This is a genomic window from Trinickia soli, assembly GCF_002879855.1.
Classification (GTDB): Bacteria; Pseudomonadota; Gammaproteobacteria; order Burkholderiales; family Burkholderiaceae; genus Trinickia; species Trinickia soli.
Genome location: NZ_PNYB01000022.1, coordinates 1 through 86,229 on the forward strand (window position 1 = coordinate 1; position 86,229 = coordinate 86,229).

The window sequence follows — 86,229 nt, forward strand, 5'->3', positions numbered from 1 at the left end:
CTTCTATCCCCCTCCCCACGCTCCATTGGAATTTTTCGATTTGCCCTCTCCAGGAGACCTTGTGAATCCGCATGTCCAGAAAATGATCGACGAGTTCTTTAAGGCGATCGAGCCGTGGGGCTCGGCATACACCGCGGCGAGATTGACCTTCTTAGCCGTCAAGCTCGACGGTTATCTTGTAGTCGTGGCCGCGCGCATGCATTTGGCCAGCTCCTTCCGCGCTCCTGCAAAGGACTGGTTTGAGGCTGGCGATCTCGTGGCCGGGCACTTGGATCTCGTCGGCGAGAATCTTGCAGCCGGCCAAACCGTTGCAAACGGGGCTTCCACGTTTGCCCAGACCGTTGAGAAAATTGCCTCTCCCGATGGTTTTGCGATTCCTGATCGTGGAAAACTTGTTCTTCGTCCAGAAGACAACCAAAACATCACTGTCGGGATGCCCGACCTCCTTCATGCCGATGGGCTGAGCGTGGGCGACCGCATTGCGGTTTTGACCATGTCGGGTCTCTCGCGAGAGATGCTCATCCCGCAACCGCAAACCGATTGGATGCTTAAAGCGGCCGAAATTCCTTTCGACTCCGTGGGCGAACTCTGCGTTGAATATGGCCTAGGCGCCGGTTACGTTAGGCAGTCCATGTTCGAGGTGGTCGCGCACACTGGCGTCCAGGTATGGCTGTCTTCCAGCGTCAAAGACGGCAAGGCCGATTTGGGGTTGTGGCTGCCGCCAGGGCTCGACCGCTCACAATCGAGGCTCGGATACCGAGTGATTGACAAAGGAACGGTTGTGAGTCGCAGTTCGGTCGAAGGCGGAAAGCTCGAATGGGGCGAGCGCTCGGGCGACATCGTTGGGCATTTTCCGCTCGATGTGCCGCGAGGCGCCGTCGTCCAATGTATAGCTTCATATGCTGGGCAAGCGCACCACGTGCGCTGGTTCGGCGATCCGCAGACATTTCAGAACGCGAGAGCAGCCGTTCTTTACAACGTCGACCAAACCGGAAATTTGCTGCGGGAATACTTGTTCCCAGATTTGCCGGCGAGGGGCAGGGCTGCGGACGACTTCGAGTCGGCCGTGGCCTGGACGCTTTGGGGTTTGGGCTTTGCGCCCGTCAGCTTCGGAATGAACGCCAAAACACGCGATACCTTCGATATTTTGGCCGTCAGCCCCAAGGGCGATTTCCTTGTCGTCGAATGCACGACGGGCCTTCTCCGCGCGGAGAGCAAGCTTTCGAAGTTGAGTGCCCGCGGATCGGCGCTGCGCAAAATGCTCTCAGCGTCTGACCTTCAACACGTTCGCGTCTTGCCAGTCATCGTGACGGCAATGACCCGCGACGAGGTCAAAGCAGACCTTGGAGCGGCAGCTGAAACAGGTGTTCTTGTGTTGACCAAAGAGGACTTGGAGGCTGTGCTCAACGACGGGCGCTTGCGGTTCGCTAATGCCGACCAGCTATTCGAGCAGGCATTGGAGAAATTGGCCGAGTCGCAGCACCAGGACGAATTGCCTCCATCCTTGTTCTGAGCTGGGCCGGCGAGCAACCACGCATGGCGGGGCAATCCCGCCAAACGTGCCAACACGATGTTGGATCTTGCCGCGTTCGCCCGAACCGCTAAGACGTCTTATGCCGACGGGACAAAAAGCGGCATCCGGCGAAATTCGCGAGCGCCAGCAGAGCGCCAACCAACGCCGAACACACCAAGAAAATCACAATGATCGCGATCGTCTCGATGTCGTCAGTGTTGTCGAGCTGTGCGCTGCCCGTGAGGCGGATGCCCCCGCGAATCGCCGAATCGAGCCACGACGGCATCTCATAAGGCAGGGTCCCGACGAATTGAGCGAGCCACCAGCCGCCGACCAGCGCGACGAGAATGTTGGCCAGGATATAAGCCGCCTTTTTCATTTCACTTCCACCGTGCCATAGGCTTTGAATCCAGAGCCGGGAACCGGCAGGTCGGGGCCGCGTAACCGCAAATATTCGGCCAGCCGGTTGAATTGATCGCCATTGACCACGGTGATGCATCCTTCGCTCAGACCCATTGGTCCCATCGGATGGAGCCGGAAGGACCCGCGCTTGATGCCGTCAATGATCGTCGAGTCGCCGGTCTTGGAATTCCAGAGCATGAACCATTTTTTGTGGTCTGTCGTTCCCCAACCATGCGCGTTCCAAAAATCACGAAGCGCGCCGAGCCGGCCTCCGGACTGGCGGTCAATGATGTAATAGAGCCCCCTCGGAATCGGGCCGACGTCTTCCTTGTCGACCGCCGCCGGGTTGTCGCGGCCAACGCCCCTGCCGGAAAACGCAGAAACGGCGCCAACGCCAGGGCAAGACAAGAGCGATGTTTGTTTGTCGTTAAGACTGAATGTGCATTGAGTCGGCATGTCGTTCCTTTTTCTTATTGGCCACGGGTTCGCATCGCGAGAGAGTCGATCATTATTCCCGATCGACATCCGCGTGCCAACAATCAATCGCGGATGCTCCGGCGACTTGGAATGGCTCGGTTTATCGCGACAAAATGACCGATTTAGGTTGGCGCGTTGCAATTTTTCCGATTCCGGATAAATATGTCGCTCGAAGGGGCTCCCTTCGACCACACAAATCAATCCGACGAGGGCAAATTATGCCAAATGTATATGTTGAACCGCAGCCGAAAGGCCACCACGGGCACATCAGCGGTTACAAGTTGGAATATAAGGACAACAAACCTGTAACCAACACGACCTACGGAACGCAAGACGCGGCCATCGTCGCCGCCAAAGGTTTAGGACACAAGCCGCTGGTCGCGCGTGTGCGCGACACCGACAAAGGGAACCCCGATCACTGGCGAGAGGCTTAAGGCGGGTTGGCAGCGGTCTGGCGACCGCTGCCGCCAATAAAATACAGAATTGTCTATCTTTTTTCAGATTCTTTCTCCGCACCACGGCATCGTTCGACGCATTGCTCGAATCGCCGCAATAGCTGGCACGCGATCGTCTGCAATCGGCTACGGCCCTCTTCCCCTCAAAGCCCGACCTCCCTGCATCGCTCTCACACAATTTTATCGCGCCAACACCGCTGGCGTGCGCCATTGCGAACTCCGATTGATGTAAAGTTGCAATCCTTTTGAAAACGCAACGATGCTCTGAGAACCAATGAGCGCATTTATTCGCGAAGGCGACACGACATCCCACGGCGGAAAGGTTTTGGCCTGCTCGCCCAATGACCAAATCGACGGGCTTTCCATCGCTCGGCTCGGGGACATGGTTTCATGCCCGAAGTGCGGCGGCGTCTACCCCATCGTCCAGATCCTGCCGCGCGGCATAACGATGGACGGAAAGCCGCCGGCATTCGAGGGCGACAAAACCGCCTGCGGCGCGACGTTGATCGCCTCGCAATCGAACACCACCGCTGAGCCGACCGGCGGAGCGGGAGGAAACTCCGGCCCCCTCGTCAACCATGAGACGAGCACGAGCGGCGAAGGCCCCTATCGTGGCCGGTTTCAGGTGCTCGACGAGACGACCGGAATGCCAATTCCAAACCATCCTTACACGCTGCGCGCCTCAAACGGACAAACGCTCTCCGGCCAAACCGACGAAAACGGATTCACCCAGTGGCACGAAGCCGCCTCGCCGGCCTCCCTGACCTTCTCTTCCCCGTCGACTCAGGTCAAAGGCGGAGCGGGCGACGAATGAGCGGCGACGCCTACGGAACCGGGTCCGGCTCGGGCTCCACCGCGCGAGGCGGCGGGCAAACGACAAGCGTCCAACTGCGCGGCGCCGGGCTTGACCCGCAGGACAAGAAGGTGGTCTGCAAAGCCGTCTGCGTTTGTTCGCGCGAGCCCGACGAGGGGTCCTCCGGCCAGAGCCTCAAACAGCAATGCGTGTCGCGCAACCTGCGCGACGTCGACCGGAGCATGGATTGGCAAAGCCCGTATAAGTCCGAAGTCAATTACGACATGTCGAAGGTTCCGCCCGCGCCGATCATGCGCTCGGCCAATCCGCTGGAAGCCCACCCGTATTTGCCCGCCTGGATCAAGAAATACTGGCCCGGCGGAGAAGACGAGTATCCGGCCGGTTCCGGCGCTGTTCGCCGCCCGGACGTGGTGATCGTGAAAGACGGCGCCCTGCCGCCCACCCAAGACAACATCAAGAATATCGTCGAGGTCAAGTTTCCGCCTCAGGCGCCCGACCTCGGCCAAACGGAAGACTACGAGACGATCGCCGGAGCGCCGAACAAGGTCGTCGTTCTTGGGCAGCAAAACTGCGATTGCTCCGACGACGACGGAGGCGAGAATCCGGTCAAAGCGGCGGTGTCCGACGCGCTCTCGGAGCTGGGGCGCTCGCTGCGGGCGCTCTCCAACGCGAGGTTGCCGGGAGCCGGGCCAGGCCTGCCGCCGCCCTCCGCGCCCCCTGTGATTCCCTGATAGCCTATCCCGCCAGACTCGCGCGGGCTCGCTCCATGACCAAGATAACGCAAGACTTTCTCAGATGGGCCAAGGCCAACCAGTCCAAAGCGCTGGTCGCCAACGCTCTGCTCGAACCTCGCTATCCGCATGACGGAATCGGCGCGGCTTTTGTCGTCCGCGCATGCGTCTACTTTGAGCGCGCGGCCGACGCGGCGGTGCGCGAAGCGCTCGCCCAAACGTTCGACGAGTTCGTCGCCTCGATGGGCGAAGAAAAGCTCACTTACATGTGGAGCAACGGCAAAGCCGCCAAACCGATGGCGAAGGCCAAATCGTTGCGCGCGGCCGCCGCCGGGCTCGGTCCGGACGACCGCTTTGATTTCGACTTCGTGAGTGGCGAGCGCCCCACGGACGCGAGCCTGTGGGAGTTCCACGTCGGCGGCCAACGCCAATGGCAAGAGAAGCTCGGCAACCGCGGCTTCAACGCCCTGTGGTTCTCCTGGCCGGTGTTCGCCGCCCAAGAGCGGCCCGATGCGTTCGCGAAGCTGTTCTTCGACGCCGCCGCGCGGCTAGAAGCGCCTTGGGGGCACGCCGGGCTCGCCTTCAATCTCTCGCCCACCGGCCGCGAGGAAAACGAAGCCACGGAGCATTGGGCAAGCCAGACGATGCCTGGCCTCGATGTCGGCTTCCCCGCCGACTTGTCCACGCGGACGCTCAAAGGGCAACTGAAAACCGTCGATTGGCTCACCGCGATCAGCAAGCCGATGCTTGAAGCCGCGGGCGGCTTGGCCGGACTGCGCGGGCATCTGCCGCCAAGTTGGTTCGCGATCGGCGATTATGGCTCGGGCGTCGTCATCCGAGCCGGCATCCAGCCGGAGAGCGGCATCTCGGACGACGAGGGCAAGCCGCCCGCCTGCCCGCCGGCCTATGCGGTCCTCGACGCGGCGCTCCGGCCAATCCGCGCGAGCGAGATGGACAGCTTGCAGCGCGGGACCGCCAACGGCGACGCGCCCGTCTACAACACAAAGGCGTCGACGGTGGCATGGCTTCGCCGCTTCGAGATGGACGAAGATGGCCTGCTCGCAGCCAAAGCCGCTCTGCTCGACACGACACCGCTTGTTGCGGAAAACGCCTTGCCGAATCCGCTTTGAAGTTTGAGAAGCGCTCGCGCGCTGCCCTGTTTCGATATCAGCAAAACGCACAAAACAGAGCCACGCTCGGAGGCGCGTTCGCCCCCGCTTCCCTTCACTTCGCTTCTTCGTGAGCGTCAAGCGGCAATGAACGTGTCGCGCGCGACGTTGCCAATCGTGTTGGTGGCCACCGAATCAAACGTGGCCCCAACGCATTCCATTACACACAAGTCTGCCGCTCAAGCTCGCGTGCGTATCTGATGCCGGCGGCAAAATCGACCACTCGTTGCATGCCTAGCCAGATGGTTTTGACGCCAGGCTCGCCGTCAAACTCTCTTGCGGCGATTCGCCGCTTCTTTTTTGCGGAAGAATTATAGCTTCGACGAAGTCCGTAGAAAGCGTCGCCTTGCGAATCGAGCGCCATGCGCTTGCGCCGCGGCCGAATTCGGCACCGGTCGGGTTGCTTTTCTGACCGCCCGATGGATGCGAGCGCAATTGCCTCGGCGCCCCGACCGCAGGCGGGGAATCGGATCGTCAAACCGCGTTTGCGTCAAAACCGTATAAGCTTATCCGGCATCTGGCCAAGAAACGGTTCCTCGCCGGAGAAACCTTCGGCTTCGAGAAGCTCGGCGATCTGCTCGCGTTGGCGAAAAATGTCTACGACGACAACAGCAGCGCGGAAAGAAAGGGCTCGCTGGTCGGGAGAGACGACGCGACGCGCGATCTTCCGTCCCGGCGCGAGACTCGAGAATAGGGCGGCGCCGGGACGCGCCGCCACTTCATCCGCTCCGGCTTGCGCCTGCATCGGCGCGTTGCGTTCAGTGCGGCTCGCAACCTCGCGGCACCGGCCGAGTCTCCGAACGCGGCCGCTTGAACGGTTGGGCGGCGCCTACGGATTGTAGGCCGGCCACGCGCTTGTCCAAAGCCGCCGGCACTCGCCCTTTGTGGCGAGCTAGGTTTCGCGATAGCAAACTGCGCCAAAAACGAATGTGAACCCTGCCATCGTCGTGCACAAGAAGCCGAGCGGAGTTCCGTGAACCTCCGGCCAAACGCGGACCAGCAGCACCAACGTCGCGGCCGAGCAATGAGTCAGAATCGACGACACTTCGTCGGTCATCTTGTTAGAGAACCTACCCGCCCATTCTTCCACTTTGACCGGGCGGCGCTTGGTCATGCGGATGCTGATCTTGATGCAGACGTAAATGATCGCGATGAAAAGCACATCCACCAATATTGCCGCTGAACCGATCAGAAAAATCGCTGTTACGTCAACCGGCTGATTGGCGCGGACGCTTCCCACCGTGAAGAACGGCGATTTGAAGGTTCGACCGAAAGCATCAAACGCGCTGACAAACAGTGGAATTCTCAACAGCAGGGCCACCGCAGCCCAAACCGCGGACACCTGCGGGACCCTTCTCCCGAGAAAACGCCATGCTCGGGATAAAGGCAAAAAGTCTTTGGCAATGACGTGCCAATCAACGAGCTTCCAATCGTTGCTGCTTTTGCCTGTGTTGTCCATCGACTATCCATCGGCGTTAAGGGCAGAAGCCCGATGCGTGTTTACGGCCACCCGAAACGCTGCTGCCACGTTCATTAGGACCGCAACCGTCAAATTTCGTATTTGTCGCTCCGGTTTTGAAAGCATGCTCGGCGCCTTCGCGGATGGCAACACCTTCGCTAGTTCCGCCTCTCGCTCTTACGCTCATCAAACTAGGGCACACCAAAGCCTCGCGCCGGCAAGTTCAATCACCGCTGGCGTTGTCGAAACCGATGTCCGTCGAGGCAACGATGAATTCTCGCGACTCCCACTCTTCGCCGCGGAACTTTGTCCGCACATTCACCTGAATCTCGGAGGGTGCATAGACCACGCCTTCTGCGACCGTGATCTTTCCACTGCCCATAAGGTCCGTGGCCCGCGCCAGACCTCTCTTGATCCCGCGCTCATACCATTCGAGCGCCTTCGTCTTCATCGCCTCGGGAATCTCGTCGAGCAGCAACTCAAAGTCTTGGCTTGGCCGGCGAGTGTGCACCGGATCACGATCCAGCGCCCTGGACAGTCCGTTCACGACTTTTCTGTATGTTGCTGGCGCCGCCCCTGACGAGTCCCTTTGGGTCGGCTGGCCTTTAAGCGCTTCCTTGAACACTTTCGACATACGGTCCCCCGTAAAAGGACTTTGATGTTTGTGGAAGAATCCTAGCAGGGAAACCGCGCGACCAAAAGCGAGTCGCCCTGGTTGGGTTTGATATTCGCGTGAACGCTACGCCGCGCGCTTGTGCTCGGGAGGATCGACACGATAGCCGGCATGGATCAGGACTCGCTCGCACAAGGCGATGAAGCCCTCGACGGACAGATCGTTCTTCGCGTCGTTCGTGCGCCACGCGCATACCTTGAACGCCGCCGAGCTTGCCGACGCCTCAACATGGTCAACGGTGGGCAACAACGCGAAGCCCGCCTTGTATTGATGCCGGCCCTCTTGGGATTCGGCGTTCGTATATTTGCTGATGAGCGTCCAGTCGAGCACTTCGCCTGTGTAGTCGTCGCGGCCGCCGCTCGCGACAACTGCTTCGTGAATCGCCTAGCGATAAGCGGCACCCATCGCGTAATTCGCAAATCGCTTGCGATCCCTGCGCACGTGAGAGATAGCTTTACGAGCAAGCCATCGAAAATAGACCTGCTCCGACACGACGCCATCCAGAAAAGGAGGCAACTGATGCTTGCGCTGCGACATGGCTCTTCCCCGTTCAATGTTCGCCCTGATGCGACGATGGCAGCCCTTCTGCACGCGAACCCGCTGCCTCGCGCCATCGCCAACGAAACGCTCAAAGCGCGTATTTGTCGCTGCGGTTCTTAAACGCCGGCTTCGTCCCTTCGAGGATGTGAATCACCTTTTCGAGCATGTTCGGGTTCTCGATGCCCCCGGCCTCATAGCTAAAGCTGTGCTCGGTTTTGTTGCACTCCGCGTAGATGATCTGCTCAGCGTCGCACACCACCGCCAAGTTGGGATTGTGGGTGACGATGATGACTTGGCGCCGTTCCTTGGCTGCTTTGATGCATTTGACCAGGATCTTGTAGATCGTTTGGTTGTCGAGATTCTCCTCCGGCTGGTCGATGACAATGGGAATGTCGTCTTTGTCCACGAGCAGGTAAAAGACGAGCAGCAAAAGACCGCGCTCACCCGGCGACAGTTGCCCGATTTCCTGCTGCGCGTAGGTCAGCGAATATCGCGGCGACAGGTAGGCGAGCCCATAGATGTAGTCGAGCACCTCTCGCGGCCCAGCCGTGCGTCGCACTTGGTCGGCCAGCCTCGTCGGTCGCCCTGCGTCGTCTCTGCGATCGTGGCGAAGAAAATCGTCGAGTGTTTCCGCAAACGCGATCGTCCCTTCCGCGGTTGAGAAGTCGGCTTCGCTCAGAAGCTCTCGCATCCGTTGATCGCTGTCCTCGATCCCGTAAAACGATCCTCGCGCCTGGCGATTGATGCTCGCGAAGAAGCGCTCCTGAAAACCCGACTCGTCGATCCGAACCTGGAAGTCGAGAGGAAGAGGCATGTCCATCTGCTGCGCCGATTGAACAAAGGACTGAACCGGCTCGTATAGCCGACGGTATTCGTTGACTGCCTCCACGATGAGCGCATGAACCTGCTTGGCCCTCTCGATCCGGCTCGCGCGCAAATCCGAAAGCCGCGCCGGCAACGCGGCGAGCCCCTCGATCTGCGCTTCCAGCCAGCCAATGCTGTTTGCCTTGTCCTTCCCGCCGATCAGTTCGGTTTTCGCCTTTTCCCATGCTGCGAGCGCTTCCTTGTATTGGATGAACAAGCGCTGCCTTTCGCCGAGCTTCGTCTTCGTCGCCTCGATGGCCGCCCTGACGGTCTCGCGTCGCTTAACGAGGCCGTCCGCCTCTTCGCTCAGAAGCGCCCCGTCAACGCTGAGAATCTCCGTGGCCGCCGCCACACTAACCTCATTGACGGGAGCCAGGTTGATTTGCAATGAGACAAGCTGATCGGGGCGAATTTCCGCGCCCAATTCGGCCAACAAAGGAGCCAGCTCTTGGAGAAACTGGTCGTGAGCCTTCTTGTGATTGTCGACTGCCTGCGAGATACGCTTCGCCAAGGCCTGCCGCTTGACAGCCGCCCCCTTGCGATCGCGAAGTGCCGCCTCCTCCTTGTCGACGGCCGCCGCTTGCGCTTCGAGCTGCTGGATCAGCTCGGCCGCTTGCTCCGATTCGCGCTGCGCTTCTGGGGAGGCGCCCGGGTCTGCGACCTCAACGGGTTTGCCAGCGTCGAGCGCCGCCAGCTCGGAGCGCTTTGCCTCAAGCTGCTTTTCCAACCCTGTCCGGAACTCAGCCGTCATCCGATCCTCGGTGGCCAGAATGTCGGCGTTGACCCTCGAAATCTCTTTGATGATGGCTTGCCTCGCGGCATTGATTTCGGCGACCTTGAAGTCGATCAACGCGTCCATTGAGGGTTGGTCAAGCCGGTCCTCTTCGGGGACGTGGGAGAAGATGATTTTTCGAAGTTCGCTGTCGAACGTGGATGATCCGCCCTCACCGAGCTCGTTGCATAGCGTTTCGAGATACAGTTGCGGCAGATACTTGATTCGCTCGACGGCGGTCGGCGAAGGGTTTTCGTCAAGCTGCCTGGTCGATTCCGAGCCGTCTCGCCAGACGATCGCAGCCGTGAAATGTTGCGCCGGCCGGCCCTTCGGGTTCCTGAAGCGCTGTTCGTTCAAGAACGAAAAGCCGGTCCGGTTCTTGGTGTCGCCCGCCAACGCGATAATGTCGGACAGCGCGCTCTTGCCGCTCCCCTTGTTGCCGATGATCGCTACAAGGTCGCTGTTGAGGGGCATGTCCACATCGAACCATGGATCTCGCAACGCCGAGCCGGGCTTCTTTTTCACGCGAATCGACGAAACGTATTTCGTCCTATGGCGCTCGACCAATTGGCGCTTCGGCGGGTTGTCGCCGACGTAGACGCGGTTCGAAAACTCGCGGATCGCCTGCACCAGGCCCGCAAACGTGGCATCGGCCTTGATCCACGTGAAGCAGTTCCCAACGCGGTCCTTGTCCTTCTCCCCGCTCAACCAGTGAGCGTCCGAGCAGTCAAGAAGCAAGTCGTTCACGTTCGCATCGGCCAAGCTTTTGCGGGCCTTTTCGTAAGCCGCCGGGCTCTCCGCCGCGGTGAATACGAGATCCGCCTCGTTGATGACGCTTCTCTTGTCGGCGATCGTGTGATCGCTCCATCGCAAGCTGTCCCATTCTGTTTTTCCGATGGCAAGCAAATGACGGCGTTCGAAAAACGGCGAGCTGAGCGCCTCCTTGACCTTCTCCATGCTGACGTTCAACGAATTGAAGCCCTCGGTCAGTGGATCGCCATAACCTGACTTTTGATCGTCGGGCGCCGCCGCAATGATAGCCTCGCCGAGCGCGCGAAGATTCTCGCGCGTGATCACGCCGCCCCATCGCGCCTCATGGTCGCGCGCCTCCGGCATCAGCTTGTAATGCCGGGTGATCGCGCTTAGGAACTGATCCCGGATCAACGCGGGATCAACCTCGTCGAAAATGACGTGCAGGTTTATCCGGCTCCAATTCGACTCGGAGTATCCTTCTTTCGTCTTTTGGAGAATGCCTCCAAACTTGTCGAGTCGCAGTTCCACGACCGGAAGAATCAAGTCCAAGTTCTGAAGCCGGCCCGCCTTTCGCGCTTGCAAGACCCGTTCGTAGCCGTCGACGAACACATAGTCGTTGATGCCGATGACCTTGAATTCGGGAGGCAAGGCTTCGAGATCGGAGATGAACGCTTCCCACGCGGCGTCCGGGCCGCCCGGATAGTGCTGAACGATGGATGCTGGGGTATGCACATGCAAATCCCACTTTTTCCATGTCGAACCAATATTTTCATTTTCCATACGGTCTCCGCGCCATTGGTTTTTCTTGCGCTCTCTCATGATCGCAGCCCCCGCGCCGCGACTCGGAACTCTGAAACTATATAGCCTGATTCACCATGGGTGGTAGGCTTAAAATAATCGCTGGGGTTGCGGCAGACGAGGCTGCACAGCGAGCGGGTCGCCCTCGCCCCCTCCCGCACGGAGAGGTTCTTCGGGAATGGCCGTGACGGCGGCCGTCGCTTTCAAGCGAGGCCGCCGACGCATTAACACTCGTTAGCGTTCAAAACCGTATAAGCCTGTCCGGCGAACTCGAATTCGTCGAGGTCGCCGCTAAGCCGGCAATCCCGCGCGTAAGCCTCGATGTCGACATACATCCGAACGCCCCGCGGCAGGTCCGAATAGAAGTCGTCGAACTGCTCGGCTGCCGCGTCAGCGAGCTCGCCCTTGCGAATGATGACGTCCTCGGCGTTGTCGATCGCGTCCCCCACCGTCTGGCCGCATCGCGACGCCAGGTAAAAGGCCGCTGCCTTGACCTCCGAGCGGAGGTCTTCCACGCGGTCGAACCAGGCCGAAAGGCCGGCTTGATCCACGCCGAACGCTGCGAAAAGCTGCGCGTCTGCCGCGTCGCCGTCGATGAACTGGATTTCAAACTCCTCCACGACATTGCCGAAAGAGTCCGCGCAGGCGGCGGCTCGTTGCAAATACTCATCGAAAGTGCCGAAGCAAAAGCCGACGGCGTCAAGATTGTAAGGACATGCGCAATAGGTGTTCATGTTTGGTTCCGGTCTTGGTTGCAGAAATTGAGAGCGATGCTCTCGGCCGGGAACCTCTTCGCTCCTCCTCCCCGCGGGAGGAGGCGGGGGTGGTGGGCTGGCGCCGCAGGGAAGAAACGCAAAAACCGGCTCTTGCCGGCTTTGCTCGTTGATGCCCACGTCAGGTCTCTTCGCAATCGCTGAGAGACCTGACGTGGGCATGAACAAAGCCGCTCGTGGCGGCTTCTGAATGGGTTTGCGGCGATTCGCGGCGCCAGGCAAGAAGCGGCCGGCGTGAACGGCCCAAGCGCAGCGCTGGGGCGGGCGCGGCGGCCGCCGGCCAGGCGCCGCGCGTTTGCTTCGGCGGGCCCTCGCCCGACGCTGAGCGTGTGTATGGATTTGCGGGAAGCATGACCGCCCCGAGCAAAGCGGCCGGGCGGGCGAGGTTGCCGCTTTCGATGATGTGCCGACCGCGGCGCAATGCGCCGCTCATAACCAGCCGTCGCTCGCGCCTGAGGCCGTCCAGGTCGAATAGCTGTCAAGCGACGTCTTTTGGCCACTATGTAAACCTCTGCATGGCGACCACTATGCGCACGTCGCAACTATATGCAGATCATGCGCTTGCACGTGGCCGATTCAGCGCCGGCGCGGCTCCCGGCGCGGTCGTTCAGCGTGGACCTGGACATAGTTTCTGGTGAGTGAAGTAGTCGCTTTGGCTTGACCGTGATGGCAGGACGAATCATCACCGCTAGGTCGAGACCGACCTAGCAACGAGAACGAGGGCACCTGCACGGCTCGAACCGCTGAGCAGACCAATATCGCCGAGGACCCGGACTCACTCCCGGCAGCACCGCGAACGTTATAACTATGCGAAGAAGACCTCGGCCCAAATCCTCACCGAATCGAGGGCGACGTCGGCGATCTCATGGCGTGTGCGCATAGTTGTGACCTGCGCATAATGGACGTTTTGTGTCGGTTTTCTTAGCTGTATCGCATAAGTGGATGAATCTCGCTCTGCCGGCTCCGTGTGCTGCGTGCTATAACTTTCGCAGCGCCCGCCTTGACTTCGACAGCCGAGCAAGAGCATGGTGATGAGGAAGTCGACGCCGGTGCGGTTGTCGTTCTCGAGCCTTTTGCTCCAAGCCGCTTCGAGGAAAGGCCCGAGCGTCTCGCTCGGCGAAAGCGGATTCCGAGCGCCCCGCTCCTCGCGCTCGCGCGCGATCTGCGCGCGCGAGCGATACATGCCGTGCAGCGTCAGTATCGTGAACGGATTCGCCGTCAGTGCCGGCGCGCGCCCCTCGTGAGTCGCGTCGAGCATCTCTTTGCCGATGGCCCATTTCGTCGCTGTCGACGCCAAGCGAAAGGTTTGCTCCGTCGCTGTGGGCGTCGCTGCGCCCTTGTGGAACTGCTCGATGATCTCGTCGGTCCTGAGCTCTTTGAGGTTGCGCGGCGCCCAATTCCACTCCTTGAACTTGTTCGCCGCGCGGTCAACGGCGCGAAGCGTCTCGGCGCTCGCGCGGCGCTTCACGCGCGTCGCAAGGTGGTTGCGGTAAGCCGCGATAACAGCGCCCAAAGTGGGCTCCAACGCGCCGGCCTCGCGCTTCGTCTTGTTCGGATTCTTGCCCGTCTCGACCATCGATCTAGCAAGCTCCGCGGCCTTCTTCCGCGCGAGCCCCAGGTCGAGAAAATCGGCCACATTGCCCACCGTCGGCATGATCGAAACCCCACCCACTTTCCGCCGGATGATGTAGGTCTTTTTGCCGGCGACGCGGACCCCAAATCCGGGCGGCGCATCGCGGTTCGAATCCCATAGAATGTAGGGCTTGTTTTCCATGTTCGCTTCGAACACCAGGGCGCCCTTCGCGTTGACGGCGACCGGCCTTTCGCCGAGTTTCAGACGCTTTATTAGCGCCAAATTCAGGTCTGCTTTCACGGTTGTCGTTCGCTTCGAGTGTATGAAAGGCCCCGAACAAGGGGGACCGGCGAATCGCCGGCAATCCCTTGCTTCACATGGCTTTGGCCGTTCGGCTTATGGCCGGGGGACTGCGCTCGAAGTATAGTCAACGAATGGCCGCTAAAGGTCCCCGTTCGTTCCCCCTTGACAGCGGGGAGCATGGCGAAAGATGGGAGCGAATGTCCGCAAATGTCCGAACACGTTTTTCAACAACCCATTGAATGAAAACAGAATCTAGCGCCGAAGCCATGCCTGAGCAGGCCCTCGCGAAGCACACGCCCTACATGCAGCAGTATTTGCGGATCAAAGCCGATCACCCGGGCACGCTGCTGTTCTTTCGCATGGGCGACTTCTACGAACTCTTCTTCGAAGACGCCGAAAAGGCAGCGCGCCTGCTGGATCTCACGCTCACGCAACGTGGCGCTTCGGCCGGCAATCCGATCAAGATGGCGGGCGTTCCGCATCATGCGGTCGAGCAATACCTCGCCAAGCTCGTGAAGCTCGGCGAATCGGTCGCCATTTGCGAGCAGATCGGCGATCCGGCCACATCGAAAGGACCCGTCGAACGCAAGGTCGTGCGCATCGTCACGCCCGGCACGCTGACCGACGCCGCACTGCTTTCAGACAAAAGCGATGCCTATCTGCTCGCCGCCTGCCCCGCGCATAACAAGCGCGGCGTGACGACGGCGATCGGCCTTGCATGGCTGAATCTCGCCAGCGGCGCGTTGCGGCTCGCGGAAGTCGCTCCCGGCGAAGTGAGCGCAGCGCTCGAACGTATCCGGCCGGCCGAAATTCTCGTGGGCGACGGCACGGCCGAACTCATGCCGAGCGCCGCATCGGGCACGCTGACCCGCGTGCCGGCCTGGCACTTCGACGTCGCCTCGGGCGCTCAGCGGCTATGCGATCAGTTGAACGTCGCCAGCCTCGACGGCTTCGGCGCCGAGGGATTGACGAGCGCGTGCGGTGCGGCAGGTGCGGTCTTGCTTTATGCGGCTTCGACGCAAGGTCAGCAGCTGCGCCACATCCGCAGCCTCAAAGTCGAGACCGAATCGGAATACATCGGCCTCGATCCAGCCACGCGCCGCAATCTGGAGCTCACGGAAACGCTGCGCGGCGGAGAATCGCCCACGCTCTGCTCGCTGCTCGACACGTGCTGCTCGACGATGGGCAGCCGTCTGCTGCGCCACTGGTTGCATCATCCGCCGCGGGCCTCGATCGTTGCGCAGTCGCGCCAGCAAGCCATCGGTGCACTGCTCGACGCCCCCACGGCCACGAGCCTCGAACTCGTGCGCACTGCGCTGCGTCGGATTGCCGATGTCGAGCGCATCACGGGCCGTCTCGCGCTGCTGTCCGCCCGCCCGCGCGACCTCTCGAGCCTGCGCGATACGTTCGGCGCTCTGCCCGCATTGCGCGAACTCGTCACCGCGATGGCCGCGGGCACGCCGGCGCTCGAACGCATCGGCGCAGCGTTGGAGCCGCCGGCCGGTTGCGTCGATCTGCTCACGCGCGCCATCGCCGAAGAGCCCGCCGCCATGGTACGCGACGGCGGCGTCATCAACCGCGGCTACGATAGCGAACTCGACGAACTGCGCGACATTTCCGAGAACTGCGGCCAATTCCTGATCGATCTCGAAGCGCGCGAGCGCACCCGCACCGGCATAGGCAACCTGCGTGTCGAGTACAACAAGGTGCATGGGTTCTATATCGAGGTCACGCGCGGTCAAACCGACAAAGTGCCCGACGATTACCGTCGCCGGCAAACATTGAAAAACGCCGAGCGTTACATCACGCCTGAACTGAAGGCGTTCGAAGATAAAGCGTTGTCGGCGCAGGAGCGCGCGCTGGCGAGGGAGCGTGCGCTATACGACGCGCTTTTGCAGATGCTGCTGCCCTTCATTGAAGATTGCCAACGCGTGGCGGCGGCACTGGCCGAGCTCGATCTGCTTGGCGCCCTCGCGGAACGCGCGCAGGCGCTCGGGTGGGTGGCGCCGGAGTTCTCGGATGAAGCGGGCATCGAGATCGAGCAAGGGCGACACCCGGTGGTGGAAGCACAAGTCGAGCAATTCGTCGCCAACGATTGCTGCCTGAGCCCGGACAGAAAGCTGCTGCTGATCACCGGACCCAACATGGGCGGCAAGTCCACATTCATGCGGCAGACGGCGCTGATTGCGCTGATGGCTTACATCGGCTGCTACGTCCCGGCGCGGCGCGCGCGGTTTGGCCCGATCGACCGCATCTTCACGCGCATCGGCGCGGCCGACGATCTCGCGGGCGGGCGCTCGACGTTCATGGTCGAGATGACGGAAGCCGCTGCGATTCTGAACGATGCGACCGAGCAAAGCCTCGTCCTCATGGACGAGATCGGCCGCGGTACGTCCACGTTCGACGGCCTTGCACTCGCCTGGGCGATCGCGCGGCATTTGCTGTCGTCCAACCGCTGCTATACGCTCTTCGCCACGCACTACTTCGAACTGACGCAACTGCCGCTCGAATTCGCGCAGGCAGCCAACGTTCATTTGTCGGCCGTTGAACATGGGCACGGCATCGTCTTCCTGCACGCAGTCAGCGAGGGCCCTGCAAGCCAAAGCTACGGCCTGCAGGTGGCGCAACTGGCCGGCGTGCCGTCGTCCGTCATTCGCGCAGCGCGCAAACACCTCGCTCACCTCGAGCAGCAATCGGTCGCGCAAAGCACACCGCAACTCGATTTGTTCGCTGCTCCGGTCTATGCCGAAGACGCTCCGGACGAAGCTGCGAATACCCACGTCGCGAGCGATGTCCCCGCGCCCCATCCCGCGCTCGATCGATTGCGCGAGATCGACCCGAACGAACTCCGGCCACGCGATGCGCTCGATTTGATCTACGAGTTGCATGAACTTGCGAGCGCCGCGCGCGAAAGCCGGCATGAGGGGCAAAAGGGGTGAACGCGCCTCGCCGAATGCGGGTATGGCGCGGCTGCGCCGCCGTCGCCGCGGCATTCGGCTGCCTGGCGCCGCACGTCGGCCTTGGCCGGGCCGCGGAGCCGCGCTATACGTTCGCCGTTATTTCCGGCGTGGTGCGCACTCCAGCCGACGAGTCCGCCGCACAGCGGCTGCTCGAGGCCATCGGACTCGACGCCGCCTCCTCCTTCGTCGTCTACGACGGCAACATCAAAGGCGCTGACGAACCGTGCGCCGATGCGCTTTACGAGCGCCGTCTACAATGGCTCCGGTCATCTCCGGTACCGCTCGTCCTGCTCCCGGGTCAGCACGATTGGGTCGATTGCGCGTCAATGGCGGCCGGGGGCTACGATGCGGCCGAACGCCTCGATTTCCTGAGGCAGACTTTCTTTTCGGACAGTGTCTCGCTGGGGCGCCCCACGCTCGCCTTGACGCGCGAAAGCGAAGTTTCGCGATTCCGTCGCTTCCGCGAAAACGTACGGTGGGTGATGGGTGATACCGTGTTCGTCGGGCTCGATGTCGTTGGCGACAACAATCACTACTCCGATGCGGGAGGTCGCAACGGCGAGTTCGACGACCGCGCGATTGCGTCGACATTCTGGCTTGAGCATGCGGCCGAATATGCCAAACGCCGCAGCGCGAAAGCACTTGTCGTATTCGTTGAAGCAGATCCCGATTTCGCCCGCTACGAAGAACACGCCGATCGATTTAAGTGGTTGCGGTTCGCTCGTCATCGCAAGCGCGACGGATACCTGGAGTTCAAACGAAGTCTCGTGAACGCCGCCCGCACGTTTCATGGGCCTGTAATCGTGATTCATCACAGCGCGCGTCCGTTAGCGAGCGGATTCGTCATCGATCAACCGCTATTCAACGATAAGGGCGTGCGCATCGCCAATTTGACGCGCATTGCGATCGCACCGCGCGACGCGACACAGCAATGGGTCTCGTTCGATGTCGGATTCGGCCGTCCGGCGCCGTTCCGGGTCAGTGTTCATACCGTGCCGCGGAAACTGCCGAACGCACCGCTTACACCGTGGCAAGCGCCCAGCTCACCGATCGATGCGCCGGGCCCGGTCATTGGGCCGCTGCCCGGTATCCAGTACGTACCGCCGGCTGAGCCAAACGCCGCGCCGCCGGTACCCGCCGCGCCCGCCTCGGAACCCCCGCTACTGCCCGCGGGCACACCAGACGGAACAGCGCCGGCTCCGGCGAATACGTCACCGTCACCGTCAACTTCACCGTCGCCGCCGTCAGCACCGCAACCGGCCGGCAGCGATGCCTCACCTCAGCCGGGGGCGGGCTCAATGCAGGGTGGGGGCTCCTGAGGCACCTTCCTCGTCGTCATCGTCGTCGTCGATGACTTCGATGCCTTCGGCGCCGTGCGCGTGTGCGTGCTCGATCTCATCGGCCGTCGCCTCACGCACTTCCTTGACCGTGAGCGCGAAGCGTAGCGCCATGCCGGCCAGCGGGTGATTGCCGTCGAGGACAACTTTGTCTTCGGCCAGATCCGTGACCGTATAGATCAGCGAGTCCATCTCGTCGTCGCCGTCCTCGGGCGTGCCTTCGAACTGCATGCCCACTTCGAGCGGCTCCGGAAAGCGGTTGCGCGGCTCGATCTTCACGAGCTCAGGATCGTATTCGCCGAATGCGTCCTGAGGGTCGAGCTGGATCTGCGTTTGAAAGCCCGCCTCGTGCCCGTCGAGTTCTTCCTCGATTTTAGGGAACGTGCCATCATAGCCGCCGTGCAGATAAACCATCGGCTCGTCGCTTTCTTCGATGAGATTGCCCTGGGCATCCGAGAGTTTGTACGTCACCGACACAACGGTGTTCTTCGCAATTTTCATCCGAGTCTCCAAAATACGGTTCCATTATACGATGCCCAAGCGGCCCCTCTACCATCAGGACGGTACGGCCGCCCTGTCAGCCTCACCCGATTCCCGCCCCCAGCCCGATACGCCCACCCCTCTGCTCGGCGGACTCACGCCGGCGCAATTCATGCGGCGATATTGGCAGAAGCGGCCGCTGTTGATTCGCGGCGCAGTCCCAGACGTTGAGCCGCCGCTTTCCCGCGACGCACTGTTCGCGCTCGCCGCGAGCGACGACGCCGAATCACGGCTCGTATCGCAAGTACGCGGGCGCTGGCGGCTCGACCACGGCCCTTTCGACAGCGACGCGCTGCCGAGCATCAAACGCCGCGACTGGACGCTGCTCGTGCAGGGCGTCGACTTGCACGACGACCGTGCGCGCGCGTTGCTCGACCGGTTCCGCTTCGTGCCCGACGCCCGCCTCGACGATCTGATGATTTCCTACGCGACCGATGGGGGCGGCGTGGGCCCGCATTTCGATTCTTACGACGTGTTCTTGCTCCAGGTGAAGGGCAAGCGTCGCTGGCGCATTTCTGCACAGCGCGATCTGACGTTAAAACCTGGATTGCCGTTGAAGGTTTTACAGCATTTCGAACCTGAGCAAGAGTGGGTGCTGGAGCCCGGCGACATGTTGTATCTGCCGCCGCATATCGCGCACGACGGCGTCGCCGTGGGCGAATGCATGACATGTTCGATCGGGTTTCGCGCGCCGTCGGCGAACGAATTGATCGGCCAGTTTCTCTACTATTTGGCCGAACGCGGCGATGTCGCACGCTCGGAAGCCGGCGCGCGCCTTTACCGCGATCCGCATCAGGAGGCTGTCGCCCATCCGGCAGCCCTCCCGCCTGCCCTCATCGCAGAACTTGGCGCAATCCTTGCACGGGTCCGGTGGACGGAACGCGATTTGACCTCGTTCCTGGGCAGCTATTTGAGCGAACCGAAGTCCCATGTGGTGTTCGATGCGCCCGAGCGGCCGCTGGCCGAAGCCGCATTCAGCCGGCGCGCGCAATTGGAGGGCGTGCGTCTGGACAACAAGACGGCGCTCTTGTATGGCGCCCGGACTTATTTCGTCAACGGCGAGGAAGCGACCCTTCCGCGCCGCCGCAAATGGCTTTTAGAACTGGCTGATGCAAGACGAATCGAGGGGAAACGCTTTGTAACACTCTTGCCGGACCCGTCGATGACAGCGCTGCTGCACGAGTGGTATCGTGCCGGCTGGGTACGAGTCGGCGCACTTTTATGACGCTCGCCGTGCCCGGCCTATCGATTACGGTTAATTCTGTATGAGAAAGGCAACGTATTGACCCTGCTTTGTCGACGGTCGGTACGAAAGTGCATATAATTTCCGCCCAAGCCGTGGGGAAGATTCACGCTCTGATGTGCATCCCACCAGCGGCCGAGGTTGGTGTTGGAGCACATTACCGGTATTATTTCGCGCTGTTGCTTACCTTTAACCATAAAAGGACGTGATCATGAAGAAATCCCTCCTCGTAGCATCCCTGTTGGCGGCTGTTGCACTGGCTGCGTGCAACAAGAGCAGCGATCAAAACGCTGCTGCACCGGCTAGCGACGCCACGGCCGCTTCGGCTCCGGCTGCTGCCGCTTCGGACGCTGGCGCTGCTGCTTCGAGCGCTGCTGCTGCGAGCGACTCGGCTGCTGCCGCTTCGGGCGCTGCCGCTGCTGCTTCGGACGCAGCTGCTTCGGCCGCTACGGCTGCACCGGCTTCGGGCGCAAGCCAGTAAGCTGCTGCCTGCAACGAGGCAACAAAAAACCGGCCATGAGCCGGTTTTTTGTTGCCCACGCCAAACGTGCATCAACGCCCGCCCATGAACGATCGCGACTGAAGCCGCTAGCCGGCCCTTCTCCTTCGTCGCTTCTTTCCAGTTGCTTGTCTACGGCCGCTTCGAGCGCTCATGCCGCGCCGCAGCCGATCCAGTCGAATCCGAGCTCCTGCGACGCAACCCTCACCTCTTCCTGCGCTGAGCCGAGCACGTTCGCCAACGCCGCTTGCGCAAGCTCCGGCAGATTGTTTTGCTGACTGAGATGGGCCGCCACAACATGCGTGAGCCGCGACCTGTCTAACGCCGCCAGGATCTCCGCCGCGGCGTCATTGCTCAAGTGCCCGTGGCTGCCGCCGATACGCGCCTTCAACGACTGCGGGTAACGGCTCGTCGCGAGCATGCGCGCGTCATGGTTGCATTCGAGCACGAGGGCATCGCAACCGCTCAACATGGCCGTGATATGCGGCGTGGAAGTGCCGACATCGGTTAGGACACCTAAGCGACGTACACCGTCGGAGAACACGAATTGGAGCGGCTCACGGGCATCGTGGGGCACGGTGTAGGGCAGCACCTCGAGATCGCCGATGGCGGCCGTCTCGTCGCCCCATAGGACGTGCAAATCGATGTCGGCACTCTCCGCCCCGACCGCTTTCGCCGTACCCCAGCTCATATAGAGCGGCAGCGACCACTTGCGCGCCAGCGTCAATGCGCTGCCTATGTGGTCGCTGTGTTCGTGGGTAATGACGATTGCGTCGAGTGCGTCGATGCCGAGTTGCAATCGCGCCAAGCGGCGATCGAGCTCTTTTGCGGAGAAACCGCAATCGAGCAGAACGCGTGTGGTGGTGTGACCGCTCGCAGCCTCGACGACGAGTGCGTTGCCCTCGCTGCCGCTGCCGAGGCTCGCAAAACGCATGGCCGGATCAGTTCAGTTGGGCGTGCAGCAACGAAATCAGGCGTTGCGCTTCAGCCGACGTGTCGACCTGCCCGTTGGCATCGACGACAGCCACTTGCGTACCGGCGCCGGCTGCACGGACATTGACAAGAAATTCTTTGCCGGTTTTCTGCTTGGCCGGAGCACTCGCGAACAGCTTGCTGAACAAGCCATCGTGTTTGAGTTCCTGCGTCGAGTCCGCGTAGCGCACGTAATAAATGCCCTTCGCTCGATCGCGATTGTCGACGGTGAAGTTCGTGCGATCGAGCGCGAGGCCCACGCGAAGCCAGGCGACCTCGAAACCATCGGTCAGATCGAGCGTGGTCGCGCCTGCACTCATGTCGATTTTCGCGGGGGCCGTAGCCGGCCGCGCATCAGCCAGCAATTGCTTCGATTGCGCCTCGGTCAGCCCGAATTTCTCCATGAGCTTCGAAAGGAACACAGCTTCGAGCACAGGGTTCCGCGGCCGCTCGATCCAGCGCGACGAAGACTTGTCCTGTCCGATCAGCATCTCTTCGAGTGCGCTGTGCGTGATCGAAATGTCCGTGGTGCCGTTCGCTCCGCGCTCGACGAGCGTGCGGAAACTGTCGCGGGTACCCGAGGAGTATGCGAAGTCGATAACGCGCCCGATCGTGCGACGGAACCAGTCGTCGGGGATGTTCGCGCGGTTCTCGGCCCAGTCCGTGGTCATGATGCCTGTGGCCGGCGTATCGGTCTTCAGGACGAAGCCGTTGTCGCGCCAAAACGCTTCGAGTTGCGGCCATAGTTGGTCCGGCGTGCGGCCATCGACGACGAGCCAACGCCGATCTCCGTCGCGCTCGATGTGCATGCCGAGCGGATCGGCCGTATTCGGTACGCCTTCGCTCGAATTGCCGGCCGCTGTCGCATTGCGCGTCGGCGCGCCGCCAAGTGCAGCCGTCACGGGAGGCGCCGTGTATTGCGGCTGGGTCTGAGTCGTGGACAGGTCGCCGGGCACCTGCAACGGCGGCGCCGAGCCGGTCGCCTTGTAGTTCACGCGATCGGGCGCGAACCAGTCGTTTAGGGTGTCGCACCCCGCAAGGGTCGAAATCGCGAGCAAGAGCGCCGCCGCGCGGATGGCATGGAGAGAGAAAGCGGAACGTTTCATGAAGTCCTTCGTGATGCGCAACACATGCCTGCGACGGCGTCGGGCCATGCGGCCCGGAATCGACGTCAATGAATGCAACAACCCACCGTATGCGACGAGCGGCGCGGATGGAGCCGGCCGCTCAGGCGAGCACACCCGCTTCGACCAGCGCCGAGCGGACCGCTTCGTGACACCGCGCGTCGAGCGGCGTCAGCGGCAGCCTGATACCGCCCTGCATCCGCCCCATCTGCTCGAGCGCCCACTTCACCGGAATCGGGTTCGATTCGATGAACAGGTTCTTGTGCAGCGACAACAGTTTCAGGTGGATTTCGCGTGCCGTCTTCGCGTCGCCGGCGAGTGCCGCCTTGCAAAGCTCGCTCATGGCGCGCGGCGCAACGTTCGCCGTGACGGAAATATTGCCGTGGCCGCCGAGCAGCATCAGCGCGATCGCAGTGGGATCGTCGCCGCTGAAAATCGAAAAGTGTGCAGGCGCCGCCTTGATCAGGTGCGCTGCACGGTCGATGTTGCCGGTTGCATCCTTGATGCCGATGATGCCCGGCACTTGCGCGAGGCGCAGCGCGGTCTCGTTCGACATGTCGGCCACCGTGCGGCCCGGCACGTTATAGAGAATCACGGGCAGATCCACCGACTCGGCGATTTTCGCGAAGTGGCGGTAAATGCCCTCTTGCGTCGGCTTGTTGTAGTACGGCACGACCTGCAGCGTCGCGTCTGCGCCGACGCCTTTGGCGTGCCGGGTCAACTCGATCGCTTCCACGGTCGAATTGCCGCCTGCGCCGGCAATGACGGGAATGCGACCGGCGGCATGTTCCACCGCCGTCTTGATCATAAGAATATGTTCGTCGACCGACAGCGTGGCCGATTCGCCACTCGTGCCGACGACGACCAGCGCATCGGTCCCTTCGTCGATATGCCAGTCGATCAACTTGCGAAACGCCGGCAGATCGAGGCCGCCGTCTTCGAGCATAGGCGTGACGATCGCAGGAATGCTGCCGCGAATGCGCAGGCCGCCTTGGGTGCCGCTGGATGTGCCGTTAGCCATGAAACGCAATGAATTCAAACGTGAAAGCGCGATTGTAGCGGATTAGACGGGCAAATCGTAACGCGCAGGCGCCAAGCCCGCCGCAGGCGGCTGCGCCGGCATCACCGCACAAATCCGTTGAATGAAAGCCGGCCGAGGCGCCGCCACGTAGCCGTCCTCATACGCGACCACCCGCAGTTGCCCATCCATGGCCGCAAGCAACTCACCCGGCGCGAGCAAAAACGCCGGATTGGACGGCTTGCCGACGGTTTCGTTGCCCCGAGCGAACGTTTCATACAACAGGACGCCGCCCGGCGCCAGCAGCTGCGAAAGCCGCGGCAGCAGCGGCCGGCAGAGATAGTTCGTCACGACCACGGCAGCAAATCGCTGCCCGTCGGGTAACGGCCAGGGGCTGCCGTCTTCGAGATCTGCGCACACGGCGGTCACGCCTTCGATGCACGCCAGCGCAGCCAGTGCAGCCTCGGCGCGATCAATCGCAACGACCGCATGCCCGCGCGCGGCAAACCAGCGCGCATGCCGCCCGCTGCCCGCCGCTATGTCGAGCACGGCGCCACCCGGCGCGACGAGATGCGACCAGCGCACGACCCATGGGGACGGCTCGCCGCCGACTGCAGCACCCGCGCCGGCGCACGGCGGTGTGGTCATGGCTGCGCGCCCGCGCACAGACCGACGCTACCGCACGCTGCGGTCATGAGTAGGAAAGCCCCATGGCCTCGCGGACATCGCGCATCGTCTCGGTGGCGAACTTGCGCGCCTTGTCGCAGCCGTCGGCGACGATCGCACGCAGGAGCGACGGGTCGTCCATGTACTTCTGCGCCCGTTCGAGCATCGGTTGCTGCTCGCGCAGGATGCCTTCGACCACGGGCTGCTTGCACTCGAGGCAACCGATCCCGGCGGACCGGCAGCCCTTTTGCACCCACTCGTGCGTGGCTTCGTCCGTATAGACCTGATGCAACTGCCACACCGGGCACTTGTCAGGATCGCCCGGATCGGTGCGGCGCACGCGGGCCGGGTCGGTCGGCATCGTACGTACCTTCTTCGTGATCGTTTCGGCGTCCTCGCGCAAACCGATGGTGTTGCCGTACGACTTCGACATCTTTTGCCCGTCCAGGCCCGGCATGCGCGACGCTTTGGTCAGCAACACCTGAGGCTCGACCAGGATGATCTTGCGCGAACCTTCGAGGTAACCGAACAGCCGCTCACGATCGCTCATCGACAGGCTTTGCGACTCCTGCAGCATGGCACGCGCTTGCTCGAGCGCTTCGTCGTCGCCTTCCTGCTGATAGGCATTGCGCAGCTCATGGTAGAGCTTCGCGCGCTTGCCGCCGAGCTTCTTCGCTGCGTCGAGCGCCTTCTCCTCGAACCCGGGCTCGCGCCCGTACAGATGGTTGAAGCGCCGCGCGATTTCACGCGTCATTTCGACGTGAGGCACCTGATCCTCGCCCACCGGCACCAGCGAGGCGCGATACAGCAGAATGTCGGCCGCCATCAGGACCGGATAGCCGAGGAAGCCGTACGTCGACAGATCCTTGTCCTTGAGCTTCTCGATTTGCTCCTTGTAGGTCGGCACGCGTTCGAGCCAGCCCAGCGGTGCGCTCATGCCGAGCAGCAACGAAAGCTCCGCGTGCTCGGGCACGCGGCTCTGAATGAACAGCGTTGCCTGCGCGGGATCGATGCCGGAAGCGAGCCAGTCGATCAGCACTTCCCAGACGTTCTTTTCGATGACCTCGGGCGTTTCGTAGTGCGTCGTCAGAGCATGCCAATCGACGACGCAAAAGAAGCAGGGGTATTCCGACTGCAACCGGACCCAATTCTTGAGCACGCCGTGGTAGTGGCCGAGATGGAGCGACCCGGTGGGGCGCATACCGGAGAAGATGCGGGCTGGAAACATGGTGTCAGTGGAGGAGCGAAGCAAGTGGGGTCAGGATAGCCGTGACGGCGTCGTAGCCGATCGCAACGAGTGGGCGCAGCCAAAACCTGGTGAGAACGCCCGTCATCACGAGCGCCATGACAATGAAAAAACCATATGGCTCGAAGCGGGCGAGCGACAAAGCCTGCCGCGGCGGCAGCAGCGCCGTCAGCACGCGCCCGCCGTCGAGCGGCGGAAGCGGAAACAGGTTCAACACGCCGAGCACGAGGTTGACACCGACGCCCGCGGCCGCCATGCGCGTAAAGAACGGTTCGTCGACGCCGAACGCCGCCAACGCCAGGGTGAGCACGCCCCAAAGCAGCGCCTGCACGAAATTGCAAAGTGGCCCGGCCAGGGCAACCCAGAACGTGCCCCACCGCGGATTCCGTAAGTTGCGGAACGCAACGGGCACCGGCTTGGCATAGCCGAACATAAACGCGCCGCCCGTTGCGAAGTAGAGTAGAAGCGGGATCGCGATCGTCCCAAGTGGATCGATGTGGCGCATCGGATTGAACGAGACGCGCCCCATCATGTAGGCGGTGTTGTCGCCGAGCAGCCGGGCGACATAGCCGTGCGCGGCCTCATGCAGCGTGATCGCGAAGATCACCGGTAGCGCATAGACGACGATGGTCTGGATTAAAGAGGGATTCATAGAAGCATTGTAACAAGCGGCCGGAGCAGCTTAGCGCCGTCGACGTTCAAGATATGGCGAGCCCGAAGGGCTCGAGCGATCCCCGCCCTGCCCGCACGAGCACAGGCTCGTCTCCGGTCAGGTCGATGACGGTCGACGGCTCGCGTGGACACGCGCCGCCATCGATGACGAGATCGATCTGCTTTTCGAGACGATTGCGGATTTCCTCGGGTTCGTTCAGCGGTTCGTCGTCGGGCGGCAGGATCAGGGTCGTGGCGATCAAGGGTTCGCCGAGCGCCTCCAACAGCGCAAGCGTAATCGCATGTTCGGGCACACGCAGCCCGATCGTCTTGCGCGATGGGTGCGACAAACGCCTGGGCACTTCTTTCGTTGCAAGCAGGATGAAGACGTAAGGCCCCGGCGTGACCGATTTGATGAGCCGAAACTGCCGGTTATCGACCATTGCGAAAGTCGCCAGCTCCGACAGGTCGCGCACGAGCAGCGATAAATGCTGCCGCTCGTCGAGCCCGCGAATGTGCCGCAAGCGCGTCACCGCATCCTTATCGTCGAGTCGGCACGCGAGCGCATAGCTTGAATCGGTAGGCAGCGCGATCACGCCACCATCCTTGACGATTTCCGTCGCCTGCAAAATCAGGCGCGGCTGCGGATTGTCGGGATGAATCCTGAAAAATTGGGACATGTGCAAGCGGTCGATAAGCTGGCGGAAACGGCGCTGAGCTGCCGTCGGCGCCTCGGCGCGCACGGCAGGTCGCCGCGCGCGGACGGTGCGCGTGAAAACGCCGGGACGTTTAGAGCCAGCGTTGCCAAACGGGCGTCAAATCGGATGGCAGCGGCGGCAGCATGCCGAGTTCGGTACGGCCCTCGCCCGGCGCGTGAAAATCGGACCCGCGGGATGCCTCGAAACCGAAGCGGCGCGCCACTTCGGCGTATTCCCGGAACTGATCCGGCGCGTGGCTTCCCGTCACGACTTCAATGGCCTTGCCGCCGAGGTCGAGGAATTGGCCAAACAGCGTATCGAACTCGAGCGGCGTAAATTTATAACGACCCGGGTGTGCGATCACAGCCACGCCGCCCGCCGCCTGGATCCAGGCAACGGCGTTCTCGAGCGTGGCCCAACGATGCGGCACGTAGCCGGGCTTGCCTTCGCCAAGGTAACGCTCGAACACGTCCGACGTGGACGCCGCATAGCCCTTTTCAACGAGAAAGCGGGCGAAGTGCGTCCGCGAAATCAGATCGGGATTGGAGACGTAGCGCAGCGCGCCTGCATAGGCGTCTTCAATACCGAACTCAGCCAGTGCGTCGCTCATCGCCTGCGCCCGGGCAGCGCGACCGTTGCGTGTGGCGTACAGCCCGCCGGTAAGAACGGAGCACGACGGGTCGATGTCAAGCCCGACGATATGCACCGTGCGTGAAGCCCATGTGACCGAGATCTCCACGCCGCAGACGTACCGCATGCCGAGCGCCTCGGCTTCGCTGCGCGCTTCGGCCTGGCCCGCTACTTCGTCGTGATCGGTCAGCGCCCATAACATCACGCCGCCCGCCTGCGCGCGGCGCGCCACTTCCCGGGGCGGGAGCAAACCGTCGGAAACGTTTGAATGGCAGTGCAGATCGGCGTTCATGCTGTCGGGATCGAAGTAATCTCACTATTTTACCCGCAACGCAGCAAGTCAGAGGCCTTGTCGTTCGGCTAAACCGCATGCCTGGGCGCCGACACGAACGCCGGCCGCTCCCGCCCGCAAGCGTAAGCTCGCTTCCGGTCCGGGCGCCCGGACTCAGGCGCAAAACGCCTCGATCAAGGCCGCCACCTGCTCCGGCTGATCGTGATGGACCATGTGCCCGGCGTCTTCGATCAGTTTTTCGCGCCAATCGGGGAATGCCTTGAAGCGCGCCTTGTATTCGTCGAGCGGGATCGTTCCAGCCAGCATCGCCAAGGTCGGCGACGCAACGGCCTCCACATGCAAAACCTTCGCCGTGACGCTCGACCAGACCGCCATGACTTCATCGAGACGGTACAGCAGCGGGCCGTGGTGCTTGTGCGCCGGATCGGCCAACAGCATGTAGCGGCCGTCCTGGCCGCGCCTCGCCCAGTGCTGCGCCAGAAAACGCGCGCGCTCGGGCGCCAGTCGCGAGTTGGTCTTCATGAGGCGGGCCGCCACCTCTTCCAACGTCTCGTAGGTCTTCAGGCGCGCGGGCTCGCGCATATCGTCGAGCCAGGCCGCCAGCCTGCGCGGCGACTCGCCTGGTCGCGCCGGCGGCAGCCCGAAGCCCTCCAGATCGACGACGCGCCGGACACGCTCGGGCCGTGCCCCCGCGTACAGGCAGACCACGTTCGCCCCCATGCTGTGCCCCACGAGATTAACCTGCCCCGTGGGCGCGTAGTGGTCCAGCAGCGCTTCGAGATCGGCCAGATAATCGTGAAACCAGTAATGCCCGCCGCCGCGCTCGGCCACCGGCCAATCCGACAGTCCGAACCCGCGAGCGTCTGGGGCAATGACCTGCCAATCGCCACCGAGCGCGTCGACCACAAACTGAAACGACGCCGAAACGTCCATCCAGCCATGCAGCATGAAAAGCGTCGGCGCATCGGGGGAGCCCCACCGGCGCACGTGGAGCTTGACGCCACGCACGGTGACGAAATCGGATTGCGGGTTGTTCATGTCAGGAGGCGGCGGATGCCGCAAAAACGAATGATCGTTCGATTATATCCGCGTATCAGACGGGAAGCAGTTTCGCGAGCGATCGACGTTCAGATGCGACGCTCAATTCGGGTTCGCAAGGACCGCCGCGCCGGCCTTCATCGCCAGGCGCCATCTTCGGCGCCTGCCGCCGCGGCCGGCGACTGCGCGATCAAGGCCGCCAGTTCGTCTTCGTCAAACCCAGCGTCGCGTCGCGCATCGAAATTGAACGGCCCGCGCAGCCGTGGCGCACGATGCTGTGCAGCGAGGCGAGCGTAAGTTTCATGCGGGGCAAGGTCGCGTAATTCGCAAAGGTACCGAAACCAGCGATTGCCAATGCGGACATGGCCGATCTCATCGCGCAGGATGACATCGAGAATCGCCGCCGATCGCGCGTCGCCGGCCTGCTGCAGGCGCGCGCGAATCGGTGGCGAAGCGTCCAGCCCGCGCGCTTCGAGCGTACGCGGGACGAGCGCCATGCGGGCGAGGACGTCGTCGCGCGTGCGTTCGCACATATCCCACAGGCCGTTGTGAGCGGGGAAATCGCCGTATGCGTGACCGAAGTCGTGCAACCGCGCTTGCAACAGACCGAAATGGTGGGCTTCCTCCGCGGCCACTTGCAGCCAGTCGGCGTAGTAAGCCTCGGGCATCCCCGCGAAGCGCCAGACAGCGTCCAGGGCCAGATTGATCGCGTTGAACTCGATATGGGCCAGCGCATGCAGCAAGACGGCTCGACCGGCCTCCGTCTGCATTCCTCTATGCCGCAGCGAACGCGGCTCGACGAGCGTCGGCCGGTCGGGTCTTCCCGGAAGGCCGACGGGCCCCTCGATCGTTTCGTCGACCTGGCACGAAATTTCGCCCGCTCGGTACTGCGCGAGCAGGGCGCCGGCCGCCGCGGCCTTGGCGGACGGCTCGCGCTCGCACAGCGCGACGAGCGCAGAGCGACGCATGTCGGCCGCGCCGTCATGGGCGCGCACGTGACTGGAAAGGGGTTGTTTCATCGATAGTGGAACCAGGCAAAGGTGCGTGAAGCGCCGCGAGGCCGACCCGCCACGGCGTCCAAGCGGACCGTTTACAATATGCGATTCGACACTGCGCGTGGTCGCCCCCGATGCGGCGGCATTGTAACGCCCCGCGCACCCCTGCCCCAAGGAGCCATTGTGCCGATCTATAAGCTGGGAGAACATGCCCCGACCATTCACGAGAGCGTATTCGTGGCCGATACGGCCACGATCGTCGGAAAAGTTTCGCTCGAAGAAAACGCGAGCGTCTGGTTCGGCGCGGCCCTTCGAGGCGACAACGAACCGATCGCCATCGGCCCAGGCAGCAATATCCAGGAAGGCGCGGTGCTGCATACCGATCCAGGCCGCCCGCTCGATATCGGCCGCAACGTCACAGTCGGGCACCAGGCGATGTTGCATGGCTGCACGATCGGCGACGGGTCCCTCGTTGGCATTCAGGCCGTGGTCTTGAATGGCGCGGTGATCGGCCGCAACTGTCTGGTCGGCGCGGGCAGTGTCGTGACGGAAAACAAGACCTTCCCCGACCGGTCGCTGATTCTTGGCGCCCCGGCCCGCGTCGTGAGGGAATTGACGGACCAGGAAGTCGAAGACCTCGTAAAGAGCGCCGAAACGTATGTCGCGCGCCGCGATCTGTTCAAGGCACAACTCGTGCGAATCGGCTGACAGATCGGAGCACGTCGAGGGCAAACATCGACGCGAACCATCGACGGGAAACATCAGCGGTAAACATTTGGCGATTCCGCGCCGCTTCGCCGCCGGCCCGAGCCGGCGCGCTCATGATCGAAGGAAAAGTTGTGGACGACCAGTTGCAAAAATTCATGTTCGCGGCCGCGCCCGTGCGCGGTGAGATCGTCTCACTGCGTAATACGTGGCAAGAGGTGCTCACGCGTCGGCAGTACCCCGTGGCCGTACGCGACATCCTGGGCGAAATGATGGCCGCCTGCGCGCTGTTGTCGGCGAATCTCAAGTTCGACGGCACGATGATCATGCAAATCTTCGGCGACGGGCCGATCAAGATGCTGGTCGTCCAGTGCAGCTCGAACCTGACGATGCGTGCCACTGCAAAGATCGCAAGCGAATTCGACGAAACGCTGAGCGACAGCCTTTCGTTCGTCGAACTGCTCAACGCGAGCGGCCATGGCCGCTGCGTCATCACGCTCGATCCGCATGACAAGCTCCCGGGCCAACAACCGTATCAGGGCATCGTGCCGTTGAGCAGCCAAGACGGCCCGCTGCAGTCGATCGCCGCGGTGCTCGAGCACTACATGCACCACTCCGAGCAGCTCGACACGCGCTTGTGGCTGGCAGCGAACACCGAGCGCGCAGTGGGCATGCTGCTGCAGAAACTGCCCGGCGACGGCGGCATCATCCCCCATTCGGGCGACCATGACGCCGATACCTGGGAGCGCGTCTGCGTACTGGGCGGCACGCTCTCGCAAAAAGAGTTGCTTCAGGAAGAACCGCAGACGCTGTTTCGGCGCCTGTTCTGGCAGGAAAACGTGCAGCACTTCGCGCCGACGCTCACGCGTTTCGAATGCAGTTGCTCGCGTGAACGCGTAGGCTCGATGCTCAAAATGCTCGGTCATGACGAAGTCGAAAGCGTCATCGCCGAGCAGGGACGTGTCGAAATCCATTGCGAATACTGCAATCAGCGATACGAGTTCGATCCTGTCGATGTGGCGCAGTTGTTCGCAGCGACCGAAGTGGCTTCGGGCGTCGCGCCGGCCACAGGGCAGCGCCACTGAAAGCGTGTGGCCGCGCCAGCCCGATTGGCCCGACTCGGATGGTCGGGCCCGCTTCGGCCACGCTTCGCCGGACAGTCCCGCGGCGGTCGTCATTCGACTGTCACTCCGACTGTCGCTCGATCGAACAGTCGCTTGAACACTCGCTTGAACACTCGGGTCATTCGGAGCACAACGTGATGAACGCCATGATTATTCGCCCGCCTTCATCGTTTGCAGCCCTCTCGCGGCGGCTCACCTGTGCGGCCGCTTGTACGGCCGCCGTCGCCGCACTGTCGGGCTGCGTGATCGCGCCGCCGCCCGGCCCGATACTGAGCCGCCTGGCGCCGGGGCAACCGGGCGCCGCCGAAAGCGCACATCCGCTCTCGGACGCGGAGAAAAAGCGCTACGCGGAGATCGACAAGCAGGTGCTGCGCGAGCAGAACGAAGCGATGTCGGCAAATACGTGGGCGCGCTACTACGCGCCGTACTACTACCCGGCGCCCGTGACTTTCGGAACGTATTACGGCGGATGGAACAGCGGATGGGGAGTGGGCTATTCAAGCCCCGGGTACTATCCGGGATGGTGGTGGTAGCGGGCTGATACAGCGTTCAGATTCGCGGTTCATCCGCGGGTCCGCGCTCCAGGCTGCCACTTTCAGCCGGCGTTGCGGCCTTTCGGTGCCGTGGCGTGCTTCGCCTTGCCCGATGCGTGTTTCTTCGCCTTCGAGGGCTTCTCGCGCGAAACGGGATTGGGCACGACGCTGACGGGTGCGGCCGAGACCTCGCCTCGCGTCGAGGTATTGCTGGGAACGGTGGTTGCGGCGACGCTCGACGTGGCATTGGGCGAAACGAATTGCACGAACACTTCGCCGTCCTTCACCATGCCCATCTCGTAACGCGCCCGCTCCTCGACAGCGGCGGTGCCGTTCTGCAAATCCTGCGCCTCCCCCTCGATGCGTTCGTTGCGCAGCTTTTCGTCCGCATTCTTCTGTTCCTGAGCCGCCAATGCGCCCCGCAGTTCATGCACGCGCAACCATCCGCCATGGCCCCACCAGAGCGGATACTGGATCAGCGCAAGGAGGACAACGAGGGCAACGGTAACAAGGCGCATTCAAAAGGCCGCAAATTCAAAACCGCCTCGAGCGCTCCCCCCTTTCGGGGACAAGGCACGAGGCGGTATGCAGAAACGATCGAGTAGAAGGAAACGACGCTTTAACGAAGGTTATAGAACGTCGACTTGCCCGGGTAGCTGGCGATATCGCCGAGATCTTCTTCGATGCGCAACAACTGGTTGTACTTCGAAATACGATCGCTACGCGAGAGCGAACCCGTCTTGATCTGGCCTGCGTTCAAACCCACAGCGATGTCCGCAATCGTCGAATCTTCCGTTTCGCCCGAACGGTGCGAAATGACGGCCGTGTAACCGGCACGCTTGGCCATTTCGATGGCCGCGAACGTTTCGGTGAGCGTGCCGATCTGGTTGATCTTGATGAGGATCGAGTTGGCGATGCCCTTCTCGATGCCTTCCTTCAGAATGCGCGTGTTGGTCACGAACAGATCGTCGCCGACAAGCTGAATCTTCTTGCCGAGCTTGTCGGTCAGCAGCTTCCAGCCGTCCCAGTCGCTCTCGTGCATGCCGTCTTCGATCGAAACGATCGGGAATTTATCGGCGAGCGTGGCGAGGTAATCGGTGAACTCGGCCGACGACAACTGCAGGCCTTCGCCGGCCAGTTGGTACTTGCCGTCGTGGTAGAACTCGCTCGCCGCGCAATCGAGCGCGAGCAGCACATCTTCGCCCGCGCGATAGCCGGCCTTTTCGATCGCCTGCAAGATCGCCGACAAACATTCGGCGTTGCTGCCGAAGTTCGGCGCAAAGCCGCCTTCATCGCCCACCGCCGTGCTCATGCCACGATCGGACAGAATCTTCTTCAGTGCATGGAACACTTCGGCGCCGCAACGCAGGGCTTCACGGAACGTCGGCTGGCTGACCGGCACGATCATGAATTCCTGGATGTCGAGGCTGTTGTTCGCATGGGCGCCGCCGTTGACGATGTTCATCATCGGCACCGGCAGTTGCATCGCCCCCGAACCGCCGAAGTAGCGGTACAGCGGCAAGCCGGCTTCCTCGGCCGCCGCCTTCGCGACGGCCATCGACACGGCCAGCATCGCATTGGCGCCGAGGCGCGACTTGTTGTCGGTGCCGTCGAGCTCGAGCAGCGTCTTGTCGAGGAACGCCTGCTCCGATGCGTCGAGCCCCATGATCGCTTCGGAAATCTCCGTGTTGATATGTTCGACCGCCTTCAGCACGCCCTTACCGTTGTAACGGCCCGCTTCGCCGTCGCGCAGCTCGATCGCTTCACGCGAGCCCGTCGACGCGCCCGAAGGCACGGCCGCACGGCCCATCGTGCCTGATTCGAGCAGCACATCGCATTCGACGGTCGGGTTGCCTCGCGAATCCAGAATCTCGCGGCCGATGATATCTACGATTGCACTCATGATTTCCTCTAAGGATGACGATGAATTCTTCTTGCTTGACGGTGCAGTCAGCTGAAATCGCGCTCGATGAACGGAGTGCGTTTCACGACGGTATCCAACGCAACCAGCGTCTCTAGCAGGTCGGCCATGCGGCGCAGCGGAACGGCGTTGGGGCCGTCCGACAGCGCGCAGGCGGGATCGGGGTGCGTCTCCATGAACAACCCGGCCACGCCGACGGCCACGGCCGCGCGCGACAGCACGGGCACGAATTCGCGCTGGCCGCCTGAACTCGTCCCCTGCCCGCCCGGCAACTGCACCGAATGCGTGGCGTCGAACACGACGGGGGCGCCCGTCTCGCGCATGATCGCGAGCGAGCGCATGTCGGAGACGAGATTGTTGTAGCCGAACGACACGCCACGCTCGCAGGCGAGGAACCGGTCTTCGGACAAACCCGCTTCGCGTGCCGCGTCGCGCGCCTTGTCGATCACGTTCTTCATGTCGTGCGGCGCGAGAAATTGTCCCTTCTTGATATTGACGGGTTTTCCCGAGCGTGCGCAGGCATGGATGAAATCGGTCTGGCGACAAAGGAACGCCGGCGTCTGCAGCACGTCGACGACCGACGCGACCTGCTCGATCTCGTCGATGCCGTGAACGTCGGTCAGAACCGGGACGCCGAGCTGGCGCTTGACCTCGGACAGAATGCGCAGGCCGTCGTCCATACCGAGCCCGCGGAACGATTTGCCCGAACTGCGGTTGGCCTTATCGTACGAAGACTTGTAGACGAACGGAATGCCGAGCTTGGCGCAAATCTCCTTGAGCCGGCCGGCCGTATCGATCGTCATCTGCTCGGATTCGACGACGCACGTGCCCGCGATCAGAAAGAACGGCTGATCGAGGCCGACTTCGAAGTCGCACAGCTTCATGCCTTCTCCTTGCGCGCCTGGTGACAAGCGAGCGCCGCTTCGACGAACGACTTGAACAGCGGATGCCCGTCGCGCGGCGTCGAAGTGAATTCGGGGTGGAACTGCACGCCGACGAACCACGGATGCAGGTTGCCCGGCAGTTCCATCATTTCGGGCAGGTCCTCGCTCGGCGTGCGCGCACTGATGATAAGGCCACCGGCTTCGAGCTGCGGCACGTAGCGGTTATTGACTTCATAACGGTGGCGATGGCGTTCGTTCACATCCTTGCCGTAGATCTTCTCGGCCAACGTGCCGGGCTTGATCGGGCAGCGTTGCGAGCCCAGGCGCATCGTGCCGCCCAAATCCGACTCTTCGGTGCGCTTCTCGACACGGCCTTCGCGGTCGTGCCACTCGGTGATCAACGCGACGACGCGGTGTACCGTATTGACGTCGAACTCGGTGCTGTTCGCACCTTCCAGGCCGACGACATCGCGCGCGAACTCGATCACCGCGAGCTGCATGCCGAGGCAGATGCCCAGATACGGCACCTTCGCTTCGCGTGCATAGCGGATGGCCGCGATCTTGCCTTCGGTGCCGCGACGGCCGAAGCCGCCCGGCACGAGCACGGCGTCGAGGTGCTTGAGGCTGTCGACGCCCTCGGCTTCGATCTGCTCGGAATCGATGTACTCGATGTTCACCTTCGTCGACGTATGCACTGACGCATGGCGCAGCGCTTCGATCAGCGACTTGTACGACTCGGTCAGATCGACGTACTTGCCGACCATGCCGATCGTGACTTCGTGCAGCGGACGCTCAAGCTTGTCGACGATCTCGGACCACATCGACAAATCGGCCGGCTTCGGCTGCAGCCTGAGTTCCTCGCAAATGATGCTGTCGAGCCCTTGGTCGTGCAGCATTTGCGGGATCTTGTAGATGCTGTCGACGTCCCACACGGAGATGACCGCATCTTCCGGAACGTTCGAAAACATCGAAATCTTCTTGCATTCGTCGTCGGGAATGCGGCGATCGGCGCGGCACAGCAGTACGTGCGGCAAGATCCCGATTTCGCGAAGCTTCTGGACGCTGTGTTGTGTCGGTTTCGTCTTCAGTTCGCCGGCCGTTGCGATGAACGGGACCAGCGTCAGATGAACGAAGCAGGCACTGTTGCGGCCCAGGCGCAGGCTCATCTGCCGCGCCGCCTCCAGGAACGGCAACGATTCGATGTCGCCGACCGTGCCGCCGATTTCGACGATCGCCACGTCGGGTTCGCCGCAGGTGGCCGAGGCCGCGCCGCGCTCGATGAACGCCTGAATTTCGTTCGTGATGTGCGGGATCACCTGCACGGTCTTGCCGAGGTAATCGCCCCGACGCTCCTTGCGGATCACCGATTCGTAGATCTGCCCCGTCGTGAAGTTGTTCGCACGGCGCATTTTCGTGCTGATGAACCGCTCGTAGTGACCGAGGTCGAGATCCGTTTCAGCGCCGTCTTCGGTCACGAATACTTCGCCGTGTTGAAACGGGCTCATCGTGCCGGGGTCGACGTTGATGTAGGGATCGAGCTTGAGGAGGGTGACTTTAAGACCGCGCGATTCGAGGATCGCGGCGAGGGAAGCGGCGGCAATGCCCTTGCCGAGGGACGACACTACGCCGCCGGTGACGAAAACATATTTAGTCATCGCTGAATGCTCGCGGGAAAAACGGATTATACCTTAAGGCCCTACCGCTCGCGAACAGCGTCGGCGTGCAGCGTCGACGTCCCGCGACTAGCCGCCACCCTCCTCGCGCAGCCTGCGCAGCATGCCCAGCAACGCTCGCGCCGTTTCGATCGGTCGCTCCATCGGGAACAAGTGACTGCCCTCGATCCATTCGATGCGTCCATGCGCAGCGCGCGCGGTCGCTTCAAGCCCGACCTGCCGGATCTCCCTGGAATGCGTGCCCGCAATGAAGCCGACCGGCACGGGCGCGCCGTGCGCGAGGCGCGCGCCCAGCGTGCGCGGCAACGTTCGATAGATCCGGTATTCGATGTCGCGATCGAAGGCAAGCTGCCGCCCACTTTCGAGAGAGCCGTACGGCGATCCTTTCGGCGCGCCCGGCGGAATGCCGAAGTCGATGTAGTCGGACAGGACGCGCTCGTCCCAGCGCGCGAACGCCGGCTTGGCGTGGAAATGGCGCCATGCCTCGTCGCGGCTCGCCCACTGCGTGCGGCGCGTGCGCGTCGCGGCCGCCGGCGAAAGCCGCTCGTCGAGCCCCGTCCATTGCGTGAAGCGCAGCACGCTCGCACGCCAACCTGCGATCACGGGAGAATCGAGCATTACGACGCCGCGCACCTGGTGCGGATGTTTGAGCGCCGCCATCAGCGACAGATAGCCGCCGAGCGAATGGCCGACGAGCCACACCGGCCGCTCGTAGCGGCGACCGATATCGGCAAGCAATTCCTCGACGAGATGCGGCCAATCGCTCGTGACCGGATAACGCGGGTCGTGCCCGATCCGCTCGATGTACCGCAGTTCGTAATCGTCGGCGAGCTCGGCGAAGAGTGTGCGGTACGTCGACGCCGGAAAGCCGTTCGCATGGGAGAAGTGAATGATTTGTTTCAAGCGCCGCGGCCTCCCGGTCCGTTCGTGTTATCGGCCCATCCAGTAGCGCGCGTGCGTCTGGCGATAGCGTTCGAGCGTGAGCCGTCCGTCTTCGAGCGTGACACGCACTGCGCCATCGCGATCGGTTCGTGCGAGCGCAATGTCGCGCGCGCCGAAACGAGACCACACATGTGGATGGGGATGGCGAAAGCGATTGCGATAGCCTATCGCACCACATGCAATACAGGCACAGCCTAACACTTTGATTTTTCACAAAAAGTCTCGCGCCGGTCAGCATCGAGACTGTGCCACTTTGTTATTCTTTCCGCCATTTTCGCACCGTGCTGTAAGGATGCGGTCACATCCTGGGCACAGCGCCGCCCAGCCGGCAACTCAGCGCTAGGCGCGCGCCTTCGTGAAGACGAACTCATTGCAACCGAGGCCGCCCGCGCACGTCACCAGACGCTCAAGCTGGAAGCCGCGCTCGCGATAGAAATCGAAGACTTGTTCCGGCTTGCAGACTTCGAAGGGAAAGCCGCCCACCCAATCGATCACGTCACGGTGCGCCGACATGCCTCGCATCGTCGTGTACGTGCGCATCGTGTGGAACGGCCGAAAGCGAAGGAAATCTTTGATCGTCGTCGGGCCCCACAGCCGCGTGTAGGCTGGCACGAGCACAAGCCAACGCAGCGCAGGCGGCAGCGATACGTAGGCTTTCTTGACTTTCCACCACATCCGCGACGCGCGGCCTTGGTCGTTGTACAGCGCGATGAACAGCTTGCCGCCGGCGGAAACCAAAGGCGCGACGTTGCCGAGCGCCTCCCACATACGGCCGGTATGGTGCAGCACGCCCCACGAGTACACGATGTCGAATTGACCGAGGCGCTTAAGGTATGCCGCATCGAGCACCGATGCCTCGTTGACGGTCCATTGGCCATCGTCTTTGAAGTAGCGGCGCCGAAGCTCGGCAGTGCATGCCACCGATTGCGGATCGTAATCGAAGGAGAAAACCGTCGCACCAAGTCGCCGGGCCGCAAGCGAAAAAAGTCCGCTGCCGCTGCCGATGTCGATGAAGGTCTTGCCGGATAAGGAATCGACGCCGAGCATGGTGCGCAGGCTCTGCTCGGCTTGCGCAATACGATCGTCATTAAGAAGCGAAAGGAAGCGCGTCCAGTTGGCACCGAACTCAAAACGCTGGCCCGCCGAAACTTCGTCGCTGTGTGTTAGTTGCGCCATGATTGCCCCCGTCTTTTTGCGCGGCGTCACATTCTCGGAGCCGAGAATATAACACCGTGCCACCGATAAACGGGAAACAGCTTTTGCCTCAGTTGGTTCGCTGGGCGGCGATGAACCCGATCGCTGTATTAGTGGATACCGCGAAAGTCGAATTCACAATCAGGTAATAGGTTGTATTCGTCGTCACCCGAATCGGCATCGGATCAAGCGTTCCGCCCACTGCCGAGCCGGCAGGCGCAGAGAACGGAAGAAGGAGTTCCGCCACCTGTCCGGTGAAAGACGTGCTGGTCGGGCTGATCGCTGCGTTCACGACGGATTGCGTAGTCGTTCCAGCCGGAATCGTGATCGCTTGCCCCCATACCCGCCAGTTGCCCGGCGTCAGAGTTATCGACGTAACGTTATTCGTGATGCCACTGGTCAGTGAAACCGGCGTGCTCGAGTTAGTCGCGCATCCTGTCGGTGAACCGCCGCTCGTTACCTGAGCGCAGATCACCTCGCCCACGTTGCCGGCCGCGGCGCCCGAGCCGTTGGTCGGGCCGACGATCGAGGGGGTATTGATGGTCGGAGAATTCGCAAATACAGCCGCACCGCTCCCCGTTTCATCCGATAGGACACCGGCCAGTTGTGCGCTCGTTGTGGCCGCGAACTGAGAGAGATTGCCCGTCGTGCTGGCAGGGCTCGCCAGATTTGCACTATCCCACGGCGTGGCACCGTTGAAAGTCGGGCGCACACTGAATGTCTGTCCAAGCGTCCACGTATTGGCCGTGCTGAGCAGCGGGATCGTTGCGCCACTCGTGCCGATCGATGTCGTGGCCGCGCTCGTCAGTCCGAGATTCGTGCGTGCGGTCGCCGCACTCACGAGATCCGACAGATTGTTCGACGCAGTCAAACCGCCGAGGCCTGCCGCCGTGAGCGTAGTCCAGGCCGGCGCGGTACTTGGTCCAGTGGACGAGATAACCTGGCCGGAAGTCGATGCTGCTGGGTTGAGCAGCTGAACGGGAACGGTTGTCGCGGCGAACACCGCCGATGAAAGCGCGAGCAGCGCCGCGGTCAGAAGTCGTTTCATCACTTGCTTACTCCTTTGATCTTTTCCCAGCCGCGCGAGGCGGTATAGCCACAGAAGCACACGCCGAAGACTTGCCACAGCGCGTCTGGAATTGCTGCCAACCACGCACGCATTCCCTGCGCGATAGCTGTCGCGAGTTCCGGGCGCAGCGCTGCAACGACCCCCATCGGGATCGCCGCCAGGATCATCACGTACATCACGTAGAGAAACGACGGACGGGCCCGACTCGTCCACGGGTCTTTGCTGTTTGCTTCGGCGAGCATCACGCTCATTTGCTGCTGCAGCGTGGCGACAGCCGCGTCCGTTTGTGCCTTGATGATCGCGGCCTGAGCGGAGGCTTTCGCCTCGGGCGTCGGGAACGCGGCGTTGATTCCGTCATCGATCAGTTTCGAGACGCCCGCAATTGCATCGTCGATTCCAAGCATCACACACCTCCTGTTCGCATCATCTTCTCGAGACGGTCAGCGCGATCACCGACCTGCTTCGCCCAATTCGAGTTGGCCATTTCGTTGGCCGCTGTCTCGTAGTCGCCGGCCTTGGCTGCTGTGAGCATCATGTGAAAGCCGAGCAGCCGGCCGCCCATGTTGAAAGCCATGTTCAAGAGCACGCGCTGACGCACGTCGTCGAGTTGACGCCACCAGGGCAGATTGCCGTCGAGAAATCGCTCGGCGCGCGCGATGTCATTGGTGAGCATCAGGTCGATCTCGTCGTCCATGAGGCCCACGTCGTCGAGATTGCGACCGACGCCGCCGCTCGTCTTGCCTACCGTGTCCCTGTAGATCCGGTTGCGCCGGCCTTCGTCACGCGTAAGCTCAGCACGCAGCGCGGATTGATCGTAGGTGCTCATTCAGCCGCTCCTTTCCTACCCTTGTTGCGGATCAGGTAGAACGACTGCAGGCCGATGTAGAAGATCGTCGCTGCCGCTACCCACCAGTTGATGTCATGGCCCGCAAGCCAGAGCCAAACATTGGCCCCGACAGGGGGACTCGCCTTTGCTGCGCTTGCCGCTAGGTCTTTCACCGGTCCCCCCGACTCAAACGTAAATGTCGGCGCTGATATTGAAGTTCAAAGCGCCCGCACCGTTATGGGAAAGCGTGAACGTCTGCGCCGTGTTGTAGTTGAGCGCCACGGTCACAGCGCCGCCGATCGGGGCGTAGAAGACCGCCGGATTGGTTCCGCGCTTATCCGAGAAAGGCAGCTGTACCTGCGTGCCTCCGGGTGCGATAGGAACCGGCGTTTTCGTGGCTACGTGTGCGATGCCAGGCGACGGGTATGTGATAATCCAGTTCCCCGTAACGTCCCCATCGCGTCGCCCCGTACTAAAAGTGGCATTGCGGTACATGAGCACGTTCTGCGGGATATTGACCAAAGAATCGGCCGGTGCGATGTTCACGTTCTCGAACAGAAGCGCGCCGGTAGAAGTCATGAAGCCTCGACCGTCGAGCGCGAAAAAGCTGCCCGCGGCGGCGACCATATTCAGATTCTTAAACTTGATATCGCGCACCCGTTCACCGGTCCAATTAGACGAGGTGAAGGCCTGTACGCAGTTCTGCACGGCATTGCCGTTGGCGTTACCGCTAATTGTCACATCGTAGAGGTCGTAGCCGCGCGCGGTATCGTCGGGTGCGCCAGGTGCGCCAGGCGAACCCGAGTTGTATTTATTGATCGCCAGATATGCCCCCGGATATGTGCCGAGAAACATGTCGTATTCGATATGGATCCCGTGCATGATCGCGGGGCGCGAGGTAGCATCGGATTGAACAAAGTTAATCGCGACGGCATTCCCGATAGAAGCGCTGCCGTAGTTTTTGTACCTCACGTGAATATTTGAAGTCTCACGGAAGGTTTGGTCGGTGTAGCACGAAATATCGATGTCATCGAATGCCGTGCCGTTGTTAGAGTCGACCGAAACGTCGTGATTGCTGGCGTTGTACATAAAATAGCCGCGTCCGCAATTGCGGACGATGTAATCCCCGACGAAGTCGTCGCCATTCGCTTGCAGATTGGCCGGGTAAAACGTGCCGTTGAAGCTACCTGTCATGCGAATGCGCGCGGCATGTGCATTCGAAGTCCCGCTCGGGTACACGATCAGGCCGCCCAAGCCGCCCGCCTGGTTGACGTTCTCAAACTCAAGGTTGTATGACTGCGGATTCGCAAGCCCGGTCGTGGACACAGCGAAATGGACGACGCCCGACACCGTGGGAATGTTCGAATTTGCCGTGAGTCGCGCATTGATTGCCTTGAACCCCTGCACGTCGTTGAACACGTAGATCCAGGCAGTCGCGATATTCGTCGTACCGTTCGGATAAACGGCGTTGATGAGACCGCCGCGCTCGTAAATGACCGTGACGCCGCGGCATCCGGTGAGGTCCATGAGCGTCGCGCCGGCCGCGACGGGCGTCGTGAAGACATTGTGCGGTTGCGAGATGATGACGACGCCACCGCCGAGCACTCGCAGCACCGCTGCCATAGCCTGGAACGCGAGCGTATCGTCAGCCGTGCCGCCTTGCGCGTTGAACATCTCCGGGGTCATGACGGTCTTATCGAGCCGCTTCCAGCGGCCGCCGTCGCTCGCGACAATGACCAAAAAGCCGTCGTCGACCGATGTCGTATCGGCGCCATCCAGCTGATAGATTGAACCCGGCGCGGAGCCAACGTACAGCGCTCGGTCGTAGCGCGTTTTCGATAGCGCGCGCAACTCGGTGTACGAGCCGACCGTGCGCGCGAGTATCCCGTTCCAATTGATCTGGTCATCGCCGACGCTTTGGGTGGCCGGGACATTAAGCGAAAGCGTCGTGCCGATGCGCACATTGACGACCGACACCCCGTTCGGGATCGCCGTCGGGAAATTCAGCTTACTGCCGGAGATCGAGAAATCAGTCTGCGGAGTGCCATCCCAATAAACCCAGACGTTAGCGTCATTGCCGGGACTGCGCGAGAGCGTGAGCTGCGCCGTGACGTTGGGCGTGAAATCGGCGCCCGTTTTAAAACCGCGCGTACCGTCGATGCCGTTTTCCCAATTCAGGTCGCCCGCGCCGAGGCTCGAAGGAAGCGGCAAAAACGTCGGGTTGCCGTTGACATCGAACGCATAGGCCTTATTCGCGCGCTGGCCTGCCAGTGGCAACTGGCCGTCGATAACTTCGACAAGTGGAAAGCGCACGCTGCGACTTTCGTCCTCGGTCAACTTCTGCGCGATCATCGTCAACTTGTCGAGCCCGCGCTCGACCGAGTCGGCCGGAAACGGATCGTTCGACGGGAAGTCCGTGCTTTGCAACAGGTCCGGGCTTCGCACGAGCAAGATGCTCACGCCGACCGCTGGCGCGACCGTGAACGTCACTGTGCCGCCTTGCGTACTGCCGGCGCCCGTCACCGTGAAGCCGCCTTGCTGCTCGGTCGAATCGAGAAAGACATCGATGTCCGTCGGCGCAAGGAAGTAGTACGGAAACGGAAAGGCGACGGACGTTCCATCGCCGATGTAGGAAATGCGCGAATTGGTGGTCGTGACCGTCATGGTGTCCTCAAGGTGACTTGAGGACGGCGAATTACGTTCGGCGGTTCGTGGCCCGCTTCATCGAATCACGCTGCTCGGTGGCAGCAGGAACTCCTGGCTGTTTTGCGTCCGTACCTTCTGTTCCATGCGCGAAAGATACCCCGGATTCATCATTTCCTGCATACGATAAAACAGTAAATAGTCCAGGGCGATGCGCGTGTAGAACAGGTTCACGAAGGGCGTATTGTTCAATGCCACGCGCAGCGCGTCTGCGCCGACCTTGCCCGCGCGAAGGTTGCCGGCAAGCGCGTCATCACGCATCGACGTGTAGAGGTTCACGATGTCGTTTGCGGCGCCAGCCGTCGGCCCGGCCAGCGACGAGAGCATGCCGCCGCCGAACCGGTTGGCATCGCCAAACAGGAAGTCACCCATCAGACCCATGCCTCCGCCCTGCGCGAGCGCAGCGACGAAGATCTTGCTGTCCTCGGACGGGTCGTTCCCAGGCACGCGCGGTGTGCGCCCCTTCATGGCGTCCTTTGCGACCATCGAGCCGTAGCCGAATAGAGTAGACCACAGCACGAGATTGACGATGCCCATCGCCTCGCCGTTGCCATGCGCGAGCGCTGCGAGCGGGTTTGTGCCCTCGTAGCCTCGTCCGTAGATCTCGCGCCCGAAGATCTTCTGCAGGTACGCGCCGGTGAAGCTCTTAAATTGCGTGAGAAACCGCATGAACTCGCCGAGAAACGTCCCAGGCTGAGTGCCCTGCAACATGATTGCCCGGGTCTTGGCATCCGGCTCCAGTTGGAAAAAGCCGGTGCGATCGTTCAGGTATGTCTGGATCGCATCGGCAACCTTGGGATCTGAGATTGTATCGGGAGCGATGTACGCGCGGCCGTCGACCTGCATCTTCGCGGACGAGCGAGCGACATCCCACTTGGCCGAATCGATGCCGTAGAGGCTCAGCACCCGCTGATACTCCGGCTCGAGCGCTTCCCACGCTTTTCCGGCCTGCAGCGCCATGTGATGCGACATGCCCATGGCGGCCGCGGCGCGCATTTTCTCGGTCCACCATTGGCCCAGGTTAAGCCGGAAGAAGACGCGCTGCGCACGCGTAAGTGAGCCGGCATCCTCAAACGAACCGGTGCGCGCTATCTCGCCAATCGAGGACTCGAAGAAAACGCCCAGGCTCGCCAGCAGGTCGCGCCGTTCCTCGGTCTTCAGGTTCGCGCCCATCCCCGCGACGGATTCGCCCATGCCCTGGAGGAACGAGCGCCCTTGATACTTTGCCTCGGACCCGTACGCGGCGATATCGTTGAACTGCGACATGATCATGCCGCCGAGCTTGGCAAGCGACTGCCAGGCGCGAATGTTCGCGCCGCGCCGTGCCCATAGAGCGCTGCCCGGAATGTTCATCGTGCCGTCGACGGCCTTCATGTACGTTTCGAGCTTGCCCTGCGCGCCTTTGATGCCGTCGATCTTCGAGAACTCGCCGGCGTCCTTGGCGTCCGCGACAAGCTGCTGCGCGATCGACTCCATCATCGCTTTCGGGTTCGGCCCGAGCTGGCGCAGCAAGCCAATTTGCTGCGTGCCGCGATCGAGTCCGGCGGCCACCGCCTCGCGCAGATTGCGCGCGCCGAACTGCTGGTTGTAATCGAACCATGAGTCGGCATCTTTGAAGTGCACCACGCGCGACTGGCTGAGCTTCTTGGCAAGGTTGCCCGGCCCCTTGAACGGCTGCTCTTCGATGCGCGAGATCGCCTTCATGTGATCACCGCTCGCGACGTTGTCGTAGATGCCGCGCAGCAGCTTGTCGACGTTTTGCTCGCCCGTCTCCGCCACCATGCGCGGCAGATCGAAGGTGCGCATTGCTGTGTCGCGCCACGTCTCGAATCCGGCGTCCCGCACGCGCAGCATGTCGTGCGACTGCCGGACAATGTATCCGGCTTCCTTGCCGACCCAGGCGCCCGCCTCGTTCGCGGCGTTGCGCGTCCATTCCTGCCACTTGTTGATGACCTTAGCGATGTCGGTCGCGAGCGGCGCGAGTCCCTTCGTGAGTTCCGCCTCATTGTCGCGCCCGATCGCCCACAGCGCGCGCGCCACATCACGATCCATCGTGCCGCTCGCGAGCACCTTGGTCGCGCCGATCTTCTCCAGGTCGTGCACGAAGCCGCCCAGCACCTTGTCACGCAGCGTCTTCTGTACGGCCATGACGGAATTGCGCGCACCTTGCTTCGCCCGGTTCACGCCGACGAGCAGTGCCTCAAGCCCCTCGGCCGGGCGCGCGCCGAACTGGTTTTTGACCCATTGCACGCGCTCGGCGCGGATCGTCGCGTTGATGAGCGCGTTGCGCCGCTGAATGAACGCAGCTTGCTTCAGTTCTTCTCCGACGCGCTGGGCGGCCATGACGGACACGTCGCGCGGCGAGAGGTCTGGGCGCTGGCTCGCGATCATGCGCTCGTGAGCCTGCAGTTTGGAAAAGAGCGCGTCAGCTTCGTCGTAGCCGACTTCGCGCCCGGCGCCGGCGTTCAGCGCCTCGATACAAACGTTTCTCATCGAGTCACCCCGCACAGCGCCGCGCCGAGAATGCCCTTTCCGAGCGCCTCGGCATCGCGCACGTCGGCGTCAAACGGTTCGATCTCGCGCGCGAAAGAATCAAGCGTGCGCTCGGTCGCGCCGCTTTGCTTTAGCTGATCCAGTGTCATCCGGTATTTTTCCTCGGCAGCTTTCATGCTCAATTCCGCACCCTCAGCCGCGCCGTCCTTAACGGCCTCCGGGATCTCTTTCAGTTTGGCGTCGACCGCGCGCGAGGCGACAGGATCGGCGACGGCGACGTTTTCCGGAGAGTTGAAGCGCTGCGCGGCCGCGCGATCGGCATCGGGCGACGGATCGAACATTTGCCGCACCGCGGCCTGAATTGGATCGCCCTGCAAGAGCTGCTCGGCGCGCTGCTGCACCGCGTCGTTGTAGCGCTCGGGAAACTCGCCGCGATCGAGCGCCGCCAGATCCTGCGCGGCCTGCGTCGCTTGCCGGTTGCTGTCGATCTGCTGCTCGAGGCGCTGCGCCTGCGATTGCAGATCGGCGCGCCGCGATTCGTGCTCGGCCTGCGCGCGGGCCTGTGCCTCGGAGAACTTGAGCTTTTGCGACTGCTGCAGCGCACGGATGTCGGACTTGGCCGGCTCGTCACCCAGCGCGTCGATCTGTGTGCGCAGTTGGTCAAGTTGATCGCGCATCTGCGTCACCGCGCCCGGCTCGGACGCGTTGGCCGCCTGCGCCGTGAGCTCGGCCTTCACCTGCGGTGCGACGTCATTGCGCGCTTGCTGTAAGGCCGTGGCCATGTCCGTCGGCTGCTGGCGCTCGGCCATGGCGTATTGCAGCGCCGGGTCAGCGCGCATCACCGGATCGACCGTCACGCCGCGCCCGTCGAGCAGTTGCGATACCGCCGTCGAGGTCGCCGCGATGCGCGTCTCGTGCGACACGCTATTGTTGATCCACGCCGCGCCCATGGGCGAGATCGGCACATCGCCCGTTTCCAGGTGCACGACGAGCGGCTTGGCCGCGGGCGCTGCCTCGCCAGTTGGTGCCAAATCTGGCACGGTTTCGGGAACGTCAGTCTTGACGACGGGCTTGGTGGGTGCGCCGAAGATCGAGTCGTGAACCGCTCCGCCGATCGAATGGAGGCCCGCGCCGAACGCTGCGCCGAACGCGACGTTTTCGAGCGCCTGCGTCATCGAGAAGTCGTCGCCGACGCTCTTTGCGACCTGTGACTCAAGCGGCTGCAAGAGCGCCGTGCCCGCCGCGCCTTCGCCGGCGCCGACTGCAGCGCGTATGCCGAAGCGCGCAAGGCCGCTGCCGGCGTCTGCAAGGAGTGCCGTGTATTTCATCGGCCCGATCACCGGCACAAACGACGCCGCGATATTGAGCGGGTCGAGCATGGAGGTCGCCGCCTGCACGCCAAAGCCCAGGATCGAGCGCAAGCCGGTCGGCGAGCCCGCGATCGCAATCTGCCGCGCGGTCTGTTCCTGGTGCCGTTGAATCAGCGAATCGAGCGTATCGGCGTACATGCCCGATTCCGGTGGCTGCATCTTTAGGCCCGCGGCCGTCAGGCGCTGCTGTGCGTTTGCCGCATCTAACCGTTGCTGGCCCGGATCATTGCCGTAGATCGGCATGCCCTCGGGCGTGTAATCGATGACCGTGTTGTCAGGACGCGCGCCTTCGATGTAGTTCCAGCGGTCCTTGATGCCTTGCAGGGCAGAGCCGGCCTGCGCGCTGAGGTAGTCGCCAAGCGGCGTTTGATAGTCGGTGATCGGCCGTAGTGGGGCCTGCGGATCGCCGTCGAGAACAAGGTCGCCCATCAGAAGACCGCCGGAATGTTAGGAAGGTCGGACGCAAACGGGTTAGGCGTCGAGGCCTTTGCAGGCGCCGCGAGCGCGCCAAACGTGCCGCCTACGGGCTTGCCGTCGCGCGTCTTGACGATCGACTGCGACACCGGATCGAACAGCGCCAGGCCCTTGCCATCGGCCGTCGTGATCCACTTGCCTTGCGACTTTAGGTTCGAGACATAGAGCGCCTTGGCATCCTCGGCGCGCATTGCAGCGGGCGCAGGCGGCAGGGTCAGGTCCAGATCGCCCAGACCGCTTTGGATCGCCTTGGCGCCGGTCATCACGGCGTCTGCATCGAATTGCGTCGGGATGCGCGCGCTGTCGCGGATCATGAACTGGCCGCCCATCAGTGCATTGAATGCTTTCGCGGTCGCGTCTCCCGGCGACATGCCTTGCCGCACGTATTGCAGGCTGAGCCGGTTTGCCGAGTCGTAGAGTGCACTGAAGGTCGACGCCCCGCCCGCCGAGTAGGCCATCGTCGCAGCAAACGGCTGCGCAAGCGTCTGCAGTTTGGTTTCGACGGCCTTCACGTTGGCCGGGTCGATCCCGTCCTTTAGCGCCTCTATCTTCGTGTTGGCGGCCGAGAGCACGAGCTGGCGCGTTGCCGGATCGACGCTATTACCCAGGTAGCCGAGCACCTTGGCGACGGGCGAGATCCCCTTCAGTTGCCCGAAGACATCGCCCCACTTATCGCCCCACAGTTGCGCCTGCGATTGGATGACCTGATCAGCCTGCGTGCCGCCGTTGGCGTTGATCTGATCCTCGAGCGTCTGCACCTGCAGCTTCGTGAGGATTTGCGGTTTGGGCACGCCAAGGCGCTGCTGCTCGGCGAGCGATGCCTGCGCGAATGCTTGGGCTGTCTGCGGCGTGGGATTGGCCGAGAACGCCTGCTGCGCACTTTGCACGGCCGGCGCGTTCTTCGCAGCATACGCGGCCGGATCTGCCTCGCGCTGCTGCAGCACCTGCGCGGCGGCGGCCTGAAGGATCTGGTGATCGTGAGCGGCCGTAGCGTAGCCGGGCCCGGGCGTGGGCGCGCGCGAAGTCACCATGCCGGCGATGTCCTGCATCGGCATGCCCTTCATGTTCGACACGTCGATCGCCAGTTGCTGGCCGTCCTGGTAGGCGCGATAGTGCGCGGGTGCTTCGAGCGGGCCATACGCGCTCACCAGCGTCTGGAACGAGACGGGCGACGGGTCCGATACGCCGTTGGCCGCCATCGATTGCGCATCCTGCAGGTGCGTGTCGAGTTGAGCCCGCGCGAGCGCCATGTTTTGGCTCTGCTGCGTCTTGGCCTGATTCCAAACCTGCAAGCGCTGCTCGAACGGCAGGTTTGCGAGGACTGGGTTGTCGGCCGGCGCGCTCGCTGCGCTGCCGAGTTTGAGCGCATCGTCGCTACGCTCTTTCCACATGGCTGTGTTGCCGTTAGCGCGATCGGACGGGATTGCGTCGTAATAGGCTTTTGCCAGGTCGTTGAACTTCGCCGGATCGTTACCGGCTTGCTTCAGCAGGTTATTCGCGGCGCCCGCACCCGCCTGGATCGCGAAGTTGTAGGCAACCGGCTGCATCGCGGGCGGCAGCGCGTCGCCGTGAATCGCATCCCAATAGCGCGTCTTGCGCAACTGCGTGGCCTGCTCTGGCGTGAGCTTCGATACGTCGACGTCCGGATTGGCCTGCTGATTGATGCCGAAGTTCGTCGGGCCGTGACCGCTGTCGTCTGCAACGAAGCCGCCTTCCTTCTGCGCGATGAATGCGTCCGCGCCGGCGAAGCCGCCCTGATACTGTCCGCCGGTCGCGGCATTGGCGCCCATGCCAGGCGGCCCGACGATCGAATCCGGGTTGCTGCGCGCGACCGAGGTCGCAGCGGCATAGGCGAGCGTCTTTTGCGCGTAGTCGAGCAGCCTGTTGCTGTGCTCGGGACCGACCTCCGGCATCGTCTGACGCACCGCGTTCATCGCTGTGTCGTACTGCGACGGGTCGTTGAAAACGACGTTTGCCCAATTGTTGATTGAGTTCGTCTGCGTGTTGATGCGATCGCCCAGGCGTGCCTGCGCTTCGAACGTGATCGCCTGCGAGCCGACCTGTGTGCGCAGCGTTTGCAGGCTCTGTTGCAGGAAACGTCGCGCAAGTGGCGTCGGCGCATTCTCAAGCGTCTTATTCGTGTAGTCGTCGAAGTCGTTCAGGACGGAGGGTGTGAAGCCTGCCGCGCTGCCTGTGGCCGCTTGCTGCCTATCGGTCAGGTTTTGCTGCCAATCCAGGTGCGCTTTCGAGAGCGTGTCTCCGGCCCACGTCTTGGCGTCCTGCTCTTGCTGCTCGGAGAGCAAGCGCTCGTTCGCCTTCTGGCGAATCATCATGCCTGTCTCGAGCGACTCGGCGCCTTGCCCGAGATTGGAGATCGCCGCGCCCATCGCGCCGGAAACCTGCAACGGCTCGGCGCGCGGAAGCGGCTCACCGCCGCCGACATTGACCTGCTGATTGTAGAGTGGGATTTGCATTTAGCGGGTCGCCAAAGTGCCCATCGGGCGTGACCGGTAATAGTCAAGCTGCGCCTGACGCGTCGAGTAGTTTCCGTACGATGAGAGCGCGGCGGCGCCCGCGTTTAGATAGCCCGCCGTCATCGCCGTCGAGGCGTTGCGCCGATCCTGCGCGGCCTGTGCCTGGTCGAGCATCGATTGGGACTGCAGGCCCTGCGCCTGAAGTTGCGAGCCGTAGCGGATATTGAGCGCGTCGAGTTCAGCGTTCGTCGCGGATTGCTTATAGAGATCGAGCGCGGACCCCGAGGCAAGGTCGACGCCGGATTGAGCCATCGCCGCATTCTGGTTGCCAAGCGCAAGAGCCGCCTGACGCCGCTGCGATTCCTCGTTGGCGTTGCCCTGCTGCAGCGCCACTGTCGCGCGGCTTTGATCGGCCAGCGCGTTGTAGGTTGCGGCATTGGCCGAGGCGTCGGCCTGGGCCGATTGCGCCTGCGCGCTTTTGAGCGCACCGACAGCGGACACAGCCGCGATGATGAAGGGGATTGCGACAGCCATTATCGGATCCTCACGTACATGGATTCATCTCCACCGTCTGGACGATAGCCGCGCATCACCGGTGTCTCGAGCGTAAAGCCGAGCAGCGACAGCCAGCGGTGGCCCTCTTGGAAATTCACATCACACGTTGCCTCGATGCGGCGCAGCGTCGACGAATCGAAATAACGCTTGGTGGCGTAGTGCACGCGGCGCATCACATCGCCGCCAAGGTCGCTCGCGAGCAGCGCCCACGCCGTGCCGCGGCCTTCCCAGATTGTCATGACGCCGCCGCACATCACGGCCCGTGCTCCTACGAACGCCGTGAAGGCGTCCGTTGTCGCCAGCATTTCGGCGTAGCCCGGCGATTGGATGAACGCGCGCATCGGCTGCTGATGCGGCTGCAGCGCGAGCATGGACAAGTGCGCCGGCTCGAAGGGTTCGACGTGAAAATCATCCGCGGTCATAGGTGGTCACCTGCGGCAGGATCGCGACGATGGTCGATGGAAGCGGATACGGCTGCGTGATGCACACCCATGGGTTGCTGTCGTAGTCGTCTGGAAAGTCGAACAGCATGTCGCCGGTATAGAGCGGCGGCGCGTTGTCCATCGGATCGAGGGCATTTCGGAACTGCCCTTCGTCCATGCTCGCGAAGCTGCTACCGAATTGCAGCCCCAGCGTTTCGAGCACGCGCACGACGACCTGATTGATACGCGCCGACTTGCCTTGGCTCGTTCCGTCCGCGCCGCCCGCATTTAAGCGCATCGTCTGCAGGCGCCCAGGACAGGCAAGCCCGACATGCACCTTCGAGCCAGGGTTCTGCAGCGTGATCTGGCCACCACTCACAACGCGAGACGGGTGCGTCGCTCCGTTCACAAGCAAATCGACCGTCTGCCCCTCGAGGTGCGAGAGGCCACCGATCGTTGTGACCGTCATGCGCCAAGCATTGGCCGCGATGGGCGAGAGGTTGGGAAACACAGCGTCGATCGTGCAGATGACGATGTTTGGCGAGACGAATGTCGTGATTGTCGCCTTGGCCGTGTGGAATTGCGTAACCGTGTTACCACTTACGTCCAAGGCCGGTGCGGTGTAGCGATATTGAATCTGGCGCCCTACGTCGGTCGAGGCCCAGACCGATGCAGACGCTGTGAATTGCACGCCCTGGGTATGCGCAACCGTCGCGCCGGCGCCGGGTGTGAGCGACCCGTCGATTGTGTTATCGAGCGTAAGGCCAGCATCCACGTAGAAGCCGTCCTCCGGATCATCGCCTGCCCTGCGCTCCCATTCGAGATAGCAGACGTAGCGCTTGGTAACGCCCGCGATCGTGAAATTGATGATCGCCCACAGTTCGTCGCGAGAGCCGTCCGGTGCGGGAATGACAGCCAGGGTTTCGACCTTGCCGCCGCCGCCGATTGGATGACGGTGCCAGCCGCCGTGAGGCGCATCCGGATACTGCTCGCGCGAATACGTCATCGCGACGAGCGCGCCGTCGGAACGCACCCCCCAGTTCACCGAGTACGGCTCTTGCTGGTAGACGATCTGATTGAGTTGCGGCTGCGGAATATGCTCGGCAAGCATCGACTGGTCGTTCGATTGGAAGTCACCCGACATCAGATCGTAGGAAATGTCGCGCAGCTTCGTGCCGGCGCGCTGCACGAATAGCAGCGTGCGACCCACGTGAGCGGGCTTGGCGTTGCGCGAGCCAAACGACGAGATCGGCGGCGCGCTGACGTTATCCGGCCCGAACGGTTGATTCTCCGTCAGCGACTTGACCACGAACTCGCTCCCCGCTGTGCCGCACACGAGTGCCTCGATGTTGCTGTCGTACGGCTCGATCCACTGAATGTCGTTCACCTGCGAGGATGCGAGCGTCGCGGTGATGGCCATATCGGTCGTCACCAAGCCGTTCAGGTCCTTGGCGCTGAAATTCTCGAAGTCGCCGGCCACACCCAGCCAGACGGTTTGCTTGCGCGCAAACACCAGGCGCTGCCGGAACAGGCTCACGACCGAAGGCCAGCCCTCGACGTCTGACCATGCGCCGAACGCCCAATTGACCGAGGCGTTACCCGAGCCGACCGCATCGGCGGGCAGTTGCGCCTGAGAGGTTGCCGTCGTGATCGGCACGACCGTACCCGTTACCTGCGTGGCCGACGTGTAGCCGGTGATGAGCACGATGCCAAAGCCGGGGTCTTCGTAGTTCCATTGCACGCCGACCTGCGCATCGATGCCGGTCGTCGATCCCGACGGCACGTAGTAGTTTCCCTTCACCACGTTGCCGCCGTCCCATAGCGCGCCCTGCGTGTGCACGGGCTTGTTCGGGCCGGTGACACGAATAAGCGGCGCGGTTGTGTTCGGGCTCACGGCCTTATAAGTCTTGCCGTCGGAGATGCGCAGATCGCCGTTATTGATGACTTCCGGCTGCATCCACTGCGTCGTGGCCGCCGCCGACTTGCGGCTTAGTTGGAACAGCGAGCCCACATGCCCGGGCTGAAAAATGCCGCTTGATGCTGTGAGAGTGACGCTGCCGGTCTGAGCCGACGCATAGACGGTCGTGCTCGAGGTGTTCGCAGTCTTGAACGGGCCGCCGATCTGCTGCATGGTCGTGAGGGACCAATTCGTCGGGCCAAGGCGCGAGAGCTTGCGCGGCGCGTAGCTCGGATGCGTGATGTAGACGACGTCTGCGGACTCTACGAAGTCGAGCGTGAACAGGCCGTCGGCATCAAACAAATCGGCCGTCGACCAAGGCGATGCGATCTCATAGGGCGCAGCGCCGTTGAGCACCTGGCCGTGGTTCGCCCAGAAGCGTATGTACTGGTTGCCGAACTCCAGCACGTAGGCCTGCGTCGTGTTGAATTCGAACCGCACAAGCCACGTCTTGGCCGTCTGGTCCTTTACCGTGCCGATAAAGCGAAACCCGCCGCGACGCATCGCGGGGCCCTGAATGAGTGGGATATAGTTCTCGCAGATCTTCAGGCCAGCGCTGTATTTGGCGATGTCGACGCGCCCCTCAAGCCTGGGCGAGAGCTCGCCCGAGTTGAAAGAGCCGAGGATGGGAGAAGCTCTCATATCCGGATCAGCATCCAAGAATCGTCGGGGAAGCCCTGCGGCGGGCGCTCGATCGCGCCGGTCGCCACAGCGTCGCGCAACGCGGCCGTGTAGTCCTGCTGGGCGGTCTGCTTCTTCGTGTTCGACTGCGTGATTTCCTCGCATGCCTCGTAGGCGAGCTTGGCCGCGATCGCCTCGACGAAGAGCGCATCCCAGACGCCCGTATCGGGCACGTCCTTGATATAGCGGATCTTGAGCGGCGCATTAAAGACGGTCAGCAGCTGATTGCCTTCGATGACGTAGGCGCTGTCGTCTTGATCGCGGTAGTCGGTCAGGCCCGGCACGGCGAACGTGTCGTTGACCTGCACAAGGCGCAGGAAGTCGGAGGGAAGCTGAAAGGCGTTGTTATAGCCCCAGGCTGGCGCCGGCGTGATGGCGGGGAGTGTCGTGCGCACGGTCGCGAATTGCCAGATCTTGCGGCGCAGCTCGGCCTTGCGCACGGTATCCCAGAGCGCGTTCATGACGCGCGCGCCCTTGCTGTTATCGAGAATACCGGTAATGCGCGCAGCGCCGATCTTCGTGAGCGCGCGATTGCAGACTTCGGTTTGCGAGGCCATGGCTCACCGCCTTAGCCCGCGACCTGATACTTGCCGGAGGTTTCGATGTACGCGTGCAACCGCTCGAGCGCGGCGAGCACCTGCATACGTGCCTGCGGCTCGGAAAGGCCATCGGCGCGCAGCGTATCCCAATCGACGGTCAGCTCGATGTTCTTCGTCACGACGGCAAGGCCCGCCGCATCGGTGATTTGGTGGTCGCTGTCTTCCGGGTTGATCGAATAACGACGGGTTGCCATTTCGGTTCTCCAATTTGCAAAAAGCCCGCGAGCCGTGAAGCCCGCGGGAAATCGCCGTCCTGCTTGAAAAGAAAGTGATTACGTACCGTTGTCTACGTATTCGACCGATGCACCCACGATGCCGCCCGAGCCAGCCGCTGCCGTGAGCGTCGCAACGATGTCGAGCGTGCCGCCCGGGTCCGCGCTCAAGCCCGCCGCTTGCCACAGCGGCTGCTCTTGCTTGTCCATCGTGTAGGTGCCCGACTCGTTGGTCACGTCGCTATTGGACAGAGCCGAAGCGAGCGAGACGGCCGAGCCGAAGAAGGCTGCGCTCACCGCTGCGCCGCCGTCCTTCGTGTTGCGATAGACGCCGATGTCGGCCGCACACGTGGTGATCGCTGCGCACGAGAGCAGTACCTTGCGCACCATCACGGTCGTCGGGACGGACGCCAGGATGTACTTCGAGCCGATCGAATCGCCGTTCACGGCCGTGACGTAGCCGTGCGACGAACGAAGCGAGCCGCGTTCGAGCCGACCGTCGTTGATGACTGGCGGGACCGCATCGCGGTTCGTGATCGTGGTGGACTTTGCAGTAACGACTGCCATGATTCACTCCTTTGGTTCGTGAGAAAGAGGCCCTGCCGCCGCGCTTACGCGCAGGGGATTTCGACGACCTTCTTCTCTTCGATGCGCGTCGAGCCGAACGTGCCGTACAGGTAGACCTGCCACGGCAAACCGGCCAGGTCCTTACGCTGCGACACGTCCGACGAGATGTCCTGCCACTGGCCCAGGTGCATGCCTTCCTTCACGTAGAAGGGGCAACGCGTCTGCGACGAGCCGTTCTGCGGCAGGCGCTCGGAGTGGATGAAGTCGACCTTGCCCCAGGACATGACAAAGCCGTCGTTGACCACGGCCTTCTCGCCGTTGTAGTCGGCGTTGATGACCTGGATTTCGTCCATCAGGTTGCGGTTCTGCTTGGCGCTGATGACGCAGTTGATGCGCTCGCCCGAGGACGGATCCCACGCTTCATTCGAGAGCAGGATCTGGATGCCGGCTTTGAGCTTCTCGACGTTCATGCCCGTGGCCGAGCTCGCGCCTTCCGAGGCCGACACTTGCTGCGACGAAGGGAAAGTCGTGGACGTGCTGCCGTCGACACCCGTCTTGGCCGTGCCGAAAAAGGCGGCGATGATCTCGTCGTCCTTCGCGCGGTTCATGGCGGCCGTGCCGTTGGTGACGTAGCTCGATTGCGGGTCGATGAGCAGGCGCAGCTTATCGATGCTGTCGATCAGGTCGTTCCAGTCGTAGTCGCTCGGAAACACCCAGCGGCGATCGGCTTGCGTATCGGCAGGCGTGAGAGCGGGATAGCGGGTCGTGCGCTTGGTTGCGACGGTCGGTGCGAACTGATCGACCGGCACGCCTTGCTTACCGACGTAGGTGCCTTGCGTGACCGAGCCGATCAGGCGCGAGCCCTTCTGCTGCGAGAGCAGTTGGACATTCGTGGTGTACTGCTGCACGTAGTGCGTGGTGACGAACTGGGACATGACGCCCTCCAGAAAAAGTGAAAGAGACTCACGTTCTCGAAGGGCTTGCCCTGTTCGGGGCCGCTTCTTGCCCCGTTACGCGGGGCCATGCGGCAGTGTCTAGCTGCTCTTGGACCGGGCCTTTGCCGTCGGCTTGTCGGTCTGTTTCGGCGGCTCGGGAGTGGGTTCTGGTTTCGCGTCCACAACCGGCGCCGTTGGCGGTGCGGTCAAAGCAGGGCCACAGACAAAGCGCGTGAAGCTCGCTGCACGATCAATAATCCACTGATCGTCTTTGTCGGGCCTGTAGACCAGTCGAAGGCATTCTAGACGGATCGCCTCCGGCGTTAGTGATGCGTTTGTGGTATCAGCCATGCGTTACTCCGAAGTCGGATAGGCAATCTTGATGAGGCGCTCCATCTCTGCCTTCTTGGTGGCATCGCCCTGCAGGTAGGCAGTCGTCCACGCCTTGTCGCTCTTGAGCGCATTGATCCTTGCCTGCGCTTCGGCCGGCGATGTGCCCAGGCCGCCCGGATCGCCGCTCGTGGCCATCCTGTGCTCGCCCAGGTTCTTGCCGATCGAGGCGAACATTTCGAGCATCGCCTTCGTGCCGATCGCGCCTTCGAGTTTGCCGAGGATCGCTTGACGCTCGGCCGCGTCCTTGGCCGGGATGAACTGCGCGGCCGCGCGCTTGCCAAGTTCCAGGTTGGCGTCCGCTTCCTTGCCCCAGGCTGCGACGACCTGGCCGAATTCCTGGTTGGCTTGCACGCGCGCTTGCTCGGCCTGCTGTGTGGCGCCCGAGGCCATCGATGCATTCCACTTCTCGACGAGCTGCGCCGCTTGCTTGGGCGGGATGCCTGCCTCATGGAACCACGTGGCCGCTTCCTTTGCGAACGTGTCGGGCTGACCCTCCGGGACCTTGATGACACTCATGTAATCGTCGACCTTCTCCGGCACGCCCATCTTTGCGCGGAACGCGGCGATTTCCTCGGCGGGTGCGTCCTCACCAGGGATCACGACAGTGCGGCCGGCGCGCTCGTGCCCGAGCAGCTTCTCCAGGTTCCATGCACTCTCGGCGAGCGCGGCCGGGTCCTTGAAGCCCTTGGCTTGCGTCCACGTGCGAACGTCCGGGTTTTCGAATCCCGAGTACCACGCGTCGGCGTTGGCTGCAGGCGCGGGCGCGGGCGTTCCAGCGGCAGGCGTGCCCGGCGCGGCAGAAGCTGCGGCCGGAACAGCGGGCGCGCCTTGCGAACCGGCAGGCGTTCCAGCGGGAGCGGCAGCAGCTGCAGCGGGCGCTGCGGCGGCAGGTGCGGCAGCAGGTGCTGCGGAAAAGGCGGCGGCGGCGGAATTAGTCGTCATTGTCGGCTTCCTCTTTGAGCTTCAGCAGTTGTGCATCGTCGATATGCAGGTGCGCGACGATGCGTTGAAACACTTCTTGGCGGCCGATCTGCACGGCCGTGGCGATGGGGTCGGCCTGCTGGCGGATCGTGGAGACGACGAGCGGCGACTCGCCGGCGCGGCAGAAGCGCCGCAAATCGGCCAGCACGTGGCGCGCCGAGTCTCCCTTGAACGTGGCGCGGTAGTGAGAACGGCGGCGCAGGATGCGATCGATCATGCCCATGGATTACTGACCTCCAGCGGGCGCGGGCGTTGGCAGGATGTTCGGTGCGACCTGATTGGGCGCGGACCCGGCCATGCTTTGGGCCTGCGCGAAATCCTTCGCAGCCGATGCGGCAACAGGTGCGGCGGCCAGAAGCTGCTGGGCCTGCGCCTGCTGCGCCTGCTGTTCCTTGAGCGCGGTGATTTCCTCATCGGTGCGCAACAGCCGCTCGGGCACGCTGTTGATCGAGGCGAGTTCGCGCGCGCACGCTTCCAGGTCGAATATCATCATCACCGACGGATCGATCTGAGCGAGCGGCGCGATCGACTGGATCGTCTGCATGATGCCCACGCCCACGCCGGCGCGCTGGGCTTGATTGAGCGGACCCTGGTAGCGGATATGCACCTCGGCGCCGCGGTCCATCAGTTCGCGCGGCATCGGCGGTAACGCACCGTTCATCGCGAGAATGTCGAGCTCGCGCTCGGTCGTCGGCCCGAGCAACTCCGACTGCATGCGCCCCATCGGCGGCCCGAGCAGTTGGCCCTTCTCCTGCGCTCGCAGCATCGCTTCGGTCGCCGTGATCTGCGGTTCCTCAACGAGGATGCGAAAGAGCGTGACGAAGAACGCGTCGTTGATGACCTCGCGGCGCTGATTCATCATGTCCAGGCCGATGTCCACGCGTCCCTGCGTCTGGAACGGGATCGCCATCGGACGGCCCTGGGCGTCGACGTAGCCATGATTGAGCGCGTTCGATCGCACGTTGAACGCCTGCAGGCTCGCGTCGTCCGAGAGCATGATCGGCGGCGCCACGACCTGCTGGCCGGCGCGCAGCACCGTCTTGCTCATCTCGTTGAGCATCTTGATGTCGGGCAGCACAGCCATCGCGGGCGAGCGCCCATAGCACTCGCGCGGACTCGTTTCGTAGCGCGGCACAGCAAACGGGAACGTGCGATAGCCGCCCTCATCGACGACGGTGCGTGTTTCGAACTCGATGTAGCAGGACGAGAACTTCTTGCCCTTGGTCGGATGCAGCGCATAGCCGGGCGCGAAATCGTCATTGGGCCCGACGCAGTGCAGAAACCAAAACTTCTCAAGCGGATTGCGCTCGAGCGCGCGCTTGATGCCCTCGGACAGGTTTTGCGGCCCGAACATCGCGGCGGCCTGCGCGGCGGTGTATTGGAACTTGCGATGCAGGCGATTGATCGAGCCGTGCTCGTCCTCTTCGGCGTAGCACTCGGCAAGCGGAAACGACTTGTAGCGGATGCCCACGCCAAGCACGTCGTCGACGAACAGGATTCCGGTGCCAAACGCACCCAGGTCGAGCACGACCTCGGACGACTGCGAAATGAAGTTCGCACGCGCCGCATAGCGGGCCTTGAACAAGACGTCGTTCACCGCCTCCAGGTAGCGCTTGACGTTGCTGTTTTCGTCCAGCGCCTCATCGCCCGTCGTGAGCGCTTGGTACTTCTGGGTCGACGGCATCGTAAAACTGATGACCGCCGCGGCGAACTTGGGCAGCGCGAGCGGCGCCGTGGCGTCGAAGATCTTCTCGTTGCGCTTGTCGCCGTCCGGACGCTGCTGCTGAAAGATATTTTGCGTGGGCCGCACGCGCTCGGCAACTTCGCGCCAATGACCCTCCCAGATACCGCGTCGCGCCTGCATCTGTTCCTGCAGGCGGATGAGCGCATCAGCGCGTTCGTCAGCCATGGCTTACCCCGCGTTGTTCGTCGGGACGCCAACCGCGTACGCGTTCACCGCGGTGGCTGTCGTCACGTTCGCGCGGATCGCGCCGGCGGCCGAAACGAAGTTTGCCGTGCCGTTGGCCGTGAGCGATATCGGCGTGCTCGTGCCTTCGTGATTGAGCGGAAGCCACACGCCGGCGGGCGATTGCTGCTCGAGCGCGACCGTGCCACCGCCCCATGTTGCGTCGACCATGAACAGGCCGCGGCCGCCTTGCCAGTCGACGCTTGCCACAGCGCCGCCGCCAGCGGTCGAGAGTGTGAGTTGTGCGCGACGCGCCATGTCAGCCTCCGAGATAGGACGCCCCCATCGAGGGGCGCGAAAGTGATGCGTTCGTTGTGTTGGACTCGTTGATCGCTGCCGCGCGCTTGGCCGCCTGCTGGCTTTGCACAAGGCCGTAAAGCTGTTGCTGGCTCGGCGTAGTGGGCTGGGCAGGCTTCGTGACGAGCCCGAGCGGATCGGCCACCGTGCGATCGACTTCCTTCGGCATGAGGCCGAGCGGGTCGGTCAGCTTGAGCAGCGGGTTGGTGAGGTTCGGTAGCCCGCTCACGATCAGTTACCGAGCAAGCGCGCTGCGGACGTGACCGGTTGCGTTGCCGACGAGCCGTTGGCACCGGCCAGGATCGTCGAGGCCATGCCGCGGCGGCGGCGCAGCGCGTCAGCATCGTTCTCGGCTTGAACGCTCGCCTGATCGACTGTCGGGGGCGGCGGCGCAACAGGGGGTGGCGGCAGCGAGGGAGTGCTCGGTTTGGAAAAGAGAGTGGACATGGCCGCGCTCCTAGAAGTCGGTTTGGTAGTCTGTGATCGCAAAGGACGGGCGATTAGCCACGGGCTCACGCTTCACAATCGCCTTACCTTCTCCAGCGCCGATCATAAGGTACTGATCTGCGTCGCAAACGTGGCTATAGATGTTTTTATCTGGCACATCGCGGTACTTCTCATCGCCTCCGACTTGCACGCGCTTGTAGTTGTAGCCGCCCGCGTAGCCTTTGCGCAGGAACCGGCAGTCGGGATGGATGATCATGCCCGGCTCGCCATCGATGAGCCGCGTCATGGGCGTGCGCGTCGCTTCAATGCGAAGCGTCGGATCGTTCGTCCTGGCGGGGTTTGCGCGCAAGCCAGCGGCTGCAAGGATGTCGAACACCGTGCGCTCGTCGGCGCCGCGTGCGTTGCCTGCCGGGTCGCCCGTGATACTGCCGATCTTGAACGTCGGGTACTGCTGCGCAAGGTGCGTCTTCACCAGCTCGGCGAAGCGCACTATGCCCATGTTGTCGGTGACGATCTCGGTGCGCTTGCGCCACTGGCCGTTGGGCATCTGCTGCCCGAACACGGCGGCCGGCGTGAGACCAAAGTCCATGCCGATGTGCAGGAACAGGCGCGAGTTCGCTTCGAAGGTCTTGCAGTGCACGCTGTCGCGATACTCGGGATAGACGGGCTTACCATCGAGCACGAAGCCGTATTCGCCGTCGACGTAGACGCGGATCCATTCCGGCTTCTTGTTCGCGCACGCTTTGAGGTAGTAGCCCGGGTCGAGGTTCTGCAGGTTCTCGGCGTTCGGCGAGCGCCCGCCTGGTTGCCGGAACCACTGGAACAGAGGTTGATCGGCGCGCAGCGAACCCACGTCGCGCAGCTGCTGCTCAAGCTCGGCGACAGTCTCCACGTCCTCGGGCGTCGGTTCCTCGGCCAGCCGGTACCACCAGTGGTCGGAATCAGGCGGGTTCGTGTCCAGCATGATCTGCGGATCGGTACAGCCGCCCTCTTCACGCCGCGGGAAACGTCCGACGCGGCCCGTCAGGCCGTCGAGGATCGCCTTGGGCACTTCGCGCGCCTCGTTGATCCACGCGTCCGATAGCTCGAGCGAGAGCAACTTGCGCACGTCGTCAGGCCGATCGAGCGCGATGAAGATCAATTCCCAATCGATTTTCTGCCCGGCATCGACGATGTGGTGCGTGGGCGGCCCTGACTCGCGATAGTTGCCGTAGCTGGCCGGAATCCACTGGTGCCACGTCTTGATGGTCGTGGTCTTCAGTTCGGGATACGTGTTGCGGATGATCGCCGTGCGGCGCCTGATCCATCCGTCCTTTTGGCGCTTCTGCTTTTGCAGGTTGCGCACGAGCTTCATCACGCAGCAAACGGACTTGCCGGAACCGATCGGCCCCATGATGCCGGCGACGAACGCGTCGGACTTGATGAAGTCGCGACCGACCGGGCCCGGCGGCTTGTAGTGGATCTCGCGGCCGTTAGACGGGATGTCGCTCATTGCAGCTTATCGCCCGGCAGCGCGCGCGCCCGGCCATCACCCGGCACGACCTGTCGCGTCAGGTTGGCGTCCTTCACGCGCAGCTTGCCCGCGCGCACCGCGAAGTACTTGGCCGCCTCGGTGACGGCCGTGATGAAGCCGCCGAAGTCGTCGAAGTAGCCGGTGTAGGAGCACTGGTTGATCTCGATGTGCATGACCCAAGCACGCTCATGCACAGGGCTTTTACGGATGATGATGTCGGTGATACGCATGGTCAGTCGCCCAGGTGAAGGTGGATGTGAAGCGGCGAGCCGTCGCCAGCATCGTCGCGGTACATGTTCAGGTGCTTCTCAAGCGCAGTCAGGCTCGCGTTCTTGTCGGCGAGCCGGAGCGTGAATTTGCCCTTCTTGTCGTAGCCCCAGCCGGCCACAGCGCGGCGCACGTCCTCGGGCAATGCGGCGATGTCTTGCGGCTTGGTGATGCGCTGGCCGGCGATGTCGCCCGGGTCGTAGAACGCCATGCGGGCGCGCTCGGTGAGGATGCGCTCGACTGTCACGTCGAGTTTGCTCATCAGTTTTTTGGTGCGGCTGCTTACAACTGCCTTTACCTTCGCATTGCTTAACAAACGCGACGCCTGTGCCTCAGCCGTCTTGGGGCTGTATCCGGCGCGTATGGCGGCCTGCTTTCCGTTGGAGTCGATCAGGTATTCCTGAACGAACCGCATTTGCTTGGGTGTGAGTTCGGTGCTCATTTTTCGCGGCCCCGTAGCCATTCCATGACCCGCTTGACCTCCATCACTTCGTCGAGGTCGTAAAGCACCCGCCGGCCCTGCCGGATAGGACGGGGCCGGTAGTTTTTCATGCGCGTGCGCCCGATCAAGCCGTTGACGCTGAGGTTAAGCAGCTCAGCGGCTTGTTCTCGACCGATGAGCACGCGCTTGTCCACGAGTTCAGAGAACAGCGCGAGCTGCATTGATGACGGCCTTCCACTCGTGCACGGCGAACTGTTCGGCGCGGTAGTACATGCGCTCGACCATCGCTTCGATCTCGTCAAGGTGAGTCGATGCGGGATGCGGATCAGCGGCGGCCTCAGAACCGGTAGAAGCGGGGTCCTGGTTTGCCGCGGTGTCTTCGCTGGGCGAGGCAGGAAGTGCAGAAGACGCCGCGCCGCTTTCGGAGAAGGACGCCGCATCGGGCGCACCTGCGTTTCCCGGCTCACCCGCGCTTGCCCCAGCTGCTGCATCGATCGCAGAGGTGACTTCCGGTTTTTGCGCTACCGATGAGGCACCACCAGCAGCGTTTGGGGCGTCTGTCGTCGCGGCGGAAATACCCGCGTTATCGGTCGAATTTCCGCCGGCCGTGCTGACGGGCTCGGTGCTGCTCGGTGCTGCGTCGGCCATGTGCAGCGGCAACGCCGCGGCGAGGATGAGTTTCAAAAGTTGCGATAGTCGCATCGTGGTTGCTCCTAGGCGGGTTGGTGCTGCTTATCGCGCCAGGCCAGAAACGGCCGGCGCAGGAACTTGTGAAAGCGCTGCTGCGCTTCGATGTCGGTGGCGAGCTCGCGGCGGCTCTCGATCTCGCATACGGTGCGAATGAACGCCGCGGCGGTGTCGATGTCCACCTCGCGCGGCGGGACCATCCATTGCGCGACTCACTCGCGGAATTGAGCATCGCGGGGAAACATGCCGGCGAGCTTTTGGGCGGTGATCACCGTAGCCTCACGCGAAAAGCGCAGCCTGCGGCTGCTCGGTGGTGATCGGCGTGATCGTCACAACGACGCGGGCCTCGCCGTCAGGCTCGCAACGGCGCGCACTGTCCGACCAGATCCATTTGTCGTCGACGATGACGATTCCCTTGAACGCGTCGTAGAGCACCTTGCGCGCGTTGTCGAGATCGATGCATCGGACGTTGTCGTCCCATGCCGTACCGAGCTTGCGCTGACGCGTCTGCCAGTCCTGGGGACGTTCCGGGTACAGGTCGATGTGGATCCGCACGCGGCCCTCGATCGGTGCACGAACGCCGGCGGCTCGAAGAATCCAACCGACCTCGGCCTTGTACTGCTTCGCCTCTTTCGTCGGCACGATCGTCACGTGGCCGTTGATCGGTACCGGGCGCCAGTACTTGTTCGCGGAAAGCGGATACGGGAGGGTCACGGTCAGCACGCTGACACCTCCTCGCGTTGATCGTCGCTATGCCGATGCACGGCATCGATGTCGGCACCGTCGAAGCCTATCCCGAATGCGAGCCAGTCGAGCGAGACGCCGAGCGCTTTGCCGATCTCGATGAACAGGAACGCATCCACGTCGCGGCTGTCCTGCTCAAGTCCCATGATCGCAAACCGCGCGCAGCGGCAGGCCTGCGCCAATTTCTCCTGGCTCAGTCCGCGCTGTTGGCGTGCGTGCCGGATGCGCTGGCCGATCGTGCGCATTGCCTCGGGACGCTCGAATTCACCCTTTTGGGGCAATTTGTAAGGTTTGGTCACGATGGCAGGCCTCCGGCTTCACGCGCCATTGCTTCGCCTTGCGAGCGCGGCACGAGCGACAGATGCAGGCCATCGGACTTATCGCACACGACGACGGTCGGCTCTTCGCCCGGGAAGTGACGCACGAGAGCATCGATGTCGGTCGACGTGATCACGGCTTGTGCTTCCGGCAAGCGAAGCAGCAAGATCGCGGCGAGCTTGTGCCAGAGGTCTTCGGTCGCCCGCATGACGGGGTGATTGGGGTTGATGACGGTCACTGCTGCACCTCCGAGTAGTGGTCCAAGGCGTGTGTGGGGCCGATGACGGGCGCCGTCGGCACGATGCCGGAAAGGCCCTGCTGCTGGCCGAAATCGTTCGTCGCATCGAGCAGGTGCCGCTCGAGCCTTTGAAGCCATGCGCGTGCGTTGCCGTCCGTCTTTCGATCGAACGCGAGCTCTCGCGCCTTCGGGTGCTGCTTGAGCTCGCGCAGGGCGATCGCTGTTGCCTCGGACTTGTGGCCGGTGATGCTGTCGGCGCGGATCGCCTTGGTGAGGTCGACGACGACGGCCTCGGCGTTGCGCAGGCAATGCGTGATCGCATCGTTCGCACTGTTCGGGCGCCCGTGGTGGCAAAAGCAGTACCAGGGATGGCCGCCGAGCGAGCCGAACAGCGGACAGCCGTTCGCCGCGCACATGCCCCATTCGCTCGATTCGGCGCTCATGCGGCGGCTCCCTGCGCCTCACGGCGCTTGATCTCGTCCCAGCATCGGGCCTTGAGCTCATCCCAGGATTCCCTTTGCCGGCCGTCGCCGAAGCCCAGTTCGCGCGCTTTGCGCTTGATGCCCTCCTGCGTACGGTCCCAGTCGTCGAATCGCTTGACCACAGGCTTGGCCGGTTTCGGATTAAGCAGATCGGCGACGACCGGCGCGAGGTAGTTCGGCCCAAGCTGCGCGCCCTCGGTGAGGCTTGCCCTCGCCTTCGAGATCGCCGCGTCGAGGATCTCGTTCGTCACGCGAGCGTCGTCACCCCAGGTCGCGATGTTCGGGTTCATGCTGTTCGCGCCCACAACGCCGCGTTGTCGCAGGTAGACCGCGATCTCGACCGATCTCGAAACCGGAGAAGAGCAGTCGTCGGCAGGCGGGGCTACCTTCGTTTGAGCTGGTGACTGCTCTTCTAAGGGTTTAGGTTTACTGTCCTGTCCTGTCCTGTCCTTCTCTTTAGCCGTGGCTGAGGCGTCATGCGTTACGTCTCGCGTTACGTCACCTGTTACGCTTTGCGTTACGCTTGGTGACGCTTGAAGTGACGCGACAAGGCGCTCCAATTCGTCCATCTTCGCTTCTTTCGAGACGACGATTCCACGCCCGCGAAGCACTGCGAAAAGCTCTCTGCGACGCTCGCGGTAACGCTGCTGGCGCGTCTCTTGGTTCTGTTCACGCTCGACGTACGCCTCGCGCTTGTCCATGGCTTCGATCGCCTTCTGGGCAATGACCGGGTGGTAGAGGCGACCATCGCTACACAGGATCCAGCCACGCAGCGCCACGGCCTTTCGCTTCTTCCAGGTGGCCGGTTCAAGGCCTGCAAGATGCGCGAGAAGCTTGTCGTCGTTGGGCAGACTGGCGGCGGGCACCTGCTTCCATGACTTCGCCCAAAGGCGAAACGCGGTCTTGAACTCGTCGCCGGTGGAGAGCCCGAAGGTGTCGCTGTCGATGACGCGCTCAACATCGAGCGGCATCCAGCGATAGCCAGCGAGGTCACAATCGGCCGGCGTGAGGGGTTGCGGGAGATCGATCATGCGGCCACCTCAACCGTCGGCGCGACGCATCGCCGCGCGCGCTCGGCGCCCCATACGTCGCATCCAGGTAGCGTCTTGTAGATGCTGTCGGCGCGCGCGAAAAGCACTGCGACGGTCTTCATACCCGCCACCACACCCAAACCGGTGCGCCAAAAGCGAACGCGATCAGCGCGGCCATGTATGCGTCGATCCATAGGTCGATCATGGTCACTTCTCCGCCATGCCTTCGATGCGGCCGACGAGCCCGAACAGCGTGCGGATGTGATCCCACACGCGATCTTTCACGCGGCGCACCTCGTGCTGCTCGACGATCCCGTCCTCGAATGTCTTGTTGACCTCGCGGCCGATCTCGCCATTGGTTTCCCAGGTCCTCGCCATCAGCTCGATGACGTCGGCGTCGGCGCAATGCTCCGGCTCCGGTACCTCGATGCACGTCAGCCCAAGCTCGCGAGCGAACGCGATCGCAATCCGGCGATCGTTCGCAACAGCCGAGAGCAATGCGGCTTCCTTGAGCGTCAAGTGGTGCGTCGAATTGTTCGGATTGACCTTGTTGCGCAGCACTGCGCCGGACATGCCAAGGCGCGGCGCCAGTGATTCAGTTCCGCCCGGATAGTCGTGCGCGACCGCGTAGGCAGCGTCCGTGATGTTCACGCGTAGATCTCCTGAACGTTGTGCGGTGCGGTATAGGGAGTGTTTAATTCGGCCAACGGACAGCAAGGGCTTTACGCCGCCTGTGACTCGGGCTCGGGGTTGCTGCCCGCAAATTCGGGCGGCAAAAGATCCCGCTTGCCGAGGCGAACTGCCGCGCCGACGACGCGATCGCTTTGGTCTTGACGCAATTGGTCGGGCCAAAGCGAAACAGCGCCGCGCGTGAGGCCGAGCGCACGCGCAATTTCGGACTGATTGCCGAAAATCAAGATTGCTTGTTGCTTCGTGAGCGTCATAGCCGCCACCTGTTGTTGAGCATACTAGACAAATGATATGTCGAGCACTCTAACCGTGCAAGTGTTTAATCTGCTAACCATGACAACACTTGCCGAACGCTTACAGGTCGCTCTCGATCAGGCGAAGATGAAACAGATCGAACTCGCGCGCCGGGTGGGGATTACCCGGGGCGCTGTGTCCCTCTGGCTGAAGGGCGCTACCACAAAAGTCGAGGGAGAAAATCTAGTAAAAGCGGCGCAAGTTCTAGGCGTTTCACCGAATTGGCTCGCGACCGGCCGTGGCAGGATGAAGTCGGCGTCCCCCAGAGAAATCGCTCTGGAGGACAATCCCGAATATCCTGCGATACGACGTGTGAAGATAAAAATATCGGCTGGCGTCACTGGCTTTGGAGTCGAGCCGTTGGCGGATGACCATGCGCCGATTGTTTTTCATCGGTCGTGGTACGAGAGCAACGGCTACAGTCCCGAGAGTCTGATAGCCATAAAAGTGAACGGGGCCAGCATGGAGCCCGGTCTATACGACGGCGATTGGGTCGTCGTGAATACCGACGACACGCAGCCGCGCGACGGCATCGCGTTCGCCGTGAACTATGACGGCGAGGTCGTCGTCAAGCGGCTGTTCCGCACCGACGGCCAATGGGTGGCCGCCTCCGACAATCCAGATAAACGGATCTACCGCGACCGCCCAATGAACGGCGATACGTTTATCATCGGCCGCATCGTGCACAAGCAAAGCGAGCGGATCTGATGGCATTTTTCGACGACGCCGCCGGCGAACTCGTCAGGCTGCTGCTTGGCCTGGCGTTCGTCGCGGCGCTCGTCTGGATTTGCGGGCGCATGCCGCGCGCGTACGTTGCGCTGAAGGTGCTCGCGCTCGCGAGCTGGGGCGTGCTGAGCGTCGCCATACCCGCTTTCGTCTTCTTCGCTGCCTACCTTCCCTCCCGCCAGTTCGCGCTGGGCGCCGTCGCGCTCGCCGTCGGAGCCGCGTGCATGATTTGGCCCTTCGTCGTTTTCGGCTGGCCGGCGCTGCGCAACTCCCTTCGCGCAGGGGCTGCGCATCGACCGTAGCGATTTCCCAACACTCTGTAATCCAGGCCGCATAACGCGGCTTTTTTTTCGCCCTCGAACGGGTTCGGGAATTCCCCTGATGAGTCGAATGTATAGCGTGCTTGACATGATTTGAGCCGTATTGTTTAATTGTCTCAACAGCGCACGACGCGCTACGGAGACAGCGATGCAACCCACCGACCACACCCCGTACATCGTCACATTCGTCGACACCGAGGTCCGCGTCGAGGCGCGCGACTGCGAAGAAGCGCAGGAACTCGCGATCGAAAAGGTCGAAGGCCGTCAAGGCTTCACGACCGAGATCGTGCGCATCTGCCGCGCTCGATAAGGAGGCGACCATGCAACCCACCCTGATCCCATCCCGCACCGACGATGCGCTTGCGTTCATTTCCGAGCGTGCGCAGGCCCAGCGCGACGAAGCGCAAGACCGCGCCGAGTCACGCGACGAGCAGAAGGCCGCGATCTCGAAGGCGCGCTTGAACGCGAAGCTCGCCGCGCTCACGCACGACGATCTCGTCGCCGGGCTGCACAGCGTGACTCGGGCGCAGCATGGAGCCGAACTGCGCGCTGCGTGGCTCGATGGCGAAGAAGCGCTTGGCGCGATGTTGATGCGGGTCGTGCGCGATCAACTGGCCGACGAAGCGGACCTCGAAGCAGAGGAAGTGCTGATCCGCATCGAAGGGTCGGCCCGCGAGGAAGCGCCGCGGCGCCGCACTTTCATCATCGCTGGCGCCTGACAACCGCGAGCATGACATGCACACGCTATCGACCGACCTCACGCCGCGCGACCTACGCCTGATCGAGCTGGCGCACGCGGTCATCAAGGCGCTTTCCTTCGGCACGTTCGCGGCGCTCGCGATCGCGCCTTTCATTGAACACGGCCGCTTGGTGCGGCTGATTATCGGGGGCTGAGATGCAAGTGAAGATCAAAGGATTTATTTACGCGGAGCCATGCAGAAGGTGGAGCAACGATGAGGATAAGCTCGTCGATGCCTTGAGATTCGACTTCGCGACATACCAAAAGTCGAAGGAATACTCGCCCCAAGCTGTTCTCGTGCGAGAGCATGAAATCGAGGTCGATGTGCCTGACGATTTCGACATTCGGGATGGCCTTGTTGCCAATCTCGAAGCCGAGAAACAGGCGGTCATGGCTGCTTATCAAAAGCGCGTGACCGAGATCAAAGCGCAGATACAGCAGCTTCTTGCGATCGAGGCCTGACATGACCGCCCCCAAACACACGCCGCCCGAACTCGAAGCGTATGGGCCGTACGTCAGCGCTCGACGCGGCGACACAACGCATCAGGTCGCAGATTGTTCGATGGCGCAGCATGGGGCGGACTACGCACGGCAGTTTGCCGCTTCTGTCGACATGCTCACCGCCCTAGAAACGGTGCTCGCAGGCGGGCACCTGACGACGGGCGAGCAGGCGATTGTGGCGAATGCGATTGCGAAGGCCACGGGCAAGAGTATCGACGAAGTACTTCGGATTGGGGGGTGAGATGGGACGCTACATCATCGAAGGGACTTGGCAAGGATACCGATCAAGCCAGGACCGAGTAGTGCATCGCTCAGTTCATGACGAAGCGGAAAAGAAACTGCGTGCATGGGCTGAACAGGCATTCTCCATCCGATATACCGATGGAACTTGCTTGATCCTCTCGGTTCGCGATTGCAAGCCGCGCGAACGCGTCGCGCAGACCCTCAGCTACATGAAGTTGATCCGAGATTGCGCCCATTACGGCGTCTCCACTGTGCAGGCATTGCTCGACGCAGAAAAGACCGCACGTTCAAAGAAGGTGGCCTGACATGCGCAACCGCGATTTTTACCTCTACGACGACGGCCATAGCCGCGTGACGCTCTCGCGCGAAGGCTTGCGCCGCGCCCGCAACGATAACCCGCTGCTGAAGACGGCCAAGTTTCGCGACACCGCTCGCGTGTGGGTGCTTGCGATCGGCGTCGTCATCGGCTGGTGCGCTCTCCTGGGGCTGTCGAAATGAACGCCCTTCTGCGCCGCCTGTGCGCGCGCCTCGATTTTCTCTATGAGCGGCACCCGCTGCTCGCAATGCTGATCGCGATCCTTATTTGCTTCGCTTGCGAGATCGCAATCAGCTTCATCGGCGGCGACGCCATGCCGCCCGCCATCACTCACATTGGAGGGTTTTCAGCGTGAGCACCGAATTGGCCGTTGTCCCCGAAATTGACCGCTCGACCTTCATCGGCGGCAGTGACGTGGCCGCCATCCTGGGCGTGAGCCCTTGGAAAACGCCGTACGAGCTTTGGCTTTCGAAGACCGGCCGGGCCGAGCGCGAAGAAGTCAGCCCGGCCCAGCAAAAGCGATTCGACCGCGGACACCGACTTGAGCCGGTCGTGCTCGACATGCTCATCGATCGTCTCACCGACGAAGGGCACGACGTCGAGTTGATCTGCCGCAACAAGCGTTATACCGACGAGACGCACCCGTTTCTCGCCTGCGAGATCGACTTCGAGCTGATGCTCGACGGCGAGCACATCAACGGTGACTGCAAGACGGTGCATCCGTTCGCGGCCAAGAAATGGGGCGAGGAAGGCACTGACGAAGTGCCGATCGACTACGCCGCGCAGTTCATGCACGGCCTGGGCATCACCGGCCGGCGCCGCTGCATCGTCGCAACGCTGATCGGCATGGACGACCTGCTCATCTATTTCGTCGACCGCGACGACGAAACGATCGATGCCATCCGCGCGCGCGCCGTCCAGTTCTGGAACGAGTGTGTGCTCGCGGACCTGCCGCCCGATCCGATCGACTTTGACGACTGCCGCGCGATCTACGCGAAATCGAACGGCGGCAGCATCGAAGCAACGCCGGAGATCCGCGAGGCTGTGTCAAAGCTGGCCGAGACAAAACACAAGCTCAAGGTCTTCAAGGATCAGGAGGAAGAGCTCTCCTATCGCATCACGGCATTCATGCAACCCAATGCCGTGCTCACCTACGGCGGCGCCACGATCGCGACCTGGAAGAACCAGGACGATACGCGCGTCGACCAAAAGCTGCTGAAGGAAGATGCGCCCGATATTTGGGCCAAGTACAGCCGCACGAAGGAAATCCGCGTGCTGAGATTGAAGCTGAAGTAACCCGCGCGTCGCACAGAACACCCTACCCGAACCCCAAACGGAGTCAAACGAGCATGAGCACCGCCGCCCTAAAGCAAGTCGCGACCGGAAAGGTCGAAGAAAAAAAGAACCCAGTCGATCGCGTTGCCGCGCTGCTCGCGAGCACAAGCATGCAGGCGCAGATCAAGGCCGCGTTGCCGCGCCACATGACGCCTGAGCGCCTCGCGCGCATCGTGACGACGGAGATCCGCAAGACGCCTAAGCTGGCCGAATGCACTCCGGTTTCCTTCTTCGGCGCCGTGATCCAGTGCGCGCAGCTGGGGCTCGAACCGGGCAACGCACTTGGGCATGCCTACATCCTGCCGTACGACAAGAGCGTCAAGACGGATACGGGTTGGAAGAAGGTTCCCGAGGCGCAGCTCATCATCGGCTACCGCGGCATGATTGACCTGGCGCGCCGCTCCGGACAGATCATCAGCATCGACGCGCGCGCCGTCTATGAAGGCGACAAGTTCGAATGCCGCCTTGGCCTTGATCCGCATATTGAGCACGAACCGGATTGGACGAACGCGAATCGCGCCGATGCGGCGAAACTTCAGTTCGTCTACGCGGTGGCGAAGCTCAAGGACGGCGGCATCCAGTTCGACGTAATGAGCCGGGCCGAGATCGATGGGATTCGCGCGCGATCGAAGGCGGCCAGCAATGGGCCTTGGGTAACGGACTATTCCGCGATGGCCCTCAAGACGGTCGTGCGTCGCCTGTTCAAGTTCCTGCCGGTGAGCATCGAGATTCAGATGGCGGTGGGCCTGGACGAGCGTGCCGAGGCCGGGCTCTCGCAGGACAACGGCGCAATCATCGACGGTCAGTTCACGACCGTGGGCGACGACGCAGACGGCATCGATCAATCGACCGGCGAAATCACTGACCAGCGAGCGCAGCAAGCCGAGAACACGCTGCCGGCCTACGACGACCTACTCGCGCAGATCCAGAAGGCGAACGACGTGGAACTCGCCGCGCTCGCGCTCGACAGCGGCCGTGATCTGCCGAAGGATCAGTTCGTCAAGCTCGAGCAAGCTTTCCAAGACCGCAAAGAAGTGCTGCTCGGAGCCTAAGCCATGAAGCCGATCCTTTTCTACGACACCGAAACGAACGGCCTGCCGTTATGGCGTGAGCCTTCAAACCATCCGGGTCAGCCGCACATCACGCAGCTTGCGGCCGAGCTTTTCGACGCCGATAGCGGCCGCACGCTCGCCTTCATGGACGTCCTGATTCACCCGGACGAATGGACCATTCCGGAGGATTTGCAAAAGCTTACGGGCATTACGAACGAACTCGTTTCGCGTTTCGGTCATCCGCTCGAAGACGCGCTCTCGATGTTCATGCAGATGTGGTGCGAAAGCGATTTGCGCGTCGCGCACAACGAGTCGTTCGACCAACGCATGATTCGCATCGAGGCCGTCCGCGTTCTCAATGAACGCCACGGTTTCCATGAGGATTGGAAGCGCGGATCGGTGTTTTGCACACAAACGAACAGCTTGTCGATCCTGAATCTTCCACCGACACCCAAGATGCTCGCGGCCGGCTTCAACAAACCGAAGTCGCCGAATCTCGGCGAGGCCTATGAGTACTTCACCGGAAAGAAGCTCGAGGGCGCGCACAACGCCGCTGTTGATCTCGCTGCGTGCAAGGCTGTCTACTTCGGCATTTTGGACCATCGGGCGAAGGCGGCCGCATGACCGTCACTAGTCCCCTCTTTCAAATGCTTCGAGAGATCCGCGACGCGGAAATGTCGAGCGTCGATCGCGAGTTGCTGCGGCCGGCGTTCGCGGCGCTCGACGGCGGTCCGGTCATTCCGCTGCCCGAGCGAGTCATCGCCCGCGTGCGCGACATCCACGCGCGCATGCCCAAGTCGAAGTAACCGCCCTCCCACTTGTCACCGACGCCCAGGAGAACCGCATGTACGTCCAGATTGAAAAAGCGATGGCCAAGATCACCTCGGTGACGCCCATCATGGAGAAGCACGGCAAGAAGAAAAAGCGCCCGGCGCACTCGATCATTTTCGAGTTCGCGATGCCCAACACGGTCCTCGATCGCATGGACGAGAACGGCCTGCGCGAGGCGTTCTACCGTAAGCCGAAGTCGGCCAGCGTGAACAAGTCCGGGCAAGTGCAGATCGACACGTCGAGCGTCGAGGACGGTATCTCGCAGCTCAAGTTTCCGTGGTGGCAGCAATGGATCGACGTGCCGGGCGAGCTCACCGGCTGGGTGCTCACGCTTCACACGGGCAATACGGAGCGGTCGCACATTGTGCTTGACGAAGCGAAGGTCAGTGCGTTCCAGGTGCTGCCCAAGGACCTCGCAGTCACGCTCGTCAAGTGCAAGGCGATCGTGCATCCGACCGCGCACGAGAAAGGCAAGATCGACGAGTTGCTGCAAACAGACGTGCCCGTGAGCATCATGCCGCCCGACACCGGCGATCAACCGAACCTGCCGGGCATGACGCAGCAGCAAGACGGCGACGGCGACGGTTCAGAAGCCAACGGCGATGGCGACGGCGATCAACCGGAGGGCGGCTCAAGCGACGCGCCCAAAGAAGACCCGTTCGCCGGTACCGACCTCGCACGCGGGACGGTGAAGAGCGACGCCGTGGTCAGCACGAAGAAGAAGTCGCGCGGGTTGCCGCCCGGGGCCGCTTGGCCTTTTCCCGATCCGGACAAGGTCCGTGGAGCTGGTGAAGCGCCGCCGGCCGAACACTGATATTCCCCTCTCTCACCTCGCGCCGTTGGCCCTCGGATTAGGCGCGCGGGCTTTGGTGGGCGGCCAGTTCGGCGCCCCGCTTTTTGGAGATTCGCATGGCAACTGCTGCCAACATGTTTCCGAGCGCTGACCCGAATGCGCCGGACCTAAACGACGAGCCGCCGAGCACGTCGAAAAACGCGGGCGGATTTCCCACTGCACCGCCGTCTTCAGCGTTCGGCAAGGTCAGCATTGCCAGCGAGTTGCGCGAGGCCGAAGCAGAGATCGGCACGACCGGAACGAAGGCTGACCGCGTGATTGCGCACCTTCGCGGAAAAGGTCCGACCGATGCGTCAGCGATCGCGGAGTTGCTGGGCATCAGGCGAGACCACGTCAGCGCATATCTGAAAGCAGCGCTGAAAGACGGCCGCATCGTGCGCGACGGAAACGTGTTCAGGCTCGGTGACGGCAAGCAGTTGGCGGCGGCCGAGAAGACGGCAGCAGCGCCGAAGCAGAGCGCAACGAAGGACGAGCGCGCGCCGCGGCCGCCGAAGATTGCGGGCAACGACACCACGGTTTCGGCGTCCCTGTGTGTAGGCGCGCTGCAAATCATCCAGTGGGCCGCCGGCAACCTGACGGTCCGCGCAAACGACAACGTCGTCGATCTGAGCGACACGCAGGTGCTCGCACTGCACGCGTTTCTCGAGCTTGCCCGATAGCCATGCCGATCAAACCGGAGAACCGGGCCCGTTACCCAAAAGATTGGAAGCAGATCCGCGCGCGCATTCTCGATCGCGCTGGCAACCGGTGGGAAGGCTCGCCGGACTATCCGAACTGCCGTGCGGAAAACGGAGAGCCTCATCCCGAGACGGGCAGCAAGGTCGTGCTGACGATCGCGCATCTCGACCATACGCCCGAGAACTGCGACGACGACAACCTGAAAGCGTGGTGCCAGCGCTGCCACCTGAACTACGACGCCGAGCACCACGCGAAGAATGCAGCTGCCACGCGCCGGAAACGGCTTGCTGTGGCCGATTTGTTTGAGTGAGATCCCCCATGAACCACAAGACAGATATGCAAGCCGCCTTCGATGCCTACTACGCCGAAAACTGGCCGCTCTGCAAGGCATCAATCGAGAAAGGAACGGCCAGCGAGGAAATCGTCGGCGAGCGCGAGGCGCTATGGGATACGTGGCAAGACGCGTGGAAAGCCGCCCTCGCTAGCCAATCGGCGGGAGTGCAGGAGGGCATCACCGAAAAACAAATTGCCGACGCAATAAAGCGATGGTTTCCAGATCGCGCATATCAAGCTCCGTTCTTCGCGCGCTCACTGTTCGCCGCCGCCCCTGCGCCAGTATCCGAACCCGAGCAGGCGTTTCAGGCGCGCGTAAAGCCGTGGATGCTGGAATGCTTTGGCTCTGAAATTGCCGCCGATACGGTCGAGCGCAATCATCGATTCTTCGAGGAAGCGGCCGAACTCGTGCAGGCATGCGGAATGACCGCAAGCGAAGCGCATCAGTTAATCGATTACACATGGGGCCGTCCGGTAGGCGAGAAGTCTCAGGAAGTCGGTGGCGTCATGGTCACGCTCGCGGCGCTGTGCCTCGCTAATGGACTCGACATGCATGCATCGGGCGAGACAGAGCTTGAGCGCATTAGCCGGCCGGATATGGTCATCCGCATCCGCGCCAAACAGGCCGCGAAGCCAAAGCATTCGCCATTACCCGTTGCCGCTGCCGAGCAGCCGAGCGAGCGCGGGGAGCCGCAAGACTGCCCGCACGGCGTAGACGATGGCGCGTGTAAGCAGTGCTATGGCGAGGCGACGCGCGGGGAGCAAGGAACGGCGTTATTACATGCTGCCGCTGACGAATGCATGTCGCCAGATCAGCGAAACCTTTTTGATTCGCTGGGCGCACACGATGCAGATGTGTACGAGCGCTTGTTTCGATGCGTCGCTAAGCGGATCGACGCCAGCGCGCCGACGTTGAGCGGTGGCGATGGGGAAGTTGCTGTGCGCGCCAAGACCGTACACCGTCGCATTGATGCGCTTTGCGAAGCAGCCAACACGGCAGGAGCCGATTACTTTGACGCCAGCACAAGCATGTTGATTGCAACGCAAGATTTACTGACCGCACTCGGGTTTCCGCATCGCATGGCCGAGCCGAAGGAATATGGTGGTTCCTGCGAAGACTGTAAATGGTCCGCTATGCGGCAGCCATCCTCGACCAAGAGGCTTACCACAAAACCGCGAACGACCTACGCGCCCTTCTCGCAAACGGAGAATGACATGAAACAGATTCCCCCTCTCGCCGAAGGCGAGATCTACCTCGGCGGTTTCGTCAACGCCAATGGCGATGTATCGCACACGATCCTCCTGCCCGGCGACAACGATGCAGCAACGTGGCAAGAGCAGGTGGATTGGGCGAAAAGCATCGGAGGGGATCTTCCGACGCGCGCCGAACTCGTCATCGCTTACGAACAGCATCGGGATCAGTTTCAGCAAACCGCGTATTGGTCGAATACGCCGGATACCGACTCTGGCTATTCCGGCTGGGCTTGGTATCAGGACTTCTACTACGGCCGCCAGGGCAGCCACCCTCAGGGCTACCGGTTCCGTGCCCGAGCCGTCCGCAGATTGTCGATTTAACCCTTCATCCATTCGCAATTGATACGGATGATCGCACCGCAAAAGGAGAATGGCATGCTGACCTTCGAAGAATGGCGACACACTTACGCGGACGTTTTCGAAACCGATGATGCTGCGCGCGCCGCATGGACAGCGGCAAGCAACAAGGGATACAGCGCCGGCACGCAAGATACGCGAGAGCTTCTCGCCGCGCACAGCGCCGGGGCGCAGGGGGTATTGCATACACCACAGGGCTGGCGGCTTGTTCCGTGCGTCCCTACTGCCGAAATGGTAAATGCCGCTTGCCCTGCCGGCGAATGTATCGACCACTTCGACATGAAGCTAGCGATTCTCGCCGCAATGAAGGCTGCGCCTGTTTGTGGGAAGCCGCAATGCGAGGTTGTATCGAAAGACACGTCTGATGCGCTTCAAGACAGCGCATATTGCGCGGGGCTGCAAGCCGGATTTTCGTTCGGTCAGCTTGATGACAACGAAAGGCTGCGCAAAGCGCTCGAATCTCGCGATGGGTATGTGAAGGTATTGCGTGAACAACGAGCCGCCCATCCCCAGCCGATGCCGCAGACGAACGCGGCGCGGGAATTGATCGAGGCAGCAAAAGACGTACTCGCAAACGGGCATCAGCACGACGTGGGCGGTGGTGACGTGTTTCTCGGCACCTGTGACTCAACTGAACGACTGCAACGCGCTCTCGCCGAAATCGAGCGCCTCGACCGCGCAAAGGGGGAGTGATGACGCCCTTCAAATTCCCCCACGCGACCCCCGAGCAGGTGCTTGAGCGCATGAAGCCCGATCGGCTCTACACGTCCCCCGAACTCGCCGAGAAGTTCGAAGTCCCCAAGCAGTACATGCAGGACGTCTTGTATCGCCTCGGCCGCACCGGAGACATCGAACGAGTCCGGCAAGAGGATCGCACTCTGGCCTGGGCCAAGGTCATCAAGCGCACGCCGAAGGATCTGACGACAAGCGTGGCCGGGCCAGCTTACCCGCCAGACCTTAAGGCGACGATGCACGGCTATGACGCGATGTTTCAGACGCGGGTCGAGCTCGCGATGATGGCGAGGGGACGATGACCGAGCGCCCTATTCTTTTCGCTGGCGACATGGTCCGCGCGATCCTCGACGGCCGCAAGACGCAAACCCGGCGCGTGGTGAAGGGCGAGATGCTTTCGAATCTCGGCGACTTGCCGCATGTCCCTGACTGGATCACGCGAGAGGTGCCAATCCTATGCCCATACGGCCAGCCCGGCGACCGTCTGTGGGTGCGCGAAGCTTGGCGCGTCGGCAAGCCGAACGACACCTACCCGCCGCGAGATATCTTGCCGCGCTTACTCGATCGCGGCCAAGGCGTAACCGTGCTGTATGAGGCTGGCGGCTGGCGCTCAGTCGGACCCAAGGGCCGCGACGAGACGGTCTATCCCGACGACGAGCCGATGCCCGACTGGGCGGGAAAGCGTCGGCCATCAATGTTCATGCCTCGTGCGTTCTCTCGTATCACGATCGAAGTGATGAGCGTCAGCGTCGAGCGGTTGCAAGAGATTGATTGGGGAGACGCGATCGCGGAAGGTATTCGCGATCCACGTCGTGCCGCATGGCGAGTGGACCCGGTCGAAGGCTGCGTCGCGAAGTATCGAGAACTGTGGGACAGCCTCAACGCTGCGCGGGGGCTCGGCTGGGACACGAATCCCTGGGTGTGGGTCGTCGAGTTCAAGAGGAACAAGCCATGACCGAGCGCGCCCTAAGCCTGAAGGAAGCGGCCGCGCTGCTCGGCGTCTCCTACTCCACGATCTACGCCCACAAGGAAGCAATGGGCTTCTTCCAGGTCGGAAACCAGTGGCGCGTCTGGCCGGAAAAGTTGAAATCCGCGACCGAGTACAATCCCGATCGACCGGCGCGGGCGGACGAAAGGAGCAAGAAATGTCGATCCGAAAGCGCAACGGCTCGGACGTCTGGCACGTCGACCTACGCGCGCCAGGTGGAGAGCGAATTAGACAAACTACTGGCACAACCAACCGGAAGGAGGCTCAGGAGTATCACGACAAGCTGAAGCACGATCTGTGGCGGGTCGCCAAGCTCGGCGAGAAGCCAAAGCGGACGTTCTCCGAAGCCGTGCTTCGGTTCCTGAAGGAAAAGGCTGGTCAATCCGACTTCGGCAACAAGACGCTGCACATGCGGCACTTCCGTACCAAGTTCGGCGGCCGTGACTTGGGTTCCATCACGCGCGACGAAATCTACGAGGCGCTGCCGGAAGTGAATCGGCGCAAGAAACGCGAGACGGTACCGGTCAGCCGGGCCACGAAGAACCTCTATCTGAGCACGATCAGATCGATGTTCAACATGGCGGCCAACGAGTGGGGATGGATCACCGGTGCGCCGAAGTTGCCGAACCTCGCGACCGACAACCGACGCATCAGGTGGATCACGCGGGAGGAAGCGCAGCGCCTTTTGCAGGCCATCGGCACGGACTGGATGCGCGACATCGCCATGCTCGGCTTCGCGACGGGTCTTAGGCAATCGAATCTGCTGGCGCTGGAATGGTCACAGGTCGATCTTGTAAAGCGCAGGGCCTGGATCCACCCGGACCAAGCCAAGGCACGCAGGCCAATCGGCGTGCCGCTGAACGATGAAGCGGTCGATGTCATCCGGCGCCAGCTCGGCAAGCACCAGACGCGGGTCTTCTCGCGCCGCGGCAAGCCGATCGTACGGTGGGATCTGGCGCAGTGGAATCGCGCCGTCGCGCGGGCCGGCATCGATCACTTCCGGTTCCACGACGTGCGGCACACGTGGGCGAGCTGGCACGTGCAAAGCGGCACACCGCTTAATCGCCTGATGGAGTTGGGTGGCTGGTCGAAGTACGAGCACGTTTTGCGGTACGCGCACCTTGCGCCCGACCATCTGGCAGAGCACGCCGCGACGGTCACAATTTGGGCACACAGCCCTGAGGGTGCGGGAGAAGAAAGGCCGCAAAGCCTTGTGGCATAAGGCCTTGCGGGAAGTTTTCGGGAAATGGTGTTCAGCTAGCCTACCTGAAATACAGCGACGCGCGGATGAACCGAATCGAGGAAAGGCTCGGTGGACGAAGTGGCGCTGCCGTGATGGGCAACAAGCAGGATATCGGCGTTCAGCGCCTCGGGTATCCGTCGCACGAGCGCGCGCTCTGACGGTGCCCCAATGTCGCCCGTCAGCAGCGCGCTCATACCGGGAGCGCTCACCTTCAACACGCACGACTGCTCGTTCGAGCGCGTCGGCAACGGCCCCGTGTCGGGCCAGAGCACTTCGAAATCGACGCCGTCCCAGTGCCAGCGTTGGCCCGTCGCGCAGCGCAGGCGGTCGATCTCCGCCGCCTGCGCGATATCCCACAATCGATGCGAATCCGGCAGGCCGCCGAGCAGCTGGCGAACTTCGGCCGCAGCGAGAACGGCCGGCACGCCGCCCGCGTGGTCGGCGTCGCCGTGACTAACCACGAGCGTATCGAGCCGCGCGACGCCATTGGCGACAAGATACGGTGCGACCACGCGCTCGCCGGCACGAGTCGACTCGGGGCCGGTTCCGGCATCGAACAACAGCGCACGGCGATGGGTTTCGACGAGGATCGACGCGCCCTGTCCGACGTCGAGCGCCGTCAATCGAAAGGCACCCTCCGCGACCTGCGGCCCCGACGGCACCACGAGCGGCAGCCAGGTGAGCGGCGCGGCGAAGCGCAACGGCCAACCGCGCGGCATCAGGCACCATGCGGCACCCACGAGCGCAGACGCCAGCGCCCAGAGCGAAGGATGCGGCGGCTGGCGATCGGCCCACGGCGATTGCGCGAGCGCATGAAGGGCGCGCATCAGCGGCTCGAGCAACGTATGCGCGCACTCGAAAGCGAGCGCATCGAGCGGCGCCGGCAAAACGATCGCGACAAGCACGATCGGCACGATCAACACGCTCACCCACGGTACCGCCACGGCATTCGCGAGAGGGCCGACGAGCGAAACCTGAGAGAACCAATATGCCGTCAGCGGCGCAAGGCCGATCGTGACAGCCCATTGAGCGCGCAGCGCGTCGGCGCAGCGCGTGCGCAGCGTCGCAAGCGTGCGCCGCCATCGCGCCGGGCGAGCGTCGCGCGGCTGCTCGAACGACCCATTCCAGGCCGGATCGCTCGCACGGACGGCATCGAGCATGGCGAGCGGATCTTGCTCGTCCCGGCGCACGCGCCACCGCGCGCGCATCGCGAACGCGATCCAGGCTACTGCGCAAAATGACAGCCAAAAGCCAGCCGAAGTGCCCGCCCAAGGATCGACGACGAGCACGAGCGCCGCCGCCCAGGCGAGCACAAGCGAAAGCGCGACGGTGCGCCCGAGCGTGAAGGCGAAGCTCGCCACCAACAGCATCCAGAGCGCACGCTGCGCCGGTATGTTCCACCCTGCCAGCGCCGCATAACCGACGGCGCTGGCCACACCCGCTATCGTGGCGACAATCGGCGTCGGCACAAGCAGCGGCCATTCTCGCGCGCCGCGGGCAGCCAGCATCGCGCCGCAGAAACACGACCGACGCCAAAGCCAACCCGTCACCGCGCCGACGAGTCCCGCCACGAACCCGATATGCAGGCCCGAAACGGCAACCAGATGACTCGTCCCGGTGCGGCGCAATGCCAGCCGATCGGCCTGGCCGATAGCGTCCTGTGCGCCGATGGCGAGCGCCGTTACGATGCCCCCATGCACCGTGCCGGGCAGCACGTGGGCGATGCGCTCCCGTAGGGCGAAGCGCATGCGGTCGACGGCAACGCCGAGGCCGCCTGAGGGATCGATCAAGCGAAGCGCCGTTGCGGACGCGACGACCGAACCCGTCGCACGCACACCGCGCGCGAGCAACGACACCTCCGTGTCTTGTCCTGCGAAATTGGCATAGCCATGCGGACGTTTCAGGCGCACCGTCAAACGCCAGCGATCGCCTGGCGCCAATAATGGCGGAGCGTCTGCGCCGCGCGCGCTCCAGCTCAGTTGCACCGTAGACGGAAATCGTTCGATCCCGGTTCGCTCCCGCACTGCGCCGACGTCGACATCAAACAAGAACCGCGTGTTCGCGCCATCGCGCAATGGCAAACCGCGTACATGTCCGGTAAGGGGCAACTCGCGCATTTCCCATGCTTGCGGCAGCGCTTCGGCCAAGCGAATTTCCGCACGCAGCGCCGCATAGGTATAGCCGGCGACGACGGCCGCGCCCGCAAGCGCGCCAACGGTCATATGAGCCGCGAACTGCTTGCGCCGGATCGGAGTCCTTTCGCTCGATGTCATCGACTCGCCTGCACGACGCGTCCGAGTCGATCCGCTCACGCGGCGGCTCACGGCGGCGAGGCCCAGGGCCGCGGCAAACAGCAGGCCGAGCGTTGCCCACTCCCAGTGCGCGGGCAACGTCGCGCGTTGTTGGAACATGACGACACCCACCGCGAAGCCGATCAACACCGCCCGCATCCCCCCTCCTTCGATCAGCGCGCCGCTGCATGAAGAAAGACGGCCGGAGCGTCTACCCTCGGCCGGTCAATCGCGCGACGCGAACCATCGTCGATTATGCGCAAGCCAGCGCGAGTCGGGGCAGCGCAGCGAGCGCGTTAGCCGTTGTGCCTACCTGCAGCTCATCAACGCCGATGCCGCGCAATTGCGCGATGACGCTGCCGATGCGTGGCACCTGGTCCGGCGCGTTGCGTTGTTTGTAGAGCCAGGCGGGGGGAATGTCGGGCGCGTCGGTTTCGACGACGATGGCCTCGAGCGGCAGCTCCGTCGCGAGGCGCCGGATTTGACGAGAGCGCTCGAACGTGACGTTGCCGCCGAAGCCGAGCCTCATCCCCTGGTCGATGAAAGCCTGCGCCTGTTGGAAGCTACCGTTGAACGCGTGGGCGATTCCGCATTTGACCGCAAAACGGCGCAGCCCTTTGAGCACGAGATCCTGCGATTTGCGCACGTGGCAGATGACAGGCAGCTCGAACTCGCGCGCAAGCTTGAGCTGCTCTTCGTAGAAGAAGCGCTGGCGCGCATCGTCGAGTCCCGGAACGAAATAATCGAGCCCGATTTCGCCGATGCCGACGAAGCGCGGGTCGGCCAGGCTTGACTCGATTTCGCGGCGCAACGCTTCGATATCGGCGTCGCGCGATTGCGGCGCAAATAACGGATGGATGCCGAGTGCGTAGACGCCGCCCTCGACGCGGTGCGCGAGCGCACGAACAGTCTCGAAATTGCCGCGTGCGACAGCAGGAATGACAATACGCGACACCCCCGACGCATACGCTTCCCGCGCGACGGCGTCACGGTCGCCGTCGAATTCCCCGGCGTCGAGATGACAGTGAGTGTCGATCCACATGAGGGCGTGATCGCAGCAAAATTCGGGCGCGCTACACGGGCACCGACGGCTCTTCGTGCAGGACACCGTCGCGCAATCGCATGATGCGGTCGCAGCGGCCGGCCAGGTCGGCATCGTGCGTCACGATGATGAAGCTCGTTTCGAGCGTGGCGGACAACTCGAGCATGAGATTGAACACATTGTCGGCCGTCGCCCCGTCGAGGTTGCCGGTCGGCTCATCGGCCAGCACGCACGCGGGCTTCGTGACGAGCGCACGCGCAACGGCCACGCGCTGACGTTCGCCGCCCGACAACTCGCCCGGACGGTGCTTCGCGCGGTGCGCAAGCCCGACGCGCTCGAGCGTCGCGAGCGCCTCGCGCCGTGCGTCCTCTGCCGGCATGCGGCGGATGCGCAACGGCATCGCCACGTTATCGACCGCGCTGAACTCGGCCAGCAAATGGTGGAACTGATAGACGAAGCCGAGCGCGCGATTGCGCAGCTCGTTGCGCTCGCGCTCGGCGAGCTTCGTAAACGGCCGTCCAAGCAGCGAAACGCTGCCGGCGCTCGGCTCGTCGAGCCCGCCCAACACATGCAGGAGCGTGCTCTTGCCGGACCCCGATGCGCCGACGATCGCGAGTTTTTCGCCACGCCGCACGGTGAGATCGGCGCCGTTGAGCACCGGCACATTCAATCCGCCCTGGACAAACGCTTTCGAGATGCCGTGTGCCTCGAGCACGCAATCGGTCGAGCCCTGGGCATAGTGCGCGGCGCCGCCGGCGGTCGGTCGTTCGATCATGAAATCACTCATAGCGCAGCGCCTCGGCCGGGCGCACCTTGGCCCCGCGCCAGCTCGGATAAAGCGTCGCAAGCGCCGACAGGCCAAATGCGATGACGCCGATTCTCGCCACATCGGCAGGGACCAGTTCGGAAGGCAATTCGGTAATGAAGTAGACCGACGGCGGCAGAAATTGCACGCCGAGCAGATGTTCGATCATCGGCACGAGCCACGGAATGCTCCAGGCGATGAGGCAACCCAACGCGACGCCGGTCGCCGTGCCGATAAACCCGATCGTGATGCCCTGCACGAAAAAAATCTTCATGATCGAGCCGGGCTGCGCGCCGAGCGTGCGCAAAATCGCGATATCGGCCTGCTTGTTCGTCACCGTCATGACGAGCGACGAAACCAGATTGAATGCGGCAACGGCGATGATCAGCGTAAGAATCACGAACATCATCCGCTTCTCGATTTTCACGGCCGAGAACCAGGTCTTGTTCTGCTGCGTCCAATCGCGAACGTAAAGATCGCCGGAAAGCGTACGCGCCAATTCGTGCGCCACACGCGGCGCCTCCTGCATGTCTTTGAGCCTGAGCCTCACGCCCGTCGGCGCGGAGATCCGAAAGAGCGCCTCGGCGTCGCGAATGTTGATCAGCGCGAGCGAGCTGTCGTACTCGTAGTGGCCGGATTCGAATACGCCGCTAACGGTGAATTGCTTCAAGCGCGGCATCATGCCCGCAGGCGTGATCGACCCTTCGGGGGCCACCAGCGTCACCTTGTCGCCCGGCGAGACGCCGAGATTGGCGGCCAGGTCGACGCCGAGCACGATGTTGAACTCGCCCGGCGCGAGGCTCGTCAAGCGCCCGGCCTTCATATCCTTGCCGATATCGGACACCTGCGGTTCCTGCGAAGGCTCGACGCCGCGCAGCGCCACGCCGCTCACGGCATCCTGCCTCGTCAGCAGCGCCTGCGCATCCACGTAAGGCGCGGCGCCGATCACGGCGGGATTGCGACGCGCTTCATAGACCGTACGCTGCCAATCGGGCATCGAGCCCGTCGGCGAAAAAATTTCGACGTGCGCGAGCACCGACAGCATGCGGTCGCGCACCTCTTTCTGAAACCCGTTCATGACGGAAAGCACGACGATCAACGCGGCCACGCCGAGTGCGATACCCGACATCGAGACGGCCGCAATGAATGAAATGAAGCCGTTGCCCGTCGTGCGCTTGCTGGCGCGCGTGTAGCGCCAGCCGATTTGCCATTCGTAAGGAAGTTTCAAGCGAATCCTTCAATTCTCTGCGGGGGCGGCCTACAGCGCTCGCGCATACGCGGCCCTTACGCGGCTCGTACGTGGCCGTAGCGCCCCCAAGGCGAGCGGCGCGGTCCGCCGCTTCGCAACATGCATGCCGGCAGATGAGCCGGCGCAGCCCCGATCAAGCGCGCAGTTTGCCATACAATGCGCACCATCATGCATCCGAACCGTCTTCATCTCCTGTTGCCGTTTGCCCTGCCGACCGCCGCCGACGCCTCTTCGGCGCTGCACGATCTGCGCAGTCCGGCGCTCGACAAGCTCCTCGCTCGCGCGACGCTGGTCGAGCGCGTAGCCGGCGAGGATTTCCAGCGCACGCTGCCGCACGAGCGGTGGGTCGCCCGCCAGTTCGGCGCGATCGCATCGAACGCGGCCGACGAGGCGCCGCTCGCGCCCTATATGCTGCTTGCCGACGGTGGAAAGCCGGGCGACGTTCAATGGGCCTGCGTCGAGCCCGTTCACGTGCGCATCGCGCACGATCATCTCGTGCTGATCGACCCGTCGGCGCTCGACCTGACCGATGAGGACGCGACCAAACTGCTCGCCGTCGCCAAACCCTTGATCGAAGCGCTCGGCGTGCGCATCGAGGCGCCGACGCCGCACCGCTGGTATCTGGCCGGCGACGCGCTGGGCTCGCTCGCGGGCGCGTCGCCGCTTCGCGCGAGCGGCCGCAGCATCGAAATCTGGCTACCTCACGACGCGCAGTCCGGGCAGCGCTCGCGTATCTGGATGAAGCTGCAAAACGAAGTGCAGATGGGCTGGTTCGAGCACCCCGTCAACGAGGCTCGCGAAGCGCGCGGCCTACCGGCGGTCAACTCCATCTGGCTGCACGCTCAGGGTGTCGCGCAGCGCGTGCACAGCCCCTTTGCGCGCGTGTTGTCCGACGCCGCCGCCACGCGCGGGCTCGCGCTCGCGGCCGGGACGGACACGGGCGCGACCCCGGCCTCCTTCCGCGCGCTGGGTCCCCTTGCAAGCGGCACGACGCTTGTCGAGCTGACACCGTTCGTGGCGCCGTTCATCGCGCAAGACTGGGCCGCGTGGCAAGCGGCGCTCGACAGACTCGAGCGCGACTGGTTCGCCCCCGCGCTCGAGGCCCTCGAGGCGGGGCGCCTTGGCGCGCTCGCGATGACGCTCGGCGGCGATACCGGTTCGGTCACGCTCGATGCGACACGCGGCGATCTGCGTAAATTCTGGCGTCGCCGCGTGCTGGCGTCGCTATTTGAATGACGCAATGCCCACCCGCCGCCCGCC

At 62.7% G+C, this 86,229-nt stretch carries 102 protein-coding genes and 1 pseudogene; 36 read left to right on the forward strand and 67 right to left on the reverse strand.

What is annotated here, in order from left to right:
• On the forward strand, window positions 1-1,513 hold a 1,513-nt coding region (locus C0Z19_RS21450; RefSeq protein WP_233196234.1), incomplete at its 5' end, for a hypothetical protein.
• 88 nt (window positions 1,514-1,601) lie between these two features.
• Here the strand turns inward: C0Z19_RS21450 and C0Z19_RS21455 are convergent.
• Window positions 1,602-1,892 carry a hypothetical protein gene (locus C0Z19_RS21455; RefSeq protein ID WP_102611858.1) on the reverse strand — a complete coding sequence of 97 codons (291 nt, stop codon included), beginning with the start codon at window positions 1,890-1,892 and terminating at the stop codon, window positions 1,602-1,604.
• Complete coding sequence (locus tag C0Z19_RS21460; RefSeq protein WP_102611859.1) at window positions 1,889-2,371, reverse strand: DUF2778 domain-containing protein; 483 nt, start codon at window positions 2,369-2,371, stop codon at window positions 1,889-1,891. The genes C0Z19_RS21455 and C0Z19_RS21460 overlap by 4 nt, the downstream gene beginning before the upstream one ends.
• A 239-nt stretch (window positions 2,372-2,610) precedes the next feature.
• Between C0Z19_RS21460 and C0Z19_RS21465 the strand changes: the two genes are divergently transcribed.
• From C0Z19_RS21465 to C0Z19_RS21480, 4 genes are all read left to right on the forward strand, one after another.
• Complete coding sequence (locus tag C0Z19_RS21465) at window positions 2,611-2,826, forward strand: hypothetical protein (RefSeq protein ID WP_102611860.1); 216 nt, start codon at window positions 2,611-2,613, stop codon at window positions 2,824-2,826.
• Window positions 2,827-3,121: 295 nt separating this feature from the next.
• A complete protein-coding gene (locus C0Z19_RS21470; protein WP_102611861.1) occupies window positions 3,122-3,661 on the forward strand; it encodes a PAAR domain-containing protein in 540 nt (179 codons plus the stop codon).
• A complete protein-coding gene (locus tag C0Z19_RS21475; protein ID WP_102611862.1) occupies window positions 3,658-4,392 on the forward strand; it encodes a VRR-NUC domain-containing protein in 735 nt (244 codons plus the stop codon). The genes C0Z19_RS21470 and C0Z19_RS21475 overlap by 4 nt, the downstream gene beginning before the upstream one ends.
• A gap of 35 nt (window positions 4,393-4,427) precedes the next feature.
• The gene (locus C0Z19_RS21480) at window positions 4,428-5,522 is read left to right on the forward strand and encodes a type VI immunity family protein (protein WP_102611863.1); all 1,095 of its coding nucleotides are present in this window, start codon (window positions 4,428-4,430) and stop codon (window positions 5,520-5,522) included.
• Window positions 5,523-5,721: 199 nt separating this feature from the next.
• Here C0Z19_RS21480 and C0Z19_RS28505 read toward each other — a convergent pair.
• The 4 genes and pseudogenes from C0Z19_RS28505 to C0Z19_RS21505 form a co-directional block, all read right to left on the reverse strand.
• A pseudogene (locus C0Z19_RS28505) lies at window positions 5,722-5,841 on the reverse strand (IS4 family transposase); the annotation flags it as partial.
• A gap of 210 nt (window positions 5,842-6,051) precedes the next feature.
• A complete protein-coding gene (locus C0Z19_RS21495) occupies window positions 6,052-6,306 on the reverse strand; it encodes a hypothetical protein (RefSeq protein WP_102611865.1) in 255 nt (84 codons plus the stop codon).
• A 147-nt stretch (window positions 6,307-6,453) separates the two neighbouring features.
• Entirely contained in the window at window positions 6,454-7,020 is a 567-nt protein-coding gene (locus tag C0Z19_RS21500; RefSeq protein ID WP_102611866.1) for a hypothetical protein, read from the reverse strand.
• A gap of 223 nt (window positions 7,021-7,243) precedes the next feature.
• Window positions 7,244-7,654, reverse strand: coding sequence for a hypothetical protein (locus C0Z19_RS21505; protein WP_102611867.1), 411 nt, complete (start codon window positions 7,652-7,654; stop codon window positions 7,244-7,246).
• Between the two features lie 150 nt (window positions 7,655-7,804).
• On the opposite strand from C0Z19_RS21505, the gene C0Z19_RS28310 reads away from it, so the two are divergent.
• Window positions 7,805-8,353: a hypothetical protein gene (locus C0Z19_RS28310; RefSeq protein WP_158243036.1), complete on the forward strand. Its 549-nt coding sequence runs from the start codon at window positions 7,805-7,807 to the stop codon at window positions 8,351-8,353.
• On the opposite strand, the gene C0Z19_RS21515 is transcribed toward C0Z19_RS28310, so the two are convergent.
• From C0Z19_RS21515 to C0Z19_RS21530, 3 genes are all read right to left on the reverse strand, one after another.
• Complete coding sequence (locus C0Z19_RS21515; protein WP_102611868.1) at window positions 8,322-11,402, reverse strand: TrlF family AAA-like ATPase; 3,081 nt, start codon at window positions 11,400-11,402, stop codon at window positions 8,322-8,324. The two genes, C0Z19_RS28310 and C0Z19_RS21515, sit on opposite strands and share 32 nt — an antisense overlap.
• 242 nt (window positions 11,403-11,644) lie before the next feature.
• The gene (locus C0Z19_RS21520) at window positions 11,645-12,313 is read right to left on the reverse strand and encodes an antirestriction protein ArdA (protein WP_158243037.1); all 669 of its coding nucleotides are present in this window, start codon (window positions 12,311-12,313) and stop codon (window positions 11,645-11,647) included.
• A gap of 685 nt (window positions 12,314-12,998) precedes the next feature.
• A complete protein-coding gene (locus C0Z19_RS21530) occupies window positions 12,999-14,066 on the reverse strand; it encodes an integrase arm-type DNA-binding domain-containing protein (RefSeq protein ID WP_102611871.1) in 1,068 nt (355 codons plus the stop codon).
• Between the two features lie 242 nt (window positions 14,067-14,308).
• Between C0Z19_RS21530 and mutS the strand changes: the two genes are divergently transcribed.
• Both mutS and C0Z19_RS21540 read left to right on the forward strand, forming a co-directional pair.
• Window positions 14,309-17,008, forward strand: a complete 2,700-nt coding sequence (gene mutS / locus C0Z19_RS21535; protein WP_102611872.1) for a DNA mismatch repair protein MutS — start codon at window positions 14,309-14,311, stop codon at window positions 17,006-17,008.
• Window positions 17,009-17,022: 14 nt separating this feature from the next.
• Window positions 17,023-18,348 (forward strand): hypothetical protein, encoded by a 1,326-nt coding sequence (locus tag C0Z19_RS21540; RefSeq protein WP_102611873.1) that lies wholly within the window; start codon window positions 17,023-17,025, stop codon window positions 18,346-18,348.
• Here C0Z19_RS21540 and C0Z19_RS21545 read toward each other — a convergent pair.
• A complete protein-coding gene (locus C0Z19_RS21545; RefSeq protein WP_102611874.1) occupies window positions 18,325-18,867 on the reverse strand; it encodes an FKBP-type peptidyl-prolyl cis-trans isomerase in 543 nt (180 codons plus the stop codon). The two genes, C0Z19_RS21540 and C0Z19_RS21545, sit on opposite strands and share 24 nt — an antisense overlap.
• 31 nt (window positions 18,868-18,898) lie before the next feature.
• Between C0Z19_RS21545 and C0Z19_RS21550 the strand changes: the two genes are divergently transcribed.
• Both C0Z19_RS21550 and C0Z19_RS29035 read left to right on the forward strand, forming a co-directional pair.
• Window positions 18,899-20,131 (forward strand): cupin domain-containing protein, encoded by a 1,233-nt coding sequence (locus C0Z19_RS21550; protein ID WP_102611875.1) that lies wholly within the window; start codon window positions 18,899-18,901, stop codon window positions 20,129-20,131.
• Between the two features lie 229 nt (window positions 20,132-20,360).
• On the forward strand, window positions 20,361-20,630 hold the full coding sequence (locus C0Z19_RS29035; protein ID WP_102611876.1) for a hypothetical protein: 270 nt from the start codon (window positions 20,361-20,363) through the stop codon (window positions 20,628-20,630).
• 169 nt (window positions 20,631-20,799) lie between these two features.
• On the opposite strand, the gene C0Z19_RS21565 is transcribed toward C0Z19_RS29035, so the two are convergent.
• The 10 genes from C0Z19_RS21565 to C0Z19_RS21610 all read right to left on the reverse strand — a co-directional run bounded on the left by C0Z19_RS21565 (window position 20,800) and on the right by C0Z19_RS21610 (window position 30,002).
• Window positions 20,800-21,582, reverse strand: a complete 783-nt coding sequence (locus tag C0Z19_RS21565; RefSeq protein WP_102611877.1) for an MBL fold metallo-hydrolase — start codon at window positions 21,580-21,582, stop codon at window positions 20,800-20,802.
• A gap of 7 nt (window positions 21,583-21,589) precedes the next feature.
• Window positions 21,590-22,726, reverse strand: a complete 1,137-nt coding sequence (bamC, locus tag C0Z19_RS21570) for an NlpB/DapX family lipoprotein (protein WP_102611946.1) — start codon at window positions 22,724-22,726, stop codon at window positions 21,590-21,592.
• Window positions 22,727-22,847: 121 nt separating this feature from the next.
• A complete protein-coding gene (gene dapA / locus C0Z19_RS21575) occupies window positions 22,848-23,765 on the reverse strand; it encodes a 4-hydroxy-tetrahydrodipicolinate synthase (RefSeq protein WP_102611878.1) in 918 nt (305 codons plus the stop codon).
• A gap of 42 nt (window positions 23,766-23,807) precedes the next feature.
• Window positions 23,808-24,410: a class I SAM-dependent methyltransferase gene (locus C0Z19_RS21580; protein WP_102611879.1), complete on the reverse strand. Its 603-nt coding sequence runs from the start codon at window positions 24,408-24,410 to the stop codon at window positions 23,808-23,810.
• Between the two features lie 43 nt (window positions 24,411-24,453).
• On the reverse strand, window positions 24,454-25,656 hold the full coding sequence (locus C0Z19_RS21585) for a tryptophan--tRNA ligase (protein ID WP_102611880.1): 1,203 nt from the start codon (window positions 25,654-25,656) through the stop codon (window positions 24,454-24,456).
• 4 nt (window positions 25,657-25,660) lie between these two features.
• Entirely contained in the window at window positions 25,661-26,326 is a 666-nt protein-coding gene (locus C0Z19_RS21590) for a site-2 protease family protein (protein WP_102611881.1), read from the reverse strand.
• Between the two features lie 46 nt (window positions 26,327-26,372).
• Window positions 26,373-27,005 carry an L-threonylcarbamoyladenylate synthase gene (locus C0Z19_RS21595; RefSeq protein WP_102611882.1) on the reverse strand — a complete coding sequence of 211 codons (633 nt, stop codon included), beginning with the start codon at window positions 27,003-27,005 and terminating at the stop codon, window positions 26,373-26,375.
• A 109-nt stretch (window positions 27,006-27,114) separates the two neighbouring features.
• Window positions 27,115-27,945 carry a 3',5'-nucleoside bisphosphate phosphatase gene (locus tag C0Z19_RS21600; RefSeq protein WP_102611883.1) on the reverse strand — a complete coding sequence of 277 codons (831 nt, stop codon included), beginning with the start codon at window positions 27,943-27,945 and terminating at the stop codon, window positions 27,115-27,117.
• Window positions 27,946-28,098: 153 nt separating this feature from the next.
• Window positions 28,099-28,983, reverse strand: a complete 885-nt coding sequence (locus tag C0Z19_RS21605) for an alpha/beta fold hydrolase (RefSeq protein ID WP_102611884.1) — start codon at window positions 28,981-28,983, stop codon at window positions 28,099-28,101.
• A gap of 137 nt (window positions 28,984-29,120) precedes the next feature.
• Window positions 29,121-30,002 carry a ferritin-like domain-containing protein gene (locus C0Z19_RS21610; protein ID WP_102611885.1) on the reverse strand — a complete coding sequence of 294 codons (882 nt, stop codon included), beginning with the start codon at window positions 30,000-30,002 and terminating at the stop codon, window positions 29,121-29,123.
• 159 nt (window positions 30,003-30,161) lie between these two features.
• On the opposite strand from C0Z19_RS21610, the gene C0Z19_RS21615 reads away from it, so the two are divergent.
• The 3 genes from C0Z19_RS21615 (at window position 30,162) to C0Z19_RS21625 (ending at window position 32,340) form a co-directional block, all read left to right on the forward strand.
• The gene (locus C0Z19_RS21615) at window positions 30,162-30,686 is read left to right on the forward strand and encodes a gamma carbonic anhydrase family protein (protein WP_102611886.1); all 525 of its coding nucleotides are present in this window, start codon (window positions 30,162-30,164) and stop codon (window positions 30,684-30,686) included.
• A gap of 131 nt (window positions 30,687-30,817) precedes the next feature.
• Entirely contained in the window at window positions 30,818-31,768 is a 951-nt protein-coding gene (gene hslO / locus C0Z19_RS21620; protein WP_102611947.1) for an Hsp33 family molecular chaperone HslO, read from the forward strand.
• Between the two features lie 185 nt (window positions 31,769-31,953).
• On the forward strand, window positions 31,954-32,340 hold the full coding sequence (locus tag C0Z19_RS21625) for a hypothetical protein (RefSeq protein WP_425330242.1): 387 nt from the start codon (window positions 31,954-31,956) through the stop codon (window positions 32,338-32,340).
• Window positions 32,341-32,402: 62 nt separating this feature from the next.
• Here the strand turns inward: C0Z19_RS21625 and ftsB are convergent, their stop codons facing one another.
• The 43 genes from ftsB to C0Z19_RS21815 all read right to left on the reverse strand — a co-directional run bounded on the left by ftsB (window position 32,403) and on the right by C0Z19_RS21815 (window position 67,041).
• On the reverse strand, window positions 32,403-32,858 hold the full coding sequence (ftsB, locus tag C0Z19_RS21630) for a cell division protein FtsB (RefSeq protein ID WP_102611887.1): 456 nt from the start codon (window positions 32,856-32,858) through the stop codon (window positions 32,403-32,405).
• 101 nt (window positions 32,859-32,959) lie between these two features.
• Window positions 32,960-34,243, reverse strand: coding sequence for a phosphopyruvate hydratase (gene eno, locus C0Z19_RS21635; RefSeq protein WP_102611888.1), 1,284 nt, complete (start codon window positions 34,241-34,243; stop codon window positions 32,960-32,962).
• 47 nt (window positions 34,244-34,290) lie between these two features.
• Window positions 34,291-35,145: a 3-deoxy-8-phosphooctulonate synthase gene (gene kdsA, locus C0Z19_RS21640; RefSeq protein WP_102611889.1), complete on the reverse strand. Its 855-nt coding sequence runs from the start codon at window positions 35,143-35,145 to the stop codon at window positions 34,291-34,293.
• A complete protein-coding gene (pyrG, locus tag C0Z19_RS21645) occupies window positions 35,142-36,800 on the reverse strand; it encodes a CTP synthase (protein ID WP_102611890.1) in 1,659 nt (552 codons plus the stop codon). Before pyrG ends, kdsA begins: the two co-directional genes overlap by 4 nt.
• Window positions 36,801-36,887: 87 nt before the next feature.
• A complete protein-coding gene (locus C0Z19_RS21650; protein WP_102611891.1) occupies window positions 36,888-37,721 on the reverse strand; it encodes an alpha/beta fold hydrolase in 834 nt (277 codons plus the stop codon).
• A gap of 27 nt (window positions 37,722-37,748) precedes the next feature.
• Complete coding sequence (locus C0Z19_RS28315; RefSeq protein ID WP_158243038.1) at window positions 37,749-37,889, reverse strand: hypothetical protein; 141 nt, start codon at window positions 37,887-37,889, stop codon at window positions 37,749-37,751.
• Between the two features lie 210 nt (window positions 37,890-38,099).
• Window positions 38,100-38,936, reverse strand: coding sequence for a class I SAM-dependent methyltransferase (locus tag C0Z19_RS21655; RefSeq protein ID WP_102611949.1), 837 nt, complete (start codon window positions 38,934-38,936; stop codon window positions 38,100-38,102).
• 88 nt (window positions 38,937-39,024) lie between these two features.
• Complete coding sequence (locus C0Z19_RS21660; protein WP_102611892.1) at window positions 39,025-40,002, reverse strand: hypothetical protein; 978 nt, start codon at window positions 40,000-40,002, stop codon at window positions 39,025-39,027.
• A complete protein-coding gene (locus C0Z19_RS21665) occupies window positions 40,002-40,427 on the reverse strand; it encodes a 3TM-type holin (RefSeq protein WP_102611893.1) in 426 nt (141 codons plus the stop codon). Before C0Z19_RS21665 ends, C0Z19_RS21660 begins: the two co-directional genes overlap by 1 nt.
• Window positions 40,427-40,849 carry a glycoside hydrolase family protein gene (locus C0Z19_RS21670; protein ID WP_102611894.1) on the reverse strand — a complete coding sequence of 141 codons (423 nt, stop codon included), beginning with the start codon at window positions 40,847-40,849 and terminating at the stop codon, window positions 40,427-40,429. Before C0Z19_RS21670 ends, C0Z19_RS21665 begins: the two co-directional genes overlap by 1 nt.
• Entirely contained in the window at window positions 40,846-41,022 is a 177-nt protein-coding gene (locus tag C0Z19_RS28515; RefSeq protein ID WP_175083943.1) for a hypothetical protein, read from the reverse strand. The genes C0Z19_RS21670 and C0Z19_RS28515 overlap by 4 nt, the downstream gene beginning before the upstream one ends.
• A gap of 13 nt (window positions 41,023-41,035) precedes the next feature.
• On the reverse strand, window positions 41,036-43,513 hold the full coding sequence (locus tag C0Z19_RS21675) for a putative phage tail protein (protein WP_102611895.1): 2,478 nt from the start codon (window positions 43,511-43,513) through the stop codon (window positions 41,036-41,038).
• A gap of 57 nt (window positions 43,514-43,570) precedes the next feature.
• The gene (locus C0Z19_RS21680; protein WP_102611896.1) at window positions 43,571-46,045 is read right to left on the reverse strand and encodes a hypothetical protein; all 2,475 of its coding nucleotides are present in this window, start codon (window positions 46,043-46,045) and stop codon (window positions 43,571-43,573) included.
• The gene (locus C0Z19_RS21685; protein WP_102611897.1) at window positions 46,042-47,844 is read right to left on the reverse strand and encodes a hypothetical protein; all 1,803 of its coding nucleotides are present in this window, start codon (window positions 47,842-47,844) and stop codon (window positions 46,042-46,044) included. Before C0Z19_RS21685 ends, C0Z19_RS21680 begins: the two co-directional genes overlap by 4 nt.
• Window positions 47,844-50,363 (reverse strand): glycosyl hydrolase 108 family protein, encoded by a 2,520-nt coding sequence (locus tag C0Z19_RS21690; RefSeq protein ID WP_102611898.1) that lies wholly within the window; start codon window positions 50,361-50,363, stop codon window positions 47,844-47,846. The genes C0Z19_RS21685 and C0Z19_RS21690 overlap by 1 nt, the downstream gene beginning before the upstream one ends.
• On the reverse strand, window positions 50,364-50,897 hold the full coding sequence (locus C0Z19_RS21695) for a hypothetical protein (RefSeq protein ID WP_102611899.1): 534 nt from the start codon (window positions 50,895-50,897) through the stop codon (window positions 50,364-50,366).
• Window positions 50,897-51,289, reverse strand: a complete 393-nt coding sequence (locus C0Z19_RS21700; protein ID WP_146012116.1) for a hypothetical protein — start codon at window positions 51,287-51,289, stop codon at window positions 50,897-50,899. Before C0Z19_RS21700 ends, C0Z19_RS21695 begins: the two co-directional genes overlap by 1 nt.
• Window positions 51,290-51,326: 37 nt before the next feature.
• On the reverse strand, window positions 51,327-53,939 hold the full coding sequence (locus tag C0Z19_RS21705; RefSeq protein WP_102611901.1) for a phage tail protein: 2,613 nt from the start codon (window positions 53,937-53,939) through the stop codon (window positions 51,327-51,329).
• On the reverse strand, window positions 53,936-54,535 hold the full coding sequence (locus C0Z19_RS21710; RefSeq protein ID WP_102611902.1) for a phage connector family protein: 600 nt from the start codon (window positions 54,533-54,535) through the stop codon (window positions 53,936-53,938). The genes C0Z19_RS21705 and C0Z19_RS21710 overlap by 4 nt, the downstream gene beginning before the upstream one ends.
• A gap of 11 nt (window positions 54,536-54,546) precedes the next feature.
• Window positions 54,547-54,771, reverse strand: coding sequence for a hypothetical protein (locus C0Z19_RS21715; RefSeq protein WP_102611903.1), 225 nt, complete (start codon window positions 54,769-54,771; stop codon window positions 54,547-54,549).
• Window positions 54,772-54,849: 78 nt separating this feature from the next.
• The gene (locus C0Z19_RS21720) at window positions 54,850-55,356 is read right to left on the reverse strand and encodes a hypothetical protein (protein WP_102611904.1); all 507 of its coding nucleotides are present in this window, start codon (window positions 55,354-55,356) and stop codon (window positions 54,850-54,852) included.
• Between the two features lie 44 nt (window positions 55,357-55,400).
• On the reverse strand, window positions 55,401-56,291 hold the full coding sequence (locus tag C0Z19_RS21725; protein ID WP_102611905.1) for a phage capsid protein: 891 nt from the start codon (window positions 56,289-56,291) through the stop codon (window positions 55,401-55,403).
• Between the two features lie 99 nt (window positions 56,292-56,390).
• Window positions 56,391-56,642, reverse strand: coding sequence for a hypothetical protein (locus tag C0Z19_RS28055; protein WP_146012117.1), 252 nt, complete (start codon window positions 56,640-56,642; stop codon window positions 56,391-56,393).
• Between the two features lie 3 nt (window positions 56,643-56,645).
• The gene (locus C0Z19_RS21730; RefSeq protein WP_102611906.1) at window positions 56,646-57,626 is read right to left on the reverse strand and encodes a hypothetical protein; all 981 of its coding nucleotides are present in this window, start codon (window positions 57,624-57,626) and stop codon (window positions 56,646-56,648) included.
• Window positions 57,616-57,888 carry a Bbp19 family protein gene (locus C0Z19_RS21735; protein WP_102611907.1) on the reverse strand — a complete coding sequence of 91 codons (273 nt, stop codon included), beginning with the start codon at window positions 57,886-57,888 and terminating at the stop codon, window positions 57,616-57,618. The genes C0Z19_RS21730 and C0Z19_RS21735 overlap by 11 nt, the downstream gene beginning before the upstream one ends.
• Window positions 57,889-57,891: 3 nt before the next feature.
• Window positions 57,892-59,574, reverse strand: coding sequence for a portal protein (locus tag C0Z19_RS21740; RefSeq protein ID WP_102611908.1), 1,683 nt, complete (start codon window positions 59,572-59,574; stop codon window positions 57,892-57,894).
• Window positions 59,575-59,577: 3 nt separating this feature from the next.
• Entirely contained in the window at window positions 59,578-59,889 is a 312-nt protein-coding gene (locus C0Z19_RS21745) for a hypothetical protein (protein ID WP_102611909.1), read from the reverse strand.
• Window position 59,890: 1 nt separating this feature from the next.
• Window positions 59,891-60,157, reverse strand: a complete 267-nt coding sequence (locus C0Z19_RS21750; RefSeq protein ID WP_102611910.1) for a hypothetical protein — start codon at window positions 60,155-60,157, stop codon at window positions 59,891-59,893.
• A gap of 2 nt (window positions 60,158-60,159) precedes the next feature.
• Window positions 60,160-60,375 (reverse strand): hypothetical protein, encoded by a 216-nt coding sequence (locus tag C0Z19_RS21755; protein ID WP_102611911.1) that lies wholly within the window; start codon window positions 60,373-60,375, stop codon window positions 60,160-60,162.
• Between the two features lie 10 nt (window positions 60,376-60,385).
• Window positions 60,386-61,867 carry a phage terminase large subunit gene (locus C0Z19_RS21760; RefSeq protein ID WP_102611912.1) on the reverse strand — a complete coding sequence of 494 codons (1,482 nt, stop codon included), beginning with the start codon at window positions 61,865-61,867 and terminating at the stop codon, window positions 60,386-60,388.
• Window positions 61,864-62,118 carry a hypothetical protein gene (locus tag C0Z19_RS21765; protein WP_102611913.1) on the reverse strand — a complete coding sequence of 85 codons (255 nt, stop codon included), beginning with the start codon at window positions 62,116-62,118 and terminating at the stop codon, window positions 61,864-61,866. The genes C0Z19_RS21760 and C0Z19_RS21765 overlap by 4 nt, the downstream gene beginning before the upstream one ends.
• A 2-nt stretch (window positions 62,119-62,120) precedes the next feature.
• Entirely contained in the window at window positions 62,121-62,597 is a 477-nt protein-coding gene (locus C0Z19_RS21770) for a terminase small subunit (RefSeq protein ID WP_158243039.1), read from the reverse strand.
• A complete protein-coding gene (locus C0Z19_RS21775) occupies window positions 62,594-62,818 on the reverse strand; it encodes a hypothetical protein (protein ID WP_102611915.1) in 225 nt (74 codons plus the stop codon). Before C0Z19_RS21775 ends, C0Z19_RS21770 begins: the two co-directional genes overlap by 4 nt.
• Window positions 62,796-63,299 (reverse strand): hypothetical protein, encoded by a 504-nt coding sequence (locus C0Z19_RS21780; RefSeq protein WP_146012119.1) that lies wholly within the window; start codon window positions 63,297-63,299, stop codon window positions 62,796-62,798. Before C0Z19_RS21780 ends, C0Z19_RS21775 begins: the two co-directional genes overlap by 23 nt.
• A gap of 11 nt (window positions 63,300-63,310) precedes the next feature.
• Window positions 63,311-63,484, reverse strand: a complete 174-nt coding sequence (locus tag C0Z19_RS28320) for a hypothetical protein (protein WP_158243040.1) — start codon at window positions 63,482-63,484, stop codon at window positions 63,311-63,313.
• 79 nt (window positions 63,485-63,563) lie between these two features.
• Window positions 63,564-64,007, reverse strand: a complete 444-nt coding sequence (locus C0Z19_RS21785) for a RusA family crossover junction endodeoxyribonuclease (protein WP_102611917.1) — start codon at window positions 64,005-64,007, stop codon at window positions 63,564-63,566.
• On the reverse strand, window positions 64,001-64,327 hold the full coding sequence (locus C0Z19_RS21790; protein WP_146012120.1) for a helix-turn-helix domain-containing protein: 327 nt from the start codon (window positions 64,325-64,327) through the stop codon (window positions 64,001-64,003). Before C0Z19_RS21790 ends, C0Z19_RS21785 begins: the two co-directional genes overlap by 7 nt.
• The gene (locus C0Z19_RS21795; protein WP_146012121.1) at window positions 64,324-64,584 is read right to left on the reverse strand and encodes a hypothetical protein; all 261 of its coding nucleotides are present in this window, start codon (window positions 64,582-64,584) and stop codon (window positions 64,324-64,326) included. Before C0Z19_RS21795 ends, C0Z19_RS21790 begins: the two co-directional genes overlap by 4 nt.
• The gene (locus C0Z19_RS21800) at window positions 64,581-65,027 is read right to left on the reverse strand and encodes a hypothetical protein (RefSeq protein ID WP_102611920.1); all 447 of its coding nucleotides are present in this window, start codon (window positions 65,025-65,027) and stop codon (window positions 64,581-64,583) included. The genes C0Z19_RS21795 and C0Z19_RS21800 overlap by 4 nt, the downstream gene beginning before the upstream one ends.
• The gene (locus tag C0Z19_RS21805) at window positions 65,024-66,097 is read right to left on the reverse strand and encodes a DUF1376 domain-containing protein (protein WP_102611921.1); all 1,074 of its coding nucleotides are present in this window, start codon (window positions 66,095-66,097) and stop codon (window positions 65,024-65,026) included. Before C0Z19_RS21805 ends, C0Z19_RS21800 begins: the two co-directional genes overlap by 4 nt.
• Complete coding sequence (locus C0Z19_RS28950) at window positions 66,094-66,219, reverse strand: hypothetical protein (RefSeq protein WP_269844875.1); 126 nt, start codon at window positions 66,217-66,219, stop codon at window positions 66,094-66,096. Before C0Z19_RS28950 ends, C0Z19_RS21805 begins: the two co-directional genes overlap by 4 nt.
• An 85-nt stretch (window positions 66,220-66,304) precedes the next feature.
• A complete protein-coding gene (locus tag C0Z19_RS21810; RefSeq protein WP_102611922.1) occupies window positions 66,305-66,748 on the reverse strand; it encodes a phage regulatory CII family protein in 444 nt (147 codons plus the stop codon).
• A 71-nt stretch (window positions 66,749-66,819) separates the two neighbouring features.
• Window positions 66,820-67,041 carry a helix-turn-helix domain-containing protein gene (locus tag C0Z19_RS21815; protein WP_102611923.1) on the reverse strand — a complete coding sequence of 74 codons (222 nt, stop codon included), beginning with the start codon at window positions 67,039-67,041 and terminating at the stop codon, window positions 66,820-66,822.
• A gap of 79 nt (window positions 67,042-67,120) precedes the next feature.
• Here C0Z19_RS21815 and C0Z19_RS21820 point away from each other — a divergent pair, with 79 nt between their 5' ends.
• From C0Z19_RS21820 to C0Z19_RS21915, 22 genes are all read left to right on the forward strand, one after another.
• Complete coding sequence (locus tag C0Z19_RS21820) at window positions 67,121-67,789, forward strand: LexA family transcriptional regulator (RefSeq protein WP_269844876.1); 669 nt, start codon at window positions 67,121-67,123, stop codon at window positions 67,787-67,789.
• On the forward strand, window positions 67,789-68,109 hold the full coding sequence (locus tag C0Z19_RS21825; RefSeq protein WP_102611925.1) for a hypothetical protein: 321 nt from the start codon (window positions 67,789-67,791) through the stop codon (window positions 68,107-68,109). The genes C0Z19_RS21820 and C0Z19_RS21825 overlap by 1 nt, the downstream gene beginning before the upstream one ends.
• A 166-nt stretch (window positions 68,110-68,275) precedes the next feature.
• Complete coding sequence (locus C0Z19_RS28325; protein ID WP_158243042.1) at window positions 68,276-68,437, forward strand: hypothetical protein; 162 nt, start codon at window positions 68,276-68,278, stop codon at window positions 68,435-68,437.
• A gap of 10 nt (window positions 68,438-68,447) precedes the next feature.
• Window positions 68,448-68,846, forward strand: coding sequence for a hypothetical protein (locus tag C0Z19_RS21830; RefSeq protein ID WP_102611926.1), 399 nt, complete (start codon window positions 68,448-68,450; stop codon window positions 68,844-68,846).
• A gap of 16 nt (window positions 68,847-68,862) precedes the next feature.
• Entirely contained in the window at window positions 68,863-69,021 is a 159-nt protein-coding gene (locus C0Z19_RS28330) for a hypothetical protein (protein WP_158243043.1), read from the forward strand.
• Between the two features lies 1 nt (window position 69,022).
• Window positions 69,023-69,328, forward strand: coding sequence for a hypothetical protein (locus C0Z19_RS21835; RefSeq protein ID WP_102611927.1), 306 nt, complete (start codon window positions 69,023-69,025; stop codon window positions 69,326-69,328).
• A 1-nt stretch (window position 69,329) separates the two neighbouring features.
• Entirely contained in the window at window positions 69,330-69,608 is a 279-nt protein-coding gene (locus C0Z19_RS21840; protein ID WP_102611928.1) for a hypothetical protein, read from the forward strand.
• A 1-nt stretch (window position 69,609) separates the two neighbouring features.
• Window positions 69,610-69,915, forward strand: a complete 306-nt coding sequence (locus C0Z19_RS21845) for a hypothetical protein (protein ID WP_102611929.1) — start codon at window positions 69,610-69,612, stop codon at window positions 69,913-69,915.
• Window position 69,916: 1 nt separating this feature from the next.
• Window positions 69,917-70,108 (forward strand): hypothetical protein, encoded by a 192-nt coding sequence (locus C0Z19_RS21850; RefSeq protein WP_102611930.1) that lies wholly within the window; start codon window positions 69,917-69,919, stop codon window positions 70,106-70,108.
• Window positions 70,105-70,281, forward strand: coding sequence for a hypothetical protein (locus C0Z19_RS28335; protein ID WP_158243044.1), 177 nt, complete (start codon window positions 70,105-70,107; stop codon window positions 70,279-70,281). Before C0Z19_RS21850 ends, C0Z19_RS28335 begins: the two co-directional genes overlap by 4 nt.
• The gene (locus tag C0Z19_RS21855) at window positions 70,278-71,222 is read left to right on the forward strand and encodes a YqaJ viral recombinase family nuclease (RefSeq protein ID WP_158243045.1); all 945 of its coding nucleotides are present in this window, start codon (window positions 70,278-70,280) and stop codon (window positions 71,220-71,222) included. The genes C0Z19_RS28335 and C0Z19_RS21855 overlap by 4 nt, the downstream gene beginning before the upstream one ends.
• Before the next feature lie 53 nt (window positions 71,223-71,275).
• Window positions 71,276-72,313, forward strand: coding sequence for a recombination protein RecT (gene recT, locus C0Z19_RS21860; protein WP_102611932.1), 1,038 nt, complete (start codon window positions 71,276-71,278; stop codon window positions 72,311-72,313).
• Window positions 72,314-72,316: 3 nt separating this feature from the next.
• Window positions 72,317-72,937: a 3'-5' exonuclease gene (locus C0Z19_RS21865; RefSeq protein WP_102611933.1), complete on the forward strand. Its 621-nt coding sequence runs from the start codon at window positions 72,317-72,319 to the stop codon at window positions 72,935-72,937.
• A complete protein-coding gene (locus C0Z19_RS21870) occupies window positions 72,934-73,119 on the forward strand; it encodes a hypothetical protein (RefSeq protein ID WP_102611934.1) in 186 nt (61 codons plus the stop codon). Before C0Z19_RS21865 ends, C0Z19_RS21870 begins: the two co-directional genes overlap by 4 nt.
• A gap of 38 nt (window positions 73,120-73,157) precedes the next feature.
• The gene (locus C0Z19_RS21875) at window positions 73,158-73,958 is read left to right on the forward strand and encodes a hypothetical protein (protein ID WP_146012122.1); all 801 of its coding nucleotides are present in this window, start codon (window positions 73,158-73,160) and stop codon (window positions 73,956-73,958) included.
• Between the two features lie 95 nt (window positions 73,959-74,053).
• A complete protein-coding gene (locus tag C0Z19_RS21880) occupies window positions 74,054-74,656 on the forward strand; it encodes a hypothetical protein (protein ID WP_146012123.1) in 603 nt (200 codons plus the stop codon).
• Window positions 74,657-74,658: 2 nt separating this feature from the next.
• Window positions 74,659-74,985, forward strand: coding sequence for a hypothetical protein (locus tag C0Z19_RS21885; RefSeq protein ID WP_102611937.1), 327 nt, complete (start codon window positions 74,659-74,661; stop codon window positions 74,983-74,985).
• Between the two features lie 8 nt (window positions 74,986-74,993).
• Window positions 74,994-76,583, forward strand: coding sequence for an Lcl C-terminal domain-containing protein (locus tag C0Z19_RS28795; protein WP_233196236.1), 1,590 nt, complete (start codon window positions 74,994-74,996; stop codon window positions 76,581-76,583).
• 54 nt (window positions 76,584-76,637) lie between these two features.
• Window positions 76,638-77,312, forward strand: a complete 675-nt coding sequence (locus C0Z19_RS21900; RefSeq protein WP_146012124.1) for a hypothetical protein — start codon at window positions 76,638-76,640, stop codon at window positions 77,310-77,312.
• Complete coding sequence (locus C0Z19_RS21905; RefSeq protein WP_102611939.1) at window positions 77,312-77,653, forward strand: hypothetical protein; 342 nt, start codon at window positions 77,312-77,314, stop codon at window positions 77,651-77,653. Before C0Z19_RS21900 ends, C0Z19_RS21905 begins: the two co-directional genes overlap by 1 nt.
• Window positions 77,650-78,306, forward strand: coding sequence for a hypothetical protein (locus C0Z19_RS21910; protein ID WP_102611940.1), 657 nt, complete (start codon window positions 77,650-77,652; stop codon window positions 78,304-78,306). Before C0Z19_RS21905 ends, C0Z19_RS21910 begins: the two co-directional genes overlap by 4 nt.
• A gap of 190 nt (window positions 78,307-78,496) precedes the next feature.
• On the forward strand, window positions 78,497-79,561 hold the full coding sequence (locus tag C0Z19_RS21915) for a tyrosine-type recombinase/integrase (RefSeq protein ID WP_102611941.1): 1,065 nt from the start codon (window positions 78,497-78,499) through the stop codon (window positions 79,559-79,561).
• Between the two features lie 35 nt (window positions 79,562-79,596).
• Here C0Z19_RS21915 and C0Z19_RS21920 read toward each other — a convergent pair whose 3' ends face one another.
• From C0Z19_RS21920 to C0Z19_RS21935, 4 genes are all read right to left on the reverse strand, one after another.
• Window positions 79,597-82,032, reverse strand: coding sequence for a ComEC/Rec2 family competence protein (locus tag C0Z19_RS21920; RefSeq protein WP_102611942.1), 2,436 nt, complete (start codon window positions 82,030-82,032; stop codon window positions 79,597-79,599).
• A gap of 94 nt (window positions 82,033-82,126) precedes the next feature.
• Window positions 82,127-82,915 carry a TatD family hydrolase gene (locus C0Z19_RS21925; RefSeq protein ID WP_102611943.1) on the reverse strand — a complete coding sequence of 263 codons (789 nt, stop codon included), beginning with the start codon at window positions 82,913-82,915 and terminating at the stop codon, window positions 82,127-82,129.
• Between the two features lie 31 nt (window positions 82,916-82,946).
• Complete coding sequence (locus C0Z19_RS21930) at window positions 82,947-83,690, reverse strand: ABC transporter ATP-binding protein (RefSeq protein WP_102611951.1); 744 nt, start codon at window positions 83,688-83,690, stop codon at window positions 82,947-82,949.
• A 4-nt stretch (window positions 83,691-83,694) separates the two neighbouring features.
• The gene (locus C0Z19_RS21935) at window positions 83,695-84,948 is read right to left on the reverse strand and encodes a lipoprotein-releasing ABC transporter permease subunit (protein WP_102611944.1); all 1,254 of its coding nucleotides are present in this window, start codon (window positions 84,946-84,948) and stop codon (window positions 83,695-83,697) included.
• A 177-nt stretch (window positions 84,949-85,125) separates the two neighbouring features.
• Between C0Z19_RS21935 and C0Z19_RS21940 the strand changes: the two genes are divergently transcribed.
• Window positions 85,126-86,205 (forward strand): regulator, encoded by a 1,080-nt coding sequence (locus C0Z19_RS21940; protein WP_102611945.1) that lies wholly within the window; start codon window positions 85,126-85,128, stop codon window positions 86,203-86,205.
• Window positions 86,206-86,229 lie beyond the last annotated feature (24 nt).

Coding starts and splice junctions, on each gene's coding strand:
- C0Z19_RS21455 (WP_102611858.1), bottom strand. CDS start 1,892: ATGAAAAAGGCGGCTTATATCCTGGCCAACATTCTCGTCGCGCTGGTC.
- C0Z19_RS21460 (WP_102611859.1), bottom strand. CDS start 2,371: ATGCCGACTCAATGCACATTCAGTCTTAACGACAAACAAACATCGCTC.
- C0Z19_RS21465 (WP_102611860.1), top strand. CDS start 2,611: ATGCCAAATGTATATGTTGAACCGCAGCCGAAAGGCCACCACGGGCAC.
- C0Z19_RS21470 (WP_102611861.1), top strand. CDS start 3,122: ATGAGCGCATTTATTCGCGAAGGCGACACGACATCCCACGGCGGAAAG.
- C0Z19_RS21475 (WP_102611862.1), top strand. CDS start 3,658: ATGAGCGGCGACGCCTACGGAACCGGGTCCGGCTCGGGCTCCACCGCG.
- C0Z19_RS21480 (WP_102611863.1), top strand. CDS start 4,428: ATGACCAAGATAACGCAAGACTTTCTCAGATGGGCCAAGGCCAACCAG.
- C0Z19_RS21495 (WP_102611865.1), bottom strand. CDS start 6,306: ATGCAGGCGCAAGCCGGAGCGGATGAAGTGGCGGCGCGTCCCGGCGCC.
- C0Z19_RS21500 (WP_102611866.1), bottom strand. CDS start 7,020: ATGGACAACACAGGCAAAAGCAGCAACGATTGGAAGCTCGTTGATTGG.
- C0Z19_RS21505 (WP_102611867.1), bottom strand. CDS start 7,654: ATGTCGAAAGTGTTCAAGGAAGCGCTTAAAGGCCAGCCGACCCAAAGG.
- C0Z19_RS28310 (WP_158243036.1), top strand. CDS start 7,805: ATGGATCAGGACTCGCTCGCACAAGGCGATGAAGCCCTCGACGGACAG.
- C0Z19_RS21515 (WP_102611868.1), bottom strand. CDS start 11,402: ATGGAAAATGAAAATATTGGTTCGACATGGAAAAAGTGGGATTTGCAT.
- mutS (WP_102611872.1), top strand. CDS start 14,309: ATGAAAACAGAATCTAGCGCCGAAGCCATGCCTGAGCAGGCCCTCGCG.
- C0Z19_RS21540 (WP_102611873.1), top strand. CDS start 17,023: ATGCGGGTATGGCGCGGCTGCGCCGCCGTCGCCGCGGCATTCGGCTGC.
- C0Z19_RS21545 (WP_102611874.1), bottom strand. CDS start 18,867: ATGAAAATTGCGAAGAACACCGTTGTGTCGGTGACGTACAAACTCTCG.
- C0Z19_RS21550 (WP_102611875.1), top strand. CDS start 18,899: ATGCCCAAGCGGCCCCTCTACCATCAGGACGGTACGGCCGCCCTGTCA.
- C0Z19_RS29035 (WP_102611876.1), top strand. CDS start 20,361: ATGAAGAAATCCCTCCTCGTAGCATCCCTGTTGGCGGCTGTTGCACTG.
- C0Z19_RS21565 (WP_102611877.1), bottom strand. CDS start 21,582: ATGCGTTTTGCGAGCCTCGGCAGCGGCAGCGAGGGCAACGCACTCGTC.
- bamC (WP_102611946.1), bottom strand. CDS start 22,726: ATGAAACGTTCCGCTTTCTCTCTCCATGCCATCCGCGCGGCGGCGCTC.
- dapA (WP_102611878.1), bottom strand. CDS start 23,765: ATGGCTAACGGCACATCCAGCGGCACCCAAGGCGGCCTGCGCATTCGC.
- C0Z19_RS21580 (WP_102611879.1), bottom strand. CDS start 24,410: ATGACCACACCGCCGTGCGCCGGCGCGGGTGCTGCAGTCGGCGGCGAG.
- C0Z19_RS21585 (WP_102611880.1), bottom strand. CDS start 25,656: ATGTTTCCAGCCCGCATCTTCTCCGGTATGCGCCCCACCGGGTCGCTC.
- C0Z19_RS21590 (WP_102611881.1), bottom strand. CDS start 26,326: ATGAATCCCTCTTTAATCCAGACCATCGTCGTCTATGCGCTACCGGTG.
- C0Z19_RS21595 (WP_102611882.1), bottom strand. CDS start 27,005: ATGTCCCAATTTTTCAGGATTCATCCCGACAATCCGCAGCCGCGCCTG.
- C0Z19_RS21600 (WP_102611883.1), bottom strand. CDS start 27,945: ATGAACGCCGATCTGCACTGCCATTCAAACGTTTCCGACGGTTTGCTC.
- C0Z19_RS21605 (WP_102611884.1), bottom strand. CDS start 28,983: ATGAACAACCCGCAATCCGATTTCGTCACCGTGCGTGGCGTCAAGCTC.
- C0Z19_RS21610 (WP_102611885.1), bottom strand. CDS start 30,002: ATGAAACAACCCCTTTCCAGTCACGTGCGCGCCCATGACGGCGCGGCC.
- C0Z19_RS21625 (WP_425330242.1), top strand. CDS start 31,954: ATGATTATTCGCCCGCCTTCATCGTTTGCAGCCCTCTCGCGGCGGCTC.
- ftsB (WP_102611887.1), bottom strand. CDS start 32,858: ATGCGCCTTGTTACCGTTGCCCTCGTTGTCCTCCTTGCGCTGATCCAG.
- eno (WP_102611888.1), bottom strand. CDS start 34,243: ATGAGTGCAATCGTAGATATCATCGGCCGCGAGATTCTGGATTCGCGA.
- kdsA (WP_102611889.1), bottom strand. CDS start 35,145: ATGAAGCTGTGCGACTTCGAAGTCGGCCTCGATCAGCCGTTCTTTCTG.
- pyrG (WP_102611890.1), bottom strand. CDS start 36,800: ATGACTAAATATGTTTTCGTCACCGGCGGCGTAGTGTCGTCCCTCGGC.
- C0Z19_RS21655 (WP_102611949.1), bottom strand. CDS start 38,936: ATGGCGCAACTAACACACAGCGACGAAGTTTCGGCGGGCCAGCGTTTT.
- C0Z19_RS21660 (WP_102611892.1), bottom strand. CDS start 40,002: ATGAAACGACTTCTGACCGCGGCGCTGCTCGCGCTTTCATCGGCGGTG.
- C0Z19_RS21665 (WP_102611893.1), bottom strand. CDS start 40,427: ATGCTTGGAATCGACGATGCAATTGCGGGCGTCTCGAAACTGATCGAT.
- C0Z19_RS21670 (WP_102611894.1), bottom strand. CDS start 40,849: ATGAGCACCTACGATCAATCCGCGCTGCGTGCTGAGCTTACGCGTGAC.
- C0Z19_RS21675 (WP_102611895.1), bottom strand. CDS start 43,513: ATGACGGTCACGACCACCAATTCGCGCATTTCCTACATCGGCGATGGA.
- C0Z19_RS21680 (WP_102611896.1), bottom strand. CDS start 46,045: ATGAGAAACGTTTGTATCGAGGCGCTGAACGCCGGCGCCGGGCGCGAA.
- C0Z19_RS21685 (WP_102611897.1), bottom strand. CDS start 47,844: ATGGGCGACCTTGTTCTCGACGGCGATCCGCAGGCCCCACTACGGCCG.
- C0Z19_RS21690 (WP_102611898.1), bottom strand. CDS start 50,363: ATGCAAATCCCACTCTACAATCAGCAGGTCAATGTCGGCGGCGGTGAG.
- C0Z19_RS21695 (WP_102611899.1), bottom strand. CDS start 50,897: ATGGCTGTCGCAATCCCCTTCATCATCGCGGCTGTGTCCGCTGTCGGT.
- C0Z19_RS21700 (WP_146012116.1), bottom strand. CDS start 51,289: ATGCTCGCGCTGCAGCCGCATCAGCAGCCGATGCGCGCGTTCATCCAA.
- C0Z19_RS21705 (WP_102611901.1), bottom strand. CDS start 53,939: ATGAGAGCTTCTCCCATCCTCGGCTCTTTCAACTCGGGCGAGCTCTCG.
- C0Z19_RS21710 (WP_102611902.1), bottom strand. CDS start 54,535: ATGGCCTCGCAAACCGAAGTCTGCAATCGCGCGCTCACGAAGATCGGC.
- C0Z19_RS21715 (WP_102611903.1), bottom strand. CDS start 54,771: ATGGCAACCCGTCGTTATTCGATCAACCCGGAAGACAGCGACCACCAA.
- C0Z19_RS21720 (WP_102611904.1), bottom strand. CDS start 55,356: ATGGCAGTCGTTACTGCAAAGTCCACCACGATCACGAACCGCGATGCG.
- C0Z19_RS21725 (WP_102611905.1), bottom strand. CDS start 56,291: ATGTCCCAGTTCGTCACCACGCACTACGTGCAGCAGTACACCACGAAT.
- C0Z19_RS28055 (WP_146012117.1), bottom strand. CDS start 56,642: ATGGCTGATACCACAAACGCATCACTAACGCCGGAGGCGATCCGTCTA.
- C0Z19_RS21730 (WP_102611906.1), bottom strand. CDS start 57,626: ATGACGACTAATTCCGCCGCCGCCGCCTTTTCCGCAGCACCTGCTGCC.
- C0Z19_RS21735 (WP_102611907.1), bottom strand. CDS start 57,888: ATGGGCATGATCGATCGCATCCTGCGCCGCCGTTCTCACTACCGCGCC.
- C0Z19_RS21740 (WP_102611908.1), bottom strand. CDS start 59,574: ATGGCTGACGAACGCGCTGATGCGCTCATCCGCCTGCAGGAACAGATG.
- C0Z19_RS21745 (WP_102611909.1), bottom strand. CDS start 59,889: ATGGCGCGTCGCGCACAACTCACACTCTCGACCGCTGGCGGCGGCGCT.
- C0Z19_RS21755 (WP_102611911.1), bottom strand. CDS start 60,375: ATGTCCACTCTCTTTTCCAAACCGAGCACTCCCTCGCTGCCGCCACCC.
- C0Z19_RS21760 (WP_102611912.1), bottom strand. CDS start 61,867: ATGAGCGACATCCCGTCTAACGGCCGCGAGATCCACTACAAGCCGCCG.
- C0Z19_RS21765 (WP_102611913.1), bottom strand. CDS start 62,118: ATGCGTATCACCGACATCATCATCCGTAAAAGCCCTGTGCATGAGCGT.
- C0Z19_RS21770 (WP_158243039.1), bottom strand. CDS start 62,597: ATGAGCACCGAACTCACACCCAAGCAAATGCGGTTCGTTCAGGAATAC.
- C0Z19_RS21775 (WP_102611915.1), bottom strand. CDS start 62,818: ATGCAGCTCGCGCTGTTCTCTGAACTCGTGGACAAGCGCGTGCTCATC.
- C0Z19_RS21780 (WP_146012119.1), bottom strand. CDS start 63,299: ATGCGACTATCGCAACTTTTGAAACTCATCCTCGCCGCGGCGTTGCCG.
- C0Z19_RS28320 (WP_158243040.1), bottom strand. CDS start 63,484: ATGGTCCCGCCGCGCGAGGTGGACATCGACACCGCCGCGGCGTTCATT.
- C0Z19_RS21800 (WP_102611920.1), bottom strand. CDS start 65,027: ATGAGCGCCGAATCGAGCGAATGGGGCATGTGCGCGGCGAACGGCTGT.
- C0Z19_RS21805 (WP_102611921.1), bottom strand. CDS start 66,097: ATGATCGATCTCCCGCAACCCCTCACGCCGGCCGATTGTGACCTCGCT.
- C0Z19_RS28950 (WP_269844875.1), bottom strand. CDS start 66,219: ATGAAGACCGTCGCAGTGCTTTTCGCGCGCGCCGACAGCATCTACAAG.
- C0Z19_RS21815 (WP_102611923.1), bottom strand. CDS start 67,041: ATGACGCTCACGAAGCAACAAGCAATCTTGATTTTCGGCAATCAGTCC.
- C0Z19_RS21820 (WP_269844876.1), top strand. CDS start 67,121: ATGACAACACTTGCCGAACGCTTACAGGTCGCTCTCGATCAGGCGAAG.
- C0Z19_RS21825 (WP_102611925.1), top strand. CDS start 67,789: ATGGCATTTTTCGACGACGCCGCCGGCGAACTCGTCAGGCTGCTGCTT.
- C0Z19_RS28325 (WP_158243042.1), top strand. CDS start 68,276: ATGCAACCCACCGACCACACCCCGTACATCGTCACATTCGTCGACACC.
- C0Z19_RS21830 (WP_102611926.1), top strand. CDS start 68,448: ATGCAACCCACCCTGATCCCATCCCGCACCGACGATGCGCTTGCGTTC.
- C0Z19_RS28330 (WP_158243043.1), top strand. CDS start 68,863: ATGCACACGCTATCGACCGACCTCACGCCGCGCGACCTACGCCTGATC.
- C0Z19_RS21835 (WP_102611927.1), top strand. CDS start 69,023: ATGCAAGTGAAGATCAAAGGATTTATTTACGCGGAGCCATGCAGAAGG.
- C0Z19_RS21840 (WP_102611928.1), top strand. CDS start 69,330: ATGACCGCCCCCAAACACACGCCGCCCGAACTCGAAGCGTATGGGCCG.
- C0Z19_RS21845 (WP_102611929.1), top strand. CDS start 69,610: ATGGGACGCTACATCATCGAAGGGACTTGGCAAGGATACCGATCAAGC.
- C0Z19_RS21850 (WP_102611930.1), top strand. CDS start 69,917: ATGCGCAACCGCGATTTTTACCTCTACGACGACGGCCATAGCCGCGTG.
- C0Z19_RS28335 (WP_158243044.1), top strand. CDS start 70,105: ATGAACGCCCTTCTGCGCCGCCTGTGCGCGCGCCTCGATTTTCTCTAT.
- recT (WP_102611932.1), top strand. CDS start 71,276: ATGAGCACCGCCGCCCTAAAGCAAGTCGCGACCGGAAAGGTCGAAGAA.
- C0Z19_RS21865 (WP_102611933.1), top strand. CDS start 72,317: ATGAAGCCGATCCTTTTCTACGACACCGAAACGAACGGCCTGCCGTTA.
- C0Z19_RS21870 (WP_102611934.1), top strand. CDS start 72,934: ATGACCGTCACTAGTCCCCTCTTTCAAATGCTTCGAGAGATCCGCGAC.
- C0Z19_RS21875 (WP_146012122.1), top strand. CDS start 73,158: ATGTACGTCCAGATTGAAAAAGCGATGGCCAAGATCACCTCGGTGACG.
- C0Z19_RS21880 (WP_146012123.1), top strand. CDS start 74,054: ATGGCAACTGCTGCCAACATGTTTCCGAGCGCTGACCCGAATGCGCCG.
- C0Z19_RS21885 (WP_102611937.1), top strand. CDS start 74,659: ATGCCGATCAAACCGGAGAACCGGGCCCGTTACCCAAAAGATTGGAAG.
- C0Z19_RS28795 (WP_233196236.1), top strand. CDS start 74,994: ATGAACCACAAGACAGATATGCAAGCCGCCTTCGATGCCTACTACGCC.
- C0Z19_RS21900 (WP_146012124.1), top strand. CDS start 76,638: ATGCTGACCTTCGAAGAATGGCGACACACTTACGCGGACGTTTTCGAA.
- C0Z19_RS21905 (WP_102611939.1), top strand. CDS start 77,312: ATGACGCCCTTCAAATTCCCCCACGCGACCCCCGAGCAGGTGCTTGAG.
- C0Z19_RS21910 (WP_102611940.1), top strand. CDS start 77,650: ATGACCGAGCGCCCTATTCTTTTCGCTGGCGACATGGTCCGCGCGATC.
- C0Z19_RS21915 (WP_102611941.1), top strand. CDS start 78,497: ATGTCGATCCGAAAGCGCAACGGCTCGGACGTCTGGCACGTCGACCTA.
- C0Z19_RS21920 (WP_102611942.1), bottom strand. CDS start 82,032: ATGCGGGCGGTGTTGATCGGCTTCGCGGTGGGTGTCGTCATGTTCCAA.
- C0Z19_RS21925 (WP_102611943.1), bottom strand. CDS start 82,915: ATGTGGATCGACACTCACTGTCATCTCGACGCCGGGGAATTCGACGGC.
- C0Z19_RS21930 (WP_102611951.1), bottom strand. CDS start 83,690: ATGATCGAACGACCGACCGCCGGCGGCGCCGCGCACTATGCCCAGGGC.
- C0Z19_RS21940 (WP_102611945.1), top strand. CDS start 85,126: ATGCGCACCATCATGCATCCGAACCGTCTTCATCTCCTGTTGCCGTTT.